A 115,343-nucleotide genomic window follows, 5' to 3' on the forward strand; every position below is an offset into this window, starting at 1 on the left:
CGGGCACGGCCAGGAACTGCTTGACGCTCGCCGCAATCTTGGGACCGATGCCCTCGCACTCGGCGATGTCCTCTTCGCTCGCCAAGATGAGCTTGTCGATCGACAGAAATCGCTCGGCGATGACCTCGCCCACACTCTTGCCCACGTGGCGGATACCCAGGGCAAACAGCACGCGACCGAGTGGCTGGCTCTTGGACTTGTTGAGCTCGGCGATGATTTTCTCGGCCGTCTTGAGTCCCACCGGGATGGGGTCGCCCTTCTTGACGCCCTTTTTGCTGTTGGAGCTGGCATAGGTGCGGCCCGTGTCCAGTCCGGCGATGTCGTCCACCGTGAGCTGGTAGAAGTCCGCGACGTCGTGAATCAGCCCGGCGGCGATCATCTTGTCGACGAGCTCGTCGCCTAGGCCATCGACGTCCATACAGCCGCGGCTCACCCAGTGGAGCAGGCGCTCCTTGAGCTGCGCGGGGCAGTCGATGGACACGCAGCGGTATGCCACCTCGCCGTCCTCGTGGACCACGGGGCTACCGCACACGGGGCAGACCTCGGGCATGTGCCAGTCGACCGAATCGGCCGGGCGCTTGTCGAGCACCGGCCCCACGACCTCGGGAATCACGTCACCCGCCTTGTGCACGATGATGGTATCGCCCTCGCGCACGTTTTTACGACGGATCTCGTCGATGTTGTGCAGCGTGGCGCGCGCGATGGTGGAGCCGGCAACCGTCACCGGGTCGAACTCGGCGACCGGCGTGAGCACACCGGTGCGGCCCACCTGGATGCGAATTTCGCGTAGGACGGTCTGCTTTTCCTCGGGCGGGAACTTAAAGGCAATGGCCCAGCGCGGTGCGCGAGCAGTAAAGCCCAGGTCGAGCTGCTGCTGGAAGCTGTCGACCTTTACGACCACGCCGTCGATGTCGTAGTCCAAGTCGCCGCGATGCTCGAGGGCCTGGGCACAGAACTCGTGGACCTCGGCCGGCGTGGCGCAGCGGGCCACGTTGGGGTTGACGCTAAAACCGGCGCTGCGCAGCCAGTCGAGGAACTCACGCTGGCTGTGGACGTGCAGCGGATCGGTATCGGCAATGGCGTAGATAAAGGTGGCCAGGTCGCGGCGCGCCGTGACCTTGGGATCCTTCTGGCGCAACGATCCGGCGGCGGCGTTGCGCGGGTTGGCGAAGGGGTCGCGGCCCTCGGCATCGGCCTCTTCATTCAGACGAACAAAGCTGCCTTTGGGCATATAGACCTCGCCGCGTACTTCGATGGTACGCTCGCGGTCGGCGCCCATATGAGCAAGCGCCGGCTCGGACAGGTGCATGGGCACATCCTTGATGGTACGGACGTTAAGCGATACGTCCTCGCCCGTGGTGCCATCGCCACGTGTGGCCGCACGTACGAAGGTGCCGTTTTGGTAGGTAAGCGCCACGCCCAGACCGTCGATCTTGAGCTCGCAGGTATAGGTGACGCTGCCGGCACCGAGCGCATCCTCAGTGCGCTGGAGCCACGCGTCGAGCTCGTCCAGGTCCATGGCATCGTCCATGGAATACATGCGCGCCATATGCGTGACCGGCGTAAACTGCTCGCTCACGTAGCCGCCCACGCGCTGGGTATAGCTGTCGGGCGTCACCAGGTCAGGATAGGCCGCCTCGATCTCCTGCAGCTCAACGAGCATTTTGTCAAAGGCGGCGTCCGTGATCTCGGGCGCATCAAGCATGTAGTAACGGTAGGCGTGGTAATCGAGCTCGTGGCGCAGCTCGGCCGCGCGCGCTGCCGCCTGGGCACGAGCATCGGTCAGTGCGGCGGCATCCGCGGTCGTGGGCGTTTCGGTATCGATATCCACACCGTCACCAAACAGGCTCGATTGCTCCATAGCGGTACTCCTTCGCTCGATTTCAAACGGACACTAGAGTACCACCGGTCGCAACGGGGCCGAATAGCGGTCTCAAACCGCACCGAATCGGCAGCCGCCAGACTGGGGTGGGTCGCGCGATTAAACCATGCTCTTATCAGCTCTAAATGATCCGTTTTCCTCCGTCCCCAACGGATCAATAAGAAAAAAAGGGCTGTCCCACGTTGATGGGACAGCCCCCTGGCCTCGATATGTGCGAAACGGCTCGTTAGTAGCCCTGGCCGTGGCCTTGCCCCTGGCCCTGCTGGCCTAGCAGCTCCTCCAGGTACTGGCGCAGCTGTTCGTCGGTAATACCGCCGTTGCCGGTGTCGGTCGAGCTGTCGTCCTGCTGCTGGTTCTGCAGCTCCTCGTCGGAGCCCAGCTCGACAGTGACCTTCTTCTCTTCCTTGCCGCGCATGAGCGTGATTTCGACCTTCTCGCCCACCTCGTGGCTGCGCAGTGCGATGATCAGGCCATCGGCGCTCGTGATCTCGTCGTCGCCCAGCTTGGTGATGACATCGCCCTCCTGAATGCCGGCCTTGGCAGCAGGACCATCCTCAACGACGCTCGCCACGTACGCGCCGCTATCGGTGCTCAGCTTGTTGGTGCGGGCGTTGAGCGCATTGACGCTCGAAAGCGTAGCGCCCATGTACGGATGCACCGGCGTCTTGCCGTCGATGATCTGGTCGGCAATGTTCTTGGCGTAGTTAACGGGAATAGCAAAGCCCACGCCCGAGCTGGAGCCCGAGTAGCTCTCGATGAGCGAGTTGATACCCACAAGCTCGCCGTTATCGTTAACGAGCGCGCCGCCGGAGTTGCCCGGGTTGATGGCGGCATCGGTCTGGATCATGTTGGCATAGATGGTGTTACCGTTGGCAGAGCTCATGGCCGTGGAGCGATAGAGCGCCGAGACGATACCCGTGGAGACAGACTGCTCGTTGCCGAACGGCGAGCCGATCGCCATGACCCACTCGCCCACGTTGAGCTTGGAGGAATCACCGATCTCAATCGGCGTGAGCTTGGAGGCGTCTGCGTCCTTGAGCTTGATGACGGCCAGGTCGCTCGAAGCGTCGTTGCCCACGAACTCGGCCTCGTAGGTGGTGCCGTCATCCATGGTCACCACGTACTGGTCATAGCCATCGACCACGTGGTTGTTGGTGAGGATGTGGCCCTCGGTATCGAGCACAACGCCCGAACCGACGCTGCCCGAGCCATCCGACTCGTCGGCAGACTGCGAAAGCGAGCCATTCTGGCTGCCGCTCGAAGTGGCGGTAATGGAAACCACGGAGGGCAACGCCTTGGCAGAGACGGCCTCCGCCAGCGTGGTGTCCTCGGAGTCGATCGTAATCTTTTGCGTCGAAGAACCCGAAGCACCCGCCGTCACGGCATTCTTCCCGCCGCCAATGTTGAGCGTGCCACTCATAATGAGCGCAATGACCAGCAGGGCGCCGCAGGCACAACCGGCAAGCGCTGTAATAAAGATCGGCAGCTTTTTGGTCTTGGTCTTGACCACCGTGTGCTTGTTTACAACCTGTTGGCCGCCCAGCGGCTTGCCGGTCTGCGTGTCGTATGCCTGCACGTAGGGAATGTTGCTGTCGGCAGGCGTCGACTCCACCTGCACACGCGGCTGCTGCTGGGTCTCGCCGGCGTTGCCCGCATCCTGGGGACGCTGGGAATCGTTCTCGCTCATAGCTGCGATCCTTTCGTCAAATAACCAAAGGCCCGCCAAACATGTGGCGGGCCATCATTGTTCACGTTGAGTTGTACCCCAAGCTGGGCAGTCCCGAGCACTAGATGCCAAGATTTCAGCTTTGCTTAAGTAATGACATGCTTATAGGCCAATTCGTTTTATGCCGTCATGTCTATTCGATATAACAGTCGATAGCAAAGCTATATGTTGAATCGTTAATGAAGTCTGTAATCGTCGCGCCCATACCCGATCCGCACGTCCACTTATCCTTCTCCGCGTCGTATGGCGTTGGCCCCCACCCCGTTTCATATGATGCTTCGCCTTCTGCGAAGTAGTTCATCACATATTTATCTTTCTGCATGAGCGCATACCAAGCGTTTGCATACATCACAAGCGGATCGATTTGGACTATCGAGTACTTTCCGGAACGAATCTCAATTTCTGTTTTATCGTTATAATAAGCGACTGTGAGCTCAATCTTGGCAAGCAGCGGCAACGTTTCATCTGATTCCCTCTGGATTGTTATGACATCACCGGCCATAGCGTCGGCAGACACAGTTTTGCTCTCTGGCGTGAAAATAGTCTCTCTGCTTCTTGTTCGCGTTTTTTCATTGCCATTTTCATCTCTGACCACCGTGTCGACCACGAGCGTCAATCGCTTCTGAGCGTCCGGCAACTCCACGGCTTCTGCCATCCCGGCTCGCATCAAAATAGGAGCCCCCGCCATCAGACCTAAGAACTGCTTTCTATCAATCATTCTTCATTCCCCTTGTCTACTTGATTTGACTTTCTCAGCTGAATGGGGATACAGAACAGTCCCGTCAAGTTCCTTATCTTCCACAAAAACTAGAATCCATTTATCACCTGCTTTCAACCCTGAGACATATCCGGAACTTGACTTACGGCGCATATCGATTCTCTTACGGCAACCACTTGGCATAAGCGCCTCAAATTGCCCGTTATGAACATCCGATAGAGCGCGCACCTCGACTGCAACAACCGTGTCGTTTTCTCCCCCATTAGTCGCTCTTAACAGAAAGAAGCTCGCTGCGGTGAGCAAAGCAAAGGAAAGCACCAATAGGAGCATTGCCCTTCGAATGAACTTGTCGCCGTTCATGAGTACAATCAACCCTTGCAATATGTGCCATCGTGAGACGTGTAAATTGATACGTCATATGGAAGAAACTGTAGCTGGTTTGTCCATCCATTCCAAACAACAAGCAGGTACTTCTTGGCATTCGAGTATGTGTTATGCATTGCCACGTAGCCCACAACTGCCATTGCGTGCCCGCTGCCATTTGACCGGAGCCTTCCAGAGAAAATACTCAGATTCCCCGAGTCGGTATTCACCCTAAAGGAATCCCATGACGGATACCAAACGAATGACGTCTCAAGCTCCTTGCCTCGTCTTGCACAAAACTCCTTTAAGGCCGGAGCGGGTTTGTCAGGAGAAGTCTTGCCTTGAGTAAAGTACAGACCAGTCGCTTGATCATATTTCTTTTCTTCTTCTTCCCATGTCCCCGACAGCCTCCAAAGCTCCGAGTATAAATCGGACAATTTAAGGCGGTTCAAAGTCACATAGTGACTGCTAACTGCAAACATTGCCGAAACAGCGCAAGCATAAGTCCCCGTTTCTTTGATAACTTCTGTTTGCGTTGGCGTTATTATTCCCGAAACCGTTTTGCTCGCATCAACAACATATCCCTGTTTATACAAATCCTTGGCAGATACAAAAACGTCATCGAAATGTTCCGGCGATCCGCTGCGATTGCCTCCCGAGGACAATTTATTTGGTACTTTTTTTCCACTTGCGTCTAAAACAATGTTTTTATCTAAGTCGGCAACGCCAACAGTTAGCTCGTCAATCTTTAACGCAACGACGTTATCCGAGGATGCGAGGAGTGCAATTTCTTCGCTTGCACTCTCGATAGGTAAAAGAGCGTTCGGAGCCAAGCAGTATTCGCTGATCCACCAAGATCGCTCTGAATCAAATACGACGTAGCCATAGTTAACGTCATCCCGCTTCGCACGAACGATATACCCGATTGATTCCCCATCGGAATTCACCATTTTTACTGGGTCACAAGCGGTCACCGGCTCATCCGATACATCATCAAAGAAAGCCTGCGCTTGCTCCACAGCTATTTGCGGTGTGACACGGACCAAGTCGTCGTCTCCAAAAACCAACCTTGGAGACATCAGGGCGGCAAGCAACACTATGAATCCGACAATCACCTTTCTCGAATAACGCATTTCTTCCTCCATCCGTGTAGTAGGGAGATACGGTAACTAGATGATATTTGCTAGATAGTGTTATACGTTTGATATTGTTTTTACTGACACACTTTTAATCGGTGAAAGGTCTTCTTTTCGCCCTAAACGAGAAAAGGGTACTGGTGAAATCTCCGGTACCCTCACATTGCCCTCTATTTACTTGCTAGTCCTTAAACAGATAGCCCACGCCGCGGACGGTGGTGATGTGTGCCGCGATCTGCGGGCCCACCTTAGAGCGGATGCGTCGGATGTGCACGTCGACGGTGCGCGTGCCGCCGCAGTACTCAAAGCCCCACACGCGGTGCAGCAGCACCTCGCGGCTGTAGGCACGGTTGGGATGCGTCGCCAAAAAGCTCAGCAGCGAGTACTCCATCAGCGTCAGGTCGATGGGCTCGTTATCGAGCGTCACCTGGTAGGTGGCCAGGTTGATCTCGAGGTTATCGATGTTGAGCACATCGTCGGCGGTAACGGTCTCCTCCTCGCCCATCAGACGCTGCGCGCGAGCCTTAAGCTCGTTGGGCGTCGCCGTGGGGCACACAAAGTCGGCATGCGCGTGATTGGGCAGGCGCAAGGTGCCGAGCGCCTCATCGTCGACGATCACCAACATGGGGACGCCGCCGCGATCGTCAAGCCACTTGGCAATCTGATCGATGCGATCGCTGCGAATGCCATCGGAATCAAGGATCAGCAGGTCAAAGTCGTGCGCCGCAGTCGGCGAATCGGGGGTTGCCAGGCTCACCTCGACACCCAGGGTGGTCGTCAGGCTGCGGGCAAACTCGTGGAAGCGCGTCGTGCGCGCCATGAACAGGGCACTCTTATCGGACATATCGGCCTCCAAAGAAATGAGCTCAATCGTACTGGAACAAGCCAGCGCGATTAGGAGTTCGCCAGGTAGTGCTTGATCTCCCACTCGGTGATCGTAGACTCAAACTTATGCCACTCGTCACGCTTCTTTTTGAGGAAGAAGCTGTGGATGTGCTCGCCAAGGGCATCCTTCATAAACTGCGAGTCCTCGAACACGTCGAGCGCCTCTTTGAGCGAGCGCGGCAGCGGCGTGTAACCGGCCTCGAGCATCTGACGATCGTTGAGCTTGAGCGTCTCGGCCGTGGCCTCGGGCGGGAGCTCCAGCTTGCGCTCGATGCCGTCCAGACCAGCCGCCAGCGTGACGGCGTTGACCAGGTACGGATTGGCCATGGGATCGGGACTGCGCAGCTCGATGCGCGTGGACAGCTGCTTGCCGGGCTTGTAGACCGGGATGCGGACCATGCTCGCGCGGTTGCGCAGGCCCCACGTAGCGTACTGCGGCACGGAGTCGCCGCCCGTGGTGATGCGCTTGTACGAGTTGACGGTGGGGTTGGTGATGGCGCTGATCTCGCGCGCGTGCGCCAAGATACCGGCCATGTAGTGCTTGGCGACGTCGGAGAGATGGTACCTCTCGTCGGCCTCGCCCCAAAAGACGTTGTTGCCGTCGTGGCCGAACAGCGACTGATGCAAAAACATGGCGCTGCCGTCCTCGCCCGCCAACGGCTTGGGCATAAAGGAGGCGTGGCAACCGCTCTCGTAAGCTTGCTGTTTAATGATGAGCTTGGCCGTGGTAATGGCGTCGGACATGCTCAGGGCCTCGGCGTGGCGCAGGCTCATGCCGTGCTGCGAGCGACCGGCGGCGTGGAAGGTGTACTCCACGGGCACGGACATCTTCTCGAGCGTAAGGACCGTGTTGCGGCGCAGGTCGCGCGCGGCGTCGCTCACCGAAAGATCGAAGTAGCCCACGTTGTCGAGCGGCTCGGGCGTGCGCTCGTCGGGGAAATAGTAGTACTCCAGCTCGGCACCAACGTTGAGCAGGTAGCCGGCCTTCTCGGCCTTATGGAACATGCGGCGCAGCGCAGCGCGCGGGTCGCCGGCGAAGGGCTCGCGATCGGGAGTGCACACGTCGCAGAACACACGGGCGACGCCGTTGTGGCTCGGACGCCACGGCAAAATCTGGAAGGTCGAGGCATCAGGGAACGCCAGCATGTCGGCTTCCTCGGGCGTGGCAAAGCCCTCGATGGCCGAGCCGTCAAAGCCAATGCCCTCCTCAAATGCGACCTCGAGGTCCTCGGGGCTAATGGCAAAGTTTTTGAGGCGGCCGAGAATGTCGACAAACCACAGACGCACAAAGCGGATGTCACGCTGTTCTACGGAGCGGAGTACGTAATCGATGTTCTGCTGGTTCATGTCGCTCCCCTTTCTTTCGGGCGGGTTTCGACTGGTCTATACCGCAGATACTATCGCAGAAAAATGTTTCCGCAGGGTTAAAGCGTATCAAGCGCTCAAAAAACGTGCGCGAGCAGGCCGTTGCGAACGAGCGGCTAGCGCGAGGTCGAGGCGCGGTGTTCGATGTGGCCGGGGATCACGATGCGCTTGGGAGCTAGCCTTGCGGCATCGCCCACCGTAGTGGTAACGACGTCGATGCGCTCGGACAGGCGCTCGACTACGCGCTCGGCAATGGTAAGAGTGTCCTGCGCTGCCGTGGTCACACCGCCAAAGAGGACGTGGTTCCAGGGGTAATCGTCAAACGTCGCAATCTTGAGACCAGCCGGCAACGAGGGGCCGAGCTGGGCCAGCGCCTCGGTCAGACGCAGAAAGACCAGGCCGTTGACGGCAATGAGGCCGAGCTTTTTACCCGCATAGCCGCGGATGGTCTCGTCCAGGCGACTGACACCCTCGACGCCACCACCGGCCAGGGTGACGACCTCACCCGCAAGGCCGCGGCGCGAAAGCTCGTCGGCAAAGCCCTCGGCGCGCTCGCGACGCACGGGGCTGTCATCGCTTGCCTCGGTGAGCAGGCACAGGCGCTCGCTGCCAGCAGCGGCCAAGGCGTCTACCAGGCCGGCAACCAGCTCGCGGTTGTTAGAGGTCACCAAATCGACACCGCCGGCGGCAACATCGCGGTCGAGCAGCACAACGGGCAGGCGTCCCGCTGCCGCGACGATTGCCTCGTCGTTGCCGCCGCAGGTGTTGACGACCAGGCCGTCCACGCCGGCATCGATAAGTCTAGTGAGCGACTCTGCTTCCTTGGCGGGGTCATTGCCGCTAATGGCCGTCATAAGCGAGCAGCCGCGCGCGGCGGCACTGGCGGAAAGCCCTTCGAGCATGGCGCTGGAGAACGGATTGGCGATGTCGGCCAGGATCACGCCGATGAGATTGGTGCGCGAACTGCGCAGATTGCGCGCGGCGGCACGCGGACGATAGCCGGTGCGCTCAATGACCTCAGCGATGCGGGCACGGGTTTCCTCGGTCATCTGCCCGGGGCGGTTGTTGAGATAGCGCGAGACCGTGGCCGGGCTCACGCCCGCCTCGGCGGCAATGTCCTTGATTCTCATCTGCGCCATAGCGCACCCCGTTTCCCAATTGTCGGCAGTCTGAGCCATTTTAGGCATTTTTTTAAAAATCTCGCTTGCAAAACGTTGTAGGTGAGCAGGATCGTTTTTGCGTCTCGAGCAGATGCGGTGATGGGCTAGATAGACGAGTCTTTGGACAGCTCGAAATAGTCGGGATGCAAGGCGATAACCGGGCCCTGCTCCTCGGGCATCAGGTGCAAGTGCGTCTCGGCCAGATAGCTCGCCGTGTCGGTATCGCCCCTCTTAATGGCCTCGAGAATCCGACGATGTTGTCGACGAATCGGCTCCCAATCCAGATCCTGCGACACCATACGCAACCAGTTGTATCGCTCAAAATGCGTGTTGACGCTCTTCATCCAATCCCACAGCATGTGACGACCGGCAATCTCAAAACACGTCTCATGAAACAGGTTATCCAAGTCGAAAAAGCGACGCGTCTCGCTATGGTCGAGCGACTCGGACTCGGCAAGAATCTGCTCGAGCCGATGCTTTTGCTCGGACGTGGCAGCCGGACAACATTTAATGAGTACGCTTCTTTCGAGTTTCTCGCGCAAGAAACAGGCATTCTCGGCGTGTTCCATGCTGATCTTAGAGACGTAGGTGCCGCTCTTGGGACGCGTTTCCACCAGCTCTTGCTCGCGCAGGCGCACAAAGGACTCGCGAATTGGCGTGCGCCCGATCCCCGTCTCCTTTTCCAGACCAATCGCCGAAAGGCGCGTGCCGGGCTTGAGCTCGGCATAGATAATCTTGGAGCGCAGTGCGTTGTATGCCTGATCTTGCAGGCTCTGATAATGCTGGTGTTGTTCCATAAAGCCCTCGGATGAAGCCCACGGTTTGTCGAATTCCACCACGTAATACTATCGCATCGACACACCCCAGCTCCCAATCAGTCTTTTTGGGACGGGGCTCTTTTAGCTACCCTGGCCCGCAGATCGGCCCCCTTGCCACAAAAGTGGCCCATCTACTACGTTAACACGGATAGCCTCGGCCATACCGAAAACCGTGAAAATAAAACCGCAGGTAGACAGCTTGTCGATTTTCGAAAAAGCCGACTATGGTTGACCCCTGCGGCTTAAACGTAGTAGATAGGCCCTTTTCGTGACGCAGTACTACCGCACCCCAAATTGGCACCCCGAGCCTGTTATAAGTTGCTGTGAAATACGGACGGTGATAATCAAGGGTTGATAGTCAAGGCGCGCTATACGGCTTGCTATATTTCACTATACTTTGCTGTACGTCGCTATACTTTGCTATAACTTGACAATAATCGGCCCGTTACCATCCGGGATATAACGGACCCCAAGCCAACGCTGGCTTGGGGTCCGTCTTGTACCATGGCTCTTTTGGACTATGAGCGCTCGTATTTCGTGGCCCGCCCGGTTCCCTGCCTTACGATTGCATTCCGTTCAAGCAGAGATTCGAGTGCCGCCAACGTCCGCATGCGGCTCAGCCCCGTCTGTTTTTCAATCTCGCTTCGCGACATAATTCGCCCGCCCGACAAGGCATTGAGAACCTGGATCTCTTCCTCGGACCCTTCAAAGGCATCGGTAGCGGGCAATGTGACGGCCACCATGCCGCCGCGAACATCAAAAATTGGTTGATTGATCGAATCGCGATAGGCACGTCTAATGCGCGCGATTCCCGTGCCAAATTTCTCGATGTAATCCAGCTTTAAAAAGACCTCGGCGACAATTGGGTTTCTGAGCACGGATATCTGCCCATACAGGTATTGTTCCGTCGTCAAACCGGCGGGCAGTGATCCGGGCGAAGTCACAACAACACGATCGTCGTACAAGGCAATTTGAACATTCGCTCGAACGTCCCACGTCCGATGCACCAAAGCGTTTGCAACAGCTTCGCGGAATGCCTCAAGAGAAATTCGATCGGTTTGGACGCGCTCCATCCCTTCGATACGCTCAAAACGGTAGTAGCGTGCAAACATAGCCACCGCCCTGTCCACCTGCTCAATTGCGGATACATTTGTCGTCGTCTCACGGTCCAAGATCACATCCTCGGTATCGCCAAAACGGACGCAGTCGATGCCCGGAGAATCATTCTTATCCGCCAAAATCGCCGCAGCGTTGGTATAGCCATCTTTGCCGAGCAAGCGAAGCGTGCGCATAATATCCGGCGTTAGCTCGGAAATGCCGAGATGTTCAACACACTTATGCTCGAGCGTGTGAAAACTCAAGTCCTGGCGAGCCGACGTGAGCGCGTCGAACGTTACGTTGCTGCCTTCGAGCGTCAGCCTGCCATACTCAAACCGGTCGACCTCCACCGTTGCCGAATCGTTTCGCCTGTAGGCCTTTCCCTTGCTTCGATAGGGTTTGTCCTGGCCCTCATAAACCGTAAGGATTACGGTCCCGTGTTTCTCATCGCGCTCGAGCGTGTAACGGGGAGCGGGATCCAAGCTGTCATTAATCATGTTCTCGATGCGGAGACACTCTGCGACCGGATCTGCAAGGCCGACAGCCACGCCCTCGTCATCAACGCCAAACTCAATCTTGCCCGTCCCGTAGTTTGCATAGGCGCTCACCGTTTTAAGAAACGTCGGCGTAACGCTTTCCTTGTATTCGACTGTAGGGTTAATACTAATAATTTAATAGATTTCTAATTATCTCTTTAGATGTTCTTATATGCCGGTATAGCCCGTTACTTCGGGCTTTTCCGGCACTTTTCATATCGGAAGAACTTCACAAATCTTTTTATTACCCCTCATGTTTTCACTCTCAAAAGTAGTAAAAGTAGTAGTAAATTCTGCGTACTACTTATGCCGCCTTGGTTTCCTCGGCGTTTTCCGCCGCAGTTTCCGGCTTGGCCTCTGTGGTGGTTTTTGCCTTGGCTTGCAGCCGTTCCATTTCCTCCTGTGCGGAATGGAAAGTAGCGTGGGCGTAATAGTTCAGCGTCATTACAATGTTGGCGTGTCCCATGATGTACTGCAATGCTTTGGGGTTCATGCCCGCGTTTGCCATTCTGGTACAGAATGTATGCCGCATGGTGTGCGGCGTCATCACATCGGGCAGCGGCTCCTTGTGGCACTTGTTGTACTTCTTGGCAAGGCACTTGAACATGGCGTCATAGTTGACGGCGGTTTTGGGCAGGCCATCCCGGTTCAGGAACAGGAAGTCCTTATAACCATCAACCTTAATGCACCTGCCGTCCCTGCGCTTCTTCAACACGCGCTCAAACGCTTCATAGGCGGCTGCGCTCATCGGCACTTGACGGAATCCGCTTTCTGTTTTTGGCGCTTCGATATAGTAGCCGTCCTCGGTGCTTCTCAAAAGCTGGTGGTCTACATTCACAAAGCGCTTCTCAAAATTCAGGTCGGCTGGCGTCAGGCCGCAGAGTTCGGAAATACGAAGCCCGGTTTCCAGCAGGATCACCACCTCGTCATAATACTTGGCATAGACAGGATCGTTCTGCATGAAGTCCAAAAGCTCGTTTTCCTGTGTAGGGGTAAGCGGCACCTTTGGTACGGTATCGTCGTTGATAACCTCATTGATCTGGAAGTCAAAAGGATTCTTGCGGAGGCAATCGTCCTGTACGGCCATATAAAAGATGGCTTTTAAGGAACGCTTGCTGTTGCAGATGGTGTTGTAGGCAACGCCCTTTTCCTGCATACGCAAGGCCCATTCTTTTGCGTCGGACAGCTTCACGCTGTCAATGCTGGCCGCGCCCAGCTTATCTTCGGACAGAAGTTTCATTAACTGCTGGCGGCTCTTTTGGGTTCCTTTCCGCACATTCCCGCGCTGCCGGGTGTACTTTTCATAAAGCTGGCACACGGTCATTTTCTTGCCGATGGTGTCTATCCCGTCGTCAAGGTCTTTCTGTATCTGCTTGATCTTCTCGCGCAGGGAAAGACAGGGCCGTTTCCCGGCAGGTACTTTGTCGGTAGGTACTAACTTCCATGAGTAAACAAACTGGGTTTCTCCAAAGGTGTCAATGTATTTGTAAGCGTATCTTCCATCTGATCGCTGGCTCTCTCCAGACTTCAAAAGGCGGCCTTTGTTGTCCCGTCTTTTTTCATCTCGTTCTTTTCTTGGCATTTCGTCATGCTCCTTTCCATGACGGAAAGAGCCTTGACACGCTTATAACCTATTATAACACGAGCAAGGCCCTTTTTCACTATATTGTGTCAAGGGAATCAATAATTTTTTCAAACTGCTTCCGTTTGATCTGGATGCGGTTGCCGTTCAGGATCACCCAGCCAGCGGTGGGGTTTTCCTCGGCAAGCCGACGCAGTTTGTTTTCCCCGATCCGAAAATATTTAGACGCTTCCTCAATGGTGAGCGTGTATTTTTCCCAAATAGGCACATCGTTATTACTCATAACATGGCCCCCTTTCTTTTCAAAACAAAGGTTATTGTTGTGAAAGTGGGCAGAAAGTAACGGACGGCTGCTGGCACAGCTCCACGGGAATCTCACCCCTGCGTGGTTCTCACGCGGCCCTGCTCGTTGCCTGCGACGCTTCAAACGCTCGGACTACGACGGCAAGGGAGTATCATTGTCCTGTCTGCGCGTCGTCGCCCGCAGGCTGCCACACCTGCTTTACGGCCCGGTAAAATCGCTCCGCTTATCCCAATGAGGGAAAACCTCTTGGCGCACCTGCCGCCCGGCTCGGCGCAGACAGAATGTATCCGTCTGCCCTATGACGCGCCGCCATTGTCCTGCGGGCGTATTTGTCAAGGAGCAAAGGGGCCGCCGGGAAAACAGGCAGGCGGGGAAAGGGAAAGCCGCCTGTCTATGGCCGGGGCCTTAACCGTCAGTCGCCAATGGGACTAACGATGGAATGGATCAGCTTGATTTGCAATCGGCGCTTCATATACTCGTCAATGCAGATATGAGGCTGACCGCTGCCGTCATAGAGCGTCCGGGTACACAGCTTATTGATATAGCCGTCATAATGCTGCAAGACACGCTCCACGGCTTCGGCGTTACCGGCGCAGGCCGCGTCGATCACAAAATCAGGCAGAGGGCTTTTGCCCTTGTAACTGGATTGCTTCATCCGCGTTTAACCTCCCTCCGGCATGAACGCCATCAATTTTACACGCAGGTCTTTTAAGGTGCTTGTCCTGTGGCGCTGTACTGCGCTGCGGGACATTCCCATCAGGCGGCCAATTTCTTCGTCAGTCAAATCCAGAACAAAGCGGAGAATCAAAATACTCTGCTCGTCTTTTGGCAGGCTGGCAAACGCTTCGGCCACAAGCTCGTTGTCGATATGTAGGTCATAGCCATGCGAACTGAATGTAAAGCTGTCGCAGGAATACCGATCTACGGTCGAGAGCTTGTCCCAATCAGCCGGGGAAAGAGCGTCCAGCGACACTTCACGGTCGCGGCGGCACTTCATTTCCCGCAGATAATCTATCGCCTCATGGTACAGAACCAGCTTGCAGTAGCGGTCAAACTGGCCCCATTCACCGTATTTGCGGGGGATCGCTTCCATCTTCTCACCCCCTTTCTATGGGGGATGTGGTGGTTCTCTCCCTTTCCGCCAATAGAGCGAATGGAATCTCTCTGGCTGCCCGCTAAACGCCTCCTTTTTTCACTTTTTTGAAATTTCTTTTTGCGCCGGATAGCAGACCGCAGGAAATAACAAAATTCGCCCGGCAGATCAAAGACCCGCTGGGCGAAACAAAAAGCAATATGTTCTTTTCCTACATAGTATAGTACATACGCACAGCCGCTTGTCCCCGCTGCCGGGGGACGGCTTTTTTTGACAGGCTAACCCCTGTCGGAATTTGTCGAAGTAGTTTTCGTTGCATGGCGGCTCCCTCCTAAAGCCGCCATGCCAGAACACGGTGCAGGGGTCGTCGAAGCAAAAAGAAACGGCGGCCTTGATCTACTCAAAACCGCCGTATCCGTCAGTGATACAGGAAAGCGCACGAAATCCTCTGCCCGTCAGCGGTTTTTTTCTTTTCCCCGCTGTGGAGGCAGATGTTTGAATATGCAGGTATGTTTCATGCCGCAAAGGCCACAAAACATACCATGTTAGTCATTCAATTTGAATTAGAGTTCAATTCTTGCTTTCGATGGCTTATCTTCACAATAGATAACTTTAATCGTTGTTCCCTTGTCAGGGACTTTGTTTCCTGCGCCAATCCATTTTCGGCAGATGTAATCTTTGCCGTCTATCGTATATTTGACCTTGATAGTATGCGGAAAGGCTGCGCCATCCATCGCATGAACGCGGGCAGGTTTACGATTCACTTTTAACCACCATTGTTTTATAACTGAAATTACAGTTCCCATTGTTTCTTTTTCCATAAGTTATACCTCCAATGATATTTTTGATTGATGATACCTATTTTCTATTCAGCCTTTTCTTTGTTTGTAGTAAAAGCGGAACGCTGCTGCGCCGGTGGCCGCCAACTGTACCAGAATCAGCACAGCAAACAGACCGAAGCTCTCATAGTAGAACAGTTCATCCCAAAAATATAGTCTGTTCAAATGATGCCATTTATTGTATTCTAAATTTGTAGGTAAGCTGAACGGGTAACTTACCAAGGGATAGCGGCAACAGATGTCTATCTAACCATACTACCATTGAGATCGAAAAGTATGAATTGAAGAGTACAATAATAGGGTTGATTGAGGATCAACTTTTATTTTTTGTACCTTCATGTTAGAAGCCGTTGTGGACTATTACCTAAAAATAATAGATATAACACAAAGAGAATTATTCAATCTGTCCAAGCATAACAGGAAGGAAAAGATTGAAATTCCATAGGTAGTGGCTTCGTTGACGCGACTAAGTTCAATACGGAAAAATCGGTCTGCAGGTGTGTCAAACAGAAGACACTATTTTTTTATATCTGAGACCGATTGTTTCCGATACAATTTATGGAACATTCAGCACATCATGGACAAACCAAGTCTGAGCCGTGACCATAATGGCAAATGTGCAAATAGCAAAGAGAAGTACTTCAGCCACAGCATTGACACGGCTGGATTGAAGTTGCTTTTTCAGATTGGCAGGCAAGATTCTTGACAGCAGACAATAAACTAAAAATCCAATACAGGCTCCAGCGGTATTTGTCATCAAGTCATTGATGTCGGAAGAACCCCAGCCAAACATCTGGACAATTTCAACAGCCAAAGAAAACAGAAAGCCAGTCAATGCAACCGTCTTCATGTGATGATATTTCTTGTACAGCAGCGGCAGGAAAAATCCCAACGGGACAAACAGAATAATATTCAGAATGGTATCAATTGGCCCAGTTATCATACCGATAAATGGAGTCCAAGAAATGTTCGGGCGAAAGGTCATTGTGCTTGTAAAGCCGATGCCTGTGACGGTCAAAAGTCCGAATAAATAATAACCAAAAACAAACACTGCAGCGGTATGGAGAAAACTTTGTGTTCTCCCCAATTTTTTGAGCCACAAGAAATACAGTACGAAGACTGGAACCATAAACACATACCCACTAATTGAGCGGATGAGAATATCAGAAATTGGTATCATTATTATCTCCTTGTCAAATTCAAATTTATTGCCCATTCCAGCATTGAGCATTTTCTCATAAAGCAAACAGAATACTGTCATTAGTAACGACGGTATTCCCATAATGCTAATCGTAAGTCTAATTGTTCAATGTCGATTAGACATTCACTTTTACATTTTGGACAACAACCATATGCACAACCCTCTCGTTTCGTACCATTCATAACCGTATTATAAGACGAAACCGTTTGCGTACTGATTTATCAAAGACGCAAACGGTTTTCGTCTTTATTTGCGTACGGAATTAAGACGCATAATTTCGCTTTCGTATGGCTCAATACCGGACACAGACTGTTTTCGTCTGTCAATACGCCTGCAATCCAAACGAAAAGAGCCCCGAGCTCGTATGAACTCGGGGCTCTTTGTGCCGCACATCTATGAGAGGAGAAATTCGATGCGTACGGGCGCTACTCCATGAAGCCGCAATGGTGCAATGGGGCCAGATTTACATGCACCAAGTTGGTGCAAAGTAACCTGCCCCCACGCAACAAGGGGTTGACTAGAGCTCGCAGGCAACCTTGTAGCCATCGCCGATGGCATCGCGGATGTTGCCGCACTTGTTGGCATCGCCCAGCACGTGGGTGGCAACACCGGCAGCGGCAAGGTCGTCGGCCAGCTTGGTATTGGGACGATAGCCCATGGCGAGCACCAGCGTATCGGCATCGGCGATGGTGTGGGCCTCGCCATCCTTCTCGTAGCTGATGGCATCCTCGGTGATCTCGGTCACCTTGGCCTCGGTCAGCACGTGGACGCCCTTGGAGAGCATGCGCGTGATGAGCACCGCGCGACCGGCACCACCCTCGTTGGCGGCGAGCGTCTTGGTCATCTCGATAACGGTGACGTCGCGATTGGCCGGCGACAGATCGTTGACCAGTGGGGCCAGGTAGTCGGCCGTCTCGCAACCGACGGTGCCGCCGCCCACGATGACAATCTTCTTGCCCGGGAAGGCCTTGCCACCCAGCAGGTCGTCGGCCGTCATGACCTGCTTAAATCCCTGCATGAAGGCCGGGGCGATGGGCTCGGCGCCATAAGCCAGGACAACCTCGTAGCCCGCGTAGTCACGCTGAATGTCCTCGGCCGAAAGCTCGGTACCAAAGACGCACTTCACGCCCGCCTTAGCAAGACGGCGATACTGGTACTTGATCACGCGGGTGAGTTCCTGCTTTGCCGGCGGAACGGCCGCGATGCGCATCTCGCCGCCCGGTTCGTCCTGTTTATCCACGAGCACCACATTGTGACCGCGCTTGGCGGCAATGTAGGCTGCCTCCATGCCCGCAGGACCAGCGCCCACAACCAGTACGTTCTTGGCCTCGGCGGCAGGCTCGTAGCCGGCCTCATCGCGCTCCACGTCCGGGTTGACGGTGCAGGAGATGCGCTTGCCAAACATAATGCCGTTCAGGCAGCGCAGACAGCCAATGCAGGGGCGGATGTCGTCGGCGTTGCCGGCAGCGGCTTTGTTGCAGAACTCGGCATCACACAGATTGGCGCGACCCATCATGCAGATATCGGCAGCACCGTCCTCGATCAGCTCCTCGGCGATCCAAGCCTCGTTGATACGTCCGACGGTGGCGACGGGAATGTTGACGTGCTTTTTGATCTCGCGCGAGCAGGCGGCGTGCGAGGCCTGCTGCGTGCCGGCGGCGGGAATCGCAGAGCCGCGCTTGATGGTGGTGCCGCCCGACACGTGAATCATGTCGACGCCGGCCTTCTCCAGGCGACGCGAGACGTAGATCATGTCGTTGAGGGTCAGGCCACCATCGGTGTACTCGTCACCCGAGATGCGGACGTCGATGATAAAGTCCTTGCCGCAGCGCTCGCGAATCTCGGCGATGACCTCGAGCAAAAAGCGCATGCGAGCGTCGAGCGAGCCGCCGTACTCGTCGGTGCGCTTGTTGTAGAGCGGGGTCAAAAAGCCGCCGAGCATGCCGTGGGCGTGCGCCGCGTGGACCTCGACGCCATCGACGCCAGCCTTTTGCATACGCACGGCGGCGTCGCCAAACTGGTGCGTGAGCTCGTGGATCTCGTCGACCGTGATGGGGCGCGGTGCCTCGCGGGCGTAAGACGGGCCCACAAAGGACGGAGCGATCAGGCGAGGCGTGCCCGGAATGTTAAAGGCCATGTAGGCGGGGTGGAAGAGCTGCGGCATGATCTTGCAGCCGTACTCGTGGACGGCCGCGGCGAGCTTTTCCCAGCCGGGGATAAACGTGTCGTCGTAGCAGCACATGTCACCCGGCAGATAGGTATAGGTGGGCTCGACCGTCACGACCTCGGTGATGATGAGGCCCACGCCGCCCTTGGCGCGGGCACGGTAATGATCGACCAAGTCGTCGGTCACATAGCCATGATCGGCCAGGTTGGTAGATACCGGCGGCATAAAGACGCGGTTCTTGACCTCGGTCGTACCGACCTTGATCGGGCTAAAGAGCATCGGGTAGGCGGAGGACTCCATGCAGGTTTCCTTTCGATTGAGCCGCTCGGCGGCAGTTACTGACGTACCTATCGTAGCAGTAACTGCGCAGCACCCGACAGATCGCAGATTGCACGGCACTCGTCAAAAGGAGAAACAGAGACGTCCCCGTTCACCTTATTTGATACCGCGGCCCAAGTCTTCGGCGATTTTGTCTACGCCCTTAAGTGCGGCGCAGGTCTTTTTGTTGGAGCAATGTCCTGTGCAAACGCCACCTTGAGCGCAGTCGGCGCAGGTGCCCTTGCGATAAATGCGCACGCACACGGCGACAAACGCAATGCCGATAACAGCCAGTACAACAATATCGATAGGTGCCATAGCAAGCCTCCTCTAGTTAACCACCACTTACTTTACCCCATTCTCCACCTGCCAAAAAGGGACAGGTATATTTTGGTCGGTTTTATCTGCGGAAACGCCACATCTCCCTCACCAAAAAGCCCGAGTGTCGCTGGGACACCCGGGCTCGTGGAAAGGGGCTAATCCTTATTCGGACTTAAGCGGAAACTGCGGCGGAAGCAGTGTTGGTCTCGTCCTCGTCGGTCCATGCATGCTTGGGCATGGGACGGAAGATCTGGAAGAGCATCGCAACCAGCAGCACGATGGCTACAATCGTCCAAATACCAAACTGGCCCAACACAAACAGGTTGTAGAACTGGTTGATGAACAGGCCGATCACCCAAGCGAAGGCGCACTCGTAGCCGATGGCAATCGCGGTCCACTTGCCGGAGTCCATCTGGTTGCGGATAGTGCCCATGGCGGCAAAGCACGGAGCGCACAGCAGGTTGAAGGCACCAAAGGCCACGCAAGCACCCATGGTGGGGAACATGCCCGCAAACGCGGTCCACAGGCTCGGGTCGGTCTCGCCAGCATCGGCGACGGAGAGCAGCGAGCCGGCGGTAGCGACGACATTCTCCTTAGCCACGAGGCCGGAGACGGTCAGCGCGGTGGCCTGCCAGGTGCTAAAGCCGAGCGGGGCGAAGATCCAAGCGACCAGGTTGCCGAGCATGGCGAGCACGGAGTAATCCATGAACTCCTCGGGGATGCCGTCCATCGCAGGCAGGAAGCCAAAGGAACCGTTGTAGCTGCCAAAGTTGGAGAGGAACCAAACGACGACGGTGGACGCGAAGATGACCGTACCGGCCTTCTTGATAAAGGCCCAGCAGCGCTCCCACACGTGCAGCGCCCAAGAACGGATCGCCGGGAAGTGGTAGGCAGGAAGCTCCATAACAAACGGCGTCGGGCGACCGGCGAAGAGCTTGGTCTTCTTGAGCATGAGGCCCGAAGCAATGACGGCAAAGACGCCCAGGAAGTAGAAGAGCGGGCTGATCCACGCGGCGGTGGTGGAAGAATCGCCGATGATGGAACCCATGAGCAGGGCAATGATCGGCAGCTTAGCGCCACAGGGAATAAACGTGGTGGTCATGACCGTCATACGGCGGTCCTTCTCGTTCTCGATGGTCTTGGTGGCCATGACGCCGGGGACGCCGCAACCCGAGGACACGAGCATGGGGATAAAGGACTTACCGGACAGGCCAAAGCGGCGGAACACGCGGTCCATGATGAAGGCGACGCGCGCCATGTAGCCGCAGTCCTCCAGGAAAGACAGCATCACAAAAAGCAGGAACATCTGCGGCACAAAGCCAAAGATGGCGCCCAGGCCGCCGACGATACCATCGCAGACCAGCGAATCGACCAGGCCACCGTCCTCGGTGCCGCCCGCCACGAGGGCGTCGTGCACCACGGTGGTGATACCCGGGACATAGGGGCCGTACTCCGCCGGGTCAATCGAATCGGCAGCGTCCTCACCCACAGCCTCGACAGCCGCATCATACGCATCGCGACCCTGACCGAGCACGTACCAACCGTCGGTGCCGAAGAGCTGGTCGTTGGTGAAGTCGGTCACCGTGCCGCCCAGGGTAGAAACGGCGATGTAGTACACGCAGAACATGATGACCACAAAGATCGGCAGGCCCAAGATACGGTTGGTAACCACGCGGTCGATCTTCTCGGAGGTGCTCATCTTGGCCGGAGCCTTGGTGAGGCACTCGTCGATGATGTGGGCGATCACGCCATAGCGCTCGCCGGTGATGATGGACTCGGCATCGTCGTCGCAATCCTGCTCGCACTGGGCGACCAGCTGCTCAACGCGATCGGCCTTCTCCTTGGTAAGGTTGATGAGCTTACAGGCGTCCGCATCGCGCTCAAACAGCTTGACGGCGTAGTAGCGACGCTTGTTGGCGGGAACGCTCGCCGGCAGGTTGTTCTCGATGTGGGTCAGAACGTCCTCGATGGCGGAATCAAACTTATGCGCCGGCACGTCGGCCTTGGCAGCCGCCGACTTCTTGACCTGCTCAAAGAGCTCGGTGATGCCCTTGTTCTTAAGGGCCGAGATCATCATGACCGGGCAACCGAGCTTCTTGGAAAGCTTGTCCGTGTCGATCTTATCGCCGTTCTTCTCCACGAGGTCGGCCATGTTGAGGGCAACGACCACGGGCAGACCGGTCTCGATGACCTGAAGTGCAAGGTACAGGTTGCGCTCCAGGTTGGTGGCGTCGACGACCTGGACGACCACATCGGGCTCGCCGCTCATGAGGTAGTCGCGCGAGCACTGCTCCTCGGGGCTGTAGGGGGAAAGCGAGTAGATGCCGGGGAGGTCCGTAATCGTGACGTTCTTGTCACTCAGGAGCTTGGCTTCCTTTTTCTCAACCGTGACGCCGGGCCAGTTGCCAACGTAGCCGTTGGCGCCGGTGATCAGGTTGAAAAGCGTGGTCTTGCCGCAGTTGGGGTTACCCGCCAGCGCGACATGGATCTGAGAATCCGCCATTCAATCCTTCTTCCTTGTGTGCCCGCGCTGCTTTCTCCGCGCGGGCTGGATAATGTGCTTCAACACTGCATTATTGAGTTAGAAAAACCTAACTTTATCTGCAGAAATATGTGCCACCGGCCCTTACTGGACCTCGACGACGGCAGCCTCCTCCTTGCGGATGGAGAGTTCGTAGCCGCGCACGTTGATCTCGACCGGATCTCCGAGCGGTGCAACCTTTACGACCTTGAACGAAGTGCCCTTGATGAGTCCCAGGTCCATAAGGTGACGGCGAAGCGCGCCCTCGCCGTGAAGCTTGACGATGGTAGAGCTCTCGCCCACCTTAACGTCACCCAACGTCTTCATATTCTTTTCCCCCTTTCAGCTTTTATGGAATGCTGCGAACTAACCGACAGTCATGATGTGCATGGCGACCTTGGTATCGATGCCAAAGCGCGCGCCGAGCACGGTGACGATGATATTGGCGCCACTCGAGCTCACCACGTGAATCTCGTTGCCCTCGACAAAGCCGAGGTCCTTGAGGTGGTGCTTCATGTCCTCATTGCCCTTTACGCGAGACACGCGCACGGTTTCGCCCTCTTTTACCATCGAAAGCGGCATAGCCGGCATCTGCGGTCCGCAAGACATGAGTGAGCTCCTAACGTCAGTTCGTCCTCAACATCGACGCAGCAAAAGTTAACCACGTCTATGTTCGCTACAGTAAACTAGCACGTGGCTAACTTTTTGGAAAGGGTCCCTATTCAGTTTTCGGAAAAGTTTCCTATATGCAACAAAGAAAGATGTGACAAAGGGACTGTCCCTTCGTCACATTGTTGCGCTTTAGAGCGAGAGGTTTCTGATCGACGTGACGCACGAGGCCTCGTCCACGCCCGAAACGCGGAACACGATGTCTTCGCCACATTCGCCGTAGAGAGCCATGAGTCCCATCACATCGCGGCCGTCGGTATGGCGATCGCCGATGCTGACCGATACGTTGCTACGATGCTTGGCAATAATGTCATAGAGCAGCGCAACCGGGCGGGCATGCAATCCCAACGGATCTTTAATCGTCTTTGTAAACTCGACCATGTCCCCTCCCACGACGTCGCACATTCGGCCGGCAAAACCCAGCCACGTGGTAGTTATTGTACCGTTAGATGCTTGTCGAGACCCGCCAGAAGCTCGACCGGAAAGTGCGTCCCATTATTTGGCTGGATTCTGGGCCCCAGTTTCCCAAAGGGCCCTGTTTGGGAAACCGCAGCCCACTCTGGACGCAAATTCCGGGTCGCAGTTTCCGCTGAACGGCCCTAGCGGAAAGCCCATCCCGCTCTGGGTGCAAATTCTGGGACACAGTTTCCGCGACACCCGGTCATCCCATGCCCTCACAATCTCGGCGCATAAAAAACGAGGGAAGGCACGCGTCCTTCCCTCGTTGCGGGCAATATGTAGCCGCTCGCTTACATCAGGCGCAGGCTGACGTCCTTGAGCTGGGCGCCGCTAACGGCACTCGGGGCGCCCGACATGAGGTCGGAGCCGCTGGCTGTCTTGGGGAACGCCATGACGTCGCGGATGGAGTCGGAACCGGTGAGCAGCATGCACACGCGGTCCAGACCCAGAGCGAAACCGCCCATCGGGGGCGCACCAAACTTGAGGGCCTCCATGAGGAAGCCAAACTGCGACTCGGCGCGCTCCTCGGTAAAGCCCAGGAGCTTGAGCATGGACATCTGCATCTCGGCGTTGTGAATACGCATACCGCCGCCGCCGGCCTCAAAGCCGTCCATGACAAAGTCGTAGGTGCAGGAACCGGCTGCCAGCGGGTCGGCCTCAATCTTGGCGATGTCGGTCTCGGTCGGCAGGGTAAAGGGCTGGTGCTCGGCAGCATAGGCCTTGCGATCCTCGTCCCAGTGGAACAGCGGGAAGTTGACGACCCACAGGAAGTCGTGGCCCTCGCGCTTGATCTCGAGCGCGTTAGCCATGTGGGAACGCATGCCGCCCAGAATCTCGTCGGAGAGCAGGCGCGGGCCGGCGGCGAACATCACAAGGTCGCCGGGCTCGACGTCCATGCGCTCGCGCAGAGCAGCCATCTCCTCGTCCGAGAAGAACTTGACGATGGGGCTGTTGATGGAGCCGTCCTCGCGGAAAGCGATCCAGGCCAGGCCCTTGGCGCCAAACGTGGAGGCCACGCCGGCAAGCTTATCGATCTTGGCACGCGCCCAGGCACCGGCACCCTTGGCGTTGATAGCCTTGACGACAGAGCCCTCCTCGTTCGCAGCGGTCGCGAAGACCTTGAACTTGGAGTTGGCAAAAATGTCGGTCAGGTCGACCAAGTGCATGCCATAGCGGGTATCGGGCTTGTCGGAGCCATAGGTGTCCATGGCCTCCCAGTAGTTCATGCGACGCAGCGGCGTGGGCATCTCGACACCCATGCGGCCGAAGGCATCGGCCAGGACCTCTTCGAGGGCGCTCATGACATCGTTCTGGTCCACGAAGGACATCTCGATATCGACCTGGGTGAACTCGGGCTGACGGTCGGCGCGCAGGTCCTCGTCGCGGAAGCACTTGGCGACCTGGTAGTAGCGCTCGACGCCACCGACCATGAGCAGCTGCTTCAGGAGCTGCGGGGACTGCGGCAGGGCGTAGAAGTTGCCCGGCTGGATGCGGCTGGGGACGATGAAGTCGCGGGCGCCCTCGGGCGTGGACTTAAACAGGGAGGGTGTCTCGACCTCCATGAACTCACGGTTGTGCAGCGCCTCGCGAATGGCAAAGGTAAAGTCGGAGCGCAGCTTGAGGTTGGCCATCATCTCGGGACGACGGAGGTCCAGATAGCGATAACGCAGGCGGGTGTCCTCGCTGGTCTCGATGCCGTCCTCGATCTGGAACGGCGGGGTGACGGACGTGTTGAGCACCTCGGCGTGGTCGGTCAGGACCTCGACCTCGCCGGTCGCGAGCTTGGCGTTGGTGGTCTCCTCGCCACGGGCGCGCACGACGCCGTGGATCTTGATGGGCCACTCGGGACGCATGGTCTCGGCGATCTTAAAGGCGTCGCCGTCGGAGTGCTCGGGGTCGAAGGTGAGCTGCGTGATGCCCTCGCGGTCGCGAAGGTCGCAGAAAATAAGGCCGCCGTGGTCGCGGCGGCGGCTCACCCAACCGGTGAGGGTGACCTCTTCGCCCACGTTCTCGCGGCGAAGCTCGCCGCAGGTACGGGTGTGCATGGAATGCTCGTCGATGGGACGGGTCTGGCTCATACCAGTGATCCTCCTTTATGGATCTGTGCCGCCCCGTGTCGTTCCGGGCGGCGTCGTACAGATTTGCCCAGCCTGCGTAAACCGCGCAGCCAGACATGGCGTTCTATCTTATCGCACCTGTGTCGATGTGCCGCGGAAAAGTAGCTCCTGCCCAAAGACTTGACGGAGACGAAACAATTGACGCGCCGCGGCACCCGCCCGCGCTCGTCACGTGCGACAATGTGCCCCAATACAACTGCACTCGAAAGGCCCAACATGTCTGCACGCCTCATCGTTATGGATATCGACTCCACGCTCATCAACCAGGAGGTCATCGACCTGTTGGGCGAGGAGGCCGGCGTAGGCGAGCAAGTGGCACAGATCACTGAGCGCGCCATGCGCGGCGAGCTTGACTTTAAGCAGGCGCTCGAGGAGCGCGTGGGGCTGCTCGCCGGCCTGGACGAGAGCGTGTTCGAGCGCACCTTTGAGCGCGTGACATTTACCCCCGGCGCGTTGGAGCTTGTGCGCTCAGCGCACAGCAAGGGCTGGAAGGTCGGCGTGGTAAGCGGCGGCTTTCACGAGGTCGCCGACAAGATCGTGGCCGCCGCGGGCATCGATTTTTGCCTGGCCAACCGCCTGGAAGTCGTGGACGGCAAGCTCACCGGCAAGCTGGCGGCCGACATCGTGACCAAGGAGTCCAAGCTCATCCAGCTGCTAGATTGGGCAGTTGAGTGCGGCGTCGATATGGCCCACACGGTCGCGATCGGCGACGGCGCCAACGACATCCCCATGATTCAGGCCGCGGGCACGGGCATCGCGTTTTGCGCCAAGCCCAAGACGCGCGAGGCGGCCCCGTTTGCCATCGACGAACGCAACCTGATGCTCGCCATGGACATCATCCTGCGCGACTAGTCAATCCATCTAACAAGTGAATCAGTCTGTCCTATAGTTTCCGAACAATTTTGTCTTAGTGTTCGGAAACATACCCTTTGAGTGCTAGACTTTGCGCCGTCGAAGGGAACATATATGGATAAGCGAGATCTTGAGCAATTGCTGAGCGATGTTGCCGGCGGAGCAGTCACCCCTGCCGACGCCCTCACGCGCATCCAGACGGCTCCGACCGCCGATTTGGGCTTTGCGCAGCTCGATCTTTCGCGCGGGGTGCGCCAGGGAGCCGGCGAGGTTGTCTACGGGGCCGGTAAAACCGCCGATCAGATTGCCGCCATTATCGAAGCACTGCGCGATGCCGGCCAGGAGCGCATCCTGGTCACGCGCTTGGATGCCGAAAAAGCCGCGCGCACCGCTGAGCTTCTCGGCAACGGCATCGACCTGGGATATGTCCCGGACGCCCAGCTCGCCCTCGTGGGCGGCAAGCCCTCCCCCACCGGCAACGGACGCATCGTCGTCGCCTGCGCCGGCACGAGCGACCTGCCCGTCGCCGAAGAAGCCGCGTTGACGGCCGAGTTCTATGGCAACGAGGTCGACCGCCTCTACGACGTAGGTGTCGCCGGCCTGCACCGCCTACTCGCGCATGCCGAGGAGCTTGCTCAGGCGCAGGTGGTCATCGCCATCGCCGGCATGGAGGGCGCACTGGCGAGCGTTGTCGGCGGCCTGGTAAGCTGTCCGGTCATAGCCGTTCCCACCAGCGTGGGTTACGGCGCGAGCTTTGGTGGCGTAGCCGCGCTGCTCGCCATGCTCAACTCCTGCGCCAGCGGCGTTTCGGTCGTCAACATCGACAACGGCTTTGGTGCCGCCTACCAGGCAAGTCTTATCAATCATCTGGGCGCCGGCACGCCCTGCGCCCGTTAAGGAGCATTCCATGTCCAATCATCAGCACACGCTTATCATCGACGGCACCTCGGGCATCAGCGGCGATATGACCGTCGCGGCCCTGCTCGACCTAGGCGCCAGCGAGGAGCACCTGCGCGAGCAGCTCGCCACGCTGCCGGTCGACGGCTTTACGATCGCCGTCACACGCGTAAGCAAGCATGGCATCGACGCCTGCGATTTCGACGTCCAGCTTGCAGAGGAACTCGAGAACCACGATCACGATATGGCCTGGCTCTACGGCAACGAAGCAGCTGCCGAGCACACGCACGAGCATGAGCACCACCATCATGATCATGGCGAGCACGAACACGAGCACTGCCACGAGCATGACCATGAGGGCCACGGCCATGGCCACGAGGGTCACCATCACGCCCACCACCATCACCACCGTTCTTTGGCTGACGTCACCGCCATCATCGATGGCTCGCAGTTAAGCGATGGCGCCAAGCGTCGCGCCCTCGCCATTTTTTCCGTACTCGCCGCTGCCGAGGCCAAGGCTCACGGCAAAACGCCCGAGACCGTCATGTTCCACGAGGTGGGCGCCGTCGATTCCATCGTCGACGTCTGCTCTGTCGCCATCTGCCTCGATGACCTGGGTATTGAGGACATCGTGGTCGAGTCGCTCTCCGAGGGTCACGGTACCATCCGTTGTGCCCACGGTCTCATGCCCATTCCCGTCCCCGCTGTCGTCAACCTGTGCCAGGCGGGCAATGTCGCCCTCACGCCCGCACCAGTCGCCGGCGAGCTTGTGACGCCCACGGGCGCCGCCATCGTCGCCGCACTGCGCACGTCCGAGCACCTGCCGGCCCGCTACCGCATCGAGGCCGTCGGCTACGGCGCCGGTAAGCGCCCCTACGAGGGCTGCTCCGGTACGCTCCGCTGCCTGCTCGTTCACGCGGACGCATAGCCATGGATGCCCGCAAGGCAAAAAGCCGCGCTGCCATCGTTGCGGCGTTCTCCGAGCTGCTGCGCGAAGAGGACTACGGCAAGATCACCGTCGACGACATTATCGCTCGCGCCCATGTGGGTCGGGCCACGTTCTACGGCCTCTTCAAAAGCAAAGATGACCTACTGTCCGAACTCGTGAGCGACATCTGCACCCACTCCCTCGACGACGATGGCACACCGCTCGACGACCCACTCGTGCAGGTCGAGCATATCCTCAACAACCTCTGGGAGCGCCGCCAGGGTGTACGAGCCCTCGTAGCCGGCGCCGGCTCACGTGTCTTCGCCGACTGCTTACGCAAGACCATCATGTCACGAGCAGCCGAAACCGTCCCCACCGACCCCACAGGTCCCGCTGGCACTATGGACCGCAGCTTCCTCCTCCATCACATAGCCTCAAGCTTCGTAGCCACCGTCCAATGGTGGGCCTGGCACAACTTCCAAGCCAACAAATCCAACGTAGCCAAAGACTACCTCTCAGCCATAAAACCCCTCTTCAACTAAGTAAGAAGCTCATCCCAAAGCACCGCCCCACGCCAAGGCGCCACGCATCCCAAAGTGTCACTCGCACCTCAAAGCGCCTAACAACAAAGTGCCCACCACATCCAAATTCAGATATATATGTTGGTTGCTTGTTCGAACGCAACTGGATTCCCGCAGGGTCCGGCATAGGTTAACTTTCCACCGCATTCCGCAGGACGCAAAAAGCTCCCGCCGCACGAAGTGCGCAGCGGGAGCTTCTTGCATGTCCGAGGACGCGGCGGAAAGTTAACCTATGCCGGACCCGGACGTTATATCAATTGCCTTGGACTAGAACATGCCCAAGAAGCCATGCACAAACAGCGCGGCCACAATAGCACCGACAAACGGCGCGATGCCAGGAACGAGCAGGCCGTACTTCCAGTTGTTGTCAGCCTTGTTCTTGATCGGCAGCACCTGATAGGCCATGCGAGGACCAAGGTCACGAGCCTGGTTCATGGCGAAGCCGGTGATGCCGCCCATGCCCATGCCAACAGCCCAAACAATCAGACCGACGCAGATGGCGAGCATCAGAACGTTCTCGCCGGCGCGGCTAGCGGCAGCAAGGATGGCGCTGATGAACACAAAAGTGCAGATAGCCTCGCAGATGAAGTTACGGGCATAGTTCGTACCCTCGGTGGTGGGGTTGGTCGAGAAAATGTTGCGCTGGGCAATGGGGTCGACGACGCCCTCGGAAGCCTTGAACTCATCGGCATACATAAACCAGGCGATTACGGCACCCACAAAACCGCCGAACATATCGGCAATCATGAAGGGGATGCAGCTGCCCCACGGCACCAAGCCGACGATGCACTGGGCAAGCACCATGGCGGGGTTCATGCACACGGCGCCGCCAAAGACAAACAGGCAGACCGAGATGCCAAAAGACCAGGTGGTGATGGCAAACATATGGCCGGAGCCCTGATACTTGGTGCCCTTGAGCACGGTATCGCAGTGCACGCCCACGCCAAAGACGATCATGAGGGCCGTCGCGCCGAATTCGCAGAGGAGTTTGGTAAGCATAAAACCTTATCTTTCTTGTCGGTTATAAACGATTCGTTTAGGCCGCGCACTAGTGCTGCGCAACAACAACGCCCAGGCCATCGGGAATGACGGCAACCTTGGCATCGGCACCCTTCATCTCAAAGGCGAGCTTGAGCGCCTCCTCGATAGTGTTGACCGGCGTCATGTGCATATCCTTGAGCATCTGGTGATCGCACAGATCGGTGACCATGATCACAGGGTGATGCGCCAGGATGCGGGCAAAGATCTGGCTCGTCCACTGGTCGGGCAGGGTCTCGTCCTTAGGACGGTCGATGCAGGCGCGCTCAAACTCTGCCGGATCGTTGTCGGCGATGTTGTGATAGAAGCCCTCGCCACCGTGGCCGTCGGCACAACCGGCGACGTCGATGATCACGCCGCCCTCAGGAAGCGTGGCCTCGGCAGCGCACATGCCCTTCACGGCCTGATAGATGTTCTGATCGAGGGGGTAGCCACCGTTGGTGGTGATGGCAATCTCGCACTCGACGGGCTCAACGCCGGCAAGGCTCTTCACAAACTCGCAGCCGGCCTCGTGCGCCTTGTGGATATCGCCGGCAAAGGAGCCAATGACCTCGTGCTTGCCGTTGAGCACCACGTTGAGCACAAAGGCAAGGTGGGCCATCTCAGCGGCGGCAAACATGTCCTCGCTCACGTGGTTGTGGCACAGGTTGCCGGCGCGCGAATGGGAATCGTTCACAAACTGGCCGTTGTGGTTGTACATGATGGTCTTGTAGCTGGCGATGCCAGGCAGGACGGACTTGCGGCTGCCAGAGAAACCGGCAAAGAAGTGCGGCTCAATGAAGCCCTCGGCAAGCAGCAGATCGCAATCGGCAGCAATCTTGTTGATGATGCACTCGCCACCAGAAGGCAGGGTGCCGATCTTTTTCATCATGCTGTCGTCAGTCGCGACGTGCATAACGATTTCCTCGTTGGCAACGATCTCCTCGCCATACTTGTTGACGAGCTCCTCGTGCGTCGACGGACGGTGCATACCCGTAGCAACCAGAATGCGAACGCGCGCCTCAGGCGCAGCGGAGTGGATGTGATGCAGCAGAATAGGCATCGTCACACGCGAGGGAACGGGACGCGTATGATCGGAGCTAATGATGACAATATCCTTCTTGCCAGCACAAAGCTCCTCGAGCGAAGGCGAGCCATAAGGGTTGGCAAGCGACTCCTCTACTAGCTCTTCCTGCGATTTCGTGGTCTTAAACTCGTTTTGATGACCTTCCATCACACCCGCGAAGTTCTTATCCTCGAGCTCCAGATGCAACGTTTTGTGGTCAAACGGCAGTTCACATTCAAACAATGATGAGCGCCCTCTTCCTTTCAACTGACACACTAGATAAACCGTTGGAAGGATACGCCGCTCACCGAAAAACACCACCGTCCACCGACTCATTAACACAACGTTCATATTTGACCCACAACAAAACGGCCACGATCCCAAACGGAACCGCGGCCGCTACAGTCGTAAGTCGAGAAGCGCCACATGCACCTCAATCCCGATCGATAAGACGCGAGGCGCGAAGCGCCAAACGCGCCGCCGGGACAAACCCCATCCAAAACGCGCGAAGCGCGCCATTATTCCCCCAGCCAGTAATCCGCCGAAGACCGGACATCGCAGGGGCCGCCGTATGTTTGCTTTCCGGCACACTCCGCAGGACGCAAGAAGCCCTCGCCGCACAAAGTGCGCAGCGAGGGCTTCTTGCATGTCCGAGGACGTGCCTAAAAGTAAGCTGATGGCGGGCCCGGACGACTACAGGGCTATCGATTACCCCGTGTTCTGCAATCCTGCCGAGACGCCGGTCACAGTCGAAAGAATCAGGCTCATGTACTCGGCCTTCTTCTCCTCGGCCATCTCGTCCTGGTTCATACGCACCTCGCGAAGGGCGCGGACCTGGGCGATGGACAGGGCGTCGACGTAGGGATTACGCACACGGACGGCGCAGCCGAGCACACGGCGGCGCTGCAGCGGCCATTCGTCACCGACGATGGCAAGAACCCACTTACGCGTGAGCTGCATCTCGGTGAAGACCTTCTCGGACAAATCCTGGCGATCGCCCAGGTGCAGGTACATCTTGGCGATGCGCTGGTCGGTCTTGGCGATCGACATCTCGATGTTGTCGATAAAGGTGCGGAAGAACGGCCACTCCTGGTAGGCAGCCTTAAGCTGGTCCAGATCGCCAAACTGCTCGCAGGCGGTACCCAGGCCGTACCAAGCGGCCAGATTGATGCGCGCCTGGCTCCAGCTGAAGATCCACGGAATGGTACGCAGGTCGTCGAGCGACTTGGCACCCAAGCCGCGCTTGGCGGGACGCGAGCCGATCGGCAGCAGACCGACCTCGGTCAGCGGCGTCACGGTCGAGAACCACGGTGTAAAGTCCTCGGTGTTCAGCAGGTCCAGATAGCGCTCGTGGCTTGCGGCGTTGAGCTTGTCGGCCATATCCCAGAACTTCTGCGTGGTCTCGGTGTTGGTCTTCTCGACACTCGGGGCCGACTGCAAAAGCGTTGCGGCGGCAACGGACTCAACATGGCGCTGAGCCAGCGTGCGGTTGCCGTAACGGGCAAAGATGACCTCGCCCTGCTCGGTGAGCTTAAAGAAGCAGTTGACCGAACCCTTGGGCTGCGCCAGCACGGCCTTGTTGGCCGGGCCGCCGCCACGACCCACGGCACCGCCGCGACCGTGCATGAGCACCAGGTCGATATCGTTCTTCTCGGCCCACTTGGCAATGCGCTCCTGCGCGGAGTGCAGCGCGAGCATGGCCGTGGTAGGACCGGCATCCTTGGAGGAGTCGGAATAGCCCAGCATGACCTCCATGCGGCGGTTGGTCTGGGCAAGGCGCTTTTGCACCACGGGCAGCGTAAGCATCTGGTCGAGCACGTCGACGCAGCCCTCGAGGTCCTCGAGCTGCTCGAACAGCGGGATCACGTCGAGCTCGGGCACGTCCTCCTCGTGCGCAAAGGACAGGTGGGCAAGCTCAAAGACGTCGGCCACATGCTGAGCGCTCTTGGTGAACGAGATGATGTAGCGGTGCGCCATCTTCTTGCCGTAGCGCTTTTGGATGGAGCCGATAGCGCGGAAGGTGTCGATGACCTCGCGCGTCATGGGCTGCAAATCACCATGGATACCGTTCTCGTGAATATCCTTGAGGGCGCGGGCGTGCACCACGGAGTGCTGACGGAACTCCATCTCGACCATATGGAAGCCGAAGGACTCGACCTGCCAGATGATGGTCTGGACCGGGCCGTAGGCAGCACGGACGGCACCGCAGGCGGCCAGGGAGCGCTGAACGACGCGCAGGTCATCCAAGAACTCGTCTGCGCTGTGGTACATGGTGTCGGTGATGCGACGCACGGTGGCGTTCAGACGGTCGGCCATGACGAGCATGACGGCGCGATGCGGCTCGTGCTCGGAGATCAGCTCGGCGCGTGCGGTGTACTGGGTGCTCATCTCGACCTGATGGTTCCACAGGTTGATGAGCTCGGCAGACGGCTTGCTGTAGGTGGCCTCGAGCGTGAGGTTGCGGCCGATGCGGCGGCACTTGTCCTCGAGCTTGAGCACCATGTGGGTGAAGTACTTGGCGGCGACCTCACGGCTCACCTTGGCGGTGACGTTGGGGTTACCGTCGCGGTCGGAACCGATCCAGCTGCCGGGATGGAAGAACGCCGGGCACAGCGGCGGCACGGTACCCGCCTTGTCGCCCAGCACCCAGTCGTCAAAACGACGATAGATAACGGGAATGACGTCGAACAGCGTGTTATCGAAGATGTCGATGATGGTATCGGCTTCTTCGACCGGCGTGGGCTTCTTGAGCGCGATGGGGCTCGTACGCACCAGAGCGTCGATCTCCTGCAGCATATGGCGCTCGTTCTCCACCAGGTCGGAGCCGCCCAGGCGCGGACGCTCCTCCAGCAGGTTGGAGATACGGCGAATCTTGCCCTCGACGGCCTTACGACGGGCCTCGGTGGGATGTGCGGTAAAGACAGGGTGGAACTCGAGCTTGTCGAGCAGCTCGTTGGCGCCCTCGACACCCATCTCGTTTACCAACTGGTGATAGGCGACGGTGAGTTCGTTGGCGGGATCGACCTCGGTATCGGTCGACGCACCTGCCTCGCGCTCGCGCAGCTGCGCCACGCGGTAGTTCTCCTCCGACAGGTTTGCCAGATGGAAGAAGCTCGTAAAGGCGCGGACGATAACCTGCTGCTTATCGAGCGGCAGGCTGTCAATCAGATCGACGACCTCACGAAACGCCACAGCAGTAGGCTCGTCGGCGGTGGGCACGCCCTGCTCGTCGACGGACTCGTCGGCAGCACGGGCGCCGGGATTTCCGGCATTGGCCACAATCTCGGCCGTCAGGATCTTGTCGAACAGGTCCGCGATCTCGGGATCATACTCGCTAAGCACACGGCGCTCCAGGCGCATGAACAGCGCCAGATTGTCGCGCAGCTCCTCGGGGATCTCGATCTCGGCGAGACGCTCCTTGGATTCGGCATTCGAGCCGATTCGGTTAACGAGGCGGTTGACCACGGCAGCGATGCGCGCCGCGGCTTCGGGTACAGACTGGTTGCTTAGGTTCTCAGCCACGTTTCCTCCCATTCCTCCTTCTATGCACGTAACATGCGGTATTTATTATAGGCACTCGGCAAAAACTTTCGACGCTGATTGCGCTTTACCACACAAAAGTATTTTCTGCATTGCAAGGCTTTTTGCCCCAAATGGTCGTATTTCTCGGTGGGCGGCATATGCAAACGGGGGCATTCCGCATAAATGCGAAACACCCCCGTAACAATCGCTCTCAATGAGCTGAGCGCTTTAGTGAGTCCACAGCTCAAAAATCATGCGCTACAGGCGCTCACGAACCGCCTCGACCACGTTGGCCAGATCGACGAGGGCCTCGTCATGGCTCTCCATGTCGCGCACCTTGACCTTGCCGGCGGCAAGCTCGTCGCCGCCCAAGACCAAAATGAGCTTAGCGCCCACCTTGTCGGCCTGCTTAAACTGAGCCTTAAGCGAACGACCCTGATAGTCTGCCTCGGTCACGGTACCTGCGGCGCGAAGCTCCTGCGTAATGGCAAAGACGTTCTGGCGCAACTCCTTGCCGGCATTGGCGACGTAGACACACGGGGTCTCCTCGGCGCCCAGGTCGCTGCCAAAGGCCTGCAGGGCCAGCAGGGCGCGCTCAAAACCGACGGCGAAGCCGACGCCGGCCGTGGGCTTGCCGCCCTCGAGCTCGACCAGGCCATCGTAGCGGCCGCCGCCACCGATGGAGCCGACGCCGGCGCCAGGGGCCTCGACCTCAAAGACGGTACGGGTGTAGTAGTCCAGGCCGCGCACCAGGGTGGGATCCTCGACGTACTCGATACCGGCGACGTCCAGATAGCGCTTGACCTGCTCGTAGTGCTCGCGGCACTCATCGCACAGGTTGTCGCCCATCAGCGGGGCGTCGGCCATGATCTCGCGGCAGTGGTCGTTCTTGCAGTCGAAGGCGCGCAGCGGGTTAAGCTCGGCGCGCTCGCGGCACTCGTCGCACATCTCATCGGCGTGGTCGAGAATGAACTGCTTAACCTGCTCGCGATAGGCCGGACGGCATTGGGCATCGCCCATCGAGTTAATGAGCAGACGGAGCTTGGACAGATCGAAGCCCAGGCGCTTGTAAAACTCCATGAGCATAATGATGCACTCGGCGTCTGCCGCCGAATCGGGAGCGCCGAGCCACTCGATGCCCACCTGATGGAACTGGCGCAGGCGGCCCTTCTGGGGACGCTCGCCACGGAACATGGCCTCGGCGTAGTAAGCCTTAAACGGCGTGGAGCCCTGGGGCACCAAGTTGTTCTCCACGACGGCGCGCACCACGCCAGCCGTGCCCTCGGGACGAAGCGCCAGGCGCTGCTTGGGCTTGAGCTTGGTATCGGTGCCCTCGGTAAAGACGCGCTCCAGGTTGGCGCCGCTAAACACGCGGAACATCTCCTTGCGCACGACGTCGGTCGACTGGCCGATGCCGTGGACAAACACGTCCACCTGCTCGATGGCGGGCGTCTCGATGGGCTTAAAGCCAAACGGCTCGAACACGCCAGCAGCGATCTGCTGCATCTTTTGCCAGGCGCGCATCTCAGCGCCGATAAGGTCGCGGGTTCCCTCCGCCTTCTGTGCCTGCATGGGCAAACACCTTTCTTTTGTATCGCGTCATAGGTAGTGGTCATTATACGGCACAAACACAAACAGCGGCGGTGCATCTGACCGAACGAGGGTATGGGGACTCGTTCGGCCAGATGCACCGCCGCGGTTTGTGATCCCTTTTCCTCCGTCCCCTTCGGATTACGTGATCCCTTGGGGACGGAGGAAAAGGGATCATTTCGTAGACCCGTGGCTGCCCTGGAAACCGAATGACAGTACGAGCATCCATTCGGCTTCCAGGGCAGCCACGGGCAGAACAGGCAAACAGGAATAGGCGGCGACCCGCTACTCCCCCGCCACGCTTGCGCGCAGCTTGGCGGCGATGGGCTCGGATGCCAGCAGGAACACGAGCATGACCACGGAGCACGCCAGGCACACGATCCAGGTGCTCGCAAAGGAGCCCGTGGCATCGAACAGCACGCCCGAGACGATAGCGCCCACGGTGCCGCCGACCATCTCGAGCGAGGTAATGGTGCCCGTGACCTTACCGAGGTCGGCCATGCCAAACTGCTTGGACGCGGCGATTGTAGGCGTGATGGTGCCCATGCACGTTCCAACACCAAAGCTCACAGCAGCGACAATAGGACCGAGGTCCGTCGTCGGGAAACACAGCGCCACGCAGGCGATAATGCACGCAACGGAGCCAAGGATATTGCCAAAGCGCAGGCCAAAGCGGTCATAGATCGCACCGAGCGAAATCTTGGCGATAACGACGGTAACCATGTAGGCCGAAAGCACGGTGCCTGCCCACATGGGGTCGTGGCCGCCCGTGACGATCTTGGCACCGTTGACGGTAACACTCGTCATGTTGGTAACCTGGTTGGGCAGGATGGCGCCATTGACCAAGCCCATAAAGAGGAAGGCGACGACGAGCAGCCAAAATGCCGGGCTCTTCTTGATACGAGACCAGCCGACGCTAACCTCGGGGGCCGTATGCTCGTCCTTATCGCCCGCGGTGGAAACAGACGGATCGCCCGGGTTCTCGCCGAGCGGCTTCAGGCCAATATCGGAAGGTTTGGTGCGGAAGGAGTAGGCCGTGATGGGCAGTGCCGCCACAATGCAGACGGCAGCGAGTACCAGGAACGCAGAGCGCCAGCCAACGCTCACGATGAGCGAGCTCACGATGGGAGACAGAATAGCGCCGCCAAAGCCCGAGCCCGAAAGTGCGATGGAGATGGCAAGGCCTCGCTTGGCCGTAAACCAGTTGGCGGTCACCAGGCTGATGAGCAGGCGGGTCGAGGCGACGGCAAAGCAGCCCGAGACGGCAAAGAGCACGTAGACCTGCCACAGCTCACCGACAAAGCTCATACCAGCAAGAACGGCAGAGGTGGCGATTACAGTGAGGGAGCCCAAAACGCGGCCGCTTACTTTATCGGCGACATGGCCAATGACAAGCGAGCCGATAACGCTCACCACGGTGGAGATGGCGTTGGAGATGTTGTACTGCGCAAGCGTGATGCCCAAGTCGCTTACGATGAGCGGCTGAAACAGGCTCATGCAGTTAACGAAAATCGTGTAGCACGTGGCCATGATCACAAAGCCGGAGGCCACCACGAGCCAGCCGGGGAAAAATTTACGTTGCTGGGACATGGATTACTCCTTGTGGTCCGCAATGTATCCGAGAGCGACGGCGGCATAAGCCGCGGCGCCGAGGGGAAGCTCGGCATCGTTAAAGCGCGCCTTGGGATGATGCTGGGCAAAATGCTCGTCCGTATCGGTCACGGCCGCGCCCACCGTAAAGTACGCACTTGGGATCTCGCTCGAGATAAGTGCGAAATCCTCGCTCGCCATGGCGTGGAATAGCGGCAGGAAGGCAGCCTTGGGCAGCACCGCGCCCACGTAGCCAAGCGAGGCCTGGGTCATATCGCTGTCGAGCACGAGCGGCGGAACGTCCGAAAGCGTCTCGATGGTTGCCAGCGTACGATATGTTGCGGCAACGCCGTTGACGACCTCCGCGATGCGGGTCTTAAGGTGAGCCATGAGCTCGACATCGAAGCCGCGCAACGTTCCCTCGAGCACGCAGGTGTCGGGGATGACGTTGGCCGCCAAACCGCCAGCGAACTTACCCACGGTAAGCGCGACCTCCTTGGCCGCCGGCACCTCGCGAGAGATAAGCTCCTGAAGCGCCAGGTGCACATGCACGCCGGCCGTGATGGGGTCGATGCAGATCTCGGGGCTGGAACCGTGGCCACCCTTGCCCTGCAGCGTAATGCGGAAACCGTACACGCCCGAGAGCGCCGGACTCCCATAGAGCACCAGGCCAAGCGGCGACTGGCTATTGACATGCATGGCAAAGGCGGCCTGGGGACGCGGGTTCTGCAGCAGACCGTCGGCGATGGCGGCGCGGGCACCCTCAAAGGTTTCCTCGCCCGGCTGGAACAGCAACTTAACTGTGGCGTTAGCGTCGACAAGCTCGGACTCGCGGGCCTTGAGCAAACGGGCCGCGCCGAGCAGCGCCGTCGCATGCATATCGTGGCCACAAGCGTGCATGCAGCCGTTGGTGGAAGCGAAAGGCTCGCCTGATTCCTCGACAACGGGCAGGGCATCCATGTCGCCGCGAAGCATGATGACCGTACCGGCCTGTTCGTCCGTGCAGACGCCATTGCCCTGGGCCGCGGCGGCACCGGCGCCGACAAGGCCCACAACACAGGAACCATCGACGAGCGTGGCAAATGGGATTTCCATCTCGGTCAGGCGCGCTTGAATATACGCAGAGGTCTGCGGGAGGCTATTACCCAGCTCGGGCATCTGGTGTAAATCGTGTCGCCACACAGCGAGCTCGTCTGCAAAAGCCTGAGCTTCTGCAACGAGACCGTCACCGATAGCGGCCTGCGCCGCTGCGGTGGCCTTGGGCGCTGATTGCGGTTGAAGATCGGACAGAGCTGGTGCCATAAATGCCCTCCAGTAACGTTTTTTTGCAGCAAGCACTTTGATAGCGTAAAGTGCAAGGTACAACTTTAAGGGCGACGCATAAAAAATGCCGCCCCGAGAGGGCGGCGCAACAAGTTGTTTACAATTGCGGGCGCGGCTTTTTGCGCAAAAAATCGAAGTGAGTCTCGCTCAAGATAATCGACAGGAAGATAAGCGCAAAGCCGGCAAGCAGGCGCGAGGTGAGCGCCTCCCCCATCAGCAGCACCGAGAACAGCACGCCCGAGGGGGACTCCATCGAAAGGAGCAGCGAGCCCGTCGAGGCCGGGACGTGCGCCAATCCAACGTTTTGGACGAGCAGTGCCACGCACGTACAGCCCACCGAGAGAAAGGCCGCCACGCCGACAAAGCTCGGCGTCCACACGGACAGAGGCGCCTGAGTCTCGAATAGCAGCGACGTGATTAAGCTCAAAACGCCATTGCCCACAAACATCCAAAACGTGATGACGTTGATGTCCATCTTGCGGCCATACTTGGCGGTCACTGCCATCTGGATAGCAAAGAAGACCGCGCCGCCCAGCGTGATGACATCTCCAGCATTGAACTCGACGCTATCGAGTGCCACCAGGCCAATGCCCGCCAGGCACAGCAGTGCCGCACCCAGGTTATAGCGGGTGAGCTTTTCGCCGCTCAGGACATAGCTGGCAAACGGCACAAGGATACAGTACGTGCCCGTCAAAAATGCACTCTTGCCTGCCGTGGTCTGTGCCAGGCCAATCGTTTGCAGTCCGTATGCTCCCCACATGAGCGCACCCATGCCCAGCCCGACGATCAGGTTGCGGGCATTGAAATGAGCGATGATGCGCTTATGGAAAATAGCAAACATAACCAGTGATGCCGGGAGAAAGCGAACGTAGACCAGCTCGAACACCGGAATGGTATCGAGCGCATCTTTCATGGTGGTAAAGGAATAGCCCCAGATGACCGCCACCGAAAGCAGCAAGACCTTCCAGAAGAACGGAGAACGCGCGCCGGCGCCGCGGGAGGTGCCGCCGGCACCCAGGTCTTCGCGCGCTACAGGGCTATCGGGCATGTTTTCGATTTCATCAACGGCATTCTGAGCCATAGGGCATCCTCGCGCTCAGTCTGGGCGTGGTGTCCGCACGTGCATGGCCGCGTGCCGCCTCATGGTCAAATAAAACGGGGCGCACCGGACCCCCGGCACGCCCCGCTACTGTAGCAACAACCAGCGTTGCACCGCAATCCAGCCCACTAAAGCGTCAGCAAAGTGAACCTCGACGTTTTGTCAATGTCACGCTGTTGCACTAAATAAGCTTCGTGCTTTCAAGCTTTTCGATGATCCAGTCGTTGGCTTTGATGACCGGGCGGCGGAAGACGACGCCCAGTGCCAGCGACGGAATCAGATAGCTCGCCAGAATGCCTAGCTCAATCCAGTACTCCATATGGTAGGCGCCAGCCATGGCGGCATGCATGGCGTTGATGCCGTGGGTGAACGGCAGGAACGGATAGATCGCCTGGAACACAGGGCCGGTCATCTCGATGGGGAACGTACCGCCCGAACCGCCGACCTGCATAACCAACAGCACGACGGCGAGCGCCTTGCCGATATCGCCAAACGAAACCGTAAGCGTGTAGACGATATTGGAGAACACGAGACTCGCGACCCAACCCGCCAGCACAAATTGCAGCGGGTTGTCGCACTGAATGCCAAAGAACAGGATGTCGCCCGCGCACACGAGTGTCGCCTGCAGCAGGGCCAGACCTCCAAAGAACAGGTAGCGGCCCAGGTAGATCTCGTGCAGGCGCACGGGGATCAGCTCGTTGATGAGCTCATCGTCAACCGAGACCTTCATCATGGCCGCCAGAACAATCGAGCCCACCCACAGCGACAAAATCGTGTAGAACGGCGCCATGGCCGAACCGTAGTTGCGGATCGGATAGACCGGCTTGCGATCGAGCGCAACGGGGCCAGAAAGCGACACGGCGAGGCCCTCGGGGTCGTTGCCAATCATTGTCTTAATCATGGCCAGGTCACCCGACATCAGAGCGCTATCAAGCTCGTCCTTAAAAGCGCTGATCTTGTCCGACGCCTTGCCCAACTGATCAGAAGCCTTGTTGACCAGCGTCGCAGCCTTGGAGAGGCCCTTTGCGAGCGAGCCAGAGGCGTCGGTCAGACCGCTCACGGCGCTATCCAAGTCACCCGAGATACCGTTCAGGGAATCCAGAACGCCCGAGATGGTCTTCTTGAGCTCCTTGGCCTTAACCGAGAACGTGGAATCGTAGTCGGACTTGGCTCCCGAGATACCCGCCTTGGCATCGGCGATGGCCTGGTCGACCTCGGCACGCGAGTTGTTGACCTCCGCCATGCCGTCCGAAAGGGACTTTGCGGTCGCCGTCAGGTCCTTCGCATTGTTGCGGTACTCCACGGCAATTCTGCCCAGCGACGTCGCAGCGGACTCGAGACCGTCTTTGAGCTTGTCATCACTCACCTGGTCGGCAAGGTTGCGGAGCTGATCGGCCATCGCATCGATATCGTCAGCACGCGTATTGAGCGCCGCTGCGGCTTCGTTGAGCTGAGACACCGTAAGGTAAACATGCTGATTCGCGGCAGCGAATGCCTTCGCAAGCTCGGCGGACACGTTGTCGAACGAGCCCGCGCTTCCGTCAATCGCCGCGTCAACGGCATCGTTGGCGGCCTTGAGCGCTTCCTTGGAATCATTGATGCCGCTCTTGGCGTGCTCCATCAGCTGCTTCGTCGACTCATCAACGGTGCCCGTCTGCTTGAGCATGCCGCCCGCCGATGTCAGTGAATCGGACGTGGAGCTCAAAATGCCCGCGAGCGACGTCGCACTCGTCTGAACGTCCTGCAGGTCCTCGGCCGAATCGCCCAGCGTCGAGGACAGATTGGCGATAAAGTTGCTCACCTGGTCGGTACTCATATAGTCGAGCAGGCTGGACACGGTCTTAAGGCCGATGGTCGTGATGGTCTTGGTAAAGGTCTCGTTGACCTGACTCTGGACGGCGCTCGAACCCTTTTCAGTCACGATCTGTGCGATGGCGTTGGCCTTCTGGTTCTCATAGAACTCGATATCGGCGTGCTTCACCTCGGTCGAGAAAAGCGTCATCATGTCGGCGCTAAACGTTTTAGGGATAACGACGGCAGCGTAGTACGCGCCCGACTTAACGCCCTCAATCGCCTTATCGCGGTCGTTGAGGACGACCCAGTCGAAGTTCTCGTTGCCGCGCAGGGTGGCGGTTACGTTTTCGCCCACGTTGACCTCGACGGGAATCAGATCGCTCTCGTAACCCTCATCGGTGTTGACCACTGCAATCTTAAGGTTGCCGGTATTGCCGTAGGGATCCCAGCTTCCGGCGATGTTAAACCATGCATAGAGACATGGCACGATGATCAGGCCCATCACGACGACCATGCCGATCACGGAGCGAGACACGTTTTGGACATCGCGCTTAAACAGGTGCAGGATGTTTTTCATTTATGCCTCACCTCCTTTAGAGTGCTTGCCAAGCGGGGTGGTGTCCCCGTCGTTTCCGTTTACGTTGTCAGCGCCGTCGGCATCTTGAGCCTTACGATGCGCACCGATATGCGACAGACGGCTCGTAGGCTGTTCGCCTCCCTTGGCGCCACGCTCGCTGGCGTTGAGACCAAACATGCGACGGGCGGCAGGGATGGCAGCCGTGTGCTCGCGCATCTCGCGGCGAAGGTCCTCGTCCGAAAGCGCCGAGATACGCATCTGGGTATTGAGGCTCGCACGGATGTATTCGATGTTGATGAGCCAGCCGCAGATGGCGATAACCGAAATGATCCAGATAACGAGCAGGATGATCTTGCCGTTATTGTCGATATCGAGCACCGTCGAAAGCACAAAGAGCAGAACCTGCACGCCTACCACGGCGGCAAAACCGCCCTTGATGTAGTACGGGTAGCGATGCTCAAACGCCACGGCATGATCGAGCAGCTCGCGACGGTACGAATCCGAATCGAGCATGACGCGCATGGCCGTGCGCAGCGAATAGCGCTGGCGCGGTAGGTCGTTGGACTCGCAGATCATTAGGCCCGTCGTGGAAAGCTGCTTATCAAAGAGCAGATTGAGGTTGAGCAGCAACGGGCGCAGCTGCAGACCGATAAAGAGCGCGATGGCAAGGAACACGCCCAGGACGCACAGGTTGAACAGGTAGTTGAACGAATACATGCCACCGACGGTCTCGCGCAGCAGGTTGATGCCATAAGTGAAGGGCAGCAGCGGATGCAGCCATTGGAAGAAGCCGGGCATCATCTCGATGGGATACATGCCCGACGAGCCGGGGATCTGCACAATGACGAGGATGACGCCAATGGCTTTACCGATATGCTTAAACGTGGTGGACAGCGCATAGATGATGTTGACGTAGGTGAACGAAATAGCGATGCCGCCCAGTACAAAGAGCAGCGGATTGACGCACTGAACGCCAATGACCAGGTCGCCCACCGTAACGATAATGGCCTGGAACGCGCCCAGGATCACCAGCAGCAGCCAGCGGCCAAAGTAGCCCTGACGCGCCGTAAAGCTACCGATGCCCTCGCGGTCGACCTCGAGTTTATAGATAGCGATGAGCACATAGCCGCCCACCCACAGCGCCAGATTGGTGTAGAAGGGCGCGATGCCCGAGCCAAAGCTCTTGACCGGATAGATTGACTTGGACGTCAGCTCAACCGGAGATGCCATGAAATCTGCCACGTCATTGACGTCGACGTCCATGAGGTCGGCTAACTCGCCCATAGACTCAGAGGTCTGCAGCGCCGCAATGTCATTGGCGGCGGTCGCGAGCTTGTCCTGAACCTTGGCAAGGGAGGCGTCGGTTTGGGACAGCGTGGTCTTTGCCTGCTTGAGCGTGGCGTCGAGCTGCGCCAGCGTGCCGCGCGCGCTCGCTATCGTGGGGGTCATACCCGACACAATGCCGGTCAAATCGCCCGAAACGGCGGCAAAGGAGTCAAGCGCGCTCGAAGCCTTCGGAAGTGCGTTCTGACCCAGATCGGTCTGAGCCTGACCGAGGCTAGCCGTACCGGTCTGAATTGCCGCGTTGAGTGCGTTGCTCGCGTTCGAGATTGCCGTAGCGTCGTTTGCCATGGCGCTCGACTGTGCAGAAAGGCCATCCTTGATGCTCTGCAGCTTCTGGTTTTGCTCGCGAAGCGAATCGATGGTCGATACAATGCGCGCGTCAATTTCCTCGGAACCTGTCGACGTGTCATTAACGAGAATCTCCAAGTGCCCGATAACGGCCTTATTGTGATCGATCGTCGCCTGGAGAGACTCGAGCGAGTTGTCGATGCGGGTGGTCGTAGATGTGACCGTACCCGTTAGCTTGCCAATCGCAGCGTTCGCGGAGGCTGACGTCTTGGTGAGTGCAAGGCTACCTTCCGAGAGTGCCTTGGAGAGCGAGGTGATAGAGTTGCCCGCCGTGGCGCGAGCCTCGCCCAGCAGGTCGTTGCCCTGGGAGATTGCCTGCGTCAGCGACGGTGCCTGACCTTGCAAGCCGGCAAGCGCCGCATCAGCCGAGGCGATAGCGCCACTCGTCTTATCGATGGCGGCATTCATATCGCCAATCGAATCGCGCACCTCACCCAAGGTGTCGGATGCCTCGGACACCGAACTTGTCAGCGAGTCCTGAGTCTGGGTTGCCTTGTCCTTTAAATCGATGCCGGCATCCTTGGCGATGCCCGCTACGGTCTCGCCCACCGTGGAGACAAACTCCGAGTTGATCTGCTCCTCGATGGTGTTGGCACCGGTATCGGTAACCTTGGGCGCAATGGCGCTCTTTTTCTCGTTGACGTAATAGGTCAGCTTAGGCTGATGGTAATTGCCATCGAGCATCGAGACGAGATTGTCGGAGAAGTTCTTGGGGATTACAATCGCCGCGTAGTATTCCCCGCTCTCGACGCCCTCTTTGGCATCGGCAGCCGAGTCGACGAAGGTCCAGCCCAGCCGATCGTTTTCCTTGAGCTGGTCGACCACCTTATCGCCCGCATTGAGCTCGCCCACTAGGTCGTTCTGGGTGCCCTGATCGTTGTTGGCGATAGCGATTTTAATGCCCTGGGTGTTTCCATATGGATCCCAGTTAGCCACGATGTTGTACCAAGCGTACAGCGAGGGGATAACGCACACGCCCAGGGTAACCACCAAGGCGACGGGGTTCACAAGCAGTCGCTTAATGTCGCGCTTGAATATCGCAAAGGAGACCTTTGCATCGGATAGTTTGCTGCCGAGACTCACGCTTGGACCATCCATCCTGTCGTTGAATCAAATCGTACTATCAACAACCATTGTACGTAGGCGCTTTAGCGTCTCGAAGCACAATGGTATTGAGTTTTGCGGGTAGCAATATACTACGAAGATTAGTTAACGTACAGTTGTACAGTATCTCAAATTTCAGCAGGTCGCAAAACCACAACCCGCACAAATTAACAATCCGAATAGTCATCGGGGGCGTTCTTAAACGACCAGTCAAACAAGAACGTCCCCCAACGACCACTTTTTCTCCGTCCCCAAGGGATCATTATTGGACCGTCGATGTTTTGGTAATGCCAGCGAGCGGTCACCAGAGCGAACAAATTGGCATGAAAAGAGGACGGCATAGACCTTCTGGTCATGCCGTCCTCTTTGAATGACAAGTTGTCGCTCTGGTGCCCGCGCAGCGTCGGCTGGTCCGCCGTTCGTTAGAACGGCGGAACGAAGGGCAGCGTCGAGTGGTTACGCGGTTCGTAGAACCGCGTAACCCCCTAGTTACATCAGCTCGCAGACAGCCGCCGCGAAGGCAACGGGGTCCTCGGGGAGGATACCCTCGACCAGCAGGGCCTGATCGTAGAGCAGGCCGGAGTACTGCTTGATCTTGTCGGCGTCACCTGCCTTCTGGGCAGCGACAAGCTTGTCAAAGACCGGGTGCTTGGCGTTGAGCTCGAGCACGCGCTGGCTCTTGGGCATGCCGTCGGGCGCGCCCTCGGGTCCCTTCTGGAGCACCTTCTCCATCTCGAGCGAAAGCGGACCCTCGGTGGTGATGCAAGCGGGGGCATCGGTCAGGCGCGCGGAGACGGCAACTTTCTCGACCTTGTCACCGAGCGCCTCCTTCATAGCGCTAAAGAGGTCCTCGTTTTCCTTGGTGGCGTCCTCGGCCTCCTTCTTCTCGTCCTCGGTCGCCAGATCAAGATCGCCAGTCGCGACGTTCTTGAGCTCCAGGTGACGATCCTCGACCTCGGGCTCGGCACCGTCGGCAACGGCCTTCTCGGCAGCCTCGCGGGCGGCGTCGTCCTCGTAGACCTTGGGCATATCGGCGGCAACGTACTCACGCATAGCCTGGAACGTGAACTCATCCACATCCTGCGTCAGCAACAGCACGTCATAGCCGCGGTCGAGCACACCCTTTACCACGGGCATCTTGGCCAAGCGCTCACGCGAGTCGCCGGCGGCGTAGTAGATGGCCTTCTGATCCCCGGGCATGCCCTTGGCATACTCGGCCAGGGTAATCATCTTCTGCTCCTTGGCAGACCAGAACAGTAGCAGGTCGGCGAGCTCATCGGCCTTCATGCCATAGCTCGAGTAGATGCCGTACTTAAGACCGCGGCCAAAGTTCTCAAAGAACTTCTCGTAGGCCTCGCGGTCGTTGTCGCGCATATCCTCAAGATCGGCGGTAATCTTCTTCTCCACGCGCTTGGCGATGGCCTTGAGCTGACGGTTCTGCTGCAGCGTCTCACGCGAGATGTTGAGCGACACGTCGGCAGAATCCACGACGCCGCGGACAAAGTTGTAGTAGTCGGGCAGCAGGTCGTCGCACTTCTCCATAATCAGCACGTTGGAGCTGTAGAGCGCCAGGCCCTTCTCGTAGTCCTTGCTGTACAGATCGAACGGGGCGCGGCCCGGCACAAACAGCAGCGCATCGTACTCAAGCGTACCCTCGGCATGGAAGCTGATAGTGCGCGCGGGATCGTCAAAGTCGTGGAACGTGGACTTGTAGAACTCGTTGTAATCCTTCTGCTCAACGTCGGAGCTGCGCTTTTTCCAAATCGGCGTCATGGAGTTGATGGTCTCGAGCTCCTGGTAGTCCTCGTACTCGGGCTTGTAGTCGTCGCCGGCGTCCTCGGGCTTGGGTTTCTGGCGGCTCTTGCTCACCATCATCTGAATCGGGTAGCGCACATAGTTGCTGTACTGCTGAATCAGGCTCTTGAGGCCCCACTCGGTCAGGAAGCGATCGTAGGTCTCGGCCTCGCCGTCGGCGTCGAGCTTCTCGTTCTCGCGCAGCGTCAGGATGACATCGGTACCGTGCTCAGCACGCTCGCCATCCTCGATGGTGTAGCCCTCAAGACCGTCGGACTCCCAAACGTGGGCGGTGTCCTCGCCATAAGCGCGGCTGACGACCTTCACGTGGCTGGCGACCATAAAGGCGGAGTAGAAGCCCACGCCAAACTGGCCGATGATGTCGACATCGGAGCCCTGTTGCTCGGCGTTCTCGGTCTTAAACTCCTCGGAGCCGGAATGGGCGATGGTGCCCAGATTGCGCTCGAGCTCCTCGGCGGTCATGCCAATGCCGTTATCCGAGATGGTAATGGTGCGGGCGTCTTTATCAAAAGAGACGCGAATAGCCAGGTCGCCCTGGTCGAGCTTGACACTCGGGTCCTGCAGGCTCTTAAAGTTGAGCTTGTCGACGGCGTCACTCGCATTAGAGATAAGCTCGCGCAGGAAGATTTCCTTATTGGTGTAGATGGAGTTGATCATGAGGTCGAGCAGTTTTTTGCTCTCGGTCTTAAATTGACGCATGTGCAGTCCTTTCGCGCTACCCCCGTCCGCAAAAACGGCCCGGTTGCCCGAGCCGCATCGCAGACCTGCTATGTCCAGACTTAGATTTTATAACCCATTAGCGCGCATATATACATACGGAATCGAAAAACTGTATGTCCAAACGCTCTGATACGCCAATTGCCAAGGAGTGTCCCCGACTGCCGGCAGGAAATGAACGTCCCTATCTGCCATCTACGCGCTTGGCCATCCAAGCATGGGGCTGGCCCTCGTCTTCGTAGTCCACCGGGGCAATCTGCGTGTAGCCCGCCTTGGCATAGAGCGGCAGCACGTATTCCTGCGCATGCAGCTTAATGAGCTTGGCGCCGGCATCACGCGCGCACGTATCACTGGCCTCGACAATCTTGCTCGCCAGACCGCGACGGCGCATGCTCGGCAGCACAGCCACGCGCCCCATAATGTAGGTCTCCCCCGCCGCGACGCCTTCGTCCAAGTCGCACGCCGGCGACACCGGAGCCTCTGCGTCAGCCGCGCGCTCAAGCTCTTCGGGAAACACGCGCGAGCAACCGGAAAGCTCGCCGTCTACATAGAGCGTCACATGAATGCAGTTCGGATCCTCGTCGATAGCGTCAAACTCGTTCTCGTAGCCCTGCTCGTCCATAAAAACGACGCGGCGCACCAACGCCGCGTCATCAAAGCATCCCGTCTTAAGTTGGATATCCATGGCTGCCCTTTCATTCAATGCGAACGTTAGGGACAGATTTTAGCGAAAATGAGCTCCGCGCACGCTAAACTTCGCGCGAGCCTTCGCCAGGCAGTCGTAATGACCCACGTTATGGGCATCGCTCGCGATGAAGCTGTACAGGTTCTGATCGAACAGGCGCTGTGCCGGCTTTTTCTCGCGACCAAAGCGACCGCCGGCAATAAAGTCCGCCGAAGCCTGCAGCTTGCAGCCCATATCGACCAGGCGCTCCGCCACGCTTACATCCTTTTGAACCGCACGATAGCGCTCAGGATGAGCGATGATCACCTGGTAGCCACGGCACTGCAAATCGTAAATCGTGTTCTCGTACTCTCTAAACGCATACGCATCGGCATGCGTCGAAAGCTCGAGCAGAAACTCGTTGGTCCCATCGAAATGCAAGTGATCCGCGGCATCGATACCAAGCTCAACGAGCTTTCGATGGTTGACCTCGAAGCCCATCTGGAGCGGAAAACCGTCAGCGTTATCGCGCAGCAGCTCAAAGGCATCCCACATCTTGTCGTAATCAAAATAGGGATCACGGCAGTGAGGAGTGCAAACGATTCTGGTTACACCGGCCCGTTTGGCAGCCTCGAGCATCGCCAAGCTCTCATCGAGATCGGCGGCGCCGTCGTCTACACCCGGCAAGATATGGCAATGAATGTCACGCATAGGTCAGCCTTAATCAACTAAACGTTTGCTCGGTTGGTGAAGATGCCCTTTTTGGAAGTGCCCTGATCGTCGGAGCCCTTCTTAACCTTCTTACCGTCCTTGGTGTAGTAAGAATAGTAGTACTCGCTGGTCTCGGTCTCACAGTAATTCATGACGGTACCGATGAGCTTGACCTTCTCGGACTTCTTAAGCTGGGCGATAGCGTTGAGCGCCTCTTCGCGCTTGGTAAAGTCCTCGCGCACCACGAACAGCGCGCCGTCGGTCAAGCTGGCAATCTCGGCAGCATCGATGAAGGTGACGACCGGAGGAGCATCGAAGATGACGTACTGGAACTTGGCGGACAGTGCCTTTACCAGCTTGGCAAAGCGATGGGAGACGATGATGTCGGCAGGATTGGGAATGTGCGGCTCGGCATCGAGGAAGTAGAAATTCTTCTGACCTGTCTCGACAATCGCCTGGTCGATAGAAACCTGCTCGGACAGGACTGCATAGAGTCCGCCGCGGGAGCGGACGCCGAGCATATCGGCAAGGGACCTGCGACGCATATCAGCCTCGACCAGCAGGACACTCTTGCCGCTCGTGGCGATTGCCTGAGCAAGATTAATGGAAACCGTAGACTTGCCCTCGTTGGGAATCGAGGAGGTAACGGTGATGGTGCGAATGGGGTCGTCCACGCTCGCAAAGCGGATGTTGGCCAGAAGGGTCTTGGCGGCATTCTGCACAACGAGCTTATCGGTGTTCTTTGCCTTAGCCATGCCTATTTACCACCTTTCATAGCCGGAATTCGGCCAACAACGGGAATACCCAGGAGCTCTTCTGCCTCTTCGGCACCGCGGATGCGGGTATTGAGCATGTCTGCCAAAACGACATAGGCAACTGCGATAAAGATACCGGCGAGGAACGCGACGGCAATATACAGCGTGCGCTTGGGGCCGCTGGGGGCTTCGGGGGTCTTAGCCTCGTCGATAACGTTGATGCTCTGGGCAGCGCCGACGTTCTGAGCGACCGTACTCACCGAGCTGGCAATGGCCTTTGCGACCTCAGCCGTCTCCTTGGCATCGGTGCCGGTAACCGAAAGCGTAATGACACGCGTGGTGGTCTCGGAGGAAACAGACACCTTGTAGTCATCCAAATCGGTGAGGCCCAGTTCTTTGGCGGCGCCGCTCTTAACGCTATCGCTATCCAGCAGCGTGGCGATATCGTTGGAAAGCATCTGGCTCGCCGAGAGATCGTTGTAGCTCATCTGACCGCTATCGTCGGTCTTGGCGAGAATGTACATGCTCGTCGTCGCGGTATAGGTGTTGTCCATCGCAACGAAGGACACGATGCCCATGGCGATCGCGCAGACCACCGGAAGGGTGATGACCAGCTTGAGGTGCTTCTTCAGCAGCTGGAACAGTTCGAGAAGGGTCATGCAGCTTGCCTTTCATTTCCCCAGTTCGGATTGACAAAACTGTCCGTATGTTATCGCATCTTTTTACCGAGACCAAACTCTATACATAAGAAACAGGCTCTCCTGTAAAAATGTCGGAAGCAATCGTAAAATTGCACAACAACGCCGCACCCGAAAGTCAAATGCGGCGTCTACATCAATATCTGTGTTGTATCGCTATGCGAATGGCTCGTCCTGCTGTATGGGAAACGTCACCGTAATGGTGGTTCCCACGCCCAACTCGCTCGACAGATCAAGCGTGGCGTGATGATACAGGGCCGCATGCTTGACAATGGCAAGCCCCAGGCCGGTTCCGCCGCGTGCCTTGGACCTACTCTTGTCCACGCGATAGAACCGCTCAAATACCTTGCCCTGTTCTTCAGGCGCGATACCGATTCCCGTGTCGGCGACAGCGAGGAACGGATGGCCTTCGTCGTTGGTGCCGCACTGCAGCGTAACCGTACCTCCGGGCCGATTGTAGCGGATGGCGTTGCTTGCCAGATTATAGATGAGCTCGTCGACCAAGCGCGACACGCCTTCGATGACCACAGACTTGGTCTCATGACTTATCGTCACATTCGCCTGACGGGCAACCTGTTCAAGACGCTGTTCAACCGCGTAGATCGCACGCGAGAGCTCAATAGGCTCCGTGGACCCAATGGGCACTGCCTCGCCTTCAGTTGCACGTTCGGCCTCGTCCAAGTTAGACAGCGTAAGGATGTCGTTGACAAGCGCTGCCAAGCGGCCCGCCTCACGATAGATGCGACCGCCAAAGTTGCGCAGGTCGTCCTCGCCCTCGACCATGCCATTTGCGATGAGCTCGGCATAGCCCGAAATCGCCGTAAGCGGCGTCTTGAGCTCATGGGTGATATTCGCCGTGAACTCGCGGCGCATACGGTCGTTGTCCGCTAGCACCGCCATTTGGCGCTTGAGTTCCTGGCGCTGCGACTCGATGCGCTCAAGCATGGGGACCATCTCGGCATAGGCGTGCTCATAGCTACGGCGTGGGTGATCCAAATCCACCTCTTGCAACGGCGCGATGATGGCACGGGACTCACGGCGCGCCATAAAAAACGAGAGTACTGCACCCGCTGCTGCGATAAGCAGCATCGGCGCCAGCATCGACAGCAAAATCGCCGCAACGCCAGGCTGGGCCTGCGCCAAGCGAACGACCTGGCCGTTATCAAGGGTGACGGCGCGATACAGCATAATCTCGTCGAGTGTAGAGCTTGCGCGCTCCGCGGAACCCGAACCACTCTCAAAGGCCTCGATGACCTCGGGGCGATCGCCATGGTTGGGCAGTGTGGAAGGCGACGCCTCGTTGTCGTAGGCAACAGATCCGTCCTTATTGATCAGCGTGATACGAAGATCCTCGCGATCGAGGCTTCGCAAGAACGGAATGGGCTCCTGCTGCTCGTCGAGGGCGGCAGCAATGAGCTCGGTTTCCTGCGCCAGATTGGCACTCGTGGCATCCGCCAAAGTGTTTTGCACAAAGAACGCACCCAGCACCGTAAACGCCACGATAACCGCCATGGCGCAGACAAAGATCGTCACAAAAACGCGGTGCGACAGCGTATGTTTTCCCTGGGGGGCGAAGACCACGGGTTACTCCTCCGATGCGGTGGCCGCGGTGTCGTCGCCTTCGGCACCATCACCGGCAGAAGGCTCGGCCAGGCGATAACCCACGCCGCGCACGGTCTCGATGGCGCTGGCATGCTCGCCCAGTTTTTGGCGAAGCGTCTGCACGTGCACGTCAACGGTGCGCGAACCGCCGTCGAAGTCCCAGCCCCACACGCTCTGCAGCAACGACTCGCGGGTAAAGACCACGCCGGGCTTGCGCATGAGGTACTCGAGCAGGTCGAACTCGCGCAGGGTGAGCTTAAGCGGCTCGCCGGCGACGGTCACCTCGCGATGGCTAGGCGAAAGCACGATGTCGCCCACGCTGAGCACATCGCTCGCCTGCTTGACCATGCCGCCGCGACGCAGCAGTGCGCGGCAGCGGCTCGCAAGCTCCATGAGCGAAAACGGCTTAGTCAGGTAATCGTCGGCACCGCCATCGAGCGCCATCACCTTGTCGAGTTCGGTGTCCTTGGCGGTAAGCATCATGATGGGCACCGTCGCCGTCAGGCGATCGGCACGCAGGCGACGCATAATCGCCAAGCCATCGGTGTCGGGCAGCATGATATCGAGCAGCACAGCATCGGGCACCCGTCGCGCCACGGCAGCTTTAAACTCGCCATCACACGAAAAGCCCTCGGCCTCGATTCCCTGCTTGCGCAGCGCGTAGACTGTCAAATCCCTGATGTTGTCATCGTCCTCGACGTAATAGATCATGTTGAACCCCTTTGCGGCCGATATGACCGCATCTTAACCCTAAAGGCACCTGTAAAAGACAGCGTCAGCCAAAACGCCCCGTCAAATAATCCGCGGTGCGCGGATCGGACGGATTCTTAAAGAGTTGCGCGGTGGGCGCGTGCTCCACCAGCTCACCCAGCAAAAAGAACGCAACCGAATCGGAAATACGCGCGGCCTGCTGCATGTTGTGCGTCACGACCACCAGCGTGCAGGTCTCCTTGAGCTCGCAGGCCAGCTGCTCCACCACCAACGTCGACACAGGGTCGAGTGCCGAAGTCGGCTCGTCCATCAGCAGAATGTCGGGCTGCACGGCAAGTGCGCGGGCGATGCACAGGCGCTGCTGCTGTCCACCCGAAAGACCCAGGCCCGACTCTTTGAGCTTGTCCTTGACCTCGTCCCACAGGGCAGCGCGACGCAGGGAGTCCTCGACCAGCTCATCGAGCACGGCGCGGTCGCGCACACCCATACCGCGAGGACCGTAGGCGACGTTGTCGTAGATGCTCATGGGAAATGGGTTGGGGCGTTGGAACACCATGCCCACGCGCTGGCGCAAACGGCAGATGTCGCAATCGCCCAGGATATCTTGACCATCGAGCGCAATCTTGCCCTCGATGCGGCAATCCTTGATGCCGTCGTTCATGCGGTTAAAGCAGCGCAGCAACGTGGACTTTCCGCAGCCCGAAGGCCCGATGAACGAGGTGATCTGCTTGTCGCGGATCTTGATATTCACGTCCTTGAGCGCATGGTGGTCGCCATAGAACAGGTCGAGGCCCTCGACGTCGATGCGCGTCGGCGAGGCGGCAAGATCCTCTGCCGTGGGGCGAGTCGCATCCCCAACCTCGCGCTCATGCGCGGCCTCGGCCTGCGCTTCCATGAGTTCTTCAAGCTCCGTGGGCTCCACAGCCGCAGCAGCCGTCATACCGCACACCTCCATATCGATATCAATTCAGCAGTATCGATAGTAGGAATCGCGGCTCATACGCACGTGAGCACATTGTCAAGTGTTTGTAAGGGCACGCTAGCTATGCGGCGGGCAGCTCGATGGTGAATATCGTGTGTTCGGGCGTCGATTCACATGCAACGGTACCGCCGTGTGCCGCGATGATCTCCTGGGCAATAGCAAGGCCCAAACCGGCACCACCGCGATTGGTCGCACGCGCCGCATCCAGGCGATAGAACTTCTCAAAGATCACCTTGAGCTTAGCCGCAGGGATAGGATCGCCCTGATTGATAAAGCGCACGCGCACGCCGCCATCGTCTTGGCGCCTGGCCTCAATCGTGATAGTCGAGCCCTCATAGCTATAGGCGACGGCGTTTTTCATGATGTTGTTAAACACGCGGGCCATCTTATCGCCATCCACGAGCACCGTCAGGTCCTCGCGAATATCAACCTGGGCTTCCTTATGTTGCTCGTTGAGGATGGGATAGAACTCGTCAGCCACCTGAGCCAGCAGCAACCCCAGATCAACATAGCCGCGCGTGAGCACGATATCGTGGAAGTCAAAGCGCGTGATATCGAAGAACTCTTCGATGAGTGCATCGAGCCGGTGCGCCTTGTCGAGCGCCACGCCCGTAAAGTGCGCACGTTGCTCAACCGGCAGCTCAGGAGCCTCTTGCAGCAGCGAAAGATAGCCCACCACACTGGCAAGCGGGGTGCGTAGGTCATGTGCCAAGTACGTGACCAGATCGTCCTTGCGATGAGACTCGTCACGCAAGGCCTGTTGCACCTTGCGCTCGCGATCGCGCACACGGTTGAGTGCGCCCTCGACCTCCAGGAAGTCGCCGTCGATGTTGTCCCAGGTGTCGGGGTGATCGATCAGGCGATCTTGAATACGAGCGGCCAGCACACAATCGGCATGCTGCTCGCCCTGCTCATAGCCCTGGTAGTACAGGGCGCGGCCGCAAAAGAACAGCACGCACACGGCAAGCGCCAGCACAAAGCCAAGCATGTTGAATACAAAGCCGGCATCGAACAGCACCGGCCCTTCGATGCCGCCGAGTGCCATGGCGCCAATCGCCAACGTCATGGCCCACGCGGCACCGCCAATCACCACGCAGCGGCGTACGATTTCAAATCGATCGATCAGCAAAAAGCCGACAAGCAGCACCGCCAAGATTCCAGCGATGTTATCGATGCCAATCAGCAGCAGGCTCAGCAAAAAGAGCAGCACCGTTGCAAGTGCGCGGTTGTCGACGACCGACCTCACGTATTCAAAGAGTCGATCGGGCACCTCGAATGCCTGCCTATCGTCTTTTGTCATGTCCACTTCCCCACCATCAAAGGCGCTATTCGATTATGTAGCCGACGCCCCAGACGTTTTTGATAAAGCGCGGCTTTTGAGCGTCGTCGCCAATCTTTTCGCGCAGGTGGCGAATGTGCACCATAACCGTATTGTTGGAGCCGGGCATAAAATCCTCGTTCCACACCGCGCGGAACAGATCCTCCACGGCTACCACGCTGCCGCGATGCTCAACCAGATACAGCAAGATGGAATACTCGATGGGCGTGAGGCGCACCGGTGCACCGTCCACCGTTACGGAACGAGCATCGCGGTTGATCTCCAGGCCGTCGAGCTGGATGGTCGGCGACTCGGCCGCCTGCGAGCGGCTACCGTAGCTGGTGTAGCGGCGAAGCTGAGCGTGCACACGCGCGATGAGCTCCAGCGGACGGAACGGCTTAACCACGTAATCGTCCGCGCCAAGCGAAAGGCCCTCGATCTTGTCTTGCTGGGCATCGCGCGCCGTCAGCATGATCACGGGATAGGTATGGCTGGAACGGATCGTACGCAGTAGCTCAAAGCCATCGATATCGGGCAGCATGACATCCAACAGTGCCAGATCGAACTCCTGCTCCAGGATTGCCTTGGCAGCATCGGCCCCGCTATAGGCAATCTGGACATCAAAGCCCTCTTTTGTAAGGTAGATACCAACCAAGTCGGCGATGGCCTTCTCGTCATCAACTACCAAAATGCGCTCGTTCATGCGTGCTCCTCTCGCGCTCCATTATGCCCGAGGCGACGCACGCCACACACAACAAGCGTGGGTGATTAAGTCGGCCTTAAGCACCCTTGTGCCCGTTCGGGCGCGGATGTGGGCCACGCACGCACGCGATGATCGCCGACGCCGGCAAACGATATACTCTAGTTCCAGAAGAGACCATCCCGTCGAAAGCGAAATCCGTGAAGTCCCTCACCTCTTTTGCAAAGCGCTCAGCCCAGCTTGCCGCCGGCTTTGTCTGCGCTATCGCCCTTGCCGCTGGCGCGCCCACCGTCGCCGGCGCCCAAGTGCTCACGACCGACAATGTTTGCGGCAAAACCGCCGATGCGCGCGGCATCACGGCCGAAAACCTGCCCGATATCGATGCGGCCAATGCCCTCGTCATGGGCAAAGACGGCACCGTCTACTATGCCCGCGGCGCCGACGAGCAGGTCAAGATTGCCTCGATCACCAAGGTCATGACCGCAATCCTAACCGTCGAGAATTGCAAGATGGACGAGAAGGTCACGGTGAGCAACGCCGCAGCCACCGTGGGCAATTCAACAGCCGGCCTACTCGAAGGCGACGAGCTCACCGTGGAGCAGGCACTGCGCGGCCTGATGATTCCCTCGGGCAACGACGCCGCCATCGTGCTCGCCGAATATGTGGGCAAGAAGATCGACCCTAAGACCAAAGACGCCGAGGCAACATTTGTGAAAGCCATGAACGAGCGCGCTAAGAAGCTCGGTTGCACCGGCACGCTTTTTGAAAACCCGCATGGTCTGGACTTTGATGAGTGGGCTGGCGATATGCACTCAACCGCACACGACGTAGCGCTGATGATGCAAGAGGCCATGAAAAACGACACGATCCGCGAGGTCGTAGCGAGCGAGGATCCCTGGATCGAGGTCACGGGCGCCGACGGCGCCGACCATTCGCATTCCATGGACACGCATAACTATTTGCTGGGCCAAGATGGCAACATCGGTGGCAAGACCGGCACCACCGACGACGCGGGCTATTGCTTTACGAGCGCCTACAACCGCGACGGCGACGAGATCTACACCGTCGTTTTGAACTCCACCACCACCGACCAGCGCTTTACCGATACCGCAACCCTTGCCAATTGGTACTACGGTCACAAGGTGACGGTCGCAATCGCCAACACGCAGGAAAAGACCGCCAACGGCAACCCGCTTATGGCGCGTATTGGCCAAACCGACTGGACGGATAAGACGATCGACGCCACACTCGCCGATCCTACGGCGCAAGCGACCGTGTTTTCCCTTGCCGGCGAGGTGACCGAAAAGGTTAGCTACGACGATCTTTCGGGCACGGTGCATGTGGGCGATAAGGTGGGTAGCGTTACGCTCAAGCAGGACGGCACCAAGATCGCCGTCATGGACCTGGTTGCCGACGAAGAAGGCGCTGGGCCGAATCCCATTGAATGGCTCCTTGTGAAGCTCGACCGTCTGGGCCGTCGCATCGACAACCGCCCGCTCACGGCAGAAAGCGAGACCGTCGCCAAGGCGCCCGAGGTGTAGTGCGCAAGAATAATAAGCCCACTGAAAGGAGGCGTCCGAAAGGATGCCTCTTTTTTTGAGGGTTCGAATCCCCAGATGCCATTCTTGATAATAAAAAGGGCCCCAAATGGGACCCTTCTTCAAATTCGTACTGGCGGAGAGCTGGGGATGTCCGGGCATGCTGCGCATGCCCTCCGGCTTCAAAGCCTGGCGGCTTTTCGCCCACGGGCTACAAACGCTTTCGCGTTTGCTTAACGCCCGTGCCCTCTCGGGTTCGAATCCCCAGCCTCCTTTCTCCGCACAAAAAAGGGCCCCAAATGGGACCCTTCTTTCAAGTCATACTGGCGGAGAGCTGGGGATTCGAACCCCAGATGCCCTTTTGGGGCATACTCGCTTAGCAGGCGAGCACCTTCGGCCTCTCGGTCAGCTCTCCGTAACAGCCGTTCTATAGTAACCAAACAGCCAAGGATGAGCAAGAGGAAATTTTCTAATTGCCTAGCAGCCTTTCCTTCTTGAAAGCTTCGCCTACCCCAGCGAGCGGTTGAGGGAGCCGAGCTCGTCGTTGCCCATGGTACGCCACATTTGGAAGATGCAACCGCGCGCCAGGAAAAAGAAGCCGTTATCGACCAGCTGCACGGCGGCATCCGCAAGCTGGTTGGCCACCGCGGGCACGGGCGGCAATTCGAGTCCAGCCCTGCGGATGGTCTCGACCGCTTCCTCGAACGTCGGAGGCTCGCTGACACCCATCTCGTTCATAAGGCCCTGCATTTCTTCCAGCGCGCTGCTGCCCGACTCCTCGCCGCGCGGCACCAGACGGTAACAAGCCAGCGCCAGGTCGAGCTGATCGCAATTCCAATAGGCAAACGCCAAGCGATAGAACAGGTAGCCGATTGCAGAACGATCGCTGGCAATACGTAGGCCGTGGCGCGCCACCTCGATAATCTCGTCAAAGCGCTCCAGACGCGCAAGCACGTTGATGAGCGCAAAGTGCGACTGCATGGACGAGCGCGCCAGATCGTAAAGATGGCGCACCTCGGGCAGTGCTCGTTCAAAGTCCTCTTGCTCGGCGTAAAAGCTGCAGATCTCGTGCTGGGCAAAGTACAGCGCATCGGGCGCACGAAGGATTCGCACAGAGCGGTCTTCTTCCAACACCGGTAGCACCATGCGCACCAGCTGGTTATCGCAAAACTGCGTTTGAACCGGACCTGTCGCCAAAAGCTCGGCGACGGCGCACTTGGCCTCCAACTCCTCGACAAGACGGGAAAAGCCTTCAAAAGCACCTGTACGGTCGACTTTTGCCTGCTCGCGCAATTCAACAACACGGGCCACGTATGGGTCGTCGTCCTCTTCCATGACCTCCAGCTCGTCAGCCGTATCGGCAAGCAGCAGATCGCGCAGCGCCGGCGGCAGCATGCGATGGTCATCACGCGGACGAGCATGAACCTCCGCCGGCTCAATCGTCTCCGGAGCGGTTGACTCATACGCCTCAAGCACACGCTTGCACGGCATATCGTCCATGTCCATGCTCTCAAGATCCTTGGCGACAGGCACGCAATCGGCCAGATAGGCCGCACGCCCAAAGAAATACGTTGCGACAACGCACTCGCCCTGCTCACTGTCGGGAGCAGCAATCTGCACATAGCAGCGCGTGATGCAGGTGCCCGCGGCAAAACACGCTGCCGCAAGCGTGAGCGCCACGCGCGCATCGTGCTCCGCGGCCCAGATCGTGCGCGTGTCCTCGTCCAGCTCGTGCCAAGCGTCATCTTGAGCGTCGTATTCACGTTGCGGCATGGCATCAACGACAGACTGCCCAAACCGAACGAGCATAATCCCCTCGGCAACGTTTGCCCGATAGGTATAGTCGAGCCGCGTGACCACGTTAAGCGCCTCGACAATACGCGCGAAGCGGGTACGCACATCCCACTCACCGCCCGGCTGGCAAGCCACCGTACCCAGTTCGCCCCACGGGTTATCGCTCGAGGCCGTATCGAGCAGTCGAGGAACATCGTTGGTCGTCTTAGCGATATGCCACGCATCAAAGAGCGCGCAGCCCTCAAGGCTCGGCGACGAGGCCGCGGGGACCAATCCAGCCCCGATGCGCTCAAGGATGCCGGAGAGGCGGTTGAGACGGCACTCGATGGCAAGCAGCATGTCAATCTCGTCCTGGTCCAGCAGGCTACGATCAAAATTGAGATAGAAAAGCTTTGAACGATCAATGCGAGCCAGGCTCATCTCGGACTTGGCAGCGATGGTGCGCAGGCGGGGCAAGTCAATTTCACTCATAAGGGCAGCGGCATAGCGCTCGATACCGCTCGGATTCTCGGCATGGTCAACGCGGTAAAGCAGCGTCTCGATAGCATCAGGGAGCGGTGCCGTGTTAAAGCCCAAAAACACCTCGACCGGCTCGGGCAACTTTACGAGCTTGATCTTGTCGATAACATTTTGCATACCCTCGTCGAGTCCGCCGGCGTCCGCCGTGCTCGCAATGGCATTTTCGGAGTCAGCGAATATCACGTAGCGCAGGAACATCGATGCCATGAACTCGCCGTAAGGAAGGGAGCGGGTCGAATTCCATGTCTCGTGGTCGGACTGCTCGCGCATGGGGCCTTCGGGAGAGCCGACGGTTCGCGCGCACGCGCGCATCGTGCCGTTGGCTCCCCGAACCACAATCTCACCAATACCGGAGTCCGACTCGTCAAGGACCAGTTCCATGTCGGGATCGTTGGGCAGCGGAGCCTCGCTAACGGGGCGGTCTACCTTGTACACCTCACCCGAAACGCTTACGTAGCCCAAAAGCGACACATGACTTTTGCCAACAAATTCGACGACATAACAAGATTCATGCCGATCCTCGCCAAAGAGTTTCCAGACTACGCCATATGAGCGTCCCGCAGGCTGCTCGGGCATCGCCGGAAAGCGCTTCTTGGGATCGAGAAACCTGAGCTTGTATGTCGGACGCTCTGCCACGAAATATCACCCTGATCGGTCGCTTGAAGAAGGAGTGGTCGCGAATAAGTCGCGACATCTACTCGGAATCTTACACGAGTCGACAGGAAATCGTCCCTTTGGACGAAAGCACTCAAGCTGACGCAAAAGAAAAGCCCCCGTTGCCGGGAGCTTTAATCTCAAATGGTGCGGCGTATAGGATTCGAACCTATGACGTTCTGATTCGTAGTCAGACCCTCTATCCAGCTGAGGTAACGCCGCGACTTGTTGATTATTATGCACATGGACTGAATAATGGTCAAGCATTTTTTCAAAAAAAGTTATCGAATTTGATTTTTACTCATTTGATGCAGTCGATCGACTCGATACTTTCAAACACGGCGAAAGCAACTCCTCAAGTATGTCGACATATAAGAAAAGCCTCCGTTACCGGAGGCTTTAAAGTTCAGTTGGTGCGGCGTATAGGATTCGAACCTATGACGTTCTGATTCGTAGTCAGACCCTCTATCCAGCTGAGGTAACGCCGCAACGCACGGATTATTATGCACGCGAGCCCCCGATGGGTCAAGCGACAATTAGAAAAAATTTTACGGAGTGATAATTAAGTTGTTCGTGCCTCGACCGAGGTTCGAATCCATGCGGTGTTGCCATAAAAGAAAAGCCCCCGTTGCCGGAGGCTTTCAATTTCAATTGGTGCGGCGTATAGGATTCCGCGCATCCGCTTCGCGGATCCGCACCGGCTTCGCCCGCCTGCCGGCGGACTCGCCCGCGGGCTAAAAACGCTCCGCGTTTTCTTGACGCCCGCGCCTCGACCGAGGTTCGAATCCATGCGGCGTCCGCCTAAAAGAAAAGCCCCCGTTGCCGGAGGCTTTCAATTTCAATTGGTGCGGCGTATAGGATTCGAACCTATGACGTTCTGATTCGTAGTCAGACCCTCTATCCAGCTGAGGTAACGCCGCAGCGCAAGACATATAAAACCACTTTAGCTTATTGGAGTCAAGCACAATTTCAAACTTTTTTGTGGAACGCAGTCTTGTCATGCTGCTCCGCATATACCGCCATTCCCCGTACGATCGATTGGCTTTTCGATCACGTCAAACTTAGCATCAAGTTCCCTCAGGAGCGATCTCACCCGCTGGGCACAATCATAATCGGCAAACGAGATGCTCAACATGCGAGCAACCTGATTAGATGTCTGGACCCCATAGAAATGCTCTAGGGCCACAAGCCCCTCGTGCGCCACAAACGTCTCAACCACATGAGGCGACTCCTCGTAGCACCATTGCGCCAACGGCCCCTCGCTCGTCTGTCGAACCACCAGGCCACCCATGCCAGACGGCTCACACGTCACAAGCAGGTACTCCCCGCCCTCGTCGCTCTCAAACAAAACCACCCGATCATCAAACAGCTCCATCGCGTCCCCTTTCTCTCGCTCTTATTTAGCAAAAGCATAGCAGGTAGATGGCTGTATACAGAACAGTTGTTCGTGTGTTTTCTATTGAGCTGTCCGCACAGCATGGTATGGCCGCACACAAAAAGGGCACCCCAAAAAGGAGTGCCCTAGCAAATCGCTTATGCAGCCAATCTACGCGACCGGCTCGATCTTCTCGAGGCCGCCCATGTAGGGACGCAGAACCTCGGGGATCGTGATGGTGCCGTCAGCGTTCTGGTAGTTCTCCAGAATGGCTGCCATGGTACGGCCAGCCGGCAGACCGGAACCGTTGAGGGTGTGCAGATAGCGCGAACCCTTGAAGTTCTCGGGGTCGCGATACTTGATGTTGGCGCGACGGGCCTGGAAGTCACCGCAGTTGGAGCAGGAGCTGATCTCCTTGTAGGCGTTGTAGCTCGGCAGCCAGACCTCGACATCGTAGGTCTGACGGGCAGAGAAGCCCAGGTCGCCGGTGCACAGGCTAATCACGCGATACGGAAGACCCAGCTGCTGCAGCAGGAACTCGGCCTCGGCGGTCATGCTCTCGAGCTCCTCGTCGGACTCCTCCGGCTTAGCGAACTTGACCATCTCGACCTTGTCGAACTCGTGCTGACGGATGATGCCACGGGTGTCGCGACCGGCGGAACCGGCCTCCTCGCGGAAGCAGGGGGTGAAGGCAGTGTAGCGGCGCGGCAGAGTGTCGGCATCGAGGACTTCGCCGGCGTGCAGGTTGGTGAGCACGACCTCGGCGGTGGGAATCAGGAAGTTGTCGCCCGAGACGTGATAGGCGTCGTCCTCGAACTTGGGCAGCTGGCCCGTGCCGAACATGGTCTGACGCTTGACGACGATGGGCGGCCACCACTCCTTGAAGCCACGGCTCGTGTGCGTGTCCAGGAAGAAGTTGATCAGGGCGCGCTCCAGGCGGGCGCCGGCGCCACCGAGAACGGTGAAGCGGCTGCCGGAGAGCTTGTTGCCACGCTCGAAGTCGAGAATGTCGAGGTCGGTACCCAGATCCCAGTGCGGCTTAAAGTCGAAGTCGAACTCGCGCGGGGTGCCCCAGCGGCGACGCTCGATGTTCTCGTCCTCGTCCTTACCGTACGGAGTGGCATCGCACGGAATGTTGGGCAGGTGAGCCATGAAGTCGTACTGCTCCTGCTCGAGGGCGGTGCGGCGCTCGGCCAGACCGTCAATCTTCTCGTTGACGGCGCGCACGGCCTCCTTGGCGGCCTCGGCCTCGTCCTTCTTGCCCTCCTTCATCAGGGCGCCGATCTTCTTGGACTCGGCGTTGCGCGTGGCTTGAAGTTCCTCGACCTCGGTGATGACGGCACGACGCTCGTCGTCGAGCTCAAAGAACTTCTCGCGATCCCAAGACGTCTGGCGGTTAGCCATGGCGACATCGATGGCATCGGGGTTCTCGCGAACAAACTTGATATCAAGCATTAGATCCTCCGGCGATATACATTCCATTTAGGTTGCAACCTTGTACATGTATGGGCAAGTATATACTTATGAGCGTTTACGACCCAACTCAACTACGCAAGAAGGCACCCAATGGACGCAGTTTTTTCCTTTTTGTTTGGCACCCGCACCGGTTTTGCCATCCTTTTCGCCGGCGGCATCCTGCTGTTTGCGATTCTTGCCTTTGTAATGGAGAAGCGCACCCATAAGATGTATGTCGACCGCGGCCCCAAATCCGAGGACGAAGAAGACAGCTTCTGGGACTAACCTGCCAAAAAAGGGACAGGTTTATTTTGGTCGGTTTTATCTGGGCAAACGCAAGCGCCCCGCAACTGGAATTGAGCCAGTTGCGGGGCGCTTTTCGCATACACGACAAAACCGCAGGAAAAACCTGCCAACATAAACCTGTCCCTTTTTGGTCGGTTTTACTGGAGGGTTGCGTCGATTGCCTTGACTAGGGCGCTGCGCATGCCGGCGTCCTCGAGCGCAACGACGCCCTTGATGGTGGCACCGCCGGGCGAGCACACGGCATCCTTCATCTCCGCAGGATGCTGGCCAGTTGCAAGCTGCAGCTTTGCCGTACCCAGCACCATCTGGCTCACAATGCGATAAGCATCCGCACGCGGGATACCGTGCTTGACCGCCGCATCGCCCAGGGCCTCGATTGCCATGGCGACAAACGCCGGAGCGCAACCACCCACCGTGCCGCCCACAAACAGCAGGCTTGTGTCGAGCTCGACGACAGCGCCAAGCTTACCGAGCAGGTCGAGCACCACAGCACGCTGCTCGTCGTTAAGCGTCGAAGCCTTCTCGCAGGCGATGACGCCCTCGCCCACCGAAACCGGCGTGTTGGGCACCGTCGAGATATGCGCGACGCCCGGCAGGACCTGCTCCCACTTGGCACTGTCCCAGGTCCAGGCAACCGACAGAACGACCTTTTTGGCAAGAGCATCCTTAAGCGGGGCGAATACCTTCTCGATCATGTACGGTTTGACCGCAGCGACCACGATATCGGATGCGGCGACAACCTCGGCGGCATCGTGGCAGGCGACCATTCCGCGCGCCTCGCAGCGCTCAACCAGTGCGTCGTAGCGACCCGCGCAGGCGCACATGTCGCTCACAGCTACACCGGCAGCGATCCAGCCATCGGCCATAGCGCTCGCCATATTGCCAAAACCGACAAATCCAATCTTCATATCGCATAGTCCTTTCAGACACATTCCTCAAAACGAAAGGTATTGTCCCACGCCATTGTTTCGTATTGCCGACCTATTTGTGATACGGCTCGCCACGACTGATCTTGCAGGCACGGTAAATCTGCTCCAGCAGCACCACACGCGCCAGGTTATGCGGCAAGGTAATGCGTCCAAAGCTGAGCATCTCGTCGGCTCGTGCGCGCACGTCATCGCTCACGCCGTCCGAACCGCCGATTACAAAGGCAATGTCGCTGCTGCCTCGCAGCATAAGATCGTCGAGCCTCGCCGAAAACTCCTCGCTCGAGCGCTCCTTGCCCTCGATAGCCAGCAGGATCACATGCGCTCGAGATGGCAAGGCGGCAAGAATCGCCGCCCCCTCCTTGTCGCGCGCGGCATCCACGCCGCCCGCCTTAGCCGGGTCGATATCGGCCACCTCGCGGATATCCACCTTGGCATAGGCACCTAGGCGCTTGGTGTACTCAGCGCACGCGTCCTTCCAAAAGCGCTCCTTGAGCTTACCGACGCAAACGACGGTGTATTTCACGCGCGTCTACTCCTTCGAATCGTTTTGAACTTTGCCGGCGGCCAGCATCTGCTCGAACATCGAGGCCGACTGCGAAAAGTCGCTCGGCAGCACGACCGTCGAGGTTTTACCCGTGCGAGCGAACTCCGTCATCATCTCGGACCACTGCGTAAACATGAACAGTTGGTTGGCCTCGTCATTGCCGACACCCGTCTCCTGGATGATCTCGAGCGAATCTTTGATACCCAGCGCGATGGCCTTGCGCTGGTTGGCGATGCCCTCGCCCGCCTTTTCCATAGCCTCGGCCTCGGCGGTCGCCTCGGTGACGCGCTTGATGCGGTCGGCCTCGGCGAGCTCCTGCGCGGCAGCGCGCTTGCGCTGGGCAGCGTTGATGTCGTTCATGGAGTTCTCAACCTCGGTCGGCAGTGCGATTTTGGTGATGAGCGTAGACACGAGGGTGAAGCCGTAGGCGGCCATCTGCTCGGAAACAGTAGCGTTGACATCCTTGGCGATGTCATCCTTCTTGGCAAAGACCTCATCGAGCGTGTAGACGGGGATGGAGGAGCGCAGGGCGTCGGTGATGAAGTCGCGCATCTGGTCGACGGGCTCCTGCAGCATGTAGTAGCTCTTGTAGATGCCCGAATCCGCCGGGCCAGCACCCATGTCATAGCTCACGTGGTACTGAGCGGAGACCTCAAGGCCAATGGTCACGTTGTCCTGGGTCTTAACGTCGATGCCAAAACCATTTTTCATGGTGCGCAGACTCACCGTGGCGGCCTTGCGGTCAATCACGGGCACCTTCACGTGGAAGCCCGCGTTGACGATACGATTGAACTTACCCAAGCGCTCGATGATTACGGCGTGCTGCTGCTCAACGACGTAGCAGGCGTTGGGGAGCAGCAACAACAGGATGATGATGGGAATCAAAAGGCTGGTAAGGGCGGCGATGATACCGGAAAATAGCATGGTCTCTCCTCTGATAGGCACACGTTGGCATTAGGATACCCGTCCAAGGAGATCGTGCATAACAAAAAAGCTCCCATTGCTGGGAGCTCTTTCAATCAATGGTGCGGGCGAAAGGACGTCCGCGTATCCGCTTCGTGGATCCGCACCGGCTTCGACCGCCTGCCGGCGGACTCGTCAACTCGCTAAAAACGCTCCGCGTTTTCTTTACGCTCGCTCCTTCGCAGGTTCAAGTCCCCGCGATGGGCCCATAACAAAAAAGCCCCCATTGCTGGGAGCTCTTTCATTTAATGGTGCGGGCGAAAGGACTTGAACCTTCATGGGGTTGCCCCCATACGGACCTGAACCGTACGCGTCTGCCAATTCCGCCACGCCCGCGTGCAGGAATTAGAATAACGGAGCGCCACCGCGAACGCAAGAACTATTTTTGAAAAAGTTTGCAGGCATTTTCCCAAGCGGCATGCGCGATTGTTTCGGCGTCCTCACCAGTGCGATCGACACGGTCGTTAACCAGCGCGTTTGCCGTAATGGAGATCATTGCGGGCTCGCATTCAAGACCGCGGATGGGCTCCGGAGCCATATACGGGCAATCCGTCTCGAACAAAATTCGATCGAGTGGGGTTGCCGCAAATGCCTCGCGCACGTCGTCGTTGCGCTTAAAGGTGGCCGCACCACCATAGGCGATATAGCAGCCCAGCTCCACAAAGCGCTCCATCGTGGCGCGGTCCTCGCCAAAACAGTGCAGCACACAACCGGCCTGGGGCACGCCCACCTCACGAAGCACGTTGTAGGCGTCCACGTGCGAGGTACGCTCCTGGTCCATGTCTTCGTGACGCAGATGCAGCTCCACCGGCACGTTACGGCACACGGCAAGCTCGAGCTGGCGTGCCATGCAGTCAATCTGCACGCTGTGGGGCGCCGGCGCGATGTCGTCGTCGTAATCCATGTGGTAGTCCAGACCGATCTCGCCAATACCGGCGCACAAAGGGTCATCAAGCGCAGCAACAACCTGCGCGTGAATGTCGTCGGTATAGTCCGGCGCGCCATACGGATGCACGCCGGCAAGATACTTGATCTGCGGGATATCCTGCATCGGCAGAATTTCGCGCACGAGCCAGTCGCTATAGTCCGTCACGCTGCGCTTGTCGGCGATGGGGTCGAAGACCGTCACCAACAGGTCGATGCCTGCCGCCTTGGCACGCACGAGTGTCTCGGGCACATCCTTGCCCCAGAACGAAAGCAGATGCGCATGCGTGTCGGCAAGCGGTGCCAAGGGTACGGGACAAGCAACCGTCTTCTTTTTCTTGGTAAACGTCACGCGTTCGGCATTAAGCGTCATGGGAAAGCTCCCGAGCCAGGCACACAAAGTCGGCGACGCCGAGCGTCTCGGCGCGCGTGGTGGATGCGATACCGCAAGCCTCAAAGGCGGCATCGAGCACGTCCTTGGCAAAGCCGTTGGCGCTCATGGAATTGCGGATGGTCTTGCGACGCTGAGCAAATGCAGCGTCAATCACGCGGGCCACAAATTCGCGATCGAGTCCTTCGGGCACCACACCGTCAACACGGTCGATGCGCACGACGGCCGAGTCCACGTGTGGCGCCGGCATAAAGCAACGCGGCGGCACCTCAAAGCGACCCGTTACCTGCGCATACAGGCCAAGCTTTGCCGTATAGCCGCCATAGGTCTTGTTGCCCGGCACTGCGGCAATGCGATCGGCAACCTCCTTTTGCACCATGACGACGGCGCGCTTGAGCGCCGGCATCGTCTGGAAAAATTGCAAAATGATCGTCGCCGCCACGTTATAGGGCAAGTTCGCGACAAATACCGTCGGCTCACCGCCCGCAGCCTGCTCAATCTGCCCCGGCGTCACCTTGAGCGCGTCGCCCATGATAAAGCGGAAGTTGGCATAGTCGGCGGCGTGGGCGTCGAGCACCGGTTCGAGCTCAGGATCGGCCTCAATGGACGTAACGCACGCCGCTTCCTGCAGCAACGCAAGTGTCAAAGTACCGCAACCCGGACCCACCTCGAGTACGCGCTCGTCACCTGCAAGCTCGGCAAGCTCGCAGATACGCTCGATCACATGATTGTCGATTAGAAAGTTCTGGCCCAGGCGATGCTTGGTCGCAAGGCCAAACTCCTCCAGCAGCTCCCTGGTGGCCGTGGGGTTTGCCAAAGGCGAAGTTGTCATAGTTGCCTCCTTAGCATGATGGCGGCGTCTTGAAACGAAAGGGCATGGACCGTTGCGGCCATGCCCTTACATCTAAACAGCAAATTGCCGATATGGCGCTCGCGAAGTCTCTACGCCAGACGCGGGAACAGCGGATCGCCCTTCTCGACGGGCTGACCACCAGCAAGCAGGCCCCAAGCGCAAATGCCCTTGAGGTCGTCGCTCGCGGCCTCGCCCTCACAGGACAGGCGGCGCAGAGCCTCGACAGAAGTCTGGGGCATGAGCGGCATCAGCAGGTGGGCGGCGATGCGGATGGCCTCGAGCAGGTTGTAAATCACAAATGCCAGCTCGTCAGCCTTGGCCTCGTCCTTGGCAAGCGCCCAGGGCTCGGAGTCCTCGATGTAGTGGTTGGCGGCATGGATGAGCTCCATGACCTCATCCTTGGCTCCGCCGTAATCGAGCATGTCCATCTTGGCCATGTAGCGCTCGACCAAACCGTCGGCAATCTTTGCCAGCGGGTTATCGAACGCGTCGGCAGACGCCGGTTTAGCCGGGGCGCAGCCGTCAAAGTACTTTGCGCTCATGTTGAGCGAGCGCGAAATGAGGTTGCCCCAGCTGTTGGCCAGATCGGCGTTGTAGACCTGCTCCATGCGATCGAAGCTGATGGCGCCGTCGGTACCGGGAACGACGTCGGTCATGAAGTAGTAGCGATAGCCCTCGACGCCCAGCATGTCGATAACGTCCTGCGGAGCGATGGCGTTACCGCGGCTCTTGGACATCTTCTCGGCCTTGCCTGTCTCGGCATTGCGCACGGTCAGGAAGCCGTGGGCAAAGACGTGCTCGGGCAGGGCCTCGCCGATGGCCATGAGCATGGCGGGCCAAATGACGCAGTGGAAGCGGATGATGTCCTTACCCACGATGTGGAACTGCGCGGGCCAGCGATAGGCCAGCTCGGCACGCGCCTCGTCGGTGTCGACACCGTAGCCGACGGCCGTCATATAGTTGAGCAGCGCATCGAACCACACGTAGGTCACGTGACCCTCGTCAAACGGGACCTGAATGCCCCAGTCAAAGCTCGTGCGGCTCACGGAAAGGTCGTTAAGGCCGCCCTCGACAAAGCTACGTACCTCGTTCATGCGGAACGCAGGCTCGACAAAGTCGGGGTGCTCGTCATAGAGCTTGAGAAGCTTGTCCTGGAAGGCGGAAAGCTTAAAGAAGTAGGACTCCTCCTGCACGCGCTCAAGCGGACGGTGGCAGTCGGGGCATAGATGCTGGCCGACGCTGCCGTACTCCTCGTCGCCCTTCTGGACCTGCGTATCGGTAAAGTAGGTCTCGTCGGGCACGCAATACCAACCGTCGTAGCTGCCCTTATACAGGTAACCGGACTCCTTCATGCGCTCCCACAGATACTGCACGGCATGATGCTGGCGCGGCTCGGTGGTGCGGATGAAGTCGTCGTTGGAGATCTCGAGCTTGCTCCAAAGCTCCTTGAAGTGCGGGGCCTGGCTATCGGTCCACTCCTGCGGCGTCATGCCATGCTTGGCTGCGGCCTCGGCGACCTTCTCGCCGTGCTCGTCCATGCCGGTCAGGAACTTGACGTTATAGCCGGCGGAACGGCGATAGCGAGCCTGAACGTCGGCGATGATGGTGGAATAAGCCGTGCCCAGGTGCGGATCGGCGTTGACGTAGTAGATGGGCGTCGTGATAAAGAACGAAGGCTTGCTTTGATCCATGGGGTTTGTCCTCCAGAAAAACGTTGCATACAGAGGATGATTCTAGCGCAAGGGCTGGATATCCTCCATCTATTGCATATCGAGCACCATGGCATAGACATCGCGCTTGCGGCGCGAATACTTCTGAGACAGGCGCTTGGCCACCGCAGACGCGGGCTCCCCCTCCTCGAGCGCGGCGCGGATATCCTCGCGCAGGGCCTCGTCGGGATCCGCTGCCGCAGCGCCGACCGGCACGATACCGACCTCCTCATCCTCGCTCGGCGGCGCGATGACCAGCGCGATCTCGCCCTTTACCTCGCCGCGAGCACGCAGCTCCTCGGCAAGCTGGGCAGCGGGCCCGCGCAAGACCTCCTCGTGCAGCTTGGTGAGTTCGCGGCAGACGGCAACCTCACGCTGGGGAAAGACCTCCGTCACGGCCTCGAGCGTCGCCACGATGCGATGTGGAGACTCGTAGAAGATGAGTGCGCCGGGCACCACGGCAAGGCGCTGCAAACGGCGCACGCGGTCGCCGTGCTTTCGGCCCAAAAAGCCCTCGAAGAAAAAATGCTCGCAGGGAATACCGGACGAAACGAGCGCCGTGACGCAAGCAGAAGGCCCGGGAATAACTTCGACGGGCACATCGGCCTCACGCGCCGCCTCGACCAGCGCCTGGCCGGGATCGGACACGCTCGGCATGCCGGCGTCCGAGGCAAAGGCGAGGGTCTCCCCCGCCAGCAGACGGTCGACCAGGCCGGCAGCGCGGCTAGCGATCACATTCTCGTCGCAACGGACAAGCGGCTTGGAAATGCCCAGGTGCATCAGCAGCTTTGACGTCACACGCGTGTCTTCGCAGCAGATGACATCGGCAGCGGCAAAGGCCTCGCCAACGCGCGGGGACAGGTCACCCAGGTTGCCGATGGGCGTGCCGACCACATAGAGTTTGCCCGTATGGGCGCTGTTTTGCGTCATATCAACCTATTCAATCATGCCGCGCTCGAGCGTACCGAGCGCCGCGCGGGCGTCCCATGCTGCAATGCGCTTCTCGGTCTTCCACGTTTGGAAGAACCAACCGGCAGCCGGCGCAAACGAAGCCAGCTGGTTGGCGATAAACACGCGCTCGTAGGCGTTGCGGCCCTCGGGCGTAACCGACGAGTTGGCAAAGATCGCCGCGCCCGACCATTCGCCCACCAGCACGGGGAACCCAGTCGAAATCGCTTCTTTAAGCTCGCGCTTGTTACGCGAAATCGCCGTCGTCAGCCCGCGGGGGCTCGTGATGTCGAGCGCATACTCGTCGCGGTAATGGTACAGGTGAAGGTCCATGTAGACGTTCTTGTACTTGGCGCCGCGCATAAAATGCTTCCACTCGCTGGGATGCCCCGACGACGAGAAGACGACGATCTTATCCTCGGGCATATACGAACGGACGAGCTCGTAGGCATCGCGATAGAAATTGCGCAGGTAATGAGCGGGAATGCCATCCGTCATGGTGAAGAGGCTCTTGCGAACGCTCATCTGCGGCGTGTCCAGCAGCTCAATGCCCAGCAGGCTCTCGGCCTCGCCATAGCGATCGGCCAAGCGCTCGAGCACGTCGAGTGCGACATGGCGGCCGTTAGTGGACGAATGCCACTCGGCAACAGCCTCCGGCGTGGTGGGCGAATCGTTGGAATCGCCCTGGCCACCGGGCACGGTTGCCAGATCGAGCAGCACGCGGATGTCGTACTTGGCAGCCCACTCAATCGCGCGGTCGATGTAATCGACAACCGATATGTAGGAGGCATCGGACTCCTGTGAGCCAAAGGCATACCAAGGCACCGGCAGACGCACGGCATTGAGACCGATCTGCGCCATGCGACGAAAATCGTCCTCGCTCACAAACGTCTCGTAATGGCGGCGCATGCGCTCGTTATAGGCGGCGGTACCCATGGCCTCCTGTAGCTCGGCCGCGTTGGATGCACCGGTCGCCGCATACAGCGACGGGGTCACCCAAGGCTCGGGAATAAACCAGCCAGAGAGATTAACGCCGAGTATCCTCTCCATCACTGCCCCCTTCGGATCATGCAGGTCGAACCCGCATCGTATTGCATAGGATAAGTATCGTTTTGAGTATACCCGCGTGTGCGGACAGGCGACCGAACGGTCTGTAAAGTGACGCGAAAGTGGGAGGAATGTCTGGGGCGGGCGGGCTCGGAATGGTGCGACGAGGTGTGTACGCGCGCCGGAGGCAGGCACCGGAAAGTGTGTCCCGTTCTATCGCTCAATAATGGGGCGCATTTTCCGCAGAACCCTACATAAAAGAAAAGGACCCCTTTGCAGAGGTCCTAGTCAATTCAAGGTGGCGGGGAAGGGAATCGCTCCCGCGCGCTGCGCGGACGGACCGCTGCGGCGCTTACGCGCCTTGCGAGCTGCGCTGGCAAACGCTTACGCGTTTACTCAGCTCCGCGCCCTCACGGGGTTCGATTCCATGTGGGGGCTGCATAAAAGAAAAGGACCCCTTTGCAGAGGTCCTAGTCAATTCAAGGTGGCGGGGAAGGGAATCGAACCCCTGACACGAGGATTTTCAGTCCTCTGCTCTACCAACTGAGCTACCCAGCCATTTGAGGTGTGCCTTGTTTCAAGGCTTGATTAGTATAACCAAGGACGCGTTCCGGTCAACCGAGAATTTTAAAAAAGTTTTTGAGCACAGCCTCGGTTCTATAAATCGGCACGTCAGAGACATCAGCCGGCAGCAAGAAGTTTTTCGCTCAGAGCCGCACGGGCAAACTCACTTGGCGTCATCCCCTCGGCAGCCGCCCGTCGACGAATGGCCTCCTTCATTCCCAGAGGAATCTTGACTGACAGCGTTGCCGTCCCCTCACCTGAGAGTGGGGGCCGTCCATGCACGATCCCACCAACGGTGTGTTCGCCATCCGGAAACTCTCCGCGCTCGTACGACTCGCACCACGCGTCAATCATTTCATCCGTTACAACCTGACCATTAGCGGCCGTATACGTCTTGCCCATCATCGACCCCTTTGCCGAGCCTGTTCAATCTCCTGCCAAAATTTCTTCTGGACTGGAGACAAGGCATGAATGATAAGCCACCCACGGACAAGCTCGACCGCGACAAGCTCCACGCTTCGTCCGTCTGGGAGCCATCCAATCGCAAGCCATCTCGGCGGCTCGTCCTTCGACTCGCGACGAATGCACTCAGTAACCGCAAGCCAAGCGCTAAGCACCTGCTTTTCCGTCAGGTGCTTTTTAGCGTTGGGATGGATCTCAACATCCATGCATCTTCTCCTCCATCTTACCCAATTTCGTATGACGAAAGTCCGCTGTCGCCAATTCTTAAGCCGGCACGCGTTGGAGAGCAGGGATCGAAACAATGATTGAAGGACGCTCTAGTACGGCCCAGGCGCCGGGGCAGGAGCACGTGCGCCAAGGACGAACGCTTTCGTAGCGCGCGAGGATATTGCCGTCGCGATCGATGAAGGCGATGTCGATGGGATAGGCCATAAAACACGTATGGACCGAAGAGCAGCGTGGAAACGCCATGACGAGCGGCAGACCGTTGGCGGCAACCGGACACCGTCCCAGCATGCCGCGCAGGCGCACGGCAAACGACTCCGCCACCACAAACTCGGCCGGCGTCCAACCCAGCCTGTTGAGCGCCCGCGCGTACGCGATGTAGGACGAGACCGCGGTCACATGACCACCCCCGGACGCCATGGATCGACCGTCACCGCGCGCTCGTGCGACAACGTTGTCGGCGCCCCCAGCGTAACGCCAGCGATGCTGAGAGAAGTCGGCCACGGCTCATAGTGCATGGTGCAGGTGTAGGTCCTAAACGTACCGGATAGGGAGAGCAGGCCACCATCCGATGCCTCCGCGCCTTGCTCGCTCGACACTTCGATCTGCAAGCCATAGCCTTCCATGGCATTCAGAATTTGAGTCTGAACCGTCGCCGAGGCATCGGCAGAGCTTTCGTCGCCCTCCCCCTCCGACGCCACGGCGTGCGCCAACACGATGTCGGGCACCACGCGGTCGAAGCGCGCGACAGCGCTGGCAAAGATCATGACGTTGTACACGATGAGTGCCAGCACCAGCAAAACGGGCGTAACCACTGCCATCTCCACCGTCGCTTGGGCGCGCTCCTCGCGCAGACGCATGCGGATACTCATTACGACCCACCGCCCAGAGCGCCAACCAGCGTGGCGACATCGACGGTGAGCGGGATGGAGCCGCCGCCGGGCAGAGGAATCTCCGCAAGCGTGAACACCGTGCCGCTAATGGTGCGTTCGACTTGATATTCCAACGCCTCGCAAAGCGCCTTGGGATCGGTCACGCCCAACGGAATACTTCGCAGCTTGTCTTGCGCTTGAGAGAAACCAGCAATGTCAGACCCCGGACTCTTAATGACGTTGGCGGAATCGGTCAGCACCGGCTTTCGCAGGCGCAAGTCGCACGGCTCCAGACCCAACGCCGCCACGGACGCCGAAACGGTATCGCCGAGCCACGATGCGATGGAGCCCAACGCGCCGCTGCCCCCTCCTAGGCCTTTAATCATCTCGTCCATAAGTTCGTCGGCCGAACCTTGGATGTCTCCGTATCCCACAAGCAGCCGTCCCCAGACATCCATGACGCCATCGAGTACGCCGGCAACGCCACCCGAGCGTTCCTTCAATGTCGAGAAAAATCGCGAAAGCACGTTGTTTTGCGCCGTCGCCCCATCGGGCGCCAGCACCGCGGCAGAGATGGCACCGCGATCGCCAAGCCTGACTGCCGTGTTAAACGAAGAGTTGAGCTCATCGGGGCTCGAGATGGCACCCGAAACCGCAAAGGCAACCACGCCGTTGCGACCGGGCGGAGCGATACGCGGACGCTCACCGGAAAGTTCTTTGATGGCGGTATCGAACGCATTGCCCGCACGGTCGGCTTCGTCCTCGGTCTGACGCTCGAGCTCGAGCTCCTTGTTGCGACAGTCGACGTAGTCCTCCAGGGCGTCTTTAAACTTGTCAAAGTGATACTCGAAGCCGTTTTCGATAGAGGTTGAAGGCGCCGCAACAGCACCAAGCGACAAAACGCCAAAATGGCATTTGCTGCATTTATCCTGTCCATCGTAATCGGCAACCGAAGCAAATCCGCTCGGCGTCCCTTTCTTATAGTTGGGGCAGGTCGTCCCGTAATGCAGATACGCCTTGTCATCGTTTACGCTAGTCGGCCACACCGCATCGGTATAGAGTTCCGTCGCCCGAACCTCATCAGAGTTGCGCGGCAGCAGCGGAATATAGGAGGAAACCCTGTCTCCGTTCTCGGTTATATATGCCCGATCGACCTCCGCGTTCGCATAGGTATAAAACGCCTTACGCGCCGCAGACTCTGCCTTCATCTCGACACTCGAGCCGCGGGGCTTCTCATTTGTCAGACGCCAATGGTAGTAGTCCTTCGCGCGATCAAGGGCAACTTGGGGCTCCCACGTAACGCTCGATGAGTAATGCGGATTTTGAACACCGGAGAGATCCGTTAGGCTTTTCGCACGCTCCCACATGCAAGAACAGCTGCCGACCGAGCCCTTGTCAGACCCACCACAATCCGCCAGCCAAGCGCGCTCCTTTGCCTTCGCCGTCTCCTCCGAGGCCTTCCGCAGCTCCTCGGCCGCACGCTCTAAATCATCTGATGTGTCTTTAATGGTATCGGTCGAGATCTCTGACCCTTTGAGCGCAGCAAAGTCCGACTCGGATGTCCTGGGCACGGCAAGCGCCGTACCGGTATAGGTCACACTATCGGTATCCTGCGCCGACACCGCCTGCGTGGCACGCGCGGCGATCAGATACGGCAGAGCCGTCTCGATTTTCTGTAAGCCTTCCGATGCGCTTTTGGCAAACTTGTTGCGCGTTTTAATGATCTCGATCCCGGTGTCGACCATATTGCCGGCAACCGGCTCGGCACCCGGGATGAGGATGGCGACCAGGCCCGTCCCGATCGTGGCAAACCCCGCCAGCCCCAGACTCAAGATACTCGCATCAACCACCGTGGCAGCCGTGTGATAGGACGACACTACGTTGGCACCCGCCAGCGCGCCGCTATCGGCCGCCACCTGGGTGTCCCCGGCACGCGACATGCTCCATATCGCCGCGGTCGACGAAAACAACAATGTGAGCACCACTAGGATGACCACGGCAGAAGAAAGCGTGGTATAGGCGCCGTCTTCGATAAACAGATCGACACCGGCTCGACCCATAAAGCCGCCTCGCTTGCGATGGCAGCTCGGACGGTGCGTCAAAACGCGTCTAGACCAGAAACGCTTAATCCCATGCAGCAATCCACGAATCATAATCTCCCTCCAGCCATTCGGGACGCGATTGATACGAGACATCGACCTTGAGCTCAACGTAGCCGCCCTCGGCGGTACCACCCATAGCCTGCGCAAACGCACCGATCACAGGCAACGGCTTGACCTCGCCGGAAACGGACACGGACGAGGCGCCACCCGCACCGACCCGGCCAAGCTCGATATCCCACGACAACGGCCCGCCGGCATGAAAGATCGAAACGTTGGGCACTGCGGCAAGTCGGCGGCGGGTGAACTCCTTAAGATCGTCGTCCTCCGCCGTCGTCGTGGTCATGAGCCGCGCGGTCTCGGCGGCGGCAGACTCCATGACCGCGCGCGTATAGAGCAGACACGCCGGTTGCAGTGCGAGAAGGATGAGCGTCAGAAACGTCGGCAGCAAAAAAGCGGCCTCGACCGTAGACTGCGCCCGGTCCTCGCGCGCGATATCAATACAGCGCGATGTCCTCAGCACCCGCAGCAGCGTCGACAACCGATGTCGAGGTGACGCCGTGAGACGCCGCCCGCTCGACCAGCGCCGCCAAGCGCCCATCGGTGCCAGCACGCCAAAGCCCCGCAATCGCCAGCACGATCGATAACAGCGCCACCGTGACGATGGCGTATTCGACCGTCGCCTGGGCAGATTCCTCACGCAGGACATCATGCATTTCACGATCCCTCCTTTGAGTCCGTTGCCTGCGGGCTCAGGCGCACGGCGCGCAGACGACACGAAGCATCGCCAGTATCCGCGGCAACCGTCACCATATCGACCCAGCCGCGTCCGTCGCGCACGATAGCGCCCCACACGTTGCCCTTGATATCGAGATAGCCGCTCAGAGCAAGTTGTGCCGTGGGTACCTCGCGATAGGCACGCAGCATATCCGCTGCCGCTTCGGTCATCGGTCGGTCCTCGGACCATGCAAGCCGGACCGCAATCGCGTTGCCCTCAGGCGAATCCGTCGCAGTGCCAGACCGCTTGTCGAGCGCCCGCAGAAAGGTTTGCGCCGTGACAGCGACATCCGAATCGTCCGCATCTCGCATCTCATCTTTTTGAGACGCCACCGCCGAATCTGAGCCCAAATCGGAGGCGGTCCCAGGACGCTGCTGCCGCGCGGCGTTAAGCCCCCAAAGCACCACCGCTATCGCCACGGTCAGGCAAGCAAACACCAGCAGCACCCCGATGGGGCGCTCGCCCTCTACAGGCTGTTGATGCCCTCGCTGATCGCATCCCATAGCTCTTTAACCTTGCCTTTAAATGCAACGATGGCAATAATCGCGATCACCACAAGTACGCCCACTAAAATGGCGTACTCGGTGGTACCCTGCGCGCTCTCCTCCTGCAACAGCTCCTTGGCATGCTGGCGAGTGTGAATCGCCCGGCAAAAAGCCCAGCTCCAAGCCTTGTCAGCAACTTCGACCATCGTGTTCATGTATTCCTCCCTACATCATCCCGCCTGCTCCCAGCAGCGGGCCCAATATGGACAGAAGCAACGCCGGCAAGATGAGCGTGCCGGTGGGAATCAACAGCTTGACGGGCGCACGCTCGATCTCGCGCTCGACCGCGGCGCGATGAGCCGCACGGATCTCGCGACTTTGAGCGGCCAGCGTCTCGGCAAGTGGGGCACCCAGGGCGAGCGCCTGCCCCACCGTGATGGCAAAGGTCTCGAGCGCTCGCACGTCCAGATCGCGCGCGGCGGCCAACAACTCGTCCTCACGCGTGCCCACGCCCACCTGCCACGCCATGCAGGCGCGCTCAAGGCGAAGAGCCAGCACTGACCGGCGGTTGGCGCAGAAAATCTCAAGCGCCGCATCAAACGAAAGACCGGCCGAAAGACCCAAGCGCACAACATCGATCATCTCGGACACTTCGCCGAGCGACACTCGCGCCGGGCCGCCCGCTCCAACCGCGCCCTTCACTCGCGCGGTCAGAGCATCGACCACCGAGCGACCAGCGGCAGCGACCAGCACCGCCTCGCGCTTGCAGGCCCCTGCGATCTTGCGTGCATCCGCCCGATCAAAACCCGTCGCGACAAATACACTCAGGGCGCACAGGCAAGCCGCAACTGCAACCGAGGCGCTCATAGCTCCACCCGCATAATGCGCCGGATAACCACCAGGGCAACGGCGTTGAGGGCAAGACCCAGCACCACAGCGCCCGCGCCGGCAGGCGTCGCAAGACCGCGACGAAAATCTGCCGAAAGCAGCGCCAACACCGCGCACATGCCCGCCGGCATCGCCGCGACCATATGCGCAGACATGCGAGCCTGCGACGTCTTAACATCCAGGCGGCGCTTGAGCTCAATGCGCTCCCCCACCATGCTCGACGCCTCGGACAGTAAGTCGGCAAGCGGAGCGCCGGTGCGCTGAGACACCTTAAGCGCCAAGGTCACAAGCGAAAGACCGGGGGCGTCGATACGCACGAGCAAGTCATCGAGCGCGTCGGTCGCCGAGATGCCGCAATCGATCGCCGCCGCCACCCGCAAAAACTCGTTATGCACTGGCTCTTGCGCATGAGCGCCCACAAAGCGCATGCCCTGGGCCAGCGAATGTCCCGAGGCAAGCGACATGGAAAGTGCGGTAAACGCCTCGGGCATTGCCTCTTCTGCATCGTGTTGCTCGCGCCGGCTCTCAAAGCCATCCCGAGCGGCACCAACGGCAAACGGAGCAACAAGTCCCAAGGCAAATCCGAGGGGCGATAACGACACCATCGTTAGTAAAACGCAGCAGACACCGCTCGATAGCAGCAGAAACGCCAAACATCCCGAAGCATCCTCGATCACGAGGCCAAGGCGATGCGCCGGAGCCAGCGATGCCCACGAACGGGCGATCTTTTTCAGCAGATCGTTTTTCACCAGCTCACGCGGCAGCTTCTCTGCCACCGTCTCGAGCGCCTGACGTGCCAGCTCCGCCGGCGGTACCTGCGGCACACGAGGTTCCGCCCCGCACGCCGTCGCGACAGAAAGCCCTGCCAAGCCCCCTACGACGAGGGGCACAGCGATCTCCATTCGTCCACCTCCTCTTGTGTGAGCGTCCCCGACCGCAGGCCTTCTGCGATAAACGGCGGCTCGCGGTCAAGCGTCCAGGTGCGCTCGGCGGCATCGAACGTCACATAGCGCTCGAGCTCTACGCCGCCCGATGCGGCGCGTCGCACCCCCGAATACGAGGAGACGAAGCGCCTGCCATCGGCGTGGCGCTCGGACATCACGATACCGTCGAGCGCCATGGCAATCTGCTCCTCGATGAGCTCACTCGGCAGGTCGATGCCATAACGTGCAAGCAACGTCAGACGCACCACGGTCTCCTGTTCTGAACCCGCATGAAGTGTGGTGAGCGACCCGTCGTGGCCCGTGTTCATGGCCTGCAACATGTCGCAGCACTCGGCACCGCGCACCTCGCCCACCACGATGCGGTCGGGGCGCATGCGCAGGGCATTAGTTACCAGGTCGCGGATCGTCACCGCGCCTTCACCCTCAATTGAAGCCTCGCGCGCCTCTAGGCGCACCACGTGCGGATGATGCGCAAACTTGAGCTCGGCAGAGTCCTCGATCGTCACGATGCGCTCGCCGGTGGAAATCTCACATGACAACGCGTTGAGCAGGGTGGTCTTACCAGATCCCGTGCCTCCCGCAACCGCCAGGTCCTGTCGCAGCGACACCGCGCACGACAGCAGCTGCGCATACCAAAGCGGCAGCGACCCCAGCCCCACAAGCTCGTCCAGCGAGCAGATACGGTCCGAGAACTTTCGGATGGTGAGAATCGGTCCGTCAATCGCCACAGGCGGAATCACCGCGTTGACGCGATAGCCCGTTTTGAGGCGGGCGTTGACGATGGGGCTGCGCTCGTCGATACGGCGGCCAAGTGGCGAGATGATGCGGTCGATAAGCACACGGATCTGTTCATCATCCTCAAACGCATGCTCGATGGGGTACAAGACGCCGCCGCGTTCAAAGAAAGCCGAGCGGCAGCCGTTGATCATGATCTCGGTAACGGTGTCGTCCTCGATGAGCGGCTGCAACGGCCCCAAGCCCACCACGTCATCCAAAATCTCGTCGATGATGGTTTCGCGCTCGGGCGTCGCGAGATCGGTCGGCTCCTCAACATTGAGCGCCGCCTCCACCGCAGGACGCAATTCCGAGCGGGCAAGTGCCGGGTCGATATAGGCGCTGATACGCGCCACTTCGTCGTAACCCATGCGGTCCATCACGGCGCGCTTGGTGCGTCGTTTCACCGCGCGGCGACGCCCCGCATCTACAGGCGCTGCCGCCGCTGCAGCGCCGGCAGCCTTAATCCTCGTTTGCAGGCTCATCGCTGATCACCCTCGCGCAACCAGGGAAGGCGGATACGCGGGCGTTCGGTACGCGTTGCACGGTCGGCGACCATATCGCCCCAAGGGCCGACGGCGCACCCCAGTTCCACGAGCATCTCGCGCGTGGCCTCGCGCATGCTAGTCGCAAAAGCACTGGTCTGCCCCACCGCCTCGTCAGCGCGTCCAAACGCCATGAGCGCGGCGAGATCCTGCCCGCCATCGGCGATACGAATCTTGGAGCTCAACGCACAGGCAATCTCAAAGCGCATGGCGACGTCCTCGTCTGCCCCGCGCGCACCGAACCGGTTGAACACGGCGCTCATGCGCGTGCGCGGCACACCTACTCGACTTGCCAGTTCGATGACGCGCGACGCCGATGTCGCGGACGACACCGCCGCATCGCCAACGACCAGGCAACGGTCGCTCGCCGCCACCGCAGCCGCCACGGCGTCGCCCCAAAAGACCGAGGTATCGATAAAGACCACGTCGGATTCGCGACGCAGAACATCAAGCAGTAGCTCCACCGGACGCGCCATGAGCTCAGCTTGCTCGGGCGCCGCGACGGGACCCCAGAGCGTAACGCCCGGCGCCACGCGCATCGATGTGGCTACGATATCCGGCTCGGTGAGCGTGCCCGCCGCCGACGGCTCGATAAGTGCCGCCATATCGCGCGGAGCATCGACGCCTAACAAGTCGTAAAGGTTTCCAAACATCAGGTCCAGGTCGAGCACGGCGGCACGCAAGCCCAACAGCGACGATGTGTGTGCCATGGTGGCAACGATCGTCGACTTGCCGCAACCGCCCGAACCCGAAATAGCGCAGATGACCGGAGCTCGATGCGGCGGAGCGGCAGCGTCTGCCGGCGGCATCGGAGGCGGCGGGGCGGGCGTCGGTGGCAGCGCCCCCGTCTCCCCCGCCGCAACCACACGCTGCGTCCAAGCCGGCATGGCAGCTTGTTCGGTCTGCGAGGCAGGCTCGTTCTGCGCAATCTGCTCATGCTGCATTAGCGACAACTCGCCGCACCCGGCAAAGCCCTCAACTTCGTCGAGTTCATCCACCAGATTCACGCCGTGCACGTATCCCATATCTACAGCCGGGGAGTCGCCAGCATGCTGCGCCGGCCCTCCAGCGTCATCGCATACAAGGGGGTTCCGGGGGCGCCGACCATGCTCGGCTTCCGCTTTTCCATAATCATCAACACGCGGGCCTCTTGTAGCGCGAGGCGCCCCGGGTTCCCTATCAACAAAAGCATCGGGCTCAATCGTCATGCGCCGATCGGAATCAACCGCTCCCTCGCCCGCGCGCCCGTTGCCGCATATACTGTGTGCAGCGATGACCTCGGTCGCCCCCGCGCGAAACAGCCCCTCGATATCCGACGGATCGAGCGCTTCTATCAACACGACCACGCGACTCACGCGGCCTTCGGCCGTCAGGCGCGCAACAGTCTTGCGCACATCTTCGGTATCAAACAGAGACGCCGCGATGATGGCAGCCCCGCGGCGCGACGGAAACGCCCGCGCCATGGAAACCAGCCCGTCCAGGTCACCCACGCGAAGCACCTGTGCACCCGCATCACGGCCCTCGACTTCCCGCTGCAACAGCCCGTAATCGCCGCACGCGCAGCACGCAAGCCAGATCGCCTTCATCACTCGTCGCCTCCGCTCTTTTTGCCGCGCGCCGTGGCGGGAATCGTCAAGCTGACCGTTCCCTTGCCCGAGGCTCCCAGCAGTTCCTTGACGTCTTCGGGGTCAGCCGCCAGCGTCACCCATTCGATCTTGCCCTCGCGCGTGGCACCAGAATCCTCACTGGTATCGATCACGTGCGCGCCGCACAGCCGATCGGTCACGCCGTCCTTTTGCACGTACACGTCCACGTAGCTGCCCACGCCCGTGGCACCGCCGACCGAGTGCTCGGCATCGACCGCCACCGAAACGGCAACCTTGCCCTTAGGCACCTCGAGCTTGCGGCTCTCGGCCTTGGTGTAGACATTGCAGATCACGGCGTTTTTGGGAATACGCGAAGTCGTCACGTCGCCGCGCACCTGGCGCAGCTCGGTCGCCGCGTCACGCGGCAGCAGACTCGTCAGCCATTCCTGGGTTATGACATTGGTCTCATCGAGGGTCTCACCCACATCGATATCGCGCGCCGCGACGCATACCTCGACGCGATCGCCACCGTACTTGGCCAAGGTCTCAGCCTGGACCTGTTCGGCTTGCGAGCGGATCGACGAGCCGTAAACCATGCAGAGCAGAGCAGCGAGCACGCCCGCGACCAGACTGATGGCGATGCGCTTGCTCTTGTTCACGGCCGCTCCTCTCATGGCAGTGCCGGGCGAATGCCCGTACCACCATTGTCTGGGCGGCCAGAGTGCAAAGCGGCGCAATCGCAATCTTGGTTTTCGATGTCAAACCAATCGCTGACCAAAAGCTGACCAGCCCGTCAAGCTCGTGGCAAGGTTTTGGTCAGCACGTCAGCAAACTGCATGTTTCGAGGCTTTTCCGCAGCAAAAAAGCCGTCTCCCGAACAGTTGGGAGACGGCTGTCATAGGAAAAATCAATTACAGATGGACATCGGGATCGAGCATTTGAGCGCTCACGCGCATGGATGACGCCAGATTTTGGAAAGTTTCCAGACGCAGGCTGTCGATCTGCCCGGCGTCCTCGGCCTCGCGAACGGCGCAACCCGGTTCGTGGGTATGCGTGCAGTCGCCAAACCGGCACGCACGCGATGCCTCGACAATCTCGGGGAAGGCGCGTGCCAGACCCCGCTCGTGACCAACGAGCGGCAAACTGCGCAGACCCGGGGCATCGGCGATCACGCCGGCGTCGCCCGGCAGCGCCACCATCACGCGCGCGACGGTAGTGTGACGGCCCTGGTCGTCGCGTTCGCGCACACCGCCGGTCGCCAACGTATCGTGGCCCAGCAGTGCATTGAGCAGCGTCGACTTGCCGGCACCCGACTCGCCCAGAATCATGGCGCAGCTCCCGGCAGGCACGCAGGCACGGACCTCGTCCAGACCGCGGCCCTCGGCAGAAGACGTCAAGATCACGCACACGTCCGGACCCACCAGACGGCGCACGCGGTCCAGATCGCGCTCGAGCTCCCCGGCATCGCAGCGGTCAGCCTTGGTGAGCACCACCACCGGCTCGGCATCGCAGTCGAGCGCCAACACCAGCGAGCGCGCCACACGGTCGAGCAGCACCTCGCCGGCACCGAGCGCCTGCACGATTAGCACGCTATCCACGTTGGAGCAGAGCACCTGGCGCTCTCCGCGGGCACGGCCGCGCCAACGCTCAAAGCTCGTACGGCGCGGCAGTACGCATTCAATCACGCCCATATCGTGCCCGGGAGCGCGGCGCACCGCCACACGATCGCCCACGGCAGGCAGCAGGACCTCGTCCCCACCGCGCGACTTGGCAAATCCCACGGCATGCTCGGCGCGGAAGGTATCGTCGGCAGTCGCCACCAGCGGAAACCCACGATCCAAGCGCACCACGGCGCCAAGCTGCATCTGCTCGGGCTCCTCGGCATGTGCGCAGAAATCATCAAAGGCAGCCTGCTGAGCTTCATCGACCGGCAGGTCATCAAACGCCGGAACATCCTGCAGCGCGTCAAGCCCCGGTACACTCGCCAGCAACTCCTCAGCAGATGCAGGGGGTTCGGTCGCGAGCTTCCGACGACGATCACGCTTAGCCCGCGCCCCCGTCGTCTTTTTCTTCGCCTTAGCCTTAGCCTTAGCCACAAACGCCTCCCAGCACCAAAAATCACAACTGAGCAGGTATTTTCCCACAAAAAAGAGTCGGTCGAGCAAATGCTCGACCGACTCACACACTTTCCCTCAGCCTTTATCATCCACACGGGAGAAAAGTCAGCAACGTCACCGCAGGGCCCGCCCGCCGAGAGGGGTTTCCAAAGGGCACATCCTTTATTCAAAACGAGCGGCCGAGCAATTGCTCGGCCGCTCACCTTCTTTCCCTCAGCCCTTTTTCATCCGCGCGGGAGAAAAGCCAGTAAGGATACCGTAGGGCCCACCCTGGGAGTGTTTTCTTCTGAGCGATCCCGCAGCGCGAAGCGCGAGGACCAGCGAAGAAGAAAACACGCAGGGGCGGGCCCGGACAGGTTAACTTACTCCTTCTCGACCGCGCGCATGATCGCCTTGTAGATCTCCATCAGCGGGATGATCAGGAAGGCCAGGCCCAGCGCGGCAAGAACGCCCTTGAGCTCAAGCGTCACGGGGCCAAAGAACATCTCGGCAAGCGTCGGCTGCACGGTTACGATCACCGTCAGCACCAGCGCCAGCGCGGCGGAAGCCCACAGCCACTTGTTCTGCTTCTTCATGGTGAACAGCGACGCACGACGGCTGCGCATATTGAAGCAGTGGAAAATCTCAACCATGTTGAGCGTGATGAACGCCATCATCACGCCTTCCTCGTCGGCATTGCCGGCGATCATATCGGCGATATGGATGTAGCCCATGTCAAAGTACACGCCCACAAAGAAGCTCGCCAGCACCAGCACGGTGATGATTAGGCCCTGGACCACACAGTCCAGACCCATATGTCCGGCAAAGACACCGTCCTTGGCGTTGCGCGGCTTGCGCTTCATGATGTCGCCCTCGGCATCCTCCATGCCCAGCGCGAGCGCGGGGAAGCAGTCGGTGACCAGGTTCACCCACAGCAGCTGCACCGGCTGGAAGATGGTAAAGCCGATGAGCGTGGCGATAAACACCGAGAACACCTCGGCAAGGTTGGCCGAAAGCAGGAACTGGATGACCTTGCGGATGTTGTCGTAGATGCGACGGCCCTCTTCGCAGGCACCGATGATGGTGGCAAAGTTATCGTCGGCGAGCACCATGTCGGCGACGTTCTTGGTGACGTCGGTACCAGTAATGCCCATGCCCACGCCGATGTCGGCGCGCTTGATGGACGGGGCGTCGTTGACGCCGTCGCCCGTCATGGCCACGATCTGGTCGCGCGACTTCCAAGCCTCGACGATGCGTGTCTTGTGCTCGGGTTGGACGCGGGCGTACACGCCGTAGTCCTCGATGTGCGCGTCGAGCTCCTCGTCACTCATGCGATCGAGGTCGGCACCGGTGATGGCATGGCTGCGATCGGTGACGATGCCCAGCTGCTTGGCGATGGCCACGGCGGTGTCGATGTGGTCGCCCGTGATCATGACGGTGCGGATACCGGCATCGTGCGCCTCGCGGATGGCGTCGGCGACCTCGGGGCGGACAGGGTCAATCATGCCGGACAGGCCGCAGAAGACCAGGTCGTGCTCGAGCGCAGCGGGGCTGCAGTCGCTCGGGACCTCGGTGTAGGTGCGGCTTGCCAGCGCCAGCACGCGCAGAGCCTCGTCGGCCATGGCCTTGTTGGCGGCCACGAGCTCGGCGCGACGCTCCTCGGTCAGCGGGACGACCTTTTCGCCCTCGTAGATATGGGTGCACAGGCCGATCACCACGTCGGGCGCGCCCTTGGTGTACTGCTCGTACTCGCCATCCAGGGTCTCGACGATCACGGACATCATCTTGCGGCCCGAGTCGAACGGGGCCTCGCCCACGCGCGGATGCTCGGCAGTCAGGCCGGTGAGGCCAGCCTTGCCGGCGTCGTTGACGAGCGCGCACTCGGTCGGCTCGCCCACGGCCTCGCCCAGCTCCTCGTCCCACTGGGCATCGGAGCAAAGGGCCATACCGGCCAGGAACTTCTCCTTAGGCGCAGCGAGCTCGTGCTTGACGACGGTCATCTTGTTTTGGGTAAGGGTACCGGTCTTGTCGGAGCAGATGGTCTGCGTGCAGCCGAGAGTCTCGACGGCAGAGAGCTTGCGGATGATTGCCTGGCGCTTAGCCATCTTGGTCACGCCAAGCGATAGCACGATGGTCACGACGGCGACCAGGCCCTCGGGGATGGCAGCGACGGCGAGCGAGACGGCGACCATAAAGGTATCGAGCAGGGCGGTCGGGTCGGTAAGAACGTTGCCCACGCCGTGGCGGATGATATCAACGCCAAAGATGACGACGCAGATGACGATAACCATAATGGTAAGGATGCGGCTGAGCTCGGCGAGCTTCACTTGCAACGGCGTGAGCTCTTCCTTGGCCTCGGCCAGGGCGCCGGCGATCTTGCCCATCTCGGTGTTCATGCCGGTGCCGACCACGACGGCGCGACCACGGCCGTACACGACGGTGGAGCCCATATAGCACATGTTCTTACGGTCGCCGAGCGGCACGTCATCGGTGCCCGCAGCGAGCTCGATCACGTTGGCGTGCTTCTCTACGGGCACGGACTCGCCGGTGAGCGCGGCCTCTTCGATCTTCATCGTGGCGCTCTCGAGCACGCGGCAGTCGGCCGGGACGGAGTCGCCCGCCTCGAGCATGATCACGTCGCCGGGCACGAGCTCGGCGCTCGGCAGGTGCACGAGCTTGCCGTCGCGCAGCACCTTGGACTGCGCCGCACTCATCTCCTGCAGGGCCTCGAGGGCCTCCTCGCTCTTGGCTTCCTGGACCACGCCCAGCACCGAGTTGACGATAACGACGAACATGATGATGGCAACATCGGCAAAGTCGGGCTCGCCCTTGACCATGCCCGTGAGCGCACTGATGACGGCGGCAACGATCAGCATGATGACCATGGGGTCGGCCATCTGCTCAAAGAAACGCTTCCACAGCGGCGTCTTCTCGGCTTCCTCGAGCTTGTTAGGGCCTGTCTTGGCGAGGCGCGAAGACGCCTCGTCGTTGCTCAGGCCGAGGTTCTCATCGACACCTTGGTCGCTGAGCACCTCCGCCGCGGCGGACAGGTATTCCTTTTGCATATAGAGTCCCCTCCTGGGATTCGGGCCACTCAGCAGATTGATGCCCGATCATAATTCCCAGGAGAAGGGCAAGGGCTCATCAAGGCTGCCGTGCTGAGCGGCAGTTGATAGTGGAGCTATGGTACCCCAAAGAGACGCGTCTAGCCAAAACAATCGGTTTGGAAATATGGTCCGCACGCAACGGTGCAGACCGTGTGATGCTCAACATTGGTAAAACGTTTTTTCTTCGGCACATCGCCAAACTGACATATCGCCCAGATAGCAGCGGTTGGAGTGGTTGGTAAAGATTTTTCATATACCGTTTTTCCCGCAAAAAATGAACTTCCATTTCGGCATACGGTCGATTTTTTGGGGTATTCGGTCGGCATTTCGTTATAATCATCTCGGTTTTATTTCTTATGGTTTATCTATCAGCGCAAGACGATGTCAGATGGAGGTCTGAATGTACAAGCGCACTAAGATTGTATGCACCATGGGTCCCGCCTGCGATAGCGACGAGACCATCCGCGAGATGATCAAGGCGGGCATGAACGTCGCCCGTTTTAACTTCTCGCACGGCTCCTACGACGAGCACCACGGTCGCATCGAGCGCGTCCGCCGTATTTCCAAGGAGCTCGGTCTGCCTGTCGGCATCCTGCTCGACACCAAGGGCCCCGAGGTCCGCACCGGCCTTCTGGTCGACGGCAAGAAGGTTGCCGTCAAGACCGGCGATAAGATCGTCGTCACCGCTCAGCCCACGTCCGAGGATTTCCACGGCACCGCTGAGCACATCTCCCTCGACTACCTGGCTCTGCCTTCCGAGGTCGAGAAGGGCTCCCTCATCCTGATCGATGACGGCCTGGTTGCCCTCGAGGTCGAGTCCGTCAGCGGCCAGGACATGACCTGCGTCGTTAAGAACGACGGCCTGATCGGCGAGCGCAAGGGCGTCAACATGCCCAACGTCAACATCTCGCTGCCCGCCATCACCGAGCGCGATCGTCAGGACATCCTCTTTGGCCTGACCGAGAACATCGACTACATCGCCGCTTCCTTCATCCGTGACGGCGAGTCCGTCCGTGGCATCCGCAAGCTTTGCCGCGAGAACGGCGGCGAGCACGTGACGATCTTCCCGAAGATCGAGTGCGCCCTGGGCGTCGAGAACTTTGACGAGATCCTCGAGGCTTCCGACGGCATCATGGTCGCCCGTGGCGACCTGGGCATCGAGATCAAGCCCGAGCTCGTTCCCCACATCCAGAAGGAGATCATCGCCAAGTGCAACGCGGCCTACAAGCCCGTCATCACCGCTACGCAGATGCTCGACTCCATGCAGCAGAACCCGCGCCCGACGCGCGCCGAGGTTGCCGACGTTGCTAACGCCATCTACGACGGCACCGACGCCGTCATGCTCTCTGGCGAGTCCGCTGCCGGTAAGTACCCGGTCGAGGCCGTCAAGATGCAGGCCAGCATTGCTCTCGAGACCGAGAAGTACCTCCCGGCCCACGCTCCGCTCGAGGTTCCGGCCGATGCTCACGGCACCCGCGTTGTCAACAACGTTGTGGGTATGTCCGCTGTGAACATGGCCACCACCGTTGGCGCCAAGTGCATCACCGTGCCGACGACCACCGGTCGTACTGCTCGCCTGATCTCGCACTTCCGTCCCAACATGCCGATCTGCGCGTTCTCCCGCCACGAGTGGGCCGTCCAGCAGATGATTATGTACTGGGGCGTTATCCCGCATCAGGCCGAGATTACCCAGGGCACCGTCAACGGCACGATCGTCAAGGCGATCGAGACCGCTAAGGAGCTCGGCTACGTCGAGGCTGGCGATTTGACCGTCGCTACCGCCGGCGATCCCCGCATGAGCGTCCAGCTCGAGGACAAGGTCTCCTCGACCAACGTCGCTTACGTCGCTCAGGTGCGTTAAGTCGTACTTGCAAGCATGTTTGCATTGCAAAGGGCCCGGAAGGCTTCGCCTTCCGGGCCCTTTTTCTGTGTCAATGCCGGCACACGACAAAACACGCACCCATTTCTTTACCAAAAGCGCGAAATCCACCTTTCGAGGCCCAAAAATAAAGTCCCAAGCGCTAAAAGTGTTCGCCCGATGGCGAAACCACACCTTACCCGACGCTGCTAAATCGTTTTAGCAAGAGCCAGATCGACCGCGTTTTCGGAAGTATGCGGCAAATTCTGAGACCTCCGAGCACACCCCGTTTTTTCGCAACAAAATGCCTGATAAACTGGCCTCAAAAGCCAGGTCTGCTCACAGGGTTCAGATTTTGCCGCATACTTCCGAATTGACGCTGGCATCGCACGGTCCAAAAGCACATTTCGACCAGGAGGATATCATGGACCTGACGCTATGCGGTCAATCCGCTTTTTACTATCACCGTATCCCGCCGCAGGTATTAGGGCTTTACCCCGCTATTAGCCTTGGCAATATGGATCGCAGATGTTGCGGCCTCGGAAGTCATGCAGTTGTAAAAGACCTGCTTCACGCACCGCTTCACAGGCTTGTATTCACTCGAGCACAATCCGGGTCGCGAAGCCTGTTTAAATCGCACCTCCTGACCCAAGAGCCGCCTCCCGGGTCGTTTAGGCAAACTGAACATGGATTTGATGTCACGTCGCCCGAGTTTACGCTGCTCAGCCTTGCTACGCAGGTCTCACGCAACCAGTTACTCATGGCTTGCCACGAGATGTGCGGCTCCTTTGCAGTGTTTAAGCCCTGCGAGCGAACGCAACAACAACTCGATGAAGCCATTTCGCTTAAGCTCATTCCACCCAACTGCGGTTGGGAGCGTGTTGTCGACACCAAGGGCAATGACACCAATTTGTGGAAGCGCCCGCCGCTCCTCAGCGCGGCGGATATCGCCGCGTTCGCCAAGCAGGCTGCAGGCCTGCGCGGCGTTAAACAACTGCGCTGGGCGGCCGAGCACATGACGGGGCAGACCGCCTCGCCCTTCGAAGTACAGACCTCCATACTTGTCTCGCTCCCCCGCAACGAGGGCGGCATGGGTATCAACATCGCAAACAACGTGCGCATCCCACTCAGCGACGCCGCGCGCTCACTGTATGACAAAACCTGCTGCTACGCCGATATCCTCATCGAGAGCAACACCGACAGCATGGGCGTCATCTTGGAATGCCAAGGCCGCTCCGCCCACGATGGCGAAGCCGCAAGTCTCTCCGATGCCGAGCGCACCACCGCCCTCACAAGCATGGGCTATGACGTTATCCAGATAACCTATGAGCAAATCAAAGACACGAAGAGCTTTAACAACATCGCCGAACTCATCCATAAAAAGGCAGGGCTCCCCTACATCCCAAAGACCGATCAGGAACGCACCACCGAAGATGCCCTGCGGCGGGAGCTATTGGTCGATTGGGATGAGCTGTTCGCCGTCAAGCCGGCCAGCTAGCAGCTAGCGATCAGGGGGACTGCGGGAACGTCAGAAGCAGCAACGCGAACCGCAAATCCCGCCTCGGTTAGCTCGATGACCTCGGTAAACGTTGCATCGAAAAACTCCTCGGTTAGCAGGCGATACGGCGGATGATCGGGCTCGCCGGGGTTTTCGCGTACAATCTCGTGCATGACGCCGATAGTCTTGAGCACATATTCTTTATGGATGGGATACTGCCCAAAACGCGTCGCAGCGGTATAGAGGCGATCGGTCGCACGCGGAATGGAAACGATGCCCAGCGTCTTGCCAAACCAGTCAAAGTCGCCTTGCTTTTTAATGCGGAATTCCTCGCACGGCTTGCCGCCGTGCGCTTCCAGATACTGGTTCACACGCGTGTTCCATACCGTGTCGGCCACCAGATGCGACCAGACGCCCAGCGTTAAATCGAGCAGCGACTGCGCCACATCTTCGGACGCAAGCGAGAACTCACAGGCGCCGGGACCGACAACCGGCTCGGCATCCCTGTAGCGCTGAGGATAGTGCACGCGGTTCAGTCGCTCGCGCTCCTCGACAATCGAGGTAGCCTCAGCAGGTTCGCCCGCGGGTGCGCCTTTAAGCAGCGGCGCCACATAGGTATCCCAGAACTCGTGCTCGCGCGGCTTAGGGATAGGCTCGGGGTTTGCAAAGTGTGTAATGCGATACGGAATGGGATCAGCGATACCAGGGACCATATAGCCCACGAAGATATCCGGAACCACGCAGCCAAACAAAAAGGCATTGCGGTCGCGCACGCTATTGGCAAGCGCGCCGGTGCGCTCCAGCAAACGCTCCGTTTGAGCGATATGAATGTTCCAACTTGGCATAGCCACCCCCATAAAACCTGGATAACTATACCATCACGGCAAAGCCGCGCGGGCCGCTACGCACGCTCTACGCAGCAACTATTCCGCAGCGCCGCTCTCGGTTCCATACGACGACACCGGCACCTCGACCACATGGTGATATCGATCGATATAGATGGCGCGGGCACCCAGGCGTCGCACCAAATCTTGATGGTGCGTACTCATCAAAACCGTCTTACCGGCAGCAACGTAGGTCAGCAAAAAGTTGACTACGATGTCGCACGAGTCCTCATCGAGCCCGTTGGTGGGCTCATCGAGCACTAGGATATCGGGGTTCATCGATACGACCGCAGCCAGCGCAACGCGCTTCTTTTGCCCGCCCGAAAGCTGATAGGGCGAGGCATCGACCAGATCGGCAACCTGGAACAGCTCCATGGCATCGCGCACGCGGCGCTCGAGCTCGTCTGCCGGCAGCCCCATCTGCGCGGGACCAAAAGCAACTTCCTCGCCCACCGTAGCGCAGAACAGCTGGGCGTCGGCATTTTGAAACACAAAACCTACGCGCTGATGAAAACGCTGAGCGGCCGCGGAATCCTTGAGATATGCCGCATCGATCACGTGCCCGTCAAACAGGTACGCACCCGCGTCCGCTAGTTCAAGACCGTTGATAAGGCGCATAATCGTCGTCTTACCGCAGCCGTTGGGACCGAGTAGGGCAACGAGTTCACCACGATCGACCTGCAGCGACACACCATCGACAACCGTATGCCCCGCATAGGAGAACACCACGTCGCGAAACTCGATGAGCGGCACGCTCTTGGCGCCAGTAGCACCGCTCGCGCCCATCACGCCATTCGTATCGTTTGCCAAAACGTCGCCCTTCCCTATCCACATCGACGGCTCGGCCGCCCGCGCTACAGCACCGCGCACAACGCGGCGAGCAGCACCACGACGGCCGCATAAACCGCATCGCGCCAGCCAAAGCCGCTCCGCCCGGGCGCCGGGTACGCACCGGCAAAGCCGCGGCAGAGCATAGCCTCGTCCATCGCGTGGCTGCACTCCATCGCCTTGATAAAGGTCATGCCCATGATACCCGCGATCGAATCGGTACGCGAAAATCCCTCAGGCGCACGGCCAACGCTGCGCAACATGACCGATTCGCACAGATCGTGCGCCGTGCATCCCAGCACCTCGATATGCTTGAGTGCCATATCAAAGGTAAAGATGACCTCGTCGGGCAGGCGCAGCATCTTAAGCGCCGCCGACATGCGACTCCAGGTGAGCGTCCACGAAACGCCCAGCACCAGCGACACGTTAATGAACGTCTTGAGTGCAATCTTGAGCATGGCGCCCGTGGCGGAAGCACCCAGCAGCAGGGCAGGCAGCGCCAAAACCACGGCAAACCCCGCGGCAGCCAACGCCGGCACAAAGGTAGCGCACAGCCCGCGTACAGGGCGCACCGCGACCAGCACCAACGCGATAGCCGCCATCAACATGAGGTACAGCGGGCTCTGCGTCAGGCACACGCACAGAACGCAGACGAACATCCCCACCAGGCGCACCGGAGCCGAAACGCAAGAAAGGGCACGGTCGACCATCGACCCGCCCTCGTTCGCGCCTCCACCCAGGCGAACCCGCTCAAGCAGGCTCGCCAGGTGCAGGACATTCTTTTGCATCACACGATGTCGAGCCCCCGCGGGCTCGTAACGCTGCTCGACCGCAAGCCAGCTAGGCAGCTCGGCTATTGCCATGAGCACCGCTTTCCTTGACCGTCAGCGAGACCAGGCGGAATGCGATGGTGAGCACCGCCACGCCAATCACGCCCGAAAGAATATACATCGCGGCCTGGCCGGCAAAGCCAAGGCCCTGCTCCTCGGAATAGGCCTGCAGGTAATCACCCGTAGGTAGAGCGTCGGCAAAGGTCGGGGTATCGAGGCCGACCGAAGCCTGCAGGCTGTCGTCGCCAGCCTCCTGAACGGCGGTCGCGGCGCCCTCGGCGTCCCACTCACCCCAGGCGTCACCGGTGGCGAGCAAGCCGAGCGGCGTAGCCACGACAAGCACGGCGACCAGAATGAGCGTGGGAATCAGGGAAGTCTTCTTGGCGGTACCATCGGCGGCAAGCTGGCCATCGGCGGCTTCGGGGCCGACGATAATGCTCGGCGCCGTCTTCTTAATGAAGCCGTAGATGGCGGCCGTCGCCACGCCCTCGATCACGCCGGCAACCAGCATATGCGGGATCAACATGGCCGGAATAGCCACGGACAGCGGGAAGGGGCAGTACAGAGGGGCGCCCGAAGCGTTGGTGAAGAGCATCGGCTGAATACCAAACTCGATTGCCGCGCACAGGGCCGCCAGGCACAGGCCGACCCAACCGCTCACGATGGCAGAAACCGAGGTGCCCCAGCTCTTGTCGTGCAGACGGCTGTTGAGCGCACGGAACACGATAGCAGCGACAAACGGCAGCACAAAGGCCATGTTAAAGCAGTTGGCGCCAAACGACAGAACGCCGCCGTCGCCAAACAGCAGCGCCTGCAGCGCCAGCGCGACCGAGACAGCGATAGCCGCGGCCTCGGGGCCCAGCAGCAGCGCGATGAGTGCGCCGCCGACGGCGTGACCAGTGGTGCCGCCGGGCAGCGGCACGTTGAACATCATGAGCAAAAAGGAGAACGCAGCGCAAATACCCAGAAAGGCCATATGCTCGCGATCGAGCGTGGCGCGCACTTTCTTGATGCAGTGAACCCATACGGGCACCATCGCCACCGCCATAACGGCATCGGTCTGCGGGGACAGGTAGTTATCTGGAATGTGCATATACGCCTCCCGGTTGCCGGCACATGGGATTGCAGCGCCGCTTGAACCATTTCATCAGTGTTACGAGCTAGATGATTCGTAACACGCCGCAGGCTATGATAGCAAAACGGCGCGCCGCCACAAAAGCAGCACGCCGTTATGTAATGCGCGTGTCATATATGCAGGCTCAGCGATGCGTTATACCGAGCATAGCAGTCACGCAGGATCGGCAGCAGCCACCGCTGACCTATACCCATCGCAAGCCCTAGCCGCGGACCTCGCCGTTTACGCCTTTGCATACCTTGGTGACAATCTTCTGGTGCGCTTTCTCGACCTCTTCGCTGGTAAGCGTGTGGTCGTCGGAGCGATACGTAAGCGCAAAGGCCATGGACTTTTTGCCCGCTCCGATGCGGACGGGATCGCGGTAGACGTCGAACAGGCGCACGCCCTCGAGCAACTTACCGCCGGCGCTCGCAATGCGGCGCTCAAGATCCTCACAGGTCACGGAGTTGTCAACCACAATGGCAAGGTCGTGCTCAACGGCCGGGTACTGCGAGAACTCGCGATAGTTCTCCTGGTTGCGGGCGCCCTTGATCAGCTTGTCCAAGTCGAGCTCAAAGGCAACGACGACCTCATCGATGCCCATCGCCTCGCGCGCCTCGGGGTGAATCTCGCCGACCCAGCCCAGCACGGTTCCGCCGGACAGAACCTCGGCCGCACGACCCGGCTGCAAGAAAGCGTAGCCCTCGCCCTCGACGGGACGGAAGCGAACCTTCTCGATGCGCAGCTGGGCGAGCAGCTCCTCGACAATGCCCTTGCCAAAGAAGAAGCGCAGCTTACGGTACTTCATGTTCCAGGACTGCTCGCTCCACTGGCCCGAGAGCACACCCGCCACGGACTTGGTCTCCTTGGGCAGGCTGGCGTTCTCGCGACCGTGGAACAGGCTGCCGACCTCGTACAGGTGCACGTTGGGCGTGCCGTGGGCCTCGTTGTAGGCCACGGACTGCAGCAGGCCCGGCAGCAGCGAACGACGCATCTCGGTCTGCTCGGCCACCAGCGGGTTCATGAGCACCACGGGGCAGCCGCGGCCTTCGGTGGACATGCCAATCTTCTCCAGGTCGCCCGGGGCGGCAAAGCCAAAGGTCGTGGTCTCGTTGAGGCCGCAGGCGCGCAGGATCTCGCCGACCTTGCGGGTGAGCTTCTGCTCGCGGGTCAGGCCGCCGATGTGGTTCTTGGCAGCCGGGATGGTCGCCGTCACACGGCCCATGCCCCATAGGCGCAGGACCTCCTCGATCAGGTCAATCTCGCGCGGCAGGTCGGGACGGAAGCTCGGCGGGGTAACCATAAAGTCCTCGCCGTCGCGCTCGACGGTGCAGCCCAGACGGGTAAGCGAACGCTCGATAAAGTCGGGCTCGATGTCGGCACCGCAGATGGCATGCACGCGGGCCAGGCGCAGCTTGATGCTGTCGATAGTCTTGGGCGCGGGGAAAACATCGACATAGCCGGGAGCAACCTCGCCGCCGGCGATCTCCTCGATGAGCGCGCAGGTAACGTTGGCGACATCCACGCAGCCAGTCTCGTCAACCTGGCGCTCAAAGCGAATGGAGGCGTCGGAGATCAGCGACAGATCGCGGCTGGTGTGCGAGGTGCGACCGGCGTTGAAGCAAGCGCTCTCGACCATCACGTCGACGGTGTCGTCCTCGATCTCGGAATCCATGCCGCCCATAACGCCGGCCAACGCCACGGGGCGCTCGCCGTCGGTGATAAGGCCCATGCCGGCGTCGAGCACGCGCTCTTCGCCATCGAGCGTCGTGAATTTCTCATCCTGCTGGGCGGCGCGAACCACCACGCGACGGTGGCCATCGCGCTCGGCAAAGGTGTCCAGGTCAAAGGCGTGCAGCGGCTGACCGGTGAGCATCATCACGTAGTTGGTGATGTCGACGATGTTGTTGTGCGGACGCACGCCCAGGGCGTTGAGGCGCTTGACCATCCAGTCGGGCGACGGGCCGACCTTCACGTTGCGCACGATGCGGGCGACATAGCGGTCGCACAGGCCCTCGTCGGCAATCTCGACGGAAAGCTCGTCGTCGGTCGCGCGGCCAGTCTCCGCCTTGATGGCGGGCAGCTCAACGTGGAAATCGCGATCGAAAATGGCGCCGGTCTCGCGGGCCATGCCGATCATGGACAGGCAGTCGGGGCGGTTGGGCGTGATCTCGCAGTCGAGCACGGTATCGCTCGAGCCCACATACTCGGCAAACGGCATGCCGCAGGGCGTGTCCTCGGGCAGGATCATGATGCCGGAGTGGTCGCCGCCCAGGCCGAGCTCGCGCGCGGAGCAGTTCATGCCCATGGACACGACGCCGCGAAGCTTGCTCTTCTTGATCTTGATGTCGCCGGGCAGCTCGGCGCCGATCATGGCCGTGACGATGTGGTCGCCGGCCTCAAAGTTCTGCGCTCCGCAGACAATCTGCAGCGGAGCGGGGTTGCCGTCAGCGTCGAGGTTCTTGTCGCCCACGTCGACCGAGCACACATACATGTGGTCGCTATCGGGGTGCGGGGTCTTGGTGAGCACCTGGGCGGTCACCACGTGGTCGAAGGACTCGCCCACGGTATCGATCGCCTCGACCTCGGTGCCGGTACGGATATATTCGTCCGAAAGGGTCTTGGGATCCTCCGGAATATCGATCATGGTCTTGAGCCAGTCGTAAGAAACACGCATCTAGCTCTCCTTTCATACTGAAAGCCTGCGAAGAAATGCAGGTGGAAACTTCAACTTTGTGAACATTCCTTACAAAGCGAGGGTTGTCCAAGTGCGGCAGATCGGCCCGAAAGAGGAGCGCCGCGTACTTTGGTACGCAAGCGACGAATGAGCGCCGAGGTGCCGTGCTTGGGCAAGCCGCAGCCTAGAACTGATTCAAGAAGCGCATATCGCCCGTCATGAGCGTTCGCAGGTCGGGCAGGTCGTAGCGCAGGGCCGCGACGCGCTCGGCGCCAATGCCAAAGGCGAAGCCGGTGTACTTCTCGGGGTCGATGCCACAGTTGATCAGGACGTTGGGGTCAACCATGCCGCAGCCCAGGATCTCGATCCAGCCGCTGTGCTTGCAGAAGTTGCAACCCTTGCCGCCGCAGACGTGGCAGCTCACGTCCACCTCGCAGCTGGGCTCGGTGAAGGGGAAGAAGTGCGGGCGGTAGCGCGTCTTACGGTCCTCGCCAAACATGCACTTAACAAAGTAGTCGAGCGTGCCCTTCAGGTCGCCAAAGGTGATACCCTCGTCGACGACCAGGCCCTCGATCTGGTTGAACTGCGGCAGGTGACAGGCGTCGGCCGTGTCGGGGCGGTAGACGGTGCCCGGGCAGATCATGTAGATGGGCGGCTTCTGCGACTCCATAGTGTGGATCTGCACGCCCGAGGTCTGGGTGCGCAGCAGCACGTCGGACTCGCCGTGGGCGTGAGCCTCGGGGTGCGCAACGCTGCCGGGATTGTTGTCGACCACGTAGAACGTGTCGCGGGCCGAGCGGCTCGGGTGATCCATGGGGGCGTTGAGCGCGGTGAAGTTGTAGTAGGAGGTGTCGACCATGGGGCCGGACTCGACGGTGTAGCCGATGCCGCAGAAGATGTCCTCGGCCTCCTCGATGATCTGCTTGATCAGGTGCTGGTGACCGATCTGCGGACGGACGCCCGGCAGCGTGATGTCGACGGCGTCGTGCTCCAGTGCGCGCTTGAGGGCGGCGGCCTTCATCTCGGTGGTGCGCTCGTCGAGCATGCCCTCAATCAGCTGGCGCATCTCGTTGGCTCGCTTGCCCATCACGGGACGATCCTCGGGGGCGAGCTTGCCCATCATGCGCATCAAGCCGGTGATACGACCCTTGCGACCGAGCAGCTCAACACGCGCAGCCTCGAGCTTGGCGGCGTCGTCGGCGCCGGCGACGAGCTCCTTGGCCTCTTCCTCGAGTTTGACCAGATCATCAATCAGACTCATGTCTTCCCTTTCGTCTCTCGCGCATCCACTTGCCGCGGCGGCTGGAGCCACCCGGAGCTGCGGATGTGCGGCCCGGTTCGGTAACAAAAAAACCGCCCTCGGGCATGTGCATTGCCCAAGGACGGTTGAATTCCGCGGTACCACCTTGTTTGACCCGGCGGATGTCTGGCCCGCCGCGCCCACTCTGTGCCCCTTGTCGCGAGGCTCACGGCTTCCCTACTGGGGCTTCGCCGCCGCTGGCCGCGTGCCCGTTGAGGTCGCTGCTCGGGAGTGAACGCTTGGCCCTTGTCACCGCAGGAAGGCTCGCAGCCCATGACCTTCCCTCTCTTGCCGGCGACGCGGCGGGCAAAACCCTCTCCGTCAACGCATTGGGCTATAGGATAACACATTCTGCGTGTGCATCGCCGCGTTCCGTTTTGTTCGCACTGGGTACAAGGCAGGTAGCTGTGCAAACTGGCCGCGCGCCCACTCGAAGCGCTCGGCTCACGAGATCAAGGATATGGTATGGGAAAGAAACTCGATAAGAAGGCCGAGCCTGCAGCGGGCAAGACATCCAAAGGCATGAAGGTCGATAAGGCCGTCAAAAAATTCCGCAAGCTCGAAGGCAAGCTGTGGACTCGTGAGTACCTGCTCAAGATTGCCGAGTTTGACGGCGCGACCATTGCCCCCGCCAACGGCGCAGCAGCGCGTGTCGACGCCATGGGCACGCTTGCCGGCGAGCATCACAAGCTGCTGACCAGCGAGAAGTCCGTTGAGCTCGTACGCTCGTTAGCGCGCGAGACCGTCGCCGGCGGCAAAATCGACGACCCCCAGCTGCTCGACGAGATCCGTGTGCTCGGCCGCGATCAACGTGAGGCCAGTGCCATCCCCACCGAAGAAGCCGAGGCCTGGACCAGGCTCACCTGCGAGGCGGACGCCGTGTGGCGCAAGGCCAAGGCAGCCAACGACTGGGCGAGCTTTGAGACCTATGTGGATAGAATCGTCGCCCAACTTAAGCATCAGGCCGAGCTCATGGACCCCAAGCGCGATCCATACGACGTTTGGCTCGACCAGTACGAGCGCGGCCTTTCCGCCAAGAGCTTCGACGCGTTTTGCGACGAGGTCAAGGCCACGGTCGTGCCGCTCGTGCACGCCATCGGCGAGCGCGGCCAGCAGCCGGCTGCCGACTTTTTGCACGCCCACGTGCCCGAGGCTGCCCAGCGCGCCATGAGCTTCGACCTTATGAAGCTTGTCGGCCTGGACCTGGACGACACCACGCTTGCCTTTACCGAGCATCCGTTTAGCGAGGGCTTTGCCGTGGGTGATGCGCGCATCGCGACGCACATCTACGAGGACGACTGCATCTCCAACGTCTACAGCATCATCCACGAGGCGGGGCACACCATGTACGAGCTGGGCGTCAATCCCGCCTACGCGCGCACCTGCCTGGAGGGCGGCACCTCCATGGGCATCCACGAGAGCCAGAGCCGCTTTTTCGAGAACACCGTGGGTCGCAGCCGCGCCTTTATGGGCCCGCTGCTCGAGGTGCTGCGTCGTCACGCACCCGAGGTCTACGGCGACGTCGACGAAGACACGCTCTACCGCGCCGTGAACATCGCGCAGCCGTCGTTGATCCGCACCGAGGCCGACGAGCTCACCTATCCGCTGCATATTATGGTGCGCTACCAGATCGAGCGCATGCTGTTTGCCGGCGAGGCTGCGGCCAAGGACATCCCCGCGCTTTGGAACCGCTTTATGGACGAGTACCTGGGCATTCCCGTTCCCGACGACACGCACGGCTGCCTGCAGGATACGCATTGGAGCGGCGGTTCGTTTGGCTACTTCCCCACGTATGCGCTGGGTAGCGCCTACGATGCCATGTTTGTGCCGGCCATGTGCCGCGACGGCGTCGACCTTACCGGTGCCTGCGCGAGCGGCGACTTGGCACCCGTCCGCGCGTGGCTGGGCGAGCACATTTGGCAGTGGGGCCGCGCCAAGGACGCGCCGGAGCTTATCGAGGGTGCATGCGGCATGGCGTTCGATGCCCGCTACTACTGCAGCTACCTGCAGGACAAGTTCACCACGCTGTACCAGCTGTAAAGCTTAAGCAACACGCAACGCAAAGGGGCGCCGCAGGATCTATCCCGCGGCGCCCTCTTTTTCCACCTAGTCATTCGGGTTTTGTCAATAAGGATAGAGAAAAAAGTAAATTATTTTTATGAGGTTACAACATCGGATTGAATAAGGCGCAGTACCTTGTCGGTAAAGGTTTCCCGGCTGGTCTGGCTGAAATGGAAATAAATATCAAAGGTCGTACCGCCAACGGTCTTTACCATATCGGGTGGCGGTACGTCCGGGGCGGGTGAAGCGTTGCCGCCCGCCATCACGGGCAGGGGGATGGCCTTGCCCTCTCTGCTGGTGCTGTCGCTCCCCTCCGGGGCGGGGATGGTGCTGGTGATCGTCATGCTGGGGTCGTAGGTCATAGGCTCTCCTTTCATCATTCATCAAAGTTAATCCACGTGAGCGCCATTTTGCCGCCCACGTTGGAGTGGGGGAAGGGGAATGTATTAGTCCCCCTTTGAGGACTGTCCACAAGCCCCCTGATTGCAAGGCTTTTCAGCCTCTAAATGTCCACGCCTGCGGCGTTCCCGTTCGCTGGCAGCTTTCTTTCTCCGGCGCACATTGGCGGCGCACTCGTCACAGTATTTGCCCCGATTGGAGCGCGGCACGAACATCGCCCCGCACTCGGCACAGGGCCGCGCCTGTCCTCGGTGGAGCAAGGCGGCACACAACCCCTTGTCTGTTGGCAGGACGGCGGCGCGGAACCATTTACAGACCAGGGAATAGGTGATACTCTGGACGCAGACACAAGGCTCCCAGCCGTCATCAAGAGCAAGACAGTTGCCGCCGTCATAATTGCAGCAGTCATGCACCAGCCGCCGGACGGCTCGGTACTGCTGGTAGGTCAGTCGGGGAATGCCGTTCACCGCTCCACCTCCCGGCGTTTCTGCTGGGTCTGCTCCTGCTGGTGTATGGCAGCATCGGCGTTCCGCTTCACCTGTTGAAGCCGCCGCAAATCGTCTTGGATAGGCTTGTACTGCTCATACTCGGCTGTGTACTCCTGGTGAAGCCTCGCCTGTTCCTGTTCCCACGCATGAACGGGGATTTTACCAGCAGGGGAACGGTGCTTGTCCAGCTTCCGGCGGGCCATGTGGAACGTCCTCAACTCGTTCTCATGCTCCCTCTCGAATTTTTCCCGCTTGCCCTTCCACTTGATACCCTGCAACTCGTCATAGACGGGCTTGGTGTCTCGGTAGAGGTCAACAAGGCGAAGCAGTTCCTTCAATTCGTTCAGACGGTCACGCTTCGCTTTCATGGATGTGTTGATGGCCTCCGTTCGTTCACTCTGGGCGGCGATATGGGTCTCTAAATCTTCCAGCGTAGCGATGCCCCTCTCGGTCAGAAAATTGATGGCCTCGGCAAAACCTTTAAGATTTCCAATCCTGGCGTTGCGGCTCCATGCTCCGGCGTTCCGGCCCTCATAGTAGTCGGTCAGCAGGGCGGCAAGGGTCGGGGCCTGGGGCTTGCTCAATTCTTCTTTTATGGCCTTAATCCAATCCGTCAGGCCGGCGATTTTCTTCCGAATATCCCGCAGAATGTTGTTGGCCTTTTTTATCCAGCGGTTCAGATCGCCCTTGTCGGTGGGGATGCCCTTGGCCTCCATCTGGCGGACGGCCACGCCCTCATGGACGGTGGGCAGCAGGTCAAGGCCCTGACGCTCATAGGAGCGGTGGTCGATGCGGCAGGTCAGCCCCTTTTCCTCAAACTTGGCGTTCACCATAGCGGCCCACGCCTCCCGCCAATGTTCCAGTGTTTCCGGGCTTCCCCAGTCGGTAGTGGGAACAGCGTCAAAGAGGGGCTTGCCGTCCTCTCCCATAATGCGGTTCCCGTCCTCGTCCAGACGGTAGCGGCGGCGCTGCTTGCACCCCCATTTGCCGTCTGGCTCAATGGGCCGGATGGGGCAGAGAACATGAAAGTGCGGGTTAGGAATACCGCCGTCCTCCTTGTCCGGCTGGTGGATGGCAAAGTCGGCAATCATGCCCCGGCCCACAAGCTGCTCCGAAACAAATTGCCTTGCAAGAGCGATGTTTTCCTCCAATGAAAACTCGTTCTGCAAGGCAATGTCAAAGCTATATGCAAGCTGGGCTTTCTTGCCGCGCTCGGCCTTCTCCACGGCGTTCCAGAGGGTGGCGCGGTCTTGGTACTGGTTGGGGGCCTGGGGCGGCAGGAGAATGTCTGTGCAGACCACGCCGCCCTTGTGGGTGTAGTCGCTGACCTCGCCATAGTATTCGCTATACAATTTCTCCCCGGCTCGGTAGGCGGCGGACGTGACAACAGACTGTCCCGCGCTCCGTTTGACCTGGGTAACGTGGAGATGGAACAGGGCCAATTATCCGCTTTCCTGCTGGTCAGTGGCTTGGCTCACCAGGGCGGCAACTTCCGGCAGGGAAAAGACCTTTTCCATCAAAAGAAAAAAGGCCCTTTCGCTCATGCCGCGCACCTCCGGGGCGATACTCTCCACCGCTCCGCCACGGGTGATAAGTCGGTGGTTTCGCTTCTTCCTTTCGCCTTGGGTGTAGTAGCGGATGCGGTTCTCATACCGCTGGCCTCTGTGCTGGTACTGCTCCAACTTAGCGGTGGCCTCAGCATACTCTTTCTCTAATTCTTCGCGTGACTTGTCCATCGTGTTTGACCTCCTTCTTGGCAAAACAAAAGACCGTCTACCTGCTGTGTCGGGTAAACGGTCAAGGGTAACGGTATTCGGTTTTAGCCTCGCTGGAAAGGTGCAGACGCAGAGCGGATGTACCTTTCCAGCGAGGGCGCAGGGATAGCCGCAAAGCGGCGCAAGGGGCGCAGCCCCTTGTACGGAGCGGAGCGACGCAAACGGCCCGGACTTTCGGAAGTCCGGGCCGTAGCCTCGCAGAGCGCACGATACATGGTCGCAGACCATGTATAGAAGTGCGCCCTTTGTTCCAAAGGGATTTTATAAGTCCATCATTGATGGGAGAATTTTGTTGAACATATGGCGCACCTTATCAATCCGGGTGTTTGGGCGGCGTGGCTGAAAAACTGGTTCGCCGCTGGCGATTTGATACCCCTTCAATTCTGTTAAACAAACGCTTCTCCCGTTTGTATAAAAGGTGAGGTCATTGCGGTACTCTTGCACACAGCGGGCAGGGATTTCGCCAGTAATAATCACCTCGCTGTTTTTAACCTGGGTCGTTTCAATACTCGCGCAATATTTTGGTGCGTCATGATAAGCTCTGGAGAGATATTCCTGCGGCGCATAGAGTGTAAAAGAAAGATATGGTTCCAATAGCTGCGTCCCCGCCTTTTTCAACACCTGCTCCAATACAATAGGTGCCAATGACCGAAAGTCTGCGGGAGTGCTGACCGGACTATAATAAAGCCCATACTCAAAACAGATTTTACAGTCCGTTACCTTCCATCCATACACGCCTTGTTCCAGACCGTAGCGGATACCATCCAATACAGCGTTTTGAAAACTCTGATTCAAGTATCCAACGGAAACTTTGCTCTCATACTGCACTCCGGTGCCAAGGGGGAGAGGGGTGACGGACAGCCCGATGGACGCCCAGAATGGATTGGGCGGCACTTCGATATGAATGGTGTGACTTACCGCTTTCAATGGCCTCTCCATATAGATGACGGTAGGTTCTTTTGCAGTTGTGTTGAGCTGATATTTTTCCACCAGAAGATCAGAGATAACTTCCAATTGTACCCGGCCCAAAAAGGAGAGAATGATCTCATGGGTCACAGCGTCTACTTCATAGCGCAGAAGCGGGTCGGTATCCGCAATTTCTGTCAAGGCGTTTAACAAGCGTTCCCTCTGTTCTGGTTTCTCTGGTGCAATTGTTGTCCGCAGCAAAGGGAGAGGATTGTCGCTCCACGTTTCACGGGGCAGCAGCAGTTTGTTTCCCAGCACATCATTCAGCCGCAAACTGTCGCAGGGTACAATGACGATCTCGCCCGCATGGGCAATCTCTGTTCGGACAATCTCACCCTTTGAGGGGATACGCATTTCCGTAATTTTCAGTTTTTCTTTCCCTGCCAAGGCTACGGAATCCCGCAAATGAAGCGTACCGCTATACAACCGCAGATAGGCAAGGCGTTGGCTCTGGTTTGCGTACTCAACTTTGAACACAGTTCCGCACAATTCAGAGCTGTTCTGCCCGGTGGGTGATTGGAATGTATCTGTGACCGCTTCAATGAGTTGTCGGATTCCCAAGTTTACCTTGGCACTGCCATGATAGACCGGAAACAGAGAGACGCTTTGGATTCTCCTGTTTTCCTCCCGCAGAAGTTCTTCTTTGTCCATTGGTTCTCCGGCAATATATTTCTCCAACAATTCATCACAGTCCGCAATCACGGTATCCCAATTCTCCAGCCCCATGTTTTCCATGATGGATATATCCGGGGAAAGCTGCACGTTCTGCTTAATAATCATATTTGCGGAGAGCTTATCTCGGATAGACTGATACACACCTGGCAGGTCAATCCCGTCCTGGTCGATTTTGTTAATAAAGATAACAGTTGGGATTTTCATTACTTGCAGAGCATGAAACAGAATACGGGTCTGCGCCTGAACGCCGTCTTTTGCAGAAACAACCAAAATCGCTCCGTCAAGAATGGCAAGGGAGCGATAGACCTCCGCTAAGAAATCCATATGCCCAGGAGTATCCACAATGTTGACCTTACAATCGTGCCACTGAAAGGAAGTGACCGCCGTTTGAATGGTGATTCCACGCTGCCGCTCTAAAAACATGGTGTCCGTTCTCGTTGTTCCCTGATCCACACTGCCGGGCGCCTCGATTGCTCCGCTGGTATATAACAGGCTCTCCGTCAAGGTCGTCTTACCTGCGTCTACATGAGCAAGAATGCCAATATTGATGATTTTCATATGATTGTCCTCCATACAAGGCCCAGAAGGGCGCAAAAATCCCCAGCGACAAATACTTTTACCGCTGGGGATGATAGGTAGGACACACATGAAAACTGCGGCCAAGGCTGGCCGTTGTCTATCACGATATGAAATGAAAAGGCAAAAGTATTCTTAAATTGGGTACAAAAACCAAGCCCTCTCCTTGAGGACGTTTGTCTTTGTTCCCATTATCAAATTTTATTTAAGAATACCTTGCCGCATATTGATAAACTCCTTTGCTTGGATTTTTATAGTATAGCATATCAAATTCCCAAAAGCAACCCTGTTAAGATAAATTTTTTCTGTCACTGCACCTCCCTTGATTCTCATCTTCATTGCAACAGGCTCAGGACTCAGCGCAACGCGTTGCGCTGAGTCCTGAGGCGCGAATCCGGGTAGGCAACCCCAGAGGGGCCGGAATCCCCCGGCCCGCGATGGAGGGAGGCCGGCATGTCCAGACCCAAGCCGTCCGGAAGGTCGTACGGGAGGCTCACGAGGCACGAGAGGAACACGGTCGAGAGGATGCTCGACCGCAACCGCAGCGCCCGCGAGATCGCCGCGGAGCTCGGCAGGTCGCCCTCGACCGTGACCAGGGAGGTGGCGGCGCACCGCTACGTCACCGCACCGCGCTCGCGCTACGGTGAGCCCGCGCCCGCGGGCCTGTCGGGGGCCTGCCCCAGGCTCTCCTCGTGGCCGAGGTGCTGTAACGGCTGCTCGCACAGGAGGGGCTACGGCTGCTCGAGGAGGCCCAGGGTGTTCTACAGCGCAAGGAGGGCGCAGGAGGCGGCCGACGCCGAGCTCTCGGCGAGCAGGTCCGGGATCGACGAGACCGAGGAGGGCGCCGCCGCCAAGCTCGCGGCCATCAGGGACGGGCTCGCGCGCGGGCTCTCCCCGCAGCAGATAGCGGCGACGACCCCCGGGCTCAACGCCTCCACCGTCTACAGGTGGGTGGACGCCGGCTACGACGGCATGACGAACATGGAGCTCAGGCGCAAGGTCGGCTACAGGCCGAGGTCGCGCCGGGCCCCGGGGAGGGCGACGTCGCACTCGGCGCGCAGGTCGCACGCGTCGTTCCTCGCGCTCGGCGAGGACGCCTGCGCCGCGGCCTGGGAGATGGACACCGTCGAGGGCGCCAGGGGCGACTCCGCCAGGCTCCTCACGCTCCTGCACCGCCCGAGCCGCTTCCAGCTGGCCCTGCCGCTGCCGGACGGCACGTGTGCCTCGGTCCTGGCGGCGCTCTCCTCCCTGCGCGGGGTCCTCGGCGAGGACGGCGCGAGGCGCGCCTTCGGCGCCGTGCTCACCGACAACGGGAGCGAGTTCGCCGACGAGGGCGCCATCGCGGCGCTGCTCGGCGAGCGGGACGGCGAGACCAGGCTCTTCTACTGCGACCCCCGGCAGAGCCAGCAGAAGGGCGCGTGCGAGAAGAACCACGTGGAGATCAGGAAGCTGCTGCCCAAGGGCGCCGGGGCCAGGTTCGACCGGCTGGAGGCGGCGGACTGCGCGCTGCTCATGTCGCAGGTGAACTCCGAGCCGAGGGGGGCGCTCGGGTTCCTGACGCCGGCGCGCGTGCTGCGGATGGCCCTCGGGGAGGACGCCTCCGCCCTCATGGACGCGTTCGGGATAGAGGAGCTGGCGCCCGGCGGGCTCGACCTCACGCCCGGCTGCATCGACAGGGCCAGGGCCGCGAGGGGCGAGGGGCCGCTGGCGGGATAGGCGGCGTGCCGGGACATGGGCCGGAGGGCCCGTTGCGCTGAGTCCGGAACGGCTGCGCGGCGGGCTGGCGGAGCATGCGGCGGCGGCATGGGGGCACCGGCCTCCATAGCCTCTCCACCTGCGGAAACGATGCGACGGCCAGGTGCCGGGAGCTATTCCCTCGTTGCGCTAGCTGCGGAAACGCGGGACCCGTTCAGGCTGTTGCGTTGAGATTGAAAATCAACCGTTGTCATTGGCGGCGATAAAGCGGACGTTGTACTCGTCAAAGGTGCGTTTGAGCAAGCCGACCTCCACCACGTCACGGCCTATTCTGCTCTGGTCTTTGACAATGACGGTAGCCACATTTCCGGCCCGTATCTCGTCCACCATAGCGTCCAGGCCGGGCCGCTTGAAGGTCGTTCCCCGCACCCCGTCATCGGTGAAGTGGCGGACATTAGTGAAGCCATTTTTTCGGGCGTAGTCCTCCAGGATGCGCTTTTGATTTTCTACGGACACGCTCTCGTCAGACCGCCCATCGTCGTGAGATAACCTTTCGTACAATGCTGTGATTTTACCCTTTTGCTCCTGCTTCCTCATGTGTGTAACCTCCTGTTTTGTATTTTCACGACCTTTCTATCCTTATTATAGTGACCCTTTGGGGACGTTCTTAAATGACTACTCTTTGAACGTCAACCATGTTGACGCCGATGTCCTGGCAACGTCAGCGAAAACAGCCCCAAGCGAGCAAGGTGACGTGAAATGAAAGAGCGCTGACCTTCTGGTCGCGCCCTTGAAATTGAACGTCAGATTACCGCTTGGGTCCGTTTGCAGCGTCGAGCAGTTACGCGGTTTGGTAAAACCGCGTAACTAAAGGGCCTCGAGTGCGTTGGCGATGCGCTTCATGGCGGCGTCGGCGGCCGATTGGTCGGGGGCTTCGGCCAGCACGCGAATCACCGACTCGGTTCCGCTCTTGCGCACGAGCACGCGGCCCTCGCCCGCCAGCGCGGCCTCAGCCTCGACGATGGCGGTCTGCACGCCCATGTTGCCCAATGCGGCATCCTTGTCGGCCACGCGCACGGCCACCTGCGCCTGCGGTAGCAGCTTGCACGGAGCCGTGAGCTGCGAGAGCGTCTCGCGCTCGGCGCGGATCACTTCCATCACGCGCAGCGAGGTCATAATGCCGTCGCCCGTGCGCTCGATATCGCCAAAGATCGTATGGCCCGTCTGCTCGCCGCCTAGGCTGTAACCGCCCTCGCGCATCTTGGCATACACGTGACGGTCGCCCACACCGCTGGTCACGGCACTTAGGCCGGCAAGCTCCAACGACTTGATCAGGCCAAAGTTGCTGGCAATCGTCGGAACCACGGTACCGCCCGAAAGGCGACCGTGCTTGTTCAGGTACACGCCGCACACGTACAGGATCTGGTCGCCATCGACCACGCGGCCGCGCTCGTCCACGGCCAGGCAGCGGTCGGCATCGCCGTCATAGGCAAAGCCCACGTCCAAGCCCTGCTCCACCACATGGCGCTGCAGACGCTCCATATGCGTGGAGCCGCAGTCGACGTTGATGTTAAAACCATCAGGCGCGGCATTGATCACGCGCACGTCGGCGCCCAGCGCGTCGAACACCGGCTTGGCCACCGAGGACGCCGAGCCGTTGGCGCAGTCGATGCCGATCTTGACGCCCTGCAGCGAAAAGTTCGCGCTGGCGATGAGCGAGGCAATGTAGCGGTTGCGGCCCTGCATGTAGTCCACCGTGGCGCCGATGTGGTTGCCCGTGGCCAGCGGCACCTCGCTCTTGCCATCGACGCAGTCTTCGATGAGCTCCAGTACGTCCTCGTCCATCTTAAAACCGTCGCTATTGACGAGCTTAATGCCGTTATCGCAAAACGGGTTGTGGCTCGCGCTGATCATGATGCCGCAATCGAAGCAGCCTTCCACGGTCTGATGCGCTACGCCCGGCGTGGGGATCACGTGCAGCATATAGGCGTCCGCACCGCTCGCGACCAGGCCGCTCACCAGCGCCGCCTCGAACATATAGCTCGAGCGACGGGTGTCCTTGCCCACGATCACGCGCGCCTTGCGCTCGCGGTTGGCGCCGTAATACCAGCCCACAAAACGGCCAATCTTATAAGCGTGCTCTACCGTCAGCCCAACGTTGGCCTCACCGCGAAAGCCGTCGGTGCCAAAGTACTTCATGCGCTCTCCTTACAAAATAGGGGCGGACAGATTGCCTGTCCGCCCCAAAATGGTACTCGATTATCTGCGCTACCAGAAAAACCCTACGCCGACGCGCTGTCGCGAGCCGCCTGGCATGTAGGAGTCTGACGCAGCGCAAGCGGCTTGTCCCCCGCCTCGGCCGACGTGGTCAGCGTATATGTGATCGTCGTCGTCTCGCCAGCATGCAGGTCAACGGTGCCCGAATAGAAGGGGATTCCATGCCACGTAGCGGCGCCAAGACCAAACTGGGTGCCCTCGACGGTCAGATCAGTAATGTTGCCGCCCGTCGGTGCAAACAACGAGACATTCAGACGCTCGTCGTCGCGCGCTGCATCGGGCGCGCTCGCCGCGACGTAGTCGGGCAGCTTGCCTGCCTCCTCCTGCGTCATGATGTTCGTCAGGGTAACGGTGATGCGATACGAGCACGTGCCGTCACCGTTCTTGACGCCCTGGCCAATCTGCGTATCGGCATTCAGGTACCAGTCGAGCTTGGAGAAGCTCAGGTTGTTAAAGTAGACACCAGCGACGGGATCTTCACTCGGGTCATCCGGATCGGGCAGCGAGGCGTCAATGCCCGTCTCTTTGATGGCATTCTGCTCGTCATCGTTTTTCATCCAAGCAATCAGACGACCCTCTTCGGCACCGCGCTCAACGGCGCTGACAAGCTTTGTAACGTCGACGTCACCGATGCCACCGAGAATCTTGTCGAAGGCAGCGCTGGCGACGGATGCAAAGATGCCGTCCGACTCCTCGACCGGATAGTTCCAGTACACATCGTGCATGAGGACCTTTGCGGCGTTGGTGCCGTCGACAACCGTTCCGTCGGGCAGCGACACATTACCGACCAGGCCCAGCAGATACTGCAGGAACACCGGGTCAATGCCCACGACGCCGTCAACGTCCTGGCCATATTGAGATTTCCACAGGGCTGCGACACGCTGCGAGTTGCGGGGCCAATCGGGCGAATAGGTATTGCCCGAGTTGTACAGGTTACTGTGGTTGCCGAACAACGCCTCATCCTCTTCGTCGACGCTCTCGACTGCCTCATCCTCGCTGAGTCCAATACGGGGAACAAACTCGCCAATCGACATCTGGCCGTCGGTGACCGAAATCAGGCCCTGCGAACCGCCAAAGCCGCCGCAGGCACGAATCTCGACGTTGTTCATGGCGTACATAAGGTAGTTGCGCGTCTGGCCGTTGGCACCGAGCATCTGGGGAAGGACGGGGGCGACCTTCTCCGCCGCGTCAACCGCGCCGTTGAGGGTGGCAAAGCCGTCCTTGGCCTTATCGACCAGCTCGGTCACTTGGGAAATATGAGTATCGCCAATACCCTGGATCTTCTCGTTGGCGCTCTTGAACACCTTGGAGCTATCGGAAAGCGAATCGGCAACGGCCTGCAGCGCGGACACGTTAATCATGCCGTCCTGGAACAGCTTGCCTGGCGTGGCCTGCGAAAGGTTGTCGGCCATGGGAACCAGCGCGTTGCTCGAGACATCGGACAGGGCATCAATCATGGTGCGGGCCGCATTGATGTCGCTGCCATACACCGGGATAAACGAAGCCACCGTCCACAGCGGGCTCGAGGTCTCCGCCTTCATGCTATCGCAGAGCTCATCGATCTTCTTCGCGTCGTCAGGCAGCGTCGAAAAATCGCCCGACGTGACCTTGTCCTTAAGGCCACCGACGATCTCGACAGCCTCCTTCGCTTCGCTCTTTACGGTCTTTGCCGAGTTAAGCAGCATAAAGCCACTTGCGCCAAGCGCAACGAGAAGCACCGCGACTACAGCGGCAATAATGGCGCCAGTGTGACGCTTTTTGCGCTCGCCCTTGCGATGGCGATGACGGACCAGACCGTCAGAGGTCGAACTCGACGAAGCGTCGCTACCGTAGTTCAAGCCAAAATCGTAATAATCTTCCTTGGAACCCGAGCCCGCAAACTCGGCACCGCTATCATCCAGGCGGGCGAACGTGCCAGTCTCGGAGGCGCCGGTGTAAATCGTGCCAAGGTTACCCGTAAGCCCCGCGCCACCGGCAGAGGGAGTATTGTTGGCGGCCTTGCCGGCATTAACGTTGCCGGCGGTATTCGCGGCGTTGGCAGCACCTGCGTTGTTCGCAGGTATCGAAGGGGCCCCGCTCGGCTGCGACGTGGAGGTTGCACCGCCCGCAAAGACATTCCCTCTTGCACGGCCGGTCTTTTTTGCCTTTTGAGACTGCTCGTACAGAGCGGTAAACATCGCCGTCTCGCCCGGGGACACGCGCTTACCGGAACCGCCCTGCCCAGCGCCGCCCGGCGTGCCGGCCTTACCAGCCCCGTTCGGACGCGGCGGAACTGCAGGACGGCCGCTATCGCTGCCCTTAAAGTGATTACCAGCCATAAAGAAATCCTCGCAATTGAGTCGCAATGAAAAAGTCCATAACGTTACTAGTTTATGGCATTTTGAGCATCGACAGCTAAACTCCAGACACGGACATCAATTGGCGAAAATGTGGCACAACGCCTTTTCCGTCTTGGCGGCGGCACCAGCTACACCGTGAGAAACATCATCACGATGATCATGGCAAAGCCGATAAGGTCGGTCGGCAAAAACACTGTGCCCAGCATCACGGCGCTGGTGATGGTCGCCGAAACCGGCTCCACAGTTCCGATGAGGCTCGCACGCACCGAGCCGATGTCCTTAACGCCCTGCATATAGAGCATGTAAGCAAAAAACGAGCCGATAACCACGAACACCGCGAGTGCCTCGATACCGGCGGCATCGAGCGCCGGCATATGCGCCCAAGGCTGCACGAAGACGCACGAGACCACGCCCGCCGTGAGCATTGCCGAGCCCGTGACGATGGGGCTACCGTATTCGGGCAGAATCTTGGCGGGAATCACCGCCATGCATGTAGCGCTGACCGCACACATGAGACCCGCGATCAGGCCGAGCGGCGAGATATTCAGGCTGGTGGGGTCGCCACCGGTGGCGATTAAAAAGGTGCCACCCAAAGCCAGACCGATGCCGATGACTTCGCGAGTACGTGGCATGCGGCGATCGATCACGCAGGTGTAGCCCATGATGATAACGAGCTGCAGGCACTGGAGCACCGTCGCGGTTCCGGCGTTCGTCAGGCGCACGGCCGAAAGATAGCAAAACTGGTTGAACAGCAGGCCAAAGGCGGTAAAGAGCAGCAGCTGCTTGCGATCGGCGGGTGTGGTCCAGAGCTTAATCAGGCGCTCGCGGTCGCGCGTAACAACCACGGCCATAAAGAGTAGACCGGCGAGAATCTGACGCACGCTCATAAGCCACAAGGTGTCGACGTGGAAGGTATCGAACAGAAAGCTCGCGCTGGTGCCCGAGAAGCCCCAAAACGAACCGCCCACCAGCGTAGCCAAGACGCCCGTGATCATCTTGCGCGACGAAGCACTGTTCAGGCGGTCGCGCCATGCGCGACGGGTGTTGCGGCTGAGCTCGTCGGTGCCCTCGGGCACATCAATGTTCGATATATCGGTCATCGGCACCGAAGCCCCTGCGCCTTCGACCTGCTCGACACACTCTTTGCTCATTCCACTCCCCCGAAACAGTCTGGAAGCAATTCGGCTTACCTTACCACGGCGAAGGCACCAGCCGAAGGCTTGTCCGCTTATCGGTAGGACAATTCCGCAGGCGTCTTTCCATAGCTCGACACCGCAATGGCCTTGCATTATGCGACAGCCAAATCGCGGCAGCAGGCTCTTTTGAAATGGATATGACAAGACCCCCGAATTCCACAATGTAAGCGATTTTTAAAAATGTTCTTGCCACCGAGTTCAGGCTCCGTTATATTATCCCTTGCGCGCTTGCGCACCCTTGATCGGGCGTTTAGCTCAGGGGGAGAGCGCTTCCCTGACACGGAAGAGGTCAGAAGTTCAAATCTTCTAACGCCCACCAAATGTTCGCAGCTCAGAGACTATGTCCTCTGGGCTGTTTTGTTTTATGTCGCCAAATCCGCTGGCAGTTCCAACCGTCATCGCAACGTAGCATCAATTCACCTGACGAATGGCTGCCAAACAAATTCAATACCCCAACATCAACAATAGCCAGGCACAAAACTGCGCCGCAAGCTGCTCCAACCGCCCAACTGGCCAAAAGCCGACCATCTACTTGCCGATCTATCCATCGGCATAACCAATCAGTCCGCACCGCAACTTCTAAGCAAAACGCCGCGATGTCTGCGCCCTGCGGTATCCTTGAGCCACTTGCACCTGCAGCACCAAGGAGCCGCCATGCGCACTGAGCTCGATGTCCCCTTTTCGCACAAAGAAGAAGCCAAGGCGCTGGGCGCCAAATGGGACCGGACCAAGAAGATCTGGTATGTACCCAGCGGCGTCAACCCCGAGCCCTTTGCCGAGTGGCTGCCCGGTGTTGACCGATCCGACCCCTCAGCGCCGTATATATATCTAGTACTGGGCAAGCGCGAGTGCTGGAAATGCCACGAAGAGACCTCGGTCGCGGCCTTCGGTATTCCCTATCGAACCGATGACGGCAAGGGCATCGCCATTGCGCACGCGCCCAACGAAGCCGGGCACATTACCATCGACACGGCCAATGCCAACGCGCTCGCCATTGTTCCCGCTCTTGGCTGCGTCCCGGGCGAGATCCGCGACTATCTTTCTAAGCGCTGTGGCTACAAACCCGTAGGCGCACGAGCCTCCAAAGCCCCGTCGCTCGGCAACACGTGCACCAGTTGCGACGCGCTGCAAGGCAGCCACTATCTGTTCGAAGAACCCACGTCCCCGTTTGCCCTCACCGCCATCAACAAGCTGCCGGCACTGGAGTTTGTGCGTGTCGAAGTTGCCGGCGTCTTTGGCGTCCCGGCCACGCGCACCGACTTTGACCAGGCGCTCTTTACCTGGGCACGCGACCATCACGCCAAGTTCCACAAGCAGCTCGGTGAGGGGATTTATTTATAGGAACAGAGATGCCTTCACAGCCAGCTCCTCCGCATCACCTATCCCTCGTCGCCGGCGTCGTACACGATATCGAGGCCACAAACAGGGCATTTCTCCTGATACACCGGCATATGAACGCCTGTCCGTTTTCTCACTTCGTCGCTAAGTCTGTCGCACGCATCGATGAACCGAATGTCGAGGCACGGTATTTGCGAGCCGCAGCAAGGACAGGCGACGACAAACGACCCGCAATCAACTTCTACGCTCGGAAACATTTTGTTGTCTATAAGGGCGCACGGCAGTTTTCCGTACTTCCCCATCGCAATATCGCCTCGCCAGCTCACGTTCGCTCCCCTCTCGCTATACAAATCAGGAAGAGCATGCACCGGCAGGCGTGTGCGAGATTGCATCGCCACGCGATCCGATCAAACAGCACGATCGTAAAAGACCGCCAAAGCCAAATTTCATCGTCGGTCGCACCCTGTCCGGCAAACTCAATATCGACGGGTATGTGCTTCAGATAACTCATGTCGGGCGCAAAACGAGGGTCCGGTCCGCCTTTATGAACAGGACCGTGCAGAACAAACCATCCGTTTTCGGGCTCGAACCGCTCAACAAACGCAAGGCCGAGCACCTTATAGCCCACCTCGGTTGCAAATATGACTCCGGCTGGGACGTCACATTCCATGCAGTTGAGCATTTTACGGTTGTAATTCTGGTCTCGAAAACCAACGGTACCCGGCGCTTGAACCGAGTACTTAATGACCCACGTACCATCGTCCAAATAGAGCGGAGGCACATTGTTGATGCTCTCGGTTTGCCGCTGGCGCGCTTGTACCCCGCTACCCCACTCCCCTGTATACTGATGTAGCACGTGTTTCATCCGGGCTTGTTGGGCCGGATTGTTCATGGGAGGGTCTTATGGCTGCTTCGAATCCGCCTAAGGGGAGCGTTTCTTCTTCGTCCATCAAGCCGGTTACGCGCAAGGCCGTGCGTTGCCAGCGCGAGGTCGCTTGGCTTGTCACGCAGGCGGCGGGCAGGCTTGTGGCGAGCACGGAGGACGTCAATGCTCCCACACCGAGCTTTGTGCTGGCAGCGGCGCTTGATCGAGTACGCCAGCTGGAATTCGCCGCGCAAGAAGACGGCAGCCACCTTGACTACCAGAACGCCATGGCGCCCGACCTGCAAACGTTCTGCCACATGGCCAAGTTGCCCGCCGCGCCCAATGCGCTTTCGGACGCAGGCTACATGTTTACGCTTTCGGGCGCGGACCTTATCCGCGACATCTACGCATACTGCAGCGAGCTCGCCGAGCGCAGCGTCTTTGGCACGGCAGAAATCAAACCGGGATATGTCATCAAGCTGGTTCTTAGGCTGTTCTTGATGGACGGGTTCGGGGCCATGCCGGCGTAAGCCGAGTCTTTAGCATCACCGTCGACTGGGCAACAACCGCTTTACCTTAGTGGGCGCCAATCGAGGGTCGATTATTGGGTCGCCTCGTCCACTAACGCATTTATTCCACGCGCTCTGACAGTCTATATTTGCGGTTGCGGCTTGTCGACGGCGCCGTCGGCTCAAGCTCACCCTGCTCAATGAGCGCATTGACGCGTGCCCTAACCTGGGAAACCGT

Annotated in this window: 98 protein-coding genes and 7 tRNA genes (2 of these 105 only partly in view); 13 read left to right on the forward strand and 92 right to left on the reverse strand. The window is 59.2% G+C overall.

Annotated elements, in window-relative coordinates; translation table 11 throughout:
• The 23 genes from ligA to aspS all read right to left on the reverse strand — a co-directional run.
• Positions 1-1,861, reverse strand: partial view of an NAD-dependent DNA ligase LigA gene (gene ligA / locus DXA43_RS00740; RefSeq protein WP_117805983.1) — the 5' portion only. Its footprint begins 368 nt before the window's first position; the window shows 1,861 of its 2,229 coding nt (coding positions 1-1,861); the start codon lies at positions 1,859-1,861; its stop codon lies beyond the left edge, outside the window.
• 247 nt (positions 1,862-2,108) lie between these two features.
• Entirely contained in the window at positions 2,109-3,569 is a 1,461-nt protein-coding gene (locus DXA43_RS00745; RefSeq protein WP_117805984.1) for a S1C family serine protease, read from the reverse strand.
• 172 nt (positions 3,570-3,741) lie between these two features.
• On the reverse strand, positions 3,742-4,326 hold the full coding sequence (locus tag DXA43_RS00750; protein ID WP_117628960.1) for a hypothetical protein: 585 nt from the start codon (positions 4,324-4,326) through the stop codon (positions 3,742-3,744).
• 3 nt (positions 4,327-4,329) lie between these two features.
• Positions 4,330-4,686, reverse strand: a complete 357-nt coding sequence (locus DXA43_RS00755; protein WP_117648531.1) for a hypothetical protein — start codon at positions 4,684-4,686, stop codon at positions 4,330-4,332.
• 8 nt (positions 4,687-4,694) lie between these two features.
• Complete coding sequence (locus DXA43_RS00760) at positions 4,695-5,822, reverse strand: hypothetical protein (RefSeq protein WP_117583360.1); 1,128 nt, start codon at positions 5,820-5,822, stop codon at positions 4,695-4,697.
• A gap of 184 nt (positions 5,823-6,006) precedes the next feature.
• Positions 6,007-6,669 carry a response regulator transcription factor gene (locus tag DXA43_RS00765; protein WP_089573201.1) on the reverse strand — a complete coding sequence of 221 codons (663 nt, stop codon included), beginning with the start codon at positions 6,667-6,669 and terminating at the stop codon, positions 6,007-6,009.
• Positions 6,670-6,719: 50 nt separating this feature from the next.
• Positions 6,720-8,057 carry a glutamine synthetase family protein gene (locus DXA43_RS00770; protein WP_117805985.1) on the reverse strand — a complete coding sequence of 446 codons (1,338 nt, stop codon included), beginning with the start codon at positions 8,055-8,057 and terminating at the stop codon, positions 6,720-6,722.
• A gap of 134 nt (positions 8,058-8,191) precedes the next feature.
• Positions 8,192-9,214 (reverse strand): LacI family DNA-binding transcriptional regulator, encoded by a 1,023-nt coding sequence (locus DXA43_RS00775; protein WP_158564917.1) that lies wholly within the window; start codon positions 9,212-9,214, stop codon positions 8,192-8,194.
• A gap of 125 nt (positions 9,215-9,339) precedes the next feature.
• On the reverse strand, positions 9,340-10,032 hold the full coding sequence (locus DXA43_RS00780; RefSeq protein ID WP_117634203.1) for a GntR family transcriptional regulator: 693 nt from the start codon (positions 10,030-10,032) through the stop codon (positions 9,340-9,342).
• A gap of 539 nt (positions 10,033-10,571) precedes the next feature.
• Entirely contained in the window at positions 10,572-11,822 is a 1,251-nt protein-coding gene (locus DXA43_RS00785) for an ATP-binding protein (protein WP_370448002.1), read from the reverse strand.
• Between the two features lie 169 nt (positions 11,823-11,991).
• Positions 11,992-13,269, reverse strand: coding sequence for a tyrosine-type recombinase/integrase (locus tag DXA43_RS00790; protein ID WP_071441245.1), 1,278 nt, complete (start codon positions 13,267-13,269; stop codon positions 11,992-11,994).
• Positions 13,270-13,348: 79 nt separating this feature from the next.
• Positions 13,349-13,552: an excisionase gene (locus DXA43_RS00795; RefSeq protein WP_009296579.1), complete on the reverse strand. Its 204-nt coding sequence runs from the start codon at positions 13,550-13,552 to the stop codon at positions 13,349-13,351.
• Between the two features lie 433 nt (positions 13,553-13,985).
• Positions 13,986-14,228: a helix-turn-helix domain-containing protein gene (locus DXA43_RS00805; protein ID WP_004611627.1), complete on the reverse strand. Its 243-nt coding sequence runs from the start codon at positions 14,226-14,228 to the stop codon at positions 13,986-13,988.
• A 6-nt stretch (positions 14,229-14,234) separates the two neighbouring features.
• Positions 14,235-14,666 carry a sigma-70 family RNA polymerase sigma factor gene (locus tag DXA43_RS00810; protein WP_015554803.1) on the reverse strand — a complete coding sequence of 144 codons (432 nt, stop codon included), beginning with the start codon at positions 14,664-14,666 and terminating at the stop codon, positions 14,235-14,237.
• Positions 14,667-15,229: 563 nt separating this feature from the next.
• The gene (locus DXA43_RS00815) at positions 15,230-15,487 is read right to left on the reverse strand and encodes a sugar ABC transporter permease (RefSeq protein ID WP_071441246.1); all 258 of its coding nucleotides are present in this window, start codon (positions 15,485-15,487) and stop codon (positions 15,230-15,232) included.
• Positions 15,488-16,061: 574 nt separating this feature from the next.
• Positions 16,062-16,685, reverse strand: coding sequence for a VanZ family protein (locus DXA43_RS00820; protein WP_025580950.1), 624 nt, complete (start codon positions 16,683-16,685; stop codon positions 16,062-16,064).
• A 538-nt stretch (positions 16,686-17,223) separates the two neighbouring features.
• Positions 17,224-19,173 (reverse strand): NAD(P)/FAD-dependent oxidoreductase, encoded by a 1,950-nt coding sequence (locus tag DXA43_RS00825; RefSeq protein WP_117805988.1) that lies wholly within the window; start codon positions 19,171-19,173, stop codon positions 17,224-17,226.
• Between the two features lie 135 nt (positions 19,174-19,308).
• Positions 19,309-19,509: a hypothetical protein gene (locus DXA43_RS00830; protein ID WP_035136858.1), complete on the reverse strand. Its 201-nt coding sequence runs from the start codon at positions 19,507-19,509 to the stop codon at positions 19,309-19,311.
• A 175-nt stretch (positions 19,510-19,684) separates the two neighbouring features.
• A complete protein-coding gene (locus DXA43_RS00835) occupies positions 19,685-22,015 on the reverse strand; it encodes a ferrous iron transporter B (RefSeq protein WP_117803645.1) in 2,331 nt (776 codons plus the stop codon).
• Positions 22,016-22,138: 123 nt separating this feature from the next.
• A complete protein-coding gene (locus tag DXA43_RS00840) occupies positions 22,139-22,360 on the reverse strand; it encodes a FeoA family protein (protein ID WP_006234774.1) in 222 nt (73 codons plus the stop codon).
• A gap of 39 nt (positions 22,361-22,399) precedes the next feature.
• Positions 22,400-22,642: a FeoA family protein gene (locus tag DXA43_RS00845; RefSeq protein ID WP_233539983.1), complete on the reverse strand. Its 243-nt coding sequence runs from the start codon at positions 22,640-22,642 to the stop codon at positions 22,400-22,402.
• A gap of 192 nt (positions 22,643-22,834) precedes the next feature.
• Positions 22,835-23,083, reverse strand: coding sequence for an HPr family phosphocarrier protein (locus DXA43_RS00850; protein WP_158564421.1), 249 nt, complete (start codon positions 23,081-23,083; stop codon positions 22,835-22,837).
• A 368-nt stretch (positions 23,084-23,451) separates the two neighbouring features.
• A complete protein-coding gene (gene aspS, locus DXA43_RS00855; RefSeq protein WP_117805989.1) occupies positions 23,452-25,239 on the reverse strand; it encodes an aspartate--tRNA ligase in 1,788 nt (595 codons plus the stop codon).
• A gap of 255 nt (positions 25,240-25,494) precedes the next feature.
• On the opposite strand from aspS, the gene serB reads away from it, so the two are divergent.
• From serB to DXA43_RS00875, 4 genes are all read left to right on the forward strand, one after another.
• A complete protein-coding gene (serB, locus tag DXA43_RS00860; protein ID WP_117805990.1) occupies positions 25,495-26,130 on the forward strand; it encodes a phosphoserine phosphatase SerB in 636 nt (211 codons plus the stop codon).
• A 114-nt stretch (positions 26,131-26,244) separates the two neighbouring features.
• Positions 26,245-27,027, forward strand: coding sequence for a nickel pincer cofactor biosynthesis protein LarB (gene larB / locus DXA43_RS00865; RefSeq protein ID WP_117773175.1), 783 nt, complete (start codon positions 26,245-26,247; stop codon positions 27,025-27,027).
• Between the two features lie 10 nt (positions 27,028-27,037).
• Positions 27,038-27,955, forward strand: coding sequence for a LarC family nickel insertion protein (locus tag DXA43_RS00870; protein ID WP_117805991.1), 918 nt, complete (start codon positions 27,038-27,040; stop codon positions 27,953-27,955).
• Between the two features lie 2 nt (positions 27,956-27,957).
• Entirely contained in the window at positions 27,958-28,497 is a 540-nt protein-coding gene (locus DXA43_RS00875; RefSeq protein WP_117805992.1) for a TetR/AcrR family transcriptional regulator, read from the forward strand.
• Positions 28,498-28,803: 306 nt separating this feature from the next.
• Here the strand turns inward: DXA43_RS00875 and larD are convergent, their stop codons facing one another.
• The 19 genes from larD to DXA43_RS00970 all read right to left on the reverse strand — a co-directional run bounded on the left by larD (position 28,804) and on the right by DXA43_RS00970 (position 55,586).
• Positions 28,804-29,535 carry a D/L-lactic acid transporter LarD gene (gene larD, locus DXA43_RS00880; RefSeq protein WP_117805993.1) on the reverse strand — a complete coding sequence of 244 codons (732 nt, stop codon included), beginning with the start codon at positions 29,533-29,535 and terminating at the stop codon, positions 28,804-28,806.
• Between the two features lie 49 nt (positions 29,536-29,584).
• Positions 29,585-30,862, reverse strand: coding sequence for a nickel-dependent lactate racemase (gene larA, locus DXA43_RS00885; RefSeq protein WP_117647964.1), 1,278 nt, complete (start codon positions 30,860-30,862; stop codon positions 29,585-29,587).
• 465 nt (positions 30,863-31,327) lie between these two features.
• Positions 31,328-34,141 (reverse strand): phosphoenolpyruvate carboxylase, encoded by a 2,814-nt coding sequence (locus DXA43_RS00890; protein WP_370448001.1) that lies wholly within the window; start codon positions 34,139-34,141, stop codon positions 31,328-31,330.
• Positions 34,142-34,399: 258 nt separating this feature from the next.
• Positions 34,400-35,713: a histidine--tRNA ligase gene (gene hisS / locus DXA43_RS00895; RefSeq protein WP_117805995.1), complete on the reverse strand. Its 1,314-nt coding sequence runs from the start codon at positions 35,711-35,713 to the stop codon at positions 34,400-34,402.
• Positions 35,714-36,016: 303 nt separating this feature from the next.
• Positions 36,017-37,321 (reverse strand): MFS transporter, encoded by a 1,305-nt coding sequence (locus tag DXA43_RS00900; protein ID WP_117805996.1) that lies wholly within the window; start codon positions 37,319-37,321, stop codon positions 36,017-36,019.
• Between the two features lie 3 nt (positions 37,322-37,324).
• The gene (locus DXA43_RS00905; protein ID WP_117805997.1) at positions 37,325-38,623 is read right to left on the reverse strand and encodes a M20 family metallopeptidase; all 1,299 of its coding nucleotides are present in this window, start codon (positions 38,621-38,623) and stop codon (positions 37,325-37,327) included.
• 118 nt (positions 38,624-38,741) lie between these two features.
• A complete protein-coding gene (locus DXA43_RS00910; protein WP_117805998.1) occupies positions 38,742-39,725 on the reverse strand; it encodes a DMT family transporter in 984 nt (327 codons plus the stop codon).
• Positions 39,726-39,924: 199 nt separating this feature from the next.
• Entirely contained in the window at positions 39,925-42,114 is a 2,190-nt protein-coding gene (locus tag DXA43_RS00915; RefSeq protein ID WP_117805999.1) for a YhgE/Pip domain-containing protein, read from the reverse strand.
• Positions 42,115-44,889 carry a YhgE/Pip domain-containing protein gene (locus DXA43_RS00920; RefSeq protein ID WP_233539984.1) on the reverse strand — a complete coding sequence of 925 codons (2,775 nt, stop codon included), beginning with the start codon at positions 44,887-44,889 and terminating at the stop codon, positions 42,115-42,117.
• 510 nt (positions 44,890-45,399) lie between these two features.
• Positions 45,400-47,424: a molecular chaperone HtpG gene (gene htpG / locus DXA43_RS00925; protein ID WP_117806001.1), complete on the reverse strand. Its 2,025-nt coding sequence runs from the start codon at positions 47,422-47,424 to the stop codon at positions 45,400-45,402.
• 202 nt (positions 47,425-47,626) lie between these two features.
• A complete protein-coding gene (locus DXA43_RS00930) occupies positions 47,627-48,127 on the reverse strand; it encodes a GNAT family N-acetyltransferase (protein ID WP_117806002.1) in 501 nt (166 codons plus the stop codon).
• Between the two features lie 39 nt (positions 48,128-48,166).
• Complete coding sequence (locus DXA43_RS00935; protein ID WP_117806003.1) at positions 48,167-48,817, reverse strand: tyrosine-protein phosphatase; 651 nt, start codon at positions 48,815-48,817, stop codon at positions 48,167-48,169.
• A gap of 17 nt (positions 48,818-48,834) precedes the next feature.
• On the reverse strand, positions 48,835-49,572 hold the full coding sequence (locus DXA43_RS00940) for a CpsD/CapB family tyrosine-protein kinase (RefSeq protein ID WP_117806004.1): 738 nt from the start codon (positions 49,570-49,572) through the stop codon (positions 48,835-48,837).
• 2 nt (positions 49,573-49,574) lie between these two features.
• Positions 49,575-50,231: a YveK family protein gene (locus tag DXA43_RS00945; protein ID WP_055250503.1), complete on the reverse strand. Its 657-nt coding sequence runs from the start codon at positions 50,229-50,231 to the stop codon at positions 49,575-49,577.
• A 195-nt stretch (positions 50,232-50,426) separates the two neighbouring features.
• Positions 50,427-51,851 carry a cell wall metabolism sensor histidine kinase WalK gene (locus DXA43_RS00950; RefSeq protein WP_117773200.1) on the reverse strand — a complete coding sequence of 475 codons (1,425 nt, stop codon included), beginning with the start codon at positions 51,849-51,851 and terminating at the stop codon, positions 50,427-50,429.
• A 3-nt stretch (positions 51,852-51,854) separates the two neighbouring features.
• On the reverse strand, positions 51,855-52,583 hold the full coding sequence (locus DXA43_RS00955; RefSeq protein ID WP_089572665.1) for a response regulator transcription factor: 729 nt from the start codon (positions 52,581-52,583) through the stop codon (positions 51,855-51,857).
• 64 nt (positions 52,584-52,647) lie between these two features.
• Positions 52,648-53,523 (reverse strand): phosphate ABC transporter ATP-binding protein PstB, encoded by an 876-nt coding sequence (gene pstB / locus DXA43_RS00960; RefSeq protein WP_192934545.1) that lies wholly within the window; start codon positions 53,521-53,523, stop codon positions 52,648-52,650.
• A gap of 103 nt (positions 53,524-53,626) precedes the next feature.
• Positions 53,627-54,865: a sensor histidine kinase KdpD gene (locus tag DXA43_RS00965; RefSeq protein WP_117806005.1), complete on the reverse strand. Its 1,239-nt coding sequence runs from the start codon at positions 54,863-54,865 to the stop codon at positions 53,627-53,629.
• 25 nt (positions 54,866-54,890) lie between these two features.
• Entirely contained in the window at positions 54,891-55,586 is a 696-nt protein-coding gene (locus DXA43_RS00970; RefSeq protein ID WP_117655503.1) for a response regulator transcription factor, read from the reverse strand.
• Between the two features lie 197 nt (positions 55,587-55,783).
• Here DXA43_RS00970 and DXA43_RS00975 point away from each other — a divergent pair, with 197 nt between their 5' ends.
• Entirely contained in the window at positions 55,784-57,124 is a 1,341-nt protein-coding gene (locus tag DXA43_RS00975) for a D-alanyl-D-alanine carboxypeptidase family protein (RefSeq protein WP_158564918.1), read from the forward strand.
• Between the two features lie 321 nt (positions 57,125-57,445).
• Here DXA43_RS00975 and DXA43_RS00980 read toward each other — a convergent pair.
• The 7 genes from DXA43_RS00980 to serS form a co-directional block, all read right to left on the reverse strand.
• Positions 57,446-57,536, reverse strand: a tRNA-Ser gene (locus DXA43_RS00980).
• A gap of 92 nt (positions 57,537-57,628) precedes the next feature.
• Positions 57,629-60,070 carry a lipopolysaccharide assembly protein LapB gene (locus tag DXA43_RS00985; protein ID WP_117806007.1) on the reverse strand — a complete coding sequence of 814 codons (2,442 nt, stop codon included), beginning with the start codon at positions 60,068-60,070 and terminating at the stop codon, positions 57,629-57,631.
• Positions 60,071-60,233: 163 nt separating this feature from the next.
• Positions 60,234-60,310: transfer RNA gene (locus DXA43_RS00990), tRNA-Arg, on the reverse strand.
• 189 nt (positions 60,311-60,499) lie between these two features.
• Positions 60,500-60,576, reverse strand: a tRNA-Arg gene (locus tag DXA43_RS00995).
• A gap of 355 nt (positions 60,577-60,931) precedes the next feature.
• Positions 60,932-61,008, reverse strand: a tRNA-Arg gene (locus tag DXA43_RS01000).
• A gap of 77 nt (positions 61,009-61,085) precedes the next feature.
• A complete protein-coding gene (locus tag DXA43_RS01005; RefSeq protein WP_117806008.1) occupies positions 61,086-61,463 on the reverse strand; it encodes a hypothetical protein in 378 nt (125 codons plus the stop codon).
• A 171-nt stretch (positions 61,464-61,634) separates the two neighbouring features.
• Positions 61,635-62,918, reverse strand: a complete 1,284-nt coding sequence (gene serS, locus DXA43_RS01010) for a serine--tRNA ligase (RefSeq protein WP_117806009.1) — start codon at positions 62,916-62,918, stop codon at positions 61,635-61,637.
• Positions 62,919-63,029: 111 nt separating this feature from the next.
• On the opposite strand from serS, the gene DXA43_RS10345 reads away from it, so the two are divergent.
• Positions 63,030-63,203 (forward strand): DUF6724 family protein, encoded by a 174-nt coding sequence (locus DXA43_RS10345; RefSeq protein ID WP_006235069.1) that lies wholly within the window; start codon positions 63,030-63,032, stop codon positions 63,201-63,203.
• 158 nt (positions 63,204-63,361) lie between these two features.
• Here DXA43_RS10345 and proC read toward each other — a convergent pair whose 3' ends face one another.
• The 26 genes from proC to DXA43_RS01135 all read right to left on the reverse strand — a co-directional run bounded on the left by proC (position 63,362) and on the right by DXA43_RS01135 (position 86,915).
• On the reverse strand, positions 63,362-64,132 hold the full coding sequence (gene proC / locus DXA43_RS01015; RefSeq protein WP_117806010.1) for a pyrroline-5-carboxylate reductase: 771 nt from the start codon (positions 64,130-64,132) through the stop codon (positions 63,362-63,364).
• A gap of 73 nt (positions 64,133-64,205) precedes the next feature.
• The gene (gene rlmH, locus DXA43_RS01020) at positions 64,206-64,676 is read right to left on the reverse strand and encodes a 23S rRNA (pseudouridine(1915)-N(3))-methyltransferase RlmH (protein ID WP_117563694.1); all 471 of its coding nucleotides are present in this window, start codon (positions 64,674-64,676) and stop codon (positions 64,206-64,208) included.
• Between the two features lie 6 nt (positions 64,677-64,682).
• Positions 64,683-65,621, reverse strand: a complete 939-nt coding sequence (locus DXA43_RS01025; RefSeq protein ID WP_055250521.1) for an SPFH domain-containing protein — start codon at positions 65,619-65,621, stop codon at positions 64,683-64,685.
• Between the two features lie 288 nt (positions 65,622-65,909).
• Positions 65,910-65,996 (reverse strand) — tRNA-Leu (locus tag DXA43_RS01030).
• Between the two features lie 43 nt (positions 65,997-66,039).
• Positions 66,040-66,957: a TatD family hydrolase gene (locus DXA43_RS01035; protein WP_117759597.1), complete on the reverse strand. Its 918-nt coding sequence runs from the start codon at positions 66,955-66,957 to the stop codon at positions 66,040-66,042.
• Positions 66,947-67,807 (reverse strand): 16S rRNA (adenine(1518)-N(6)/adenine(1519)-N(6))-dimethyltransferase RsmA, encoded by an 861-nt coding sequence (gene rsmA / locus DXA43_RS01040; protein ID WP_117759595.1) that lies wholly within the window; start codon positions 67,805-67,807, stop codon positions 66,947-66,949. The genes DXA43_RS01035 and rsmA overlap by 11 nt, the downstream gene beginning before the upstream one ends.
• Positions 67,808-67,917: 110 nt before the next feature.
• Positions 67,918-69,519 carry a methionine--tRNA ligase gene (gene metG / locus DXA43_RS01045; protein WP_117563697.1) on the reverse strand — a complete coding sequence of 534 codons (1,602 nt, stop codon included), beginning with the start codon at positions 69,517-69,519 and terminating at the stop codon, positions 67,918-67,920.
• Between the two features lie 69 nt (positions 69,520-69,588).
• A complete protein-coding gene (gene rsmI / locus DXA43_RS01050) occupies positions 69,589-70,467 on the reverse strand; it encodes a 16S rRNA (cytidine(1402)-2'-O)-methyltransferase (RefSeq protein WP_117806011.1) in 879 nt (292 codons plus the stop codon).
• A gap of 6 nt (positions 70,468-70,473) precedes the next feature.
• Entirely contained in the window at positions 70,474-71,535 is a 1,062-nt protein-coding gene (locus tag DXA43_RS01055) for a glycoside hydrolase family 5 protein (RefSeq protein ID WP_055309641.1), read from the reverse strand.
• A gap of 482 nt (positions 71,536-72,017) precedes the next feature.
• Positions 72,018-72,090, reverse strand: a tRNA-Phe gene (locus DXA43_RS01060).
• A 123-nt stretch (positions 72,091-72,213) separates the two neighbouring features.
• Positions 72,214-72,498 carry a ribbon-helix-helix domain-containing protein gene (locus DXA43_RS01065; protein ID WP_035137167.1) on the reverse strand — a complete coding sequence of 95 codons (285 nt, stop codon included), beginning with the start codon at positions 72,496-72,498 and terminating at the stop codon, positions 72,214-72,216.
• Positions 72,498-72,764: a hypothetical protein gene (locus DXA43_RS01070; protein WP_117736226.1), complete on the reverse strand. Its 267-nt coding sequence runs from the start codon at positions 72,762-72,764 to the stop codon at positions 72,498-72,500. Before DXA43_RS01070 ends, DXA43_RS01065 begins: the two co-directional genes overlap by 1 nt.
• 58 nt (positions 72,765-72,822) lie before the next feature.
• The gene (locus DXA43_RS01075; protein ID WP_233508931.1) at positions 72,823-73,182 is read right to left on the reverse strand and encodes a DUF192 domain-containing protein; all 360 of its coding nucleotides are present in this window, start codon (positions 73,180-73,182) and stop codon (positions 72,823-72,825) included.
• Complete coding sequence (locus DXA43_RS01080) at positions 73,179-73,655, reverse strand: TadE/TadG family type IV pilus assembly protein (RefSeq protein WP_117759589.1); 477 nt, start codon at positions 73,653-73,655, stop codon at positions 73,179-73,181. The genes DXA43_RS01075 and DXA43_RS01080 overlap by 4 nt, the downstream gene beginning before the upstream one ends.
• On the reverse strand, positions 73,655-75,715 hold the full coding sequence (locus DXA43_RS01085; RefSeq protein ID WP_117759587.1) for a hypothetical protein: 2,061 nt from the start codon (positions 75,713-75,715) through the stop codon (positions 73,655-73,657). The genes DXA43_RS01080 and DXA43_RS01085 overlap by 1 nt, the downstream gene beginning before the upstream one ends.
• A 64-nt stretch (positions 75,716-75,779) precedes the next feature.
• On the reverse strand, positions 75,780-76,277 hold the full coding sequence (locus DXA43_RS01090) for a TadE/TadG family type IV pilus assembly protein (protein ID WP_233505636.1): 498 nt from the start codon (positions 76,275-76,277) through the stop codon (positions 75,780-75,782).
• Positions 76,252-76,470 carry a hypothetical protein gene (locus tag DXA43_RS10240; protein ID WP_147336392.1) on the reverse strand — a complete coding sequence of 73 codons (219 nt, stop codon included), beginning with the start codon at positions 76,468-76,470 and terminating at the stop codon, positions 76,252-76,254. Before DXA43_RS10240 ends, DXA43_RS01090 begins: the two co-directional genes overlap by 26 nt.
• A gap of 1 nt (position 76,471) precedes the next feature.
• Complete coding sequence (locus tag DXA43_RS01095; protein WP_147336391.1) at positions 76,472-77,035, reverse strand: hypothetical protein; 564 nt, start codon at positions 77,033-77,035, stop codon at positions 76,472-76,474.
• Positions 76,999-77,232 carry a hypothetical protein gene (locus DXA43_RS01100; RefSeq protein ID WP_117583818.1) on the reverse strand — a complete coding sequence of 78 codons (234 nt, stop codon included), beginning with the start codon at positions 77,230-77,232 and terminating at the stop codon, positions 76,999-77,001. Before DXA43_RS01100 ends, DXA43_RS01095 begins: the two co-directional genes overlap by 37 nt.
• 10 nt (positions 77,233-77,242) lie before the next feature.
• Positions 77,243-77,884, reverse strand: coding sequence for a type II secretion system F family protein (locus DXA43_RS01105; protein ID WP_117759583.1), 642 nt, complete (start codon positions 77,882-77,884; stop codon positions 77,243-77,245).
• Complete coding sequence (locus DXA43_RS01110) at positions 77,881-78,807, reverse strand: type II secretion system F family protein (protein ID WP_117776651.1); 927 nt, start codon at positions 78,805-78,807, stop codon at positions 77,881-77,883. Before DXA43_RS01110 ends, DXA43_RS01105 begins: the two co-directional genes overlap by 4 nt.
• Entirely contained in the window at positions 78,780-80,108 is a 1,329-nt protein-coding gene (locus DXA43_RS01115; RefSeq protein WP_006235095.1) for a CpaF family protein, read from the reverse strand. The genes DXA43_RS01110 and DXA43_RS01115 overlap by 28 nt, the downstream gene beginning before the upstream one ends.
• Positions 80,105-81,754 (reverse strand): P-loop NTPase, encoded by a 1,650-nt coding sequence (locus DXA43_RS01120; RefSeq protein ID WP_117759579.1) that lies wholly within the window; start codon positions 81,752-81,754, stop codon positions 80,105-80,107. The genes DXA43_RS01115 and DXA43_RS01120 overlap by 4 nt, the downstream gene beginning before the upstream one ends.
• Positions 81,754-82,413: a Flp pilus assembly protein CpaB gene (gene cpaB / locus DXA43_RS01125; RefSeq protein ID WP_233503148.1), complete on the reverse strand. Its 660-nt coding sequence runs from the start codon at positions 82,411-82,413 to the stop codon at positions 81,754-81,756. The genes DXA43_RS01120 and cpaB overlap by 1 nt, the downstream gene beginning before the upstream one ends.
• A 252-nt stretch (positions 82,414-82,665) precedes the next feature.
• A complete protein-coding gene (gene rsgA / locus DXA43_RS01130; RefSeq protein WP_233539985.1) occupies positions 82,666-83,850 on the reverse strand; it encodes a ribosome small subunit-dependent GTPase A in 1,185 nt (394 codons plus the stop codon).
• A 383-nt stretch (positions 83,851-84,233) separates the two neighbouring features.
• On the reverse strand, positions 84,234-86,915 hold the full coding sequence (locus DXA43_RS01135) for a cation-translocating P-type ATPase (RefSeq protein WP_117806012.1): 2,682 nt from the start codon (positions 86,913-86,915) through the stop codon (positions 84,234-84,236).
• A gap of 442 nt (positions 86,916-87,357) precedes the next feature.
• On the opposite strand from DXA43_RS01135, the gene pyk reads away from it, so the two are divergent.
• Entirely contained in the window at positions 87,358-88,818 is a 1,461-nt protein-coding gene (gene pyk, locus DXA43_RS01140) for a pyruvate kinase (protein WP_117637393.1), read from the forward strand.
• Positions 88,819-89,239: 421 nt separating this feature from the next.
• Positions 89,240-90,313: a hypothetical protein gene (locus DXA43_RS10155; RefSeq protein ID WP_158564919.1), complete on the forward strand. Its 1,074-nt coding sequence runs from the start codon at positions 89,240-89,242 to the stop codon at positions 90,311-90,313.
• Here the strand turns inward: DXA43_RS10155 and DXA43_RS01150 are convergent.
• The 6 genes from DXA43_RS01150 to pheS all read right to left on the reverse strand — a co-directional run bounded on the left by DXA43_RS01150 (position 90,310) and on the right by pheS (position 97,907).
• A complete protein-coding gene (locus DXA43_RS01150; RefSeq protein WP_117806014.1) occupies positions 90,310-91,158 on the reverse strand; it encodes a hypothetical protein in 849 nt (282 codons plus the stop codon). The genes DXA43_RS10155 and DXA43_RS01150 overlap by 4 nt on opposite strands.
• Before the next feature lie 78 nt (positions 91,159-91,236).
• Positions 91,237-92,007 (reverse strand): energy-coupling factor ABC transporter ATP-binding protein, encoded by a 771-nt coding sequence (locus DXA43_RS01155; protein ID WP_233539986.1) that lies wholly within the window; start codon positions 92,005-92,007, stop codon positions 91,237-91,239.
• A 44-nt stretch (positions 92,008-92,051) separates the two neighbouring features.
• A complete protein-coding gene (locus tag DXA43_RS01160) occupies positions 92,052-92,888 on the reverse strand; it encodes an energy-coupling factor transporter transmembrane protein EcfT (RefSeq protein WP_117806016.1) in 837 nt (278 codons plus the stop codon).
• Complete coding sequence (gene cbiM, locus DXA43_RS01165) at positions 92,866-93,948, reverse strand: cobalt transporter CbiM (protein ID WP_117757543.1); 1,083 nt, start codon at positions 93,946-93,948, stop codon at positions 92,866-92,868. The genes DXA43_RS01160 and cbiM overlap by 23 nt, the downstream gene beginning before the upstream one ends.
• A 244-nt stretch (positions 93,949-94,192) precedes the next feature.
• Positions 94,193-96,646, reverse strand: coding sequence for a phenylalanine--tRNA ligase subunit beta (pheT, locus tag DXA43_RS01170; protein WP_117806017.1), 2,454 nt, complete (start codon positions 96,644-96,646; stop codon positions 94,193-94,195).
• Positions 96,647-96,830: 184 nt separating this feature from the next.
• Complete coding sequence (pheS, locus tag DXA43_RS01175; protein WP_117806018.1) at positions 96,831-97,907, reverse strand: phenylalanine--tRNA ligase subunit alpha; 1,077 nt, start codon at positions 97,905-97,907, stop codon at positions 96,831-96,833.
• Positions 97,908-98,411: 504 nt separating this feature from the next.
• On the opposite strand from pheS, the gene DXA43_RS01180 reads away from it, so the two are divergent.
• Positions 98,412-99,986: a carboxypeptidase M32 gene (locus DXA43_RS01180; RefSeq protein ID WP_117806019.1), complete on the forward strand. Its 1,575-nt coding sequence runs from the start codon at positions 98,412-98,414 to the stop codon at positions 99,984-99,986.
• A gap of 116 nt (positions 99,987-100,102) precedes the next feature.
• Here DXA43_RS01180 and DXA43_RS10350 read toward each other — a convergent pair whose 3' ends face one another.
• The 5 genes from DXA43_RS10350 to tet form a co-directional block, all read right to left on the reverse strand.
• Positions 100,103-100,369 (reverse strand): transposon-encoded TnpW family protein, encoded by a 267-nt coding sequence (locus DXA43_RS10350; RefSeq protein ID WP_035300361.1) that lies wholly within the window; start codon positions 100,367-100,369, stop codon positions 100,103-100,105.
• 84 nt (positions 100,370-100,453) lie between these two features.
• Positions 100,454-100,873: a cysteine-rich VLP domain-containing protein gene (locus tag DXA43_RS01190; RefSeq protein WP_021631987.1), complete on the reverse strand. Its 420-nt coding sequence runs from the start codon at positions 100,871-100,873 to the stop codon at positions 100,454-100,456.
• Positions 100,870-102,336, reverse strand: a complete 1,467-nt coding sequence (gene mobQ / locus DXA43_RS01195; protein ID WP_021631986.1) for a MobQ family relaxase — start codon at positions 102,334-102,336, stop codon at positions 100,870-100,872. The genes DXA43_RS01190 and mobQ overlap by 4 nt, the downstream gene beginning before the upstream one ends.
• A complete protein-coding gene (locus DXA43_RS10245) occupies positions 102,337-102,630 on the reverse strand; it encodes a DUF3847 domain-containing protein (protein WP_021631985.1) in 294 nt (97 codons plus the stop codon). It abuts the gene before it with no gap.
• A 300-nt stretch (positions 102,631-102,930) separates the two neighbouring features.
• Complete coding sequence (tet, locus tag DXA43_RS01205) at positions 102,931-104,868, reverse strand: TetM/TetW/TetO/TetS family tetracycline resistance ribosomal protection protein (RefSeq protein ID WP_117806020.1); 1,938 nt, start codon at positions 104,866-104,868, stop codon at positions 102,931-102,933.
• A 471-nt stretch (positions 104,869-105,339) separates the two neighbouring features.
• Here tet and DXA43_RS01210 point away from each other — a divergent pair, with 471 nt between their 5' ends.
• On the forward strand, positions 105,340-106,602 hold the full coding sequence (locus DXA43_RS01210) for an IS30 family transposase (RefSeq protein ID WP_117806021.1): 1,263 nt from the start codon (positions 105,340-105,342) through the stop codon (positions 106,600-106,602).
• Positions 106,603-106,821: 219 nt separating this feature from the next.
• On the opposite strand, the gene DXA43_RS01215 is transcribed toward DXA43_RS01210, so the two are convergent.
• The 4 genes from DXA43_RS01215 to DXA43_RS01230 all read right to left on the reverse strand — a co-directional run bounded on the left by DXA43_RS01215 (position 106,822) and on the right by DXA43_RS01230 (position 112,348).
• Entirely contained in the window at positions 106,822-107,178 is a 357-nt protein-coding gene (locus DXA43_RS01215; RefSeq protein WP_199580503.1) for a recombinase family protein, read from the reverse strand.
• Positions 107,179-107,448: 270 nt separating this feature from the next.
• On the reverse strand, positions 107,449-108,780 hold the full coding sequence (gene glmM, locus DXA43_RS01220) for a phosphoglucosamine mutase (RefSeq protein ID WP_117806022.1): 1,332 nt from the start codon (positions 108,778-108,780) through the stop codon (positions 107,449-107,451).
• Between the two features lie 83 nt (positions 108,781-108,863).
• Complete coding sequence (locus DXA43_RS01225; RefSeq protein WP_117806023.1) at positions 108,864-111,176, reverse strand: DUF4012 domain-containing protein; 2,313 nt, start codon at positions 111,174-111,176, stop codon at positions 108,864-108,866.
• A 149-nt stretch (positions 111,177-111,325) separates the two neighbouring features.
• Positions 111,326-112,348, reverse strand: coding sequence for a DMT family transporter (locus DXA43_RS01230; protein ID WP_199580504.1), 1,023 nt, complete (start codon positions 112,346-112,348; stop codon positions 111,326-111,328).
• A 289-nt stretch (positions 112,349-112,637) separates the two neighbouring features.
• On the opposite strand from DXA43_RS01230, the gene DXA43_RS01235 reads away from it, so the two are divergent.
• Both DXA43_RS01235 and DXA43_RS01240 read left to right on the forward strand, forming a co-directional pair.
• Positions 112,638-112,712, forward strand: a tRNA-Val gene (locus DXA43_RS01235).
• A 335-nt stretch (positions 112,713-113,047) separates the two neighbouring features.
• Positions 113,048-113,734 carry a DUF5710 domain-containing protein gene (locus tag DXA43_RS01240; protein ID WP_117797208.1) on the forward strand — a complete coding sequence of 229 codons (687 nt, stop codon included), beginning with the start codon at positions 113,048-113,050 and terminating at the stop codon, positions 113,732-113,734.
• A 319-nt stretch (positions 113,735-114,053) separates the two neighbouring features.
• Here the strand turns inward: DXA43_RS01240 and DXA43_RS01250 are convergent, their stop codons facing one another.
• The gene (locus tag DXA43_RS01250; protein ID WP_117806024.1) at positions 114,054-114,623 is read right to left on the reverse strand and encodes a hypothetical protein; all 570 of its coding nucleotides are present in this window, start codon (positions 114,621-114,623) and stop codon (positions 114,054-114,056) included.
• An 11-nt stretch (positions 114,624-114,634) separates the two neighbouring features.
• Here DXA43_RS01250 and DXA43_RS01255 point away from each other — a divergent pair, with 11 nt between their 5' ends.
• Positions 114,635-115,126, forward strand: coding sequence for a hypothetical protein (locus DXA43_RS01255; RefSeq protein WP_117648206.1), 492 nt, complete (start codon positions 114,635-114,637; stop codon positions 115,124-115,126).
• Positions 115,127-115,226: 100 nt separating this feature from the next.
• On the opposite strand, the gene DXA43_RS01260 is transcribed toward DXA43_RS01255, so the two are convergent.
• A protein-coding gene (locus DXA43_RS01260) for an ATP-binding protein (protein WP_117806025.1) crosses the window boundary here: on the reverse strand, positions 115,227-115,343 show its end. The gene runs 1,350 nt beyond the window's last position; only the last 117 of its 1,467 coding nucleotides appear in the window; the start codon falls outside the window, past its right edge; the stop codon is at positions 115,227-115,229.

This window comes from Collinsella sp. OF02-10, from assembly GCF_003463445.1.
Taxonomy (GTDB): Bacteria; Actinomycetota; Coriobacteriia; order Coriobacteriales; family Coriobacteriaceae; genus Collinsella.

Coding starts and splice junctions, on each gene's coding strand:
- cbiM (WP_117757543.1), bottom strand. CDS start 93,948: ATGCACATTCCAGATAACTACCTGTCCCCGCAGACCGATGCCGTTATG.
- DXA43_RS00935 (WP_117806003.1), bottom strand. CDS start 48,817: ATGCGTGACATTCATTGCCATATCTTGCCGGGTGTAGACGACGGCGCC.
- metG (WP_117563697.1), bottom strand. CDS start 69,519: ATGGATCAAAGCAAGCCTTCGTTCTTTATCACGACGCCCATCTACTAC.
- DXA43_RS01180 (WP_117806019.1), top strand. CDS start 98,412: ATGGGAAAGAAACTCGATAAGAAGGCCGAGCCTGCAGCGGGCAAGACA.
- DXA43_RS01225 (WP_117806023.1), bottom strand. CDS start 111,176: ATGGCTGGTAATCACTTTAAGGGCAGCGATAGCGGCCGTCCTGCAGTT.
- DXA43_RS00955 (WP_089572665.1), bottom strand. CDS start 52,583: ATGATCTATTACGTCGAGGACGATGACAACATCAGGGATTTGACAGTC.
- DXA43_RS01080 (WP_117759589.1), bottom strand. CDS start 73,655: ATGAGTATCCGCATGCGTCTGCGCGAGGAGCGCGCCCAAGCGACGGTG.
- DXA43_RS01240 (WP_117797208.1), top strand. CDS start 113,048: ATGCGCACTGAGCTCGATGTCCCCTTTTCGCACAAAGAAGAAGCCAAG.
- DXA43_RS00910 (WP_117805998.1), bottom strand. CDS start 39,725: ATGGCTCAGAATGCCGTTGATGAAATCGAAAACATGCCCGATAGCCCT.
- DXA43_RS01115 (WP_006235095.1), bottom strand. CDS start 80,108: ATGAGCCTGCAAACGAGGATTAAGGCTGCCGGCGCTGCAGCGGCGGCA.
- DXA43_RS01035 (WP_117759597.1), bottom strand. CDS start 66,957: ATGACGCTTAATGCCGAACGCGTGACGTTTACCAAGAAAAAGAAGACG.
- hisS (WP_117805995.1), bottom strand. CDS start 35,713: ATGCAGGCACAGAAGGCGGAGGGAACCCGCGACCTTATCGGCGCTGAG.
- DXA43_RS01215 (WP_199580503.1), bottom strand. CDS start 107,178: ATGAGGAAGCAGGAGCAAAAGGGTAAAATCACAGCATTGTACGAAAGG.
- pstB (WP_192934545.1), bottom strand. CDS start 53,523: ATGACGGCTGCTGCGGCTGTGGAGCCCACGGAGCTTGAAGAACTCATG.
- DXA43_RS01135 (WP_117806012.1), bottom strand. CDS start 86,915: ATGCAAAAGGAATACCTGTCCGCCGCGGCGGAGGTGCTCAGCGACCAA.
- DXA43_RS01120 (WP_117759579.1), bottom strand. CDS start 81,754: ATGAAGGCGATCTGGCTTGCGTGCTGCGCGTGCGGCGATTACGGGCTG.
- DXA43_RS00870 (WP_117805991.1), top strand. CDS start 27,038: ATGTCCAATCATCAGCACACGCTTATCATCGACGGCACCTCGGGCATC.
- rsmA (WP_117759595.1), bottom strand. CDS start 67,807: ATGACAACTTCGCCTTTGGCAAACCCCACGGCCACCAGGGAGCTGCTG.
- DXA43_RS01250 (WP_117806024.1), bottom strand. CDS start 114,623: ATGAACAATCCGGCCCAACAAGCCCGGATGAAACACGTGCTACATCAG.
- tet (WP_117806020.1), bottom strand. CDS start 104,868: ATGAAAATCATCAATATTGGCATTCTTGCTCATGTAGACGCAGGTAAG.
- DXA43_RS01160 (WP_117806016.1), bottom strand. CDS start 92,888: ATGGCAATAGCCGAGCTGCCTAGCTGGCTTGCGGTCGAGCAGCGTTAC.
- DXA43_RS10245 (WP_021631985.1), bottom strand. CDS start 102,630: ATGGACAAGTCACGCGAAGAATTAGAGAAAGAGTATGCTGAGGCCACC.
- DXA43_RS01110 (WP_117776651.1), bottom strand. CDS start 78,807: ATGGAGATCGCTGTGCCCCTCGTCGTAGGGGGCTTGGCAGGGCTTTCT.
- htpG (WP_117806001.1), bottom strand. CDS start 47,424: ATGCGTCAATTTAAGACCGAGAGCAAAAAACTGCTCGACCTCATGATC.
- DXA43_RS00775 (WP_158564917.1), bottom strand. CDS start 9,214: ATGGCGCAGATGAGAATCAAGGACATTGCCGCCGAGGCGGGCGTGAGC.
- DXA43_RS10240 (WP_147336392.1), bottom strand. CDS start 76,470: ATGCATGATGTCCTGCGTGAGGAATCTGCCCAGGCGACGGTCGAATAC.
- DXA43_RS01210 (WP_117806021.1), top strand. CDS start 105,340: ATGTCCAGACCCAAGCCGTCCGGAAGGTCGTACGGGAGGCTCACGAGG.
- DXA43_RS00825 (WP_117805988.1), bottom strand. CDS start 19,173: ATGGAGTCCTCCGCCTACCCGATGCTCTTTAGCCCGATCAAGGTCGGT.
- DXA43_RS01025 (WP_055250521.1), bottom strand. CDS start 65,621: ATGCTATTTTCCGGTATCATCGCCGCCCTTACCAGCCTTTTGATTCCC.
- DXA43_RS01070 (WP_117736226.1), bottom strand. CDS start 72,764: ATGGATGTTGAGATCCATCCCAACGCTAAAAAGCACCTGACGGAAAAG.
- DXA43_RS00930 (WP_117806002.1), bottom strand. CDS start 48,127: ATGGATATCCAACTTAAGACGGGATGCTTTGATGACGCGGCGTTGGTG.
- DXA43_RS01105 (WP_117759583.1), bottom strand. CDS start 77,884: ATGAGCGCCTCGGTTGCAGTTGCGGCTTGCCTGTGCGCCCTGAGTGTA.
- DXA43_RS00940 (WP_117806004.1), bottom strand. CDS start 49,572: ATGGCTAAGGCAAAGAACACCGATAAGCTCGTTGTGCAGAATGCCGCC.
- DXA43_RS00850 (WP_158564421.1), bottom strand. CDS start 23,083: ATGGTCGAGTTTACAAAGACGATTAAAGATCCGTTGGGATTGCATGCC.
- aspS (WP_117805989.1), bottom strand. CDS start 25,239: ATGAGCCAGACCCGTCCCATCGACGAGCATTCCATGCACACCCGTACC.
- glmM (WP_117806022.1), bottom strand. CDS start 108,780: ATGAAGTACTTTGGCACCGACGGCTTTCGCGGTGAGGCCAACGTTGGG.
- DXA43_RS00905 (WP_117805997.1), bottom strand. CDS start 38,623: ATGGCACCAGCTCTGTCCGATCTTCAACCGCAATCAGCGCCCAAGGCC.
- serS (WP_117806009.1), bottom strand. CDS start 62,918: ATGCTTGATATCAAGTTTGTTCGCGAGAACCCCGATGCCATCGATGTC.
- rsmI (WP_117806011.1), bottom strand. CDS start 70,467: ATGACGCAAAACAGCGCCCATACGGGCAAACTCTATGTGGTCGGCACG.
- DXA43_RS01065 (WP_035137167.1), bottom strand. CDS start 72,498: ATGGGCAAGACGTATACGGCCGCTAATGGTCAGGTTGTAACGGATGAA.
- larB (WP_117773175.1), top strand. CDS start 26,245: ATGGATAAGCGAGATCTTGAGCAATTGCTGAGCGATGTTGCCGGCGGA.
- DXA43_RS01100 (WP_117583818.1), bottom strand. CDS start 77,232: ATGAACACGATGGTCGAAGTTGCTGACAAGGCTTGGAGCTGGGCTTTT.
- DXA43_RS00820 (WP_025580950.1), bottom strand. CDS start 16,685: ATGATACCAATTTCTGATATTCTCATCCGCTCAATTAGTGGGTATGTG.
- DXA43_RS01055 (WP_055309641.1), bottom strand. CDS start 71,535: ATGGAGAGGATACTCGGCGTTAATCTCTCTGGCTGGTTTATTCCCGAG.
- pheT (WP_117806017.1), bottom strand. CDS start 96,646: ATGCGTGTTTCTTACGACTGGCTCAAGACCATGATCGATATTCCGGAG.
- DXA43_RS00815 (WP_071441246.1), bottom strand. CDS start 15,487: ATGGAAAAAGAAACAATGGGAACTGTAATTTCAGTTATAAAACAATGG.
- DXA43_RS00945 (WP_055250503.1), bottom strand. CDS start 50,231: ATGACCCTTCTCGAACTGTTCCAGCTGCTGAAGAAGCACCTCAAGCTG.
- DXA43_RS01150 (WP_117806014.1), bottom strand. CDS start 91,158: ATGCCAAGTTGGAACATTCATATCGCTCAAACGGAGCGTTTGCTGGAG.
- DXA43_RS00830 (WP_035136858.1), bottom strand. CDS start 19,509: ATGGCACCTATCGATATTGTTGTACTGGCTGTTATCGGCATTGCGTTT.
- DXA43_RS00750 (WP_117628960.1), bottom strand. CDS start 4,326: ATGATTGATAGAAAGCAGTTCTTAGGTCTGATGGCGGGGGCTCCTATT.
- DXA43_RS10345 (WP_006235069.1), top strand. CDS start 63,030: ATGGACGCAGTTTTTTCCTTTTTGTTTGGCACCCGCACCGGTTTTGCC.
- DXA43_RS01005 (WP_117806008.1), bottom strand. CDS start 61,463: ATGGAGCTGTTTGATGATCGGGTGGTTTTGTTTGAGAGCGACGAGGGC.
- DXA43_RS00900 (WP_117805996.1), bottom strand. CDS start 37,321: ATGTCCCAGCAACGTAAATTTTTCCCCGGCTGGCTCGTGGTGGCCTCC.
- DXA43_RS00745 (WP_117805984.1), bottom strand. CDS start 3,569: ATGAGCGAGAACGATTCCCAGCGTCCCCAGGATGCGGGCAACGCCGGC.
- DXA43_RS01255 (WP_117648206.1), top strand. CDS start 114,635: ATGGCTGCTTCGAATCCGCCTAAGGGGAGCGTTTCTTCTTCGTCCATC.
- DXA43_RS00840 (WP_006234774.1), bottom strand. CDS start 22,360: ATGAAGACGTTGGGTGACGTTAAGGTGGGCGAGAGCTCTACCATCGTC.
- DXA43_RS00845 (WP_233539983.1), bottom strand. CDS start 22,642: ATGTCTTGCGGACCGCAGATGCCGGCTATGCCGCTTTCGATGGTAAAA.
- DXA43_RS00765 (WP_089573201.1), bottom strand. CDS start 6,669: ATGTCCGATAAGAGTGCCCTGTTCATGGCGCGCACGACGCGCTTCCAC.
- pheS (WP_117806018.1), bottom strand. CDS start 97,907: ATGAGTCTGATTGATGATCTGGTCAAACTCGAGGAAGAGGCCAAGGAG.
- DXA43_RS00875 (WP_117805992.1), top strand. CDS start 27,958: ATGGATGCCCGCAAGGCAAAAAGCCGCGCTGCCATCGTTGCGGCGTTC.
- DXA43_RS01085 (WP_117759587.1), bottom strand. CDS start 75,715: ATGGGTCGAGCCGGTGTCGATCTGTTTATCGAAGACGGCGCCTATACC.
- DXA43_RS00835 (WP_117803645.1), bottom strand. CDS start 22,015: ATGGCGGATTCTCAGATCCATGTCGCGCTGGCGGGTAACCCCAACTGC.
- serB (WP_117805990.1), top strand. CDS start 25,495: ATGTCTGCACGCCTCATCGTTATGGATATCGACTCCACGCTCATCAAC.
- DXA43_RS10350 (WP_035300361.1), bottom strand. CDS start 100,369: ATGACCTACGACCCCAGCATGACGATCACCAGCACCATCCCCGCCCCG.
- pyk (WP_117637393.1), top strand. CDS start 87,358: ATGTACAAGCGCACTAAGATTGTATGCACCATGGGTCCCGCCTGCGAT.
- DXA43_RS00915 (WP_117805999.1), bottom strand. CDS start 42,114: ATGAAAAACATCCTGCACCTGTTTAAGCGCGATGTCCAAAACGTGTCT.
- DXA43_RS00790 (WP_071441245.1), bottom strand. CDS start 13,269: ATGCCAAGAAAAGAACGAGATGAAAAAAGACGGGACAACAAAGGCCGC.
- DXA43_RS00810 (WP_015554803.1), bottom strand. CDS start 14,666: ATGGAAGCGATCCCCCGCAAATACGGTGAATGGGGCCAGTTTGACCGC.
- DXA43_RS00760 (WP_117583360.1), bottom strand. CDS start 5,822: ATGCGTTATTCGAGAAAGGTGATTGTCGGATTCATAGTGTTGCTTGCC.
- DXA43_RS00795 (WP_009296579.1), bottom strand. CDS start 13,552: ATGAGTAATAACGATGTGCCTATTTGGGAAAAATACACGCTCACCATT.
- DXA43_RS00970 (WP_117655503.1), bottom strand. CDS start 55,586: ATGAACGAGCGCATTTTGGTAGTTGATGACGAGAAGGCCATCGCCGAC.
- larD (WP_117805993.1), bottom strand. CDS start 29,535: ATGCTTACCAAACTCCTCTGCGAATTCGGCGCGACGGCCCTCATGATC.
- DXA43_RS00780 (WP_117634203.1), bottom strand. CDS start 10,032: ATGGAACAACACCAGCATTATCAGAGCCTGCAAGATCAGGCATACAAC.
- DXA43_RS00965 (WP_117806005.1), bottom strand. CDS start 54,865: ATGACAAAAGACGATAGGCAGGCATTCGAGGTGCCCGATCGACTCTTT.
- proC (WP_117806010.1), bottom strand. CDS start 64,132: ATGAAGATTGGATTTGTCGGTTTTGGCAATATGGCGAGCGCTATGGCC.
- DXA43_RS00755 (WP_117648531.1), bottom strand. CDS start 4,686: ATGAACGGCGACAAGTTCATTCGAAGGGCAATGCTCCTATTGGTGCTT.
- DXA43_RS01230 (WP_199580504.1), bottom strand. CDS start 112,348: ATGAGCAAAGAGTGTGTCGAGCAGGTCGAAGGCGCAGGGGCTTCGGTG.
- DXA43_RS01095 (WP_147336391.1), bottom strand. CDS start 77,035: ATGGGATGCGATCAGCGAGGGCATCAACAGCCTGTAGAGGGCGAGCGC.
- DXA43_RS00805 (WP_004611627.1), bottom strand. CDS start 14,228: ATGAAGCAATCCAGTTACAAGGGCAAAAGCCCTCTGCCTGATTTTGTG.
- DXA43_RS00770 (WP_117805985.1), bottom strand. CDS start 8,057: ATGAACCAGCAGAACATCGATTACGTACTCCGCTCCGTAGAACAGCGT.
- DXA43_RS10155 (WP_158564919.1), top strand. CDS start 89,240: ATGGACCTGACGCTATGCGGTCAATCCGCTTTTTACTATCACCGTATC.